Origin of the sequence: Blautia coccoides (assembly GCF_034355335.1) — a bacterium.
GTDB lineage: Bacteria > Bacillota > Clostridia > Lachnospirales > Lachnospiraceae > Blautia > Blautia producta.
This window is the reverse complement of the sequence record NZ_CP136422.1, coordinates 72,672-188,014: the sequence shown is the minus strand read 5'-3', so window position 1 is coordinate 188,014 and position 115,343 is coordinate 72,672. Positions and strand designations below refer to the sequence as shown.

96 protein-coding genes, 1 tRNA gene and 2 riboswitches are annotated in these 115,343 nt (G+C 45.8%); of the genes, 24 read left to right on the top strand and 73 right to left on the bottom strand.

All coding sequences use genetic code 11. The features are described from left to right. Window positions 1-62 precede the first annotated feature (62 nt). The 4 genes from BLCOC_RS00815 to BLCOC_RS00800 all read right to left on the bottom strand — a co-directional run bounded on the left by BLCOC_RS00815 (window position 63) and on the right by BLCOC_RS00800 (window position 4,818). Complete coding sequence (locus BLCOC_RS00815) at window positions 63-998, bottom strand: SPFH domain-containing protein (RefSeq protein WP_018597099.1); 936 nt, start codon at window positions 996-998, stop codon at window positions 63-65. 1 nt (window position 999) lies between these two features. Next, on the bottom strand, window positions 1,000-1,452 hold the full coding sequence (locus BLCOC_RS00810) for an NfeD family protein (protein ID WP_026255642.1): 453 nt from the start codon (window positions 1,450-1,452) through the stop codon (window positions 1,000-1,002). A gap of 107 nt (window positions 1,453-1,559) precedes the next feature. Further along, window positions 1,560-4,142 (bottom strand): ABC transporter permease, encoded by a 2,583-nt coding sequence (locus BLCOC_RS00805; RefSeq protein WP_115624053.1) that lies wholly within the window; start codon window positions 4,140-4,142, stop codon window positions 1,560-1,562. Continuing rightward, the gene (locus BLCOC_RS00800) at window positions 4,135-4,818 is read right to left on the bottom strand and encodes an ABC transporter ATP-binding protein (protein WP_115624052.1); all 684 of its coding nucleotides are present in this window, start codon (window positions 4,816-4,818) and stop codon (window positions 4,135-4,137) included. Before BLCOC_RS00800 ends, BLCOC_RS00805 begins: the two co-directional genes overlap by 8 nt. Window positions 4,819-5,062: 244 nt before the next feature. Beyond that, window positions 5,063-5,158: riboswitch (purine riboswitch) on the top strand. A 150-nt stretch (window positions 5,159-5,308) separates the two neighbouring features. Between BLCOC_RS00800 and BLCOC_RS00795 the strand changes: the two genes are divergently transcribed. Further along, complete coding sequence (locus BLCOC_RS00795) at window positions 5,309-6,682, top strand: NCS2 family permease (protein WP_018597103.1); 1,374 nt, start codon at window positions 5,309-5,311, stop codon at window positions 6,680-6,682. 80 nt (window positions 6,683-6,762) lie between these two features. Here the strand turns inward: BLCOC_RS00795 and BLCOC_RS00790 are convergent, their stop codons facing one another. The 9 genes from BLCOC_RS00790 to BLCOC_RS00750 form a co-directional block, all read right to left on the bottom strand. After that, complete coding sequence (locus BLCOC_RS00790; protein ID WP_115624051.1) at window positions 6,763-7,626, bottom strand: sensor histidine kinase; 864 nt, start codon at window positions 7,624-7,626, stop codon at window positions 6,763-6,765. Then, a complete protein-coding gene (locus tag BLCOC_RS00785) occupies window positions 7,613-8,311 on the bottom strand; it encodes a response regulator transcription factor (RefSeq protein WP_115624050.1) in 699 nt (232 codons plus the stop codon). The genes BLCOC_RS00790 and BLCOC_RS00785 overlap by 14 nt, the downstream gene beginning before the upstream one ends. 107 nt (window positions 8,312-8,418) lie before the next feature. Continuing rightward, entirely contained in the window at window positions 8,419-9,411 is a 993-nt protein-coding gene (locus tag BLCOC_RS00780; protein ID WP_115624049.1) for a cell wall hydrolase, read from the bottom strand. A 393-nt stretch (window positions 9,412-9,804) separates the two neighbouring features. Next, window positions 9,805-10,044, bottom strand: a complete 240-nt coding sequence (locus tag BLCOC_RS00775; protein WP_005946862.1) for a helix-turn-helix domain-containing protein — start codon at window positions 10,042-10,044, stop codon at window positions 9,805-9,807. 4 nt (window positions 10,045-10,048) lie between these two features. After that, complete coding sequence (locus tag BLCOC_RS00770) at window positions 10,049-10,468, bottom strand: RNA polymerase sigma factor (protein ID WP_174717635.1); 420 nt, start codon at window positions 10,466-10,468, stop codon at window positions 10,049-10,051. Between the two features lie 191 nt (window positions 10,469-10,659). Beyond that, window positions 10,660-12,045 (bottom strand): MATE family efflux transporter, encoded by a 1,386-nt coding sequence (locus BLCOC_RS00765; RefSeq protein ID WP_070421216.1) that lies wholly within the window; start codon window positions 12,043-12,045, stop codon window positions 10,660-10,662. Between the two features lie 75 nt (window positions 12,046-12,120). Further along, window positions 12,121-12,681, bottom strand: a complete 561-nt coding sequence (locus tag BLCOC_RS00760; RefSeq protein WP_008728836.1) for a TetR/AcrR family transcriptional regulator — start codon at window positions 12,679-12,681, stop codon at window positions 12,121-12,123. A 23-nt stretch (window positions 12,682-12,704) separates the two neighbouring features. Next, on the bottom strand, window positions 12,705-13,316 hold the full coding sequence (locus tag BLCOC_RS00755) for a class I SAM-dependent methyltransferase (protein ID WP_070421217.1): 612 nt from the start codon (window positions 13,314-13,316) through the stop codon (window positions 12,705-12,707). Between the two features lie 350 nt (window positions 13,317-13,666). Beyond that, on the bottom strand, window positions 13,667-14,302 hold the full coding sequence (locus tag BLCOC_RS00750) for a helix-turn-helix domain-containing protein (protein WP_070421218.1): 636 nt from the start codon (window positions 14,300-14,302) through the stop codon (window positions 13,667-13,669). A 547-nt stretch (window positions 14,303-14,849) separates the two neighbouring features. Here BLCOC_RS00750 and BLCOC_RS00745 point away from each other — a divergent pair. The 3 genes from BLCOC_RS00745 (at window position 14,850) to BLCOC_RS00735 (ending at window position 17,335) form a co-directional block, all read left to right on the top strand. Continuing rightward, window positions 14,850-15,860 carry a replication initiation factor domain-containing protein gene (locus BLCOC_RS00745; RefSeq protein WP_009274733.1) on the top strand — a complete coding sequence of 337 codons (1,011 nt, stop codon included), beginning with the start codon at window positions 14,850-14,852 and terminating at the stop codon, window positions 15,858-15,860. Beyond that, window positions 15,860-16,063 (top strand): excisionase, encoded by a 204-nt coding sequence (locus BLCOC_RS00740; RefSeq protein ID WP_002610247.1) that lies wholly within the window; start codon window positions 15,860-15,862, stop codon window positions 16,061-16,063. The genes BLCOC_RS00745 and BLCOC_RS00740 overlap by 1 nt, the downstream gene beginning before the upstream one ends. Before the next feature lie 78 nt (window positions 16,064-16,141). Beyond that, window positions 16,142-17,335: a site-specific integrase gene (locus tag BLCOC_RS00735; RefSeq protein WP_070421219.1), complete on the top strand. Its 1,194-nt coding sequence runs from the start codon at window positions 16,142-16,144 to the stop codon at window positions 17,333-17,335. 225 nt (window positions 17,336-17,560) lie between these two features. Here BLCOC_RS00735 and BLCOC_RS00730 read toward each other — a convergent pair whose 3' ends face one another. From BLCOC_RS00730 to BLCOC_RS00640, 19 genes are all read right to left on the bottom strand, one after another. Further along, window positions 17,561-18,379, bottom strand: a complete 819-nt coding sequence (locus tag BLCOC_RS00730; protein WP_115624048.1) for a TrmH family RNA methyltransferase — start codon at window positions 18,377-18,379, stop codon at window positions 17,561-17,563. A 10-nt stretch (window positions 18,380-18,389) separates the two neighbouring features. Continuing rightward, window positions 18,390-19,055 (bottom strand): potassium channel family protein, encoded by a 666-nt coding sequence (locus tag BLCOC_RS00725; RefSeq protein ID WP_018597108.1) that lies wholly within the window; start codon window positions 19,053-19,055, stop codon window positions 18,390-18,392. Between the two features lie 12 nt (window positions 19,056-19,067). Beyond that, the gene (locus tag BLCOC_RS00720; RefSeq protein WP_018597109.1) at window positions 19,068-20,465 is read right to left on the bottom strand and encodes a TrkH family potassium uptake protein; all 1,398 of its coding nucleotides are present in this window, start codon (window positions 20,463-20,465) and stop codon (window positions 19,068-19,070) included. Window positions 20,466-20,509: 44 nt separating this feature from the next. Further along, window positions 20,510-21,508, bottom strand: coding sequence for a 6-phosphofructokinase (gene pfkA / locus BLCOC_RS00715; RefSeq protein ID WP_018597110.1), 999 nt, complete (start codon window positions 21,506-21,508; stop codon window positions 20,510-20,512). 59 nt (window positions 21,509-21,567) lie between these two features. Then, window positions 21,568-25,050, bottom strand: coding sequence for a DNA polymerase III subunit alpha (locus tag BLCOC_RS00710; protein WP_029470900.1), 3,483 nt, complete (start codon window positions 25,048-25,050; stop codon window positions 21,568-21,570). 37 nt (window positions 25,051-25,087) lie between these two features. Beyond that, window positions 25,088-25,687, bottom strand: coding sequence for a class I SAM-dependent DNA methyltransferase (locus tag BLCOC_RS00705; RefSeq protein ID WP_018597112.1), 600 nt, complete (start codon window positions 25,685-25,687; stop codon window positions 25,088-25,090). A 92-nt stretch (window positions 25,688-25,779) separates the two neighbouring features. Next, window positions 25,780-26,616 carry a CvfB family protein gene (locus BLCOC_RS00700; protein WP_115624047.1) on the bottom strand — a complete coding sequence of 279 codons (837 nt, stop codon included), beginning with the start codon at window positions 26,614-26,616 and terminating at the stop codon, window positions 25,780-25,782. Continuing rightward, window positions 26,607-27,329 carry an acyl-[acyl-carrier-protein] thioesterase gene (locus BLCOC_RS00695; RefSeq protein ID WP_115624046.1) on the bottom strand — a complete coding sequence of 241 codons (723 nt, stop codon included), beginning with the start codon at window positions 27,327-27,329 and terminating at the stop codon, window positions 26,607-26,609. The genes BLCOC_RS00700 and BLCOC_RS00695 overlap by 10 nt, the downstream gene beginning before the upstream one ends. A 93-nt stretch (window positions 27,330-27,422) precedes the next feature. Further along, window positions 27,423-27,494 (bottom strand) — tRNA-Gln (locus BLCOC_RS00690). A 215-nt stretch (window positions 27,495-27,709) separates the two neighbouring features. Beyond that, window positions 27,710-29,059: a glucose-6-phosphate isomerase gene (locus BLCOC_RS00685; RefSeq protein WP_115624044.1), complete on the bottom strand. Its 1,350-nt coding sequence runs from the start codon at window positions 29,057-29,059 to the stop codon at window positions 27,710-27,712. 114 nt (window positions 29,060-29,173) lie between these two features. Beyond that, window positions 29,174-30,142: a D-2-hydroxyacid dehydrogenase gene (locus BLCOC_RS00680; protein ID WP_018597117.1), complete on the bottom strand. Its 969-nt coding sequence runs from the start codon at window positions 30,140-30,142 to the stop codon at window positions 29,174-29,176. Window positions 30,143-30,169: 27 nt separating this feature from the next. Beyond that, window positions 30,170-31,456, bottom strand: coding sequence for a TRAP transporter large permease (locus BLCOC_RS00675; RefSeq protein ID WP_018597118.1), 1,287 nt, complete (start codon window positions 31,454-31,456; stop codon window positions 30,170-30,172). A 6-nt stretch (window positions 31,457-31,462) separates the two neighbouring features. Continuing rightward, window positions 31,463-32,002, bottom strand: a complete 540-nt coding sequence (locus tag BLCOC_RS00670) for a TRAP transporter small permease (protein ID WP_115624043.1) — start codon at window positions 32,000-32,002, stop codon at window positions 31,463-31,465. Window positions 32,003-32,023: 21 nt separating this feature from the next. Beyond that, window positions 32,024-33,070 (bottom strand): DctP family TRAP transporter solute-binding subunit, encoded by a 1,047-nt coding sequence (locus BLCOC_RS00665; protein ID WP_018597120.1) that lies wholly within the window; start codon window positions 33,068-33,070, stop codon window positions 32,024-32,026. Between the two features lie 16 nt (window positions 33,071-33,086). Next, a complete protein-coding gene (locus BLCOC_RS00660) occupies window positions 33,087-34,625 on the bottom strand; it encodes a xylulokinase (protein ID WP_018597121.1) in 1,539 nt (512 codons plus the stop codon). A 34-nt stretch (window positions 34,626-34,659) separates the two neighbouring features. Further along, window positions 34,660-35,502, bottom strand: a complete 843-nt coding sequence (locus tag BLCOC_RS00655; RefSeq protein WP_018597122.1) for a class I fructose-bisphosphate aldolase — start codon at window positions 35,500-35,502, stop codon at window positions 34,660-34,662. A 125-nt stretch (window positions 35,503-35,627) separates the two neighbouring features. Beyond that, window positions 35,628-36,665, bottom strand: a complete 1,038-nt coding sequence (locus BLCOC_RS00650; protein WP_018597123.1) for a zinc-dependent dehydrogenase — start codon at window positions 36,663-36,665, stop codon at window positions 35,628-35,630. 294 nt (window positions 36,666-36,959) lie between these two features. Next, complete coding sequence (locus tag BLCOC_RS00645) at window positions 36,960-37,769, bottom strand: MurR/RpiR family transcriptional regulator (protein WP_242999112.1); 810 nt, start codon at window positions 37,767-37,769, stop codon at window positions 36,960-36,962. A gap of 185 nt (window positions 37,770-37,954) precedes the next feature. Continuing rightward, on the bottom strand, window positions 37,955-40,339 hold the full coding sequence (locus tag BLCOC_RS00640) for an ATP-binding protein (protein WP_029470905.1): 2,385 nt from the start codon (window positions 40,337-40,339) through the stop codon (window positions 37,955-37,957). A gap of 137 nt (window positions 40,340-40,476) precedes the next feature. Here BLCOC_RS00640 and BLCOC_RS00635 point away from each other — a divergent pair, with 137 nt between their 5' ends. Then, window positions 40,477-41,058, top strand: coding sequence for a M15 family metallopeptidase (locus tag BLCOC_RS00635; protein ID WP_115624042.1), 582 nt, complete (start codon window positions 40,477-40,479; stop codon window positions 41,056-41,058). A 160-nt stretch (window positions 41,059-41,218) separates the two neighbouring features. Further along, window positions 41,219-42,682, top strand: coding sequence for a nicotinate phosphoribosyltransferase (locus tag BLCOC_RS00630; protein WP_029470907.1), 1,464 nt, complete (start codon window positions 41,219-41,221; stop codon window positions 42,680-42,682). A gap of 106 nt (window positions 42,683-42,788) precedes the next feature. On the opposite strand, the gene spoVT is transcribed toward BLCOC_RS00630, so the two are convergent. The 5 genes from spoVT to BLCOC_RS00605 all read right to left on the bottom strand — a co-directional run bounded on the left by spoVT (window position 42,789) and on the right by BLCOC_RS00605 (window position 48,216). Beyond that, a complete protein-coding gene (gene spoVT / locus BLCOC_RS00625; RefSeq protein WP_018597129.1) occupies window positions 42,789-43,331 on the bottom strand; it encodes a stage V sporulation protein T in 543 nt (180 codons plus the stop codon). A 136-nt stretch (window positions 43,332-43,467) separates the two neighbouring features. Beyond that, window positions 43,468-44,409: a DMT family transporter gene (locus tag BLCOC_RS00620; protein WP_029470908.1), complete on the bottom strand. Its 942-nt coding sequence runs from the start codon at window positions 44,407-44,409 to the stop codon at window positions 43,468-43,470. 78 nt (window positions 44,410-44,487) lie between these two features. Further along, window positions 44,488-45,384, bottom strand: a complete 897-nt coding sequence (locus BLCOC_RS00615) for an NTP transferase domain-containing protein (RefSeq protein ID WP_115624041.1) — start codon at window positions 45,382-45,384, stop codon at window positions 44,488-44,490. 1 nt (window position 45,385) lies between these two features. Beyond that, on the bottom strand, window positions 45,386-47,146 hold the full coding sequence (locus tag BLCOC_RS00610) for a phosphotransferase (RefSeq protein ID WP_115624040.1): 1,761 nt from the start codon (window positions 47,144-47,146) through the stop codon (window positions 45,386-45,388). 224 nt (window positions 47,147-47,370) lie between these two features. Then, the gene (locus tag BLCOC_RS00605; protein WP_115624039.1) at window positions 47,371-48,216 is read right to left on the bottom strand and encodes an HAD family hydrolase; all 846 of its coding nucleotides are present in this window, start codon (window positions 48,214-48,216) and stop codon (window positions 47,371-47,373) included. Window positions 48,217-48,654: 438 nt separating this feature from the next. Between BLCOC_RS00605 and BLCOC_RS00600 the strand changes: the two genes are divergently transcribed. Then, window positions 48,655-49,845 carry a MalY/PatB family protein gene (locus BLCOC_RS00600; RefSeq protein ID WP_115624038.1) on the top strand — a complete coding sequence of 397 codons (1,191 nt, stop codon included), beginning with the start codon at window positions 48,655-48,657 and terminating at the stop codon, window positions 49,843-49,845. 95 nt (window positions 49,846-49,940) lie between these two features. Here the strand turns inward: BLCOC_RS00600 and BLCOC_RS00595 are convergent, their stop codons facing one another. The 3 genes from BLCOC_RS00595 to melA (BLCOC_RS00585) all read right to left on the bottom strand — a co-directional run bounded on the left by BLCOC_RS00595 (window position 49,941) and on the right by melA (BLCOC_RS00585) (window position 53,941). Then, entirely contained in the window at window positions 49,941-50,198 is a 258-nt protein-coding gene (locus tag BLCOC_RS00595; RefSeq protein ID WP_018597136.1) for a hypothetical protein, read from the bottom strand. Between the two features lie 81 nt (window positions 50,199-50,279). Beyond that, window positions 50,280-52,187 (bottom strand): putative bifunctional diguanylate cyclase/phosphodiesterase, encoded by a 1,908-nt coding sequence (locus tag BLCOC_RS00590; protein WP_115624037.1) that lies wholly within the window; start codon window positions 52,185-52,187, stop codon window positions 50,280-50,282. Between the two features lie 431 nt (window positions 52,188-52,618). Next, on the bottom strand, window positions 52,619-53,941 hold the full coding sequence (gene melA / locus BLCOC_RS00585) for an alpha-glucosidase/alpha-galactosidase (RefSeq protein ID WP_018597138.1): 1,323 nt from the start codon (window positions 53,939-53,941) through the stop codon (window positions 52,619-52,621). A gap of 141 nt (window positions 53,942-54,082) precedes the next feature. Here melA (BLCOC_RS00585) and BLCOC_RS00580 point away from each other — a divergent pair, with 141 nt between their 5' ends. Then, window positions 54,083-54,946: an AraC family transcriptional regulator gene (locus BLCOC_RS00580; protein ID WP_115624036.1), complete on the top strand. Its 864-nt coding sequence runs from the start codon at window positions 54,083-54,085 to the stop codon at window positions 54,944-54,946. 21 nt (window positions 54,947-54,967) lie between these two features. On the opposite strand, the gene BLCOC_RS00575 is transcribed toward BLCOC_RS00580, so the two are convergent. From BLCOC_RS00575 to BLCOC_RS00540, 8 genes are all read right to left on the bottom strand, one after another. Continuing rightward, complete coding sequence (locus BLCOC_RS00575) at window positions 54,968-55,786, bottom strand: AraC family transcriptional regulator (RefSeq protein WP_029470914.1); 819 nt, start codon at window positions 55,784-55,786, stop codon at window positions 54,968-54,970. 89 nt (window positions 55,787-55,875) lie between these two features. Continuing rightward, on the bottom strand, window positions 55,876-56,916 hold the full coding sequence (locus BLCOC_RS00570) for a zinc-dependent alcohol dehydrogenase (protein WP_115624035.1): 1,041 nt from the start codon (window positions 56,914-56,916) through the stop codon (window positions 55,876-55,878). Between the two features lie 203 nt (window positions 56,917-57,119). Beyond that, window positions 57,120-58,178 carry a Gfo/Idh/MocA family protein gene (locus BLCOC_RS00565; RefSeq protein ID WP_115624034.1) on the bottom strand — a complete coding sequence of 353 codons (1,059 nt, stop codon included), beginning with the start codon at window positions 58,176-58,178 and terminating at the stop codon, window positions 57,120-57,122. Between the two features lie 65 nt (window positions 58,179-58,243). Then, entirely contained in the window at window positions 58,244-59,086 is an 843-nt protein-coding gene (locus tag BLCOC_RS00560) for a carbohydrate ABC transporter permease (RefSeq protein WP_018597143.1), read from the bottom strand. A 520-nt stretch (window positions 59,087-59,606) separates the two neighbouring features. Beyond that, window positions 59,607-60,896, bottom strand: coding sequence for an IS110 family RNA-guided transposase (locus BLCOC_RS00555; protein WP_115623341.1), 1,290 nt, complete (start codon window positions 60,894-60,896; stop codon window positions 59,607-59,609). Between the two features lie 133 nt (window positions 60,897-61,029). After that, window positions 61,030-61,920: a carbohydrate ABC transporter permease gene (locus BLCOC_RS00550; protein WP_115624033.1), complete on the bottom strand. Its 891-nt coding sequence runs from the start codon at window positions 61,918-61,920 to the stop codon at window positions 61,030-61,032. Window positions 61,921-62,068: 148 nt separating this feature from the next. Then, a complete protein-coding gene (locus BLCOC_RS00545) occupies window positions 62,069-63,436 on the bottom strand; it encodes an ABC transporter substrate-binding protein (RefSeq protein WP_115624032.1) in 1,368 nt (455 codons plus the stop codon). Window positions 63,437-63,881: 445 nt separating this feature from the next. Further along, on the bottom strand, window positions 63,882-64,673 hold the full coding sequence (locus tag BLCOC_RS00540) for an HAD family hydrolase (RefSeq protein WP_018597147.1): 792 nt from the start codon (window positions 64,671-64,673) through the stop codon (window positions 63,882-63,884). 197 nt (window positions 64,674-64,870) lie between these two features. Between BLCOC_RS00540 and pdaA the strand changes: the two genes are divergently transcribed. Then, entirely contained in the window at window positions 64,871-65,719 is an 849-nt protein-coding gene (pdaA, locus tag BLCOC_RS00535) for a delta-lactam-biosynthetic de-N-acetylase (protein WP_018597148.1), read from the top strand. Between the two features lie 106 nt (window positions 65,720-65,825). Here pdaA and melA (BLCOC_RS00530) read toward each other — a convergent pair whose 3' ends face one another. Beyond that, window positions 65,826-67,292, bottom strand: coding sequence for an alpha-glucosidase/alpha-galactosidase (gene melA / locus BLCOC_RS00530; protein WP_029470921.1), 1,467 nt, complete (start codon window positions 67,290-67,292; stop codon window positions 65,826-65,828). Window positions 67,293-67,507: 215 nt separating this feature from the next. Between melA (BLCOC_RS00530) and BLCOC_RS00525 the strand changes: the two genes are divergently transcribed. After that, the gene (locus BLCOC_RS00525; protein WP_115624031.1) at window positions 67,508-68,458 is read left to right on the top strand and encodes an AraC family transcriptional regulator; all 951 of its coding nucleotides are present in this window, start codon (window positions 67,508-67,510) and stop codon (window positions 68,456-68,458) included. A gap of 246 nt (window positions 68,459-68,704) precedes the next feature. On the opposite strand, the gene BLCOC_RS00520 is transcribed toward BLCOC_RS00525, so the two are convergent. Then, the gene (locus BLCOC_RS00520) at window positions 68,705-69,961 is read right to left on the bottom strand and encodes a galactokinase (RefSeq protein WP_115624030.1); all 1,257 of its coding nucleotides are present in this window, start codon (window positions 69,959-69,961) and stop codon (window positions 68,705-68,707) included. A gap of 136 nt (window positions 69,962-70,097) precedes the next feature. Here BLCOC_RS00520 and BLCOC_RS00515 point away from each other — a divergent pair, with 136 nt between their 5' ends. After that, window positions 70,098-71,009, top strand: a complete 912-nt coding sequence (locus BLCOC_RS00515; RefSeq protein WP_115624029.1) for a helix-turn-helix transcriptional regulator — start codon at window positions 70,098-70,100, stop codon at window positions 71,007-71,009. Between the two features lie 156 nt (window positions 71,010-71,165). Here the strand turns inward: BLCOC_RS00515 and BLCOC_RS00510 are convergent, their stop codons facing one another. The 7 genes from BLCOC_RS00510 to BLCOC_RS00480 form a co-directional block, all read right to left on the bottom strand. Beyond that, on the bottom strand, window positions 71,166-72,407 hold the full coding sequence (locus tag BLCOC_RS00510; protein ID WP_115624028.1) for an IS256 family transposase: 1,242 nt from the start codon (window positions 72,405-72,407) through the stop codon (window positions 71,166-71,168). 870 nt (window positions 72,408-73,277) lie between these two features. Next, a complete protein-coding gene (locus BLCOC_RS00505; RefSeq protein WP_115624027.1) occupies window positions 73,278-73,760 on the bottom strand; it encodes a hypothetical protein in 483 nt (160 codons plus the stop codon). A gap of 28 nt (window positions 73,761-73,788) precedes the next feature. Next, entirely contained in the window at window positions 73,789-74,970 is a 1,182-nt protein-coding gene (locus BLCOC_RS00500) for a hypothetical protein (protein WP_115624026.1), read from the bottom strand. Between the two features lie 12 nt (window positions 74,971-74,982). Beyond that, window positions 74,983-75,567, bottom strand: a complete 585-nt coding sequence (locus BLCOC_RS00495) for a hypothetical protein (protein WP_029470942.1) — start codon at window positions 75,565-75,567, stop codon at window positions 74,983-74,985. Between the two features lie 383 nt (window positions 75,568-75,950). Beyond that, a riboswitch (cyclic di-GMP riboswitch) is annotated at window positions 75,951-76,040 on the bottom strand. A 162-nt stretch (window positions 76,041-76,202) separates the two neighbouring features. Further along, entirely contained in the window at window positions 76,203-77,003 is an 801-nt protein-coding gene (locus tag BLCOC_RS00490; protein ID WP_115624024.1) for an ABC transporter permease, read from the bottom strand. 3 nt (window positions 77,004-77,006) lie between these two features. After that, a complete protein-coding gene (locus BLCOC_RS00485; RefSeq protein WP_115624023.1) occupies window positions 77,007-77,795 on the bottom strand; it encodes an ABC transporter permease in 789 nt (262 codons plus the stop codon). Further along, window positions 77,792-78,598, bottom strand: a complete 807-nt coding sequence (locus BLCOC_RS00480; protein WP_115624022.1) for an ABC transporter ATP-binding protein — start codon at window positions 78,596-78,598, stop codon at window positions 77,792-77,794. Before BLCOC_RS00480 ends, BLCOC_RS00485 begins: the two co-directional genes overlap by 4 nt. A gap of 428 nt (window positions 78,599-79,026) precedes the next feature. Here BLCOC_RS00480 and BLCOC_RS00475 point away from each other — a divergent pair, with 428 nt between their 5' ends. Beyond that, the gene (locus BLCOC_RS00475) at window positions 79,027-79,914 is read left to right on the top strand and encodes an AraC family transcriptional regulator (protein ID WP_115624021.1); all 888 of its coding nucleotides are present in this window, start codon (window positions 79,027-79,029) and stop codon (window positions 79,912-79,914) included. Between the two features lie 55 nt (window positions 79,915-79,969). On the opposite strand, the gene BLCOC_RS00470 is transcribed toward BLCOC_RS00475, so the two are convergent. The 5 genes from BLCOC_RS00470 to BLCOC_RS00450 form a co-directional block, all read right to left on the bottom strand. Then, window positions 79,970-80,881: an AraC family transcriptional regulator gene (locus BLCOC_RS00470; protein WP_018597170.1), complete on the bottom strand. Its 912-nt coding sequence runs from the start codon at window positions 80,879-80,881 to the stop codon at window positions 79,970-79,972. 112 nt (window positions 80,882-80,993) lie between these two features. Beyond that, window positions 80,994-83,285 carry an alpha-galactosidase gene (locus BLCOC_RS00465; RefSeq protein ID WP_115624020.1) on the bottom strand — a complete coding sequence of 764 codons (2,292 nt, stop codon included), beginning with the start codon at window positions 83,283-83,285 and terminating at the stop codon, window positions 80,994-80,996. A gap of 80 nt (window positions 83,286-83,365) precedes the next feature. Next, a complete protein-coding gene (locus BLCOC_RS00460) occupies window positions 83,366-84,205 on the bottom strand; it encodes a carbohydrate ABC transporter permease (protein ID WP_044954450.1) in 840 nt (279 codons plus the stop codon). Between the two features lie 15 nt (window positions 84,206-84,220). Next, complete coding sequence (locus BLCOC_RS00455; RefSeq protein ID WP_115625511.1) at window positions 84,221-85,099, bottom strand: carbohydrate ABC transporter permease; 879 nt, start codon at window positions 85,097-85,099, stop codon at window positions 84,221-84,223. A gap of 114 nt (window positions 85,100-85,213) precedes the next feature. Further along, a complete protein-coding gene (locus BLCOC_RS00450; protein ID WP_115624019.1) occupies window positions 85,214-86,545 on the bottom strand; it encodes an ABC transporter substrate-binding protein in 1,332 nt (443 codons plus the stop codon). Between the two features lie 493 nt (window positions 86,546-87,038). Here BLCOC_RS00450 and BLCOC_RS00445 point away from each other — a divergent pair, with 493 nt between their 5' ends. Then, a complete protein-coding gene (locus tag BLCOC_RS00445; protein WP_115624018.1) occupies window positions 87,039-87,698 on the top strand; it encodes a YesL family protein in 660 nt (219 codons plus the stop codon). A 130-nt stretch (window positions 87,699-87,828) separates the two neighbouring features. Here the strand turns inward: BLCOC_RS00445 and BLCOC_RS00440 are convergent, their stop codons facing one another. The 5 genes from BLCOC_RS00440 to BLCOC_RS00420 form a co-directional block, all read right to left on the bottom strand. Next, the gene (locus BLCOC_RS00440; protein ID WP_115624017.1) at window positions 87,829-88,662 is read right to left on the bottom strand and encodes a sugar phosphate isomerase/epimerase family protein; all 834 of its coding nucleotides are present in this window, start codon (window positions 88,660-88,662) and stop codon (window positions 87,829-87,831) included. Window positions 88,663-88,746: 84 nt separating this feature from the next. Next, window positions 88,747-89,574, bottom strand: coding sequence for a carbohydrate ABC transporter permease (locus BLCOC_RS00435; RefSeq protein WP_029470953.1), 828 nt, complete (start codon window positions 89,572-89,574; stop codon window positions 88,747-88,749). Then, on the bottom strand, window positions 89,574-90,458 hold the full coding sequence (locus tag BLCOC_RS00430; RefSeq protein ID WP_029470954.1) for a carbohydrate ABC transporter permease: 885 nt from the start codon (window positions 90,456-90,458) through the stop codon (window positions 89,574-89,576). The genes BLCOC_RS00435 and BLCOC_RS00430 overlap by 1 nt, the downstream gene beginning before the upstream one ends. A 171-nt stretch (window positions 90,459-90,629) precedes the next feature. Then, window positions 90,630-91,916, bottom strand: coding sequence for an ABC transporter substrate-binding protein (locus BLCOC_RS00425; protein ID WP_174717634.1), 1,287 nt, complete (start codon window positions 91,914-91,916; stop codon window positions 90,630-90,632). 32 nt (window positions 91,917-91,948) lie between these two features. After that, window positions 91,949-92,974, bottom strand: a complete 1,026-nt coding sequence (locus BLCOC_RS00420) for a Gfo/Idh/MocA family protein (protein WP_115625510.1) — start codon at window positions 92,972-92,974, stop codon at window positions 91,949-91,951. Between the two features lie 471 nt (window positions 92,975-93,445). Between BLCOC_RS00420 and BLCOC_RS00415 the strand changes: the two genes are divergently transcribed. The 3 genes from BLCOC_RS00415 to BLCOC_RS00405 all read left to right on the top strand — a co-directional run bounded on the left by BLCOC_RS00415 (window position 93,446) and on the right by BLCOC_RS00405 (window position 97,140). Further along, a complete protein-coding gene (locus tag BLCOC_RS00415) occupies window positions 93,446-94,651 on the top strand; it encodes an ROK family transcriptional regulator (protein ID WP_018597182.1) in 1,206 nt (401 codons plus the stop codon). Window positions 94,652-94,828: 177 nt separating this feature from the next. Next, window positions 94,829-96,025 (top strand): ROK family transcriptional regulator, encoded by a 1,197-nt coding sequence (locus BLCOC_RS00410; protein ID WP_018597183.1) that lies wholly within the window; start codon window positions 94,829-94,831, stop codon window positions 96,023-96,025. 59 nt (window positions 96,026-96,084) lie between these two features. Further along, a complete protein-coding gene (locus BLCOC_RS00405; RefSeq protein WP_115624015.1) occupies window positions 96,085-97,140 on the top strand; it encodes a Gfo/Idh/MocA family protein in 1,056 nt (351 codons plus the stop codon). 52 nt (window positions 97,141-97,192) lie between these two features. On the opposite strand, the gene BLCOC_RS00400 is transcribed toward BLCOC_RS00405, so the two are convergent. The 5 genes from BLCOC_RS00400 to BLCOC_RS00380 form a co-directional block, all read right to left on the bottom strand. After that, window positions 97,193-98,026 (bottom strand): Rpn family recombination-promoting nuclease/putative transposase, encoded by an 834-nt coding sequence (locus BLCOC_RS00400; RefSeq protein ID WP_115624014.1) that lies wholly within the window; start codon window positions 98,024-98,026, stop codon window positions 97,193-97,195. A 327-nt stretch (window positions 98,027-98,353) separates the two neighbouring features. Continuing rightward, window positions 98,354-100,012, bottom strand: coding sequence for a glycoside hydrolase family 13 protein (locus BLCOC_RS00395; RefSeq protein ID WP_115624013.1), 1,659 nt, complete (start codon window positions 100,010-100,012; stop codon window positions 98,354-98,356). Window positions 100,013-100,033: 21 nt separating this feature from the next. Beyond that, window positions 100,034-100,864 (bottom strand): carbohydrate ABC transporter permease, encoded by an 831-nt coding sequence (locus BLCOC_RS00390; RefSeq protein ID WP_018597188.1) that lies wholly within the window; start codon window positions 100,862-100,864, stop codon window positions 100,034-100,036. A 15-nt stretch (window positions 100,865-100,879) separates the two neighbouring features. Beyond that, the gene (locus BLCOC_RS00385) at window positions 100,880-102,109 is read right to left on the bottom strand and encodes a carbohydrate ABC transporter permease (RefSeq protein WP_018597189.1); all 1,230 of its coding nucleotides are present in this window, start codon (window positions 102,107-102,109) and stop codon (window positions 100,880-100,882) included. Between the two features lie 177 nt (window positions 102,110-102,286). Further along, window positions 102,287-103,621, bottom strand: a complete 1,335-nt coding sequence (locus BLCOC_RS00380; RefSeq protein ID WP_029470961.1) for an extracellular solute-binding protein — start codon at window positions 103,619-103,621, stop codon at window positions 102,287-102,289. 396 nt (window positions 103,622-104,017) lie between these two features. On the opposite strand from BLCOC_RS00380, the gene BLCOC_RS00375 reads away from it, so the two are divergent. The 8 genes from BLCOC_RS00375 to BLCOC_RS00340 all read left to right on the top strand — a co-directional run bounded on the left by BLCOC_RS00375 (window position 104,018) and on the right by BLCOC_RS00340 (window position 113,799). Continuing rightward, window positions 104,018-105,043, top strand: coding sequence for a LacI family DNA-binding transcriptional regulator (locus BLCOC_RS00375; protein ID WP_029470962.1), 1,026 nt, complete (start codon window positions 104,018-104,020; stop codon window positions 105,041-105,043). Window positions 105,044-105,230: 187 nt separating this feature from the next. Then, window positions 105,231-106,049, top strand: coding sequence for a methyltetrahydrofolate cobalamin methyltransferase (locus tag BLCOC_RS00370; protein WP_018597192.1), 819 nt, complete (start codon window positions 105,231-105,233; stop codon window positions 106,047-106,049). A gap of 89 nt (window positions 106,050-106,138) precedes the next feature. Beyond that, window positions 106,139-106,771: a corrinoid protein gene (locus BLCOC_RS00365; protein WP_018597193.1), complete on the top strand. Its 633-nt coding sequence runs from the start codon at window positions 106,139-106,141 to the stop codon at window positions 106,769-106,771. Between the two features lie 223 nt (window positions 106,772-106,994). Further along, window positions 106,995-109,187 carry an alpha-galactosidase gene (locus BLCOC_RS00360; RefSeq protein ID WP_115624012.1) on the top strand — a complete coding sequence of 731 codons (2,193 nt, stop codon included), beginning with the start codon at window positions 106,995-106,997 and terminating at the stop codon, window positions 109,185-109,187. A 98-nt stretch (window positions 109,188-109,285) separates the two neighbouring features. Continuing rightward, window positions 109,286-111,025: an ASKHA domain-containing protein gene (locus BLCOC_RS00355; RefSeq protein ID WP_115624011.1), complete on the top strand. Its 1,740-nt coding sequence runs from the start codon at window positions 109,286-109,288 to the stop codon at window positions 111,023-111,025. A gap of 19 nt (window positions 111,026-111,044) precedes the next feature. After that, entirely contained in the window at window positions 111,045-111,584 is a 540-nt protein-coding gene (locus BLCOC_RS00350) for a DUF2284 domain-containing protein (protein WP_029470965.1), read from the top strand. A gap of 33 nt (window positions 111,585-111,617) precedes the next feature. Then, entirely contained in the window at window positions 111,618-112,253 is a 636-nt protein-coding gene (locus BLCOC_RS00345) for a cobalamin-dependent protein (RefSeq protein ID WP_018597197.1), read from the top strand. 13 nt (window positions 112,254-112,266) lie between these two features. Then, window positions 112,267-113,799, top strand: coding sequence for a PucR family transcriptional regulator (locus BLCOC_RS00340; RefSeq protein WP_242999015.1), 1,533 nt, complete (start codon window positions 112,267-112,269; stop codon window positions 113,797-113,799). A gap of 1 nt (window position 113,800) precedes the next feature. Here the strand turns inward: BLCOC_RS00340 and BLCOC_RS00335 are convergent, their stop codons facing one another. After that, a complete protein-coding gene (locus BLCOC_RS00335; RefSeq protein WP_115624009.1) occupies window positions 113,801-115,327 on the bottom strand; it encodes a PucR family transcriptional regulator in 1,527 nt (508 codons plus the stop codon). Between the last annotated feature and the right edge of the window lie 16 nt (window positions 115,328-115,343).

The window sequence follows — 115,343 nt, the reverse complement described above, 5'->3', positions numbered from 1 at the left end:
GTCACATAACTGCAACCGCCCCTCTGCCTGTATGATCCCCGGCAGTAATAACCTGCCGAAAGTTAATTTTCTTTGTCCGTGATAATCTCTTTCAGAGACGCTGTAAGTCCTGCGATCCCCTGAATATTTGACGGAATGATGATCTTCGTCGCCTTGCCGTCAGCAGCCTGTTCAAATGCCTCCAGGCTCTTGATGGTAAGAACACTCTCATCAGCACCCGCATCCTTGATAAAACGGATACCGTCTGCCTTTGCCTGCTGCACCTTCAGGATTGCCTGTGACTGTCCTTCTGCTTCCCTGATCATCTTCTCTTTCTCCGCCTCAGCACGGAGGATAGCTGCCTGCTTCTCACCTTCTGCGTCAAGGATCATGGAAGCTTTCTTACCTTCTGCTACAAGGATCGTTGATTTCTTCTCTCCCTCTGCTCTCAGAATGGATTCACGGCGTTCACGCTCTGCTTTCATCTGTTTCTCCATGGCTTCCTGAATGGCTGCCGGAGGAATGATGTTCTTAAGCTCTACACGGTTTACTTTGATTCCCCACGGGTCAGTTGCCACGTCCAGGGAAGCTCGCATCTTGGTATTGATGATCTCCCTGGAAGTCAGGGTGGAATCCAGCTCCATGTCACCGATAATGTTACGCAGTGTGGTTGCCGTCAGATTCTCAATTGCCATGATAGGGTTCTCCACACCGTAAGCAAACAGGCGCGGGTCTGTGATCTGGAAAAATACAACCGTATCAATCCTCATGGTAACATTATCTTTTGTGATAACCGGCTGCGGCGCGAAATCCACAACCTGTTCTTTCAGGTTCACACGTTTTGCGATTCGGTCAACAAACGGAAATTTAAAGTGAAGTCCTGTTCCCCACGTCTCTTTATACATACCCAGACGCTCAATGATCATAGCATGTGCCTGGGGCACGATCCTGATACAGGATGCGATCACCATCAGCAGAAGTATAACCGCTATTATAAGTAATACAGTTCCTACATTCATCTTATTTTTCCTCCTCTACAACTAGTTTTACTCCCTCGACTGCCACAATTCTCACGACTTTCCCCTCATCGATGATTGTTTCGTCCTTGGATTTTGCGGACCATTCCAGTCCATTTACCACAGCCTGCCCAGTTCCTCTTAAATTATCTATGGTTTTTATAACCACGGCTTTTTCGCCGGGAAGACTGTCAACATTTGTCTTTGACACATTTCTGTTCATGTACTTTATTGCTACGGGTCTGGTAAAGATAAGCAGAGCCAATGAGATCACCAAAAACAGTATGATCTGCAGCCATAGAGGCCCGCCTGCCAGGGCTGCCAGAAACGCCGCCAATGCTCCGCCAGCAAACCAGATGGTTGTAAGCCCCAAAGTGATGATCTCGATCACCAAAAGCACTCCCAAAAGGATAAGCCACATTACTGCTATGGAACCTGCCGTAAATATTGTCAACATACCCACCACTCCTTTCCGGATGATTTCAGGTAAAAAAATCAGTCCTTTACGAATAATATATCCATTTGTTGATATTATATCGTAAAAGACTGAAAATAACAATATTTTTATTCTGCTTTTCTCATTCTCTCTGTCACACTTGTCCTGCTCATACTCTTATAACACAGTGCAGGAACCACAAGCACCACCAGCACAAGAACCGGAAGACAGAGCAGTATGGGCGTAACCGTAAAATGCCAGCTATAGAAGAAAAGCGCATTCCCTATGCTTCGGACCGCTGTAGCCTCCAGTATTCCGCCTAATATGATGGAAGCCGCTCCTGTGAGGACCGCATACAGGATCCCCTCGAAGCCCAGCATTCCACGAAGCTGCTTACCGGTCATTCCCACTGCCTCCATCATGGCAAACTCCTGCTTTCTGGAGAGAACAGATGTGACCATGGTATTGATAAAGTTTAAAATTCCTATAACTGCCAGGATAAGGGCCAAAAGTCCGCCCACAATGGTGTACATATTTTTGTTCTCCTCAAATTCTGCGGCCACCGTGGATTTTGATGTAAAATCCAGGTCTGTGTTTATCTTTTCGCAGTAATCAGAAAGCCATTTTTCCGCGGCTTCTTCTTTGTCCTTTGCCACATTAAAAAGCGTTCTCATAGGCAGTCTGTCTCCGTAAAGCTCCAGGTATTCCCGGTCCGGAAGCACAAAATTGTGTTCAAATACGCCATAGGTCTGAAGTTCGCAGGCATACGGCAGACCACCTACAGCCATTACCTCATACTCTCTGCTTGTGCCGTCCTCCAGACGGATCGTCACTTTGTCCCCCACCTCGTAATAATTGATCTGATCCGCCTCCGGACCCATATGACCAAACTTTGATGTGATCACATATTTGCCTGTCTTAAACTTTTCCCAGTCCAGTTCCCCATCTGTAATATCCATCTTTTCATAAGCCAGACGTCCCACACCGAATACTTTGCCATCTATGTTGTCAAAAGTACCGTTTTCAATGGATTCCCGGTAAAATTCTTCTCCAAAATACTGTGCCAGATAAGCTTCTGCCTTTGGATTCTTCAATATCTTTTCATTAAACGCATCCCTCTCCTCCTCTGTAAAATTAGGACTATCCATTAAATCCAGATAAATATTGCAGACTTCCTCCACACCCTCCTGCTCCGACAGGGCATCCAGAAATTCTTTTGTCACACCCTCCAGAGGTTTGTCGTAGCTTGCAGGGTTGTCAAGACCGGCCCCATACACAGCATAATCACTGACAGTTGCGGATGCGATAAATTTGTCCATATCAAATCCGCTTACAAGACCGTATACACTGTTCAACAGTACCAATCCCAGAGAGAGAGATGTGGTCACGATCACAACCTTCTTTTTATTTCTCTGCATATTTGCTGCCGCCATTGTCCAGGGTTTTACCTTTTTTGTCTTTTTGCCCTTTTTCCTATGTGAAAGACTGTCCTGACCCTCCGTATACCTCACGGCCTCCACCGGCGACACGGAAGATGCAATACGGCATGGCCTGATACAGCTAATATAGACCGTCAGAAGAGAAAACAGTGCTGAAGCAGCAAATATCCACAGTCTTAACGTCACTTCTGTATCTGCTGTACTAGAAAATACCAGATTCTTCATGACAATAGGCAGCACCCATTTTCCTGTTGCCGCTCCCAGCAGGAGTCCCAGCGGAATGCCGTACAGGCACAGCATATAGGCCTGTCTCCGCACAATTTTCCTGAGCTGTTTTCCTGTTGTCCCAATGGTCTTTAAAAGACCGTAGCGGCGGATATCGTGAAATACATTGATATAAAAAATATTATAAATGATCAGATAACCGGACACCAGGATCACCGCCAGAAGCGCGGCGATGGGAAGCATATCTTCTATATTGATATCCATCCCCATGTATGCCCAGTTGATCCCTTCGCTCACTGTCTCCTGGGGAAAGCCGCACCGTTTGGCCAGTTCCTCCATCTTCCCCGTCAGATCAAGGCTGTTGCGGAAATTAAAATCAGCCATGATCCTTCCCGCATAGTCGGAGGCATCTATATTACTGCTCATTGCTGAGACTGTAGGTGTGGGCGCCACCTCATCTGCCAGTTTTTTAGACACCAGCATGATCTGGGACATGGATATGGTGTCTCCTTTGAAATATCCTGTCAGTGTGAAGGTGCGCTCATATCTTTTGTCCTTTACTGTGAATTCAACAGGAACCTTTTCACCTACCTGGCAGGGGATACCCATGGCTTTTAAGACCAGATCACTGGTGATGATCTCATCCTCAGCCTCCGGCATACGGCCCACCTCCGGATAACAAAAACTGAATTTGGCATCCAGATCTTCGTAATATCCCATCTCTGTCCTGAGTTTTTTCAGCGACTCATTTACAGCCTCCCCCACTACGATCCGATAGGATATTTCCTTTAGCTTTTTGTCCTTTTTTAGAATATCATACTCTTCCTGTGTCAGGTATTTTAATCCCCCGTGGGCGCTCCCCCCGACCTGGCGCATGGTAGCCTCCTGCTGCTTTTCCACAATACTTCCGCCGATGGTAAATACGGAAGTAAAAAGCAGCGCAGTCAGGGCTATGGCAAGGACAGCGATAAGATTTCTGCTCTTTGCCGCCTTTCTTGTCTTGTCAGCCACCCGGCGGATGGCCTTTTGATTCTTCACTTTACGCATCTGCCTCACCGCCTTTTACGATCCTTCCATCCTCTATGCGGATGATGCGGTCAGCCATCTGCGCGATCTCCTCATTGTGTGTGATCATGACTATGGTCTGCCCGAATTTCTCACCGGTCACCTTCAGCAGACCGAGTACATCCTGGCTGGTGCGGGAATCCAGATTACCAGTGGGCTCATCGGCCAGAATAATGGCTGGTTTTGTAGCCAGCGCTCTGGCAATGGCCACTCTCTGCTGCTGTCCGCCGGAGAGCTGGCTGGGCAGACTGTTCAATTTGGACCCCAGCCCCAGCACCTCGACGACTTGGTTAACATAACTTTTATCCACATCATTTCCGTCAAGTTCAATAGGCAGCACAATATTCTCGTACACATTCAGGACAGGCACCAGATTATAACTCTGGAAAATGAATCCGATCTTACGCCTGCGAAAGATGCACAGCGCATCCTCCTTTAGCGTTGAAATGTCCTTGCCATCCACGCAGACCCTTCCGGCTGACGGACGGTCCAGGCCTCCCAGCATATGCAGCAGGGTTGACTTTCCGCTTCCGCTGGTTCCCACCACGGCAAGGAATTCTCCACGCTCCACTGATATATCCACCCCGTCCAGAGCCTTCACAAGATTTTCTCCGGTACCGTAATATTTTCTGAGTCCCTCTGTTTTCAATACTTCCATATCTTCACCTTTCTGCCGCCCGTGTATACTGTAACTGTATATGTAGGACAGCCAAGCATTCTGTTTTCTTCACTGTCCTTATCCTATCATTTTATTCTTACCACATTATTTCGGAAATCTAACACTTGTGAAAGAATTCATCCCCGCATTTCCCAAAAACCAAAAACAATCTTCATTCTCCTATTGCCTTTCAGGCAAAAATGTAGTATGCTAACATTATAAAGTCTTAATAAATTTTTTATGGAAATAAAATATTTGAGAAGTTTATATAGGCTCATAATTGGTTGAGCGTCTCTACCAGCTACCGTAATAGCTGCCTATAAATTTCCGCATGAAGAATTGTGCCGGAAATCAGCAGTTTATCACCGGTAGTATTTTTTACGGAATTTTTTAGGGAAAGGAGGCAGACAACACAAAAATTCCCCGGCGGCAGTTCATCCATAAAAAATAACATTAGCTCGTATTATGAGTGGAGGCAGGAGGAAAATTTATGAGTTTTGAAAAAATATTTCATTTAAAAGAAAATCACACAGACGTTAAAACTGAGATTCTGGCTGGTGTCACCACATTTATGACCATGGCATACATCCTTGCCGTTAATCCCAACATCCTTTCAGAATCCGGCATGGACCGGGGTGCAGTCTTTACAGCCACTGCCCTGGCATCCTTTATCGCTACCTGCTTAATGGCAGCGCTGTCCAACTATCCCTTTGTACTGGCTCCCGGCATGGGGCTGAACGCCTATTTTACCTATACGGTTGTCATGGGCATGGGATTTTCCTGGCAGATGGCTCTGAGTGCAGTATTTGTGGAAGGTATTATTTTTATCATACTTTCACTTACCAATGTGCGTGAGGCGATATTCAACGCCATACCCATGAATCTGAAACACGCGGTATCCGTGGGCATCGGCCTGTTCATTGCATTCATCGGGCTCCAAAATGCCAAGATCGTTGTGGATTCCTCAACACTGGTCACCCTGTTTTCCTTTAAGGGTTCCATTGAGAACGGTACGTTTAATTCAGAAGGCATAACCGTTCTGCTGGCTCTTATCGGACTTTTGATCACAGCCATACTTCTTGTTAAAAATGTAAAAGGAAATATTCTTTGGGGCATCCTGGGCACCTGGATCCTGGGCATCATCTGTCAGTTTGCAGGTCTTTATGTTCCTAACCCGGAAGCCGGCTTCTACAGCCTTCTCCCGGATTTCTCCAACGGTATTTCCATTCCAAGCATAGCGCCTACTTTTATGCATATGGATTTTTCAAGAGTATTCACCATGGATTTTGTTGTCATTATGTTCGCATTCCTGTTCGTGGATATGTTTGATACCCTGGGAACCCTCATCGGTGTGGCTTCCAAAGCCGACATGCTGGATGAGAACGGAAAGCTTCCGAAGATCAAAGGCGCTCTCATGGCAGACGCTGTAGGTACTGCTGCAGGCGCAGCTCTTGGTACCTCCACAACCACTACCTTCGTGGAAAGCGCATCCGGCGTGGCAGAAGGCGGACGTACAGGACTGACCGGTCTGACTGCGGCTCTCTTATTTGGCCTCTCTCTGTTCCTGTCACCTATCTTTCTGGCAATTCCGTCCTTTGCGACGGCACCTGCACTGATCATTGTGGGATTCCTGATGCTGACATCCATAACCAAAATTAATTTTGGGGATTACACAGAGGCCATCCCGGCATTTATCTGCATCATTGCAATGCCGTTTATGTACAGTATCTCCGAAGGTATCTCCTTTGGTGTCATTTCCTACGTGGTCATCAATCTGGTAACAGGAAATGCAAAGAATAAAAAGATCAGTCTTCTGATGTATATACTGGCTGTGCTGTTTATCTTAAAATATATTCTGATATAACCGCAGCATACGGAAAAACAGCCGTTCTCCGGAATGCCCGGGAGGAAAACTACCCCCATTGTTTCCCTCCCGGGCATTTCTTACATCCTGCCGCGCTGAAGATAAAGAAAAAATTCAGAGCCTTTGCCCGGAGCTGATTTCACCTTTATATATCCGTTCTGCTTTCTCAGGATCTCCCTGGTCAGATAGAGTCCGATCCCCACACCATCCTCCTGCTGTACAGACTCCGCCCTGTAAAAACGTCCAAATATCCTGGCTGTATCCTCCTCCGGGATACCTATTCCCTCATCTCTCACGCTGACTGCTGCGTAAAGCTCATATTCTGTGACCGAGAGGATAACCTTTCCTCCCCTGGGTGAGTATTTCACCGCATTGTCCAGCACATTACAGACCGCCTCTTTTGTCCACTTAAAATCGTAAAATGCCGTAATGTTGTCCACACAGTTGTTGATAATTTGTATCTGTTTCTTCTCTGCCTTGGGCGTCACATCCCCGATACTCTCTTCAAGCAGCTTCTGCAGTCCCTGTTCTTCCGGCTGAACTGCCAGAATATTGCTTTCAAGTCTGGACATTTTCGTCAGAGACTGTATAAGAAACTCCAACTTTTCGGCCTGCCTGGATATTTCCTCCGCCATCCTGATCTCCTGCTGTCTTTCCGGCGTATTCTCCTCCCCGCAGAGTCTCTCCTTCAGAAGCTCCGTATAGAGCCTGATGTTGGCCACAGGAGTTTTTGTCTGATGGGAGATATCTGATACCAGACTTTTTACATTCTCTTTCTCCCTCTCCAACTGCTCCTTTGACAGCGCAGAGGTGCTCAGGAACCGCTTCCACTTTGTCTCCACCCTGGATAACTCCGACTCGTCGTAGTCGGATTCCCGGAAATTCCCCTGAAGAGCTGCATCCAGCATTTCCTCCACTTTTCTTGCCTCTCTACTTCTCAGCATAACCCGTCTCTCCTGTCCTCTCACGCCTCCAGACATATCCCTGCCCGTATACGGTCTGTATATAAGTGATGCCTTTTCTCTTGTCCTCCAGCTTGCCCCGCAGCCTGTTCACTGTGACGGACAGCGCATTCTCATCCACATACTCCGCACCGTCGGTCCAGAGCCTGTCCACAAGCACAGAGCGTGTCAGCACTCTTCCTTCGTTTTCCAAAAACAGTCTGAGCAGCCTCTGTTCATTTTTGCTGAGGGATATCTCCTGTCCGTTCTTTTCAAAGGTTAGTCCTGCAAAGTCTAAGATAAAACCGTCAAACTCATATCTCTCCCGCTTGGCCTGCCTGCGAAAAAGCGCCTGGATCCTCGCCCGGAGAACTGCCAGGCTGAAGGGTTTCGTCATATAGTCATCAGCCCCCAGGCTCAGTCCCATAACCTCATCCATCTCCATATCATTGGCGGTGAGCATAAGGACGGGGGTATCCGCACGGCTCCGTACCCATTTCAGATAATCATATCCGCTCCCATCCGGCAGATTAATATCCAGAATGATCAAATCCGGTTTCTTCTCCTCATATACCTTCTCTGCATTTCTCACGCCTGTGCACTGCACAAATTCTGTATCTTTTTCTCCAAGAGCCAGTGCGATCCCGTCACTCAGCGCCCTGTCATCCTCTACAATCTGAATCAGCATAATCTTGTCTCCTTTGGCTCTATTTTAATACACTTTGGCTTTCGGAACAATGTTATATAAAAAAAGAACGGAACAGGTTCTCCCCATTCCGCTCTTGCTCGAATATTTTAGTAAAATGTCTGATTTCCAATAGTCAGGCCACTTCCTCCGCCAGCGTGGAAAAAGAGGCGGCCTCCGATGGTATTTGCTCCGGCGAAGACATCCTGAGCGGCTGCGTAACATGCCTCACTTGCTCCCCGTGAGAGTACGCTTGACAGTTTACCCGTCCATGTGGGTTCAAACTGGCCGCTCTGGTAGATGACTTCTGATAATGTATTTGGAAACTCCCCGCTTCTGATGCGGTTCATGATAACAGCTCCGACACCAATCTTTCCTTCATAAGATTCACCGCCGGCTTCACATTCAATGATAGCTGCCATCAGATCAAGATCTGATGTTGAGACGGATACCTGCTGTGCTGTCTCCTGTGTGCTGACCGCCTCTGTTTCCTGTGCTGCCTGTCCCTGCTCGGTCTGTACTGCCTGAGCAGATGCCTGTGCGGATCGGGCTGCTTCTGCAGCCAATGCTGCTGCCGCTTCTGCCTCTGCATCCACGGTTACAGCCTCAACAGAGATATCCCCTGCGCCGTACATAGCTTCATATAAATTCCTGGCTTCATCACCGGAAACCACCAAATCTTCTCTTATATATCCGTTGACCTCCCCGGAAGTCACCTGCAGCCATCCCTCATCATTTCCGACTACAGTGGCCACTGCTCCGGAAGGAAGTCTGCCAACACACTGGCTGCTCACATCTGCCCCTTCACGGATATTGGCATATGTAAGAACATTTGCCGCGACCTTATCGCTCCAACTGTCATCCTGTGTATCCTCAGCCTGTGCTTCTTCATTTTCCGCAGTCTCCGCGTCCTGGCTGTCCGCTGCATCCTGAACGTCAGTATCCGCATTAGCTTCTTCCTCTGTCTGTTCTGCTTCCTGTATCACTTCTATATTCTGATCATCTTCCGTAACATCTGCTGCCATTGCCGGAACCGCCATCATGACTGTCATAACACCTGCAGTTCCCATACAGCATAAAATACGTCGCATTCTTTCTTTCATAAAAAAAGGCCTCCTATAAGTCCATTTGTTTTTATTTGTTACAAATTTATTAATTTTTGTTACGGACTTATTGTATCAAGATTACATTTTATTGTCAAGCGGGTAATTTTTGTAACAATTTGTAGATATTTACAGAAAGCCTATCATTTTTTGATGCATTGGAGCGATATATTGCTTGTACTGAAAAATATACATATTAATTTGCAATAAATTTTATATCTGATTTTTGATTATCCGCATAAACACTATACTTTCAAACATTTTGAAGTATAGAAAACTATTCATTTTACCACGAATTTACCACGATTGAATGAGCCTTGATATGACACAAAAACAACATGGGAGATAGCACAAATATCTGTGTATCTCCCGTTTTTCATTCATGTAGTATGATTATTTTACTCTGATTTCAAATTTCAAGATTGCTTTCATCATTTCTGTATGGATTTGACCTTTTAATTCTTCATCAACCTGCATAATGATTTTACCACTTTCAGAGTGGTAAAACGGACGCAAGCATAATTTACAGATATAAGCGTCATAAAACTTCAAAATCTCTCTTATGGCAGTTTCATTTCCAGCAGACGCTTGACATATTACTTTTAATGTAGGGTAGCCATATTCTTTTTTCATTGGTTCAATTCCTTTCTTTCAATACTGTTTTTAGTTTCTTCAATCCGTTACTTCTTCTGCGATAAATAGCAGAACGTGATACATGATATAATTCGGCTATTTCTTGGTCGCTCATACTTTGAAAATAGCGTAATAGAATTACATCACGCTCTTTATTCGATAACTTATATAAAGCAACAGCAAGTTTCTCATTTGATATTTGAATTGTAAAATTCAAGACTTCAAACGAAATGTAATCACAAGAATAGTTATCCTTAGTTACACATTCAACATTTTTCGTATCTGATAATTCACAGAATAAAACTTCACGCTTAGAACGTCTTGCAAACTGTCTGTTTCTGTTTTTTACTGTGCATTTAATAACAGTCATCATCAAAGCATTAAACTGTATTCTAACGATATGCTCGAAAGAAGTTGGGTTCATAATCTCACCTCCTTTCCGCATACGCTGAAATATATAAACGGAGATACCGTCTATATCTTTGGAAAATACAGAAAGAAGAACAAGAAAAAAGTCCGTACAAAATATACCGTCTGTACGAACTTTTAATATTGTAAAATATTTAGTTGTTGATAAAATGCTGTTAGGTAGTGCATAATCGTATAAGATTATTCCTAAAACTTTCCACAGCAGTTACTTTCAATGCTTTTATATCTTGCTTTTTTAGTCCTATCATAAAGTTTTCCATATAACCGCTTAATAATTTGATTACTTGTTAAAATAGTTATAATGCAGGCGACTATGTGACTGATTAAAATCGCTATCCAAACACCATTTAAATTTTCTGCCAGCCAAGATAATAGATAGGCAAAAGGAATACGAATAATAATATAGTAGAATATCATTAGTATCATACTTTTTGTTGGTTTTCCTATACCATTTAAAGTACCTAAGTAGCAACTAGTAATAGTGTAAAGAACATAACCGATACTAACAATTAAAAAATAATGGCTGACAACATTTGTTACAGTTACGTTGGAAACAAACAATTTTGCCAACTGTTTAGAGAAGAAAATAACAACTGCTGATAATACACTTGAAACAACAATACCATATTTTAACGCCAATTTCAGATAATTCTTTGCTCTGTCGATACGTTGTGCTCCAATACATTGCCCTACGATTGAAGTCAACACCATATTAAGAGCCATAGCAGGATAAAATAATATCATTTCTAATTTTCCAGCAACTCCGTAGCCAGCAATAGCAGAAATACTATAAGTACTAACAATAGCAGTTAAAAATGTTGTACTAATAGCAGGAATACTTTGTTGAATGACAGACGGCACAGCATTTTTTACAAACGGCATAATCTCTTTTGTATCAAAATCAGATAGTGAAAGGTTAAATAATTTTTTGCGATAAATATAAATGCACATAAACGCCAAACAAATAATCTGTGATATTAAGGTTGCGATTGCCGCTCCGTGAAATCCAATTATGTTAATGAAAATAGGATCTAAAATAGCATTCAATAAAGTAGACACAAGCATTGCAACTGCTTGAAACATAGTATTGCCAAAACTTCTTAAAATGGCTGTAAAGTATAAATACAAATAAACTGCTACATATCCCAAAGCATATATAGATAAGTAATTTTTTGCCATATCAAAAATTTCAGTCGGTGTATTTAAAACTATCAAAATAGGCTCTAAAAAAATCTCCAACACAATTGTCATAAACACTGAAAGAATTATAGATACAAAAAAAGAAGTAACTATAATATTCTTTTTCTTTTGCTCATTTTTCGCACCAATTACCTGTGACAATAGAATGGCTAACCCGTTTGTCGCTCCCATACCAATTGAAGTTAAGATTAAAATAATAGGTGTCGAGTTTGTTAACGCTGCGTATGCCTGCTCACCTAACAAATTTCCAATCCAAAGACTGTCTACGAGATTATATGCCATATTTAAAAACATAGCTATTATCATAGGAACAGTCATTTCAAGTAAACATTTTTTTGTGTTTCCGTTTACAAAATCAATATTTTTGTTCATTTTAATTCCTCCTATTGAATGAAAATTATTCATTTAATTTATTTAAATATTCCCTGCCTTTTGGCAGGGGAAGATTTAAAGCCTAAACAAGTCCCTAAAAAATGCCTTTATCCGTGAACTCTTTTCTTTAATTGATATATCGGTATTTAAAATAATTCCTAGTTGTCCATATATACAAAAACTGGCATACATTTCAACATCATTGACTTGTATTTCATTTGTGTAATTTGCTCTTTCAATAATTTCAGATACAATAGGAAAAAGTTTTTCACATACATTCAATGTTAATAAATTATGGAAATTTTTATTTTGGTTATTATGAAAAACTGGATAATATGTATCATCTTCTTGTTCTGCAAAAAGTATCATCTTCCGCAAAATATCTTTTAAACTATCCTTTTTTATATTTATATTTTTTGTCATATTGGCGACTAAAATATTTGAATATTCATTGATAGCAGACTGAAAAAGTACATCTTTTGATGGGAAATATCTATAACATAATCCTTGTGCTATTCCAATTTCTTTTGCTATGTCTGATATTGAAGTTTTTTCAAACCCATTTACACTAAATAATTTAATGGCTGTTTCTAAAATTTCTTGTTTACGTTCCTCTGGTTCTTTTGAAATACGCATTGTTTTCTTTCCTTTCTTGCGGTTTAATTATTGTATGCTATAATTAAACAAGATCTTGTGCCAAAAGATTTCCATTCAATTTCGTGGAAGTCTTTTGATAATAATAACAACATTTCCTTTTTTGAATAAATCTTTACATCTCCACTATTGCTGTGTTTCATATAGTAATTCATTATCTGTCTTGCTCCGATTGGTTGCCAACAATCACCGATAATGAATACTCCATTTTGCTTTAAACACCTAGACACTTCTTTCTCTACAATATCTGGTTGTGGATAATGATGAAATGAGTCATTACATACAATGGCGTCAAAAGAACTATCTTCAAAAGGTAATCTCTCAGAATCGCCTAAGATAAGTGTTGCATCATTTCCTAGTTTATTTTCTGCAATTTCAAGCATATTGGGAGATATATCTATTCCAAATAGTTGTTCTGCTATATTTAATTCTTTTATTTCTTTAAGTAACGCACCCGTTCCACAACCTAAATCTAATATAGAATGTATATTCTTATTTTTTAAATTTTCTATAATCGGCTTATAGAGTTTTCGAGCATGTTCTCCCTGAATATTTGTATCATAATCGGCAGCTTGCTTATCAAAAGTCTTTTGTGATTTTTGTTTCGTAATATTCATGTAATCAACTCCTTTCACTAAAATTATATCTCGTGAATGAACGATTGTCAATGAATAAAATTCATTGAATTTCATTCATTTCAAAGACGTGTATCTCTGATTTAAAATACACGCCTTTTTGATTACCCTACAATCTTCCAGTTACTATTCCTTATATAGCCCAAACTTGTACCGTGACAATTTCATTGATATTATCCGATTTACCACAAATCAAATTTTATCTTTTCTTCCTCTTGATTACCCTCCACAGAAAAGAAAAAGCCCTGTCAAGAGCCTTGCCACCATTGGTGGTGCTTTGCACTCTTTACTGGGCTTTTTGTTTGCTGTATCTTCTACAAAGAGGAAAAAAGTTATTCGTCCTCATCATCAAAATGGTTATTTTTCAATACTTCCCGTAATAATTCCATATCTTCTTTTGCATTTGGGTTTATCATTTTTACGACTTGATAAGGTGTCCTATATTTATGTCCCTCTATGCTTTCCCCGAACATATCCATGCTGTATAAATCATCATAGCGGTCTAACAGTTTTTGAAATTTCAAATGCTGGATAAATTCTTTGATTGGATAAAGGTCGGACGCTACAATACTTTTCCCGTTGATGTAGTCGGTAATATATTCCCGTAACTTTTCCAACTCATATTCCAGCCATTCTTCCTCGCTGTCAAAGAAGTTGTCATAATGTCCATGTTTTAGTTCTGCATTTAATCGTTCTTCAATTCTTAAAAACTGGCAGACTTCCTTTTCGGCTTGATTAACATACTTCCATTCTCCCGATAATAATTCATTGGGCGTTACTCCCAGCACGTCCATTATCTTCTCTAACGTATCAAAGGTAGGATAATTCACGCCACGTTCAATCTTGGAAAGGCTCTGCATATTGATACCGATTTTATCCGCAAGTTCTTGTTGTTTCATTCCTCTGTGTTTTCTTATGGTTTGTATGTTCTCTCCTAAGAAACTAACTTTCTTTTCATAATGCTCCATAACTTAGTATAACCGCTCCTTTCGTTGCTTTTCTTGGTATTTATAAGCATATCATACTTAATATATATCTAAAAGTCAACAAAAACTTCTTGACAAGTAATTCTAATGGCGTTATTATCATATCAGTTAGAGTGATTAAGCACACTAGGGTCAATCACACGCTTGAGTAAGCATAGAAAAGATATATTTTCACTTTGATAGCATGAATAAGCATGGACTATCAGACCGAAAATAAGGTTTCTGACTGGGGCTGTTCCGTTTAGCCACGAGCCTTACAAGGCTCGTGAGCGTTAAGAACGGATCAGACACAGGAAGAAAGGGAACGCCTTTAGGCGTTCGTAAAGGGCGTATATGTAACACCGCCCTGCGCATACATGTCATAGTACCTAGAAACTGTGATAAATAAAGGAAAAAACACGATTTTTACCCCGCAAAAAAACGGGAAGTACGAAAGGAGTAATGCACTATAACTACACACAAAAATTTATCCGTTAAGATTGATTACATCAGCATTGTATTTGAAACCGCAACCGCAGAAGATGTCATCATGCACATTTTAGGTTTACCGACTGACATTTTCAATGTCTATCCGGCAAGCGTTAAATTCAAGACTTATCAAGCACGCTGGCAGATTGGAGATATTTATGTATCAGGGGACGCAAGAAAGACAGAGGACAACCCACAAGGGCTAGGCTGTTATCTTGTTATGACTGGCAGAGGGTGTGATGATATTTTCCGTATTCTCGACAGTAGGAATTATACCTTTGGGGATATGTTCAAACATTGTGAGCGAAGATACGGACTGGATAATTTCCATTTCACAAGGCTTGATATTGCCATTGATGATAAGAACGAAAAGCCATTCTTTACCATAGAGCAGATAAAGAAGAAATGCGAAAAAGAGGAATTTATCTCGAATAGTGAGGGCTACCACTTTGATGAAAGCAAGTTTGATGATTTCGACACCGCAAAGACTGTTTATATCGGTGCTGGTAAATCGGGATTGTCTTACCGCTTTTATGACAAGGATAAGGAAGTATGTTCAAAACATAATAAGACACTTAATGAAGTCGGCAGTTGGAAACGGACAGAAATGCAACTGCGTGATGATAAGGCTCATGTCTTTGCCATGACATTCAAAGACAGACCGCTGGAACTTGGGAAACTGGCTTTCGGGTTATTGGCAAACAACCTACGCTTTGTTGTGCCAAACAGAAACGAAAGTAATAAAAGCAGATGGAAAACGTGTCGGTTTTGGGAACGCTTTTTAGGGGCTGTGGAAGTCTTGAAACTGCAAGTACCAAAACAGCAAAATTCCCTTGAGGAAACACAGCAATGGCTCACAGAGGGTGGCGTGATTTCTGCTGTCAAAAGTTTTTATTTCTTGGAAGAACATGACGCATTAGGTGGACTGGAACGGGTGGGAACTATGCTTGATAAGGCAAGATACAGCACTTCCCTTTCCAGTAAACTGACCGCCCATTTACAGAGGATAAACCGCACCGACCTTATCCCCTATATCCAGTATGACACGAAACATGGGAAAGGGGGTATCTGATGAATAACAACGATATTCCCGTATGGGAAAAATACACCCTTACCATTGAAGAAGCGTCAAAATATTTCCGTATCGGAGAAAACAAGCTAAGACGCTTGGCAGAGGAAAACAAGGACGCTGGCTGGCTCATTATGAATGGCAACCGCATACAGATTAAACGCCGACAGTTTGAAAAGGTCATTGATAAATTGGACGCAATCTAATGCAAATGAGCCTTGTATGTGTTATGATGAACACAAGTCATATCAAGGCTCTTTCCAACAAGGAAAGGAGCAGACACCATGAAAGAAAAAAGACGGGATAGCAAAGGACGTATCCTGCATACTGGAGAGAGCCAACGAACAGACGGGAAATACTTATATAAATATGTGGACGCATTTGGAAACACAAAATATGTGTATGCCTGGAGATTGACACCCACAGACCCGACACCAAAGGGAAAACGGGAAAAACCCTCACTTCGAGAACTGGAACAGCAGATAAGACGGGATATTGAGGACGGTATCGACAGCACAGGCAAGAAAATGACGCTTTGCCAACTTTACGCCAAACAGAACGCACAGAGGGCAAACGTGAAGAAAAGCACACAGAAACAACGGGAACAACTCATGCGGTTATTAAAAGAGGACAAGTTAGGTGCTAGGAGCATTGACACAATCAAGCTCTCTGACGCTAAGGAATGGGCGTTACGCATGAAAGACAAAGGCTTTTCCTACAATACCATTAACAATTATAAACGCTCATTAAAAGCGTCATTCTATATCGCTATACAAGACGATTGTGTAAGGAAAAATCCCTTTGATTTCAAGTTGAGTGAAGTCCTAGAAAATGATACCAAAGAGAAAGTCGCATTGACAGAAGAACAGGAACAAGTCCTACTGTCATTCATCAAGACGGACAATGTGTATCACAAGTATTATGATGATGTGCTGATACTGTTAAAGACTGGACTTCGTATCTCGGAACTGTGCGGACTGACAATCATGGACGTTGATTTTATCCATGAGGTTGTAGTTATCGACCACCAGTTACTAAAGAGCAAGGAACAAGGCTATTATATTGAAACGCCTAAGACAAAAAGCGGAACAAGGCAAGTGCCATTAAGCAAAGAAACGATACAAGCATTTCAACGAGTGATGAAGAAACGCCCAAAGGCAGAACCATTTGTGATAGACGGACGGGGCAACTTCCTATTTGTCAATCAGAAAGGCAAGCCGAAAGTTGCCATTGATTACAACGCCTTATTTGTCCGTATGGTAAAGAAATACAACAAGCACCATAAGGATAACCCCTTGCCACATATCACACCACATACGCTACGCCATACGTTCTGCACAAGACTGGCAAGCAAGAACATGAACCCGAAAGATTTACAGTATATCATGGGACATTCAAATATCAGTATCACAATGAACTGGTACGCTCATGCGTCCATAGATACCGCAAAATCAGAGGTTCAGCGTCTAATCGCATAAGAAGTATTTACCACGATTTTAACCACGTTTGATAGCGAAAATATAAGAAGATAGACCTAGATATGTGAGGTTTACCACAAAAGCAAAATGCCCGTAGAGCCTATAAAATAAGGCTTTGCGGACATTTAAGAAGATATAAAAAGATAGTCAAAAAGACATATATAATTTATAAAAAAAGACTCTAATGAAAACGGATCACTCCGCATTCACAGAATCTTTTTTTAATCAGCTCCTCAGGAGCTGTCTTCTCTGTCTTGACGCCTCATACATGAGTATCCCCGCAGCCATGGCTGCATTCAGGGATTCCACCTGTCCCATCATGGGTATTTTTATGAGGCAGTCTGCCCGGCCGGACAGATCATCAGACAGGCCGTTTCCCTCATTTCCTATAAAGAAAGCAGCCTTTCCTCCCAAATTCTCCTGGTCGTAAAAATGCGCCCCCTGCAGATGCGCCGCATATGTCCGCACGCCCTGTCTCTTCAGTTCCGGAAGGATATCTAAAATGCTGTCCACTGTAAGCACAGGTACCCGGTACACAGAGCCCATTGTAGAACGGATCACTTTGGGATTGTACAAGTCTACGCAGTTTTTATTCAGGATCACGCCGGATACCCCTGCACCCTCACCAGTACGCAGGATGGTTCCCAGATTGCCCGGGTCCTGTAGATCCTCCAGTATCATGAGCAGAGGCTCCTGCCCATCCTCTGTCTCCAGCATGGAAGAGAGCGGAGTATTTAACTGTCTGACAAGGCAGAGGATTCCCTGGGGAGTCACCGTATCGGAAAGGGAGCGGAATATCTTATCCTCCACTTCCTCCATCTCCGGACTTCCCGGCCCGAATCCTTTTTCCTCCAGAATGGTACGGTTGTCCTTTGACTCCAAAAACGAGACAGAGGCATATACCCTATGTATCCTCTCTTTTGGTGCCTCCCTGAACATCTTGATCCCTTCCACCACAAAAAGCCCGCTTTCCCGGCGGGCCTTGGCTTTTTTCATGAGCTGCTGTATGTGCTTTATCTGTGAATTTGACATGCTTGTGATCATATAGAATACCTCAATCCCGATAGTTGGTCTCGCTGAGCCTGGAGAGGATTTCGTTTTTCCCCACAATTCCCAAGGTCTGTCCTGTTCTCAGCGGTTCCTTTGGATTCATCTCAATGGTGACGTTCTCCCCTTCTTTCACGGCAATCACATTGATGCCGTAGCGTCCCCGCAGGTCCAGCTCGATCAGGCTTTTCCCTACCCACACGTCAGGCACATGCATTTCCACCATGCTGACTTCGTCTGAAAGCTCAAAGAAATCCTTAAATCTGCCTGAAATGAAATTCTTGGCAACACGCACACCGGTATTATATTCGGGAAAAATCACCTCATCCGCACCGATCTTCTTCAAAATATGCCCGTGAAGTACGCCGTTTGCCTTTACCAGCACATAGGATACCCCTGCTTCCTTTGCGTAAAGAGTGGCTATAATGCTGGCCTCCATATGGTCGGAAATACCGATGACGGCCACATCCACATTGGAAAAATCCAGGGACTCCATCACCCCCGGCTCTGTCACATCCGCGCACAGAGGATAGGATGCATAGGGGGCGATGGCCTGCACCCTTTCATTATCCCCGTCCACCGCCAGAACCTCATATCCGGCCTTTGCCAGCGTCTCCGCCACAGCATAGCCGAACTTTCCCAGACCAATGACTGCAAATGTTTTTTTCTTCATATTCTCATTCTCCTAGCCGATAAATATTTTCTGGTCCGGCAGATGCATACCCGAAGGTTTTTTCTCGCCGTGGATGGTAAGTGCTGTCGCCAGAGTCGTGGGACCGATACGCCCAATATACATAGTCAAAATAATGATCAGCTTGCCCGCCGCAGGCAGTATGGGGGTAAGCCCTCTTGTCAGCCCCACCGTGGCCCCCGCTGAAGTCACCTCATACAGGATATTGATCAGATACGCGCCTTCCGCCATACCTTCCGTGACAATGGCCAGTGCCACCGTGGAGGTGAGCACCACCCCAAGACCCAGCATGACCACTACCCAGGCTGTCCTGATGTTGGTCTCAGGGATCCTTCTGTTGAACACCTCTGTATCTTCCTTGCCCTTGAAAAAGGAGGAACCGGTCAGCAGCAAGGCTGCGACTGTTGTGGTCTTCACGCCGCCTGCTGTTCCCAGAGGGGAGCCTCCAATGAACATGAGGATCATGCAGATCATAGCAGAAGCCTCATGGAGATTTTCCTGGGGGATCGTAAAGAATCCCGCAGTCCTGCAGGTCACGGACTGGAAGAGCGCAGCCATACATTTTTCCCAAAAAGGCATGTTCCCAAGGGTTCCCGGGTTTCTGTGTTCCAGCGCCAGGATCAGGACTGCACCGCCAAAGATCAGGATACCGGTAGCTGTAAGCGCGATCTTCGTGTTCAGCTCCAAAGCCCTCACAGACTGCCTGAATCCCATCTCCCTGCGCAGCAGCCGTTTCATAAGCTTTATCAGATCCCACCAGACCAGGTATCCGATGCCGCCCAGCACAATGAGAGCTATTGTGGTAAAGTTCACTAGGGGATTCCCCGCGTAATCCGCAAGGCTGTTGTCACCGATGATATCCATTCCCGCGTTACAGAAGGCAGAAACTGCATTGAACAGGGAAATCTCCAGTCCTCTGCGCAGCCCATACTCGGGTACAAACTGAAAGGAATAGAAGATCATCCCCACACCTTCCACCAGCAGAGTCCCCGTCACGATCTTACGCACAAGTGCTATAAGCCCCTTCAGGGTATCCAGATTGTAGGATTCCTGTATAAGCCGTCTGTTGCGTATGCTCACACGCTTTCCCATTGCCAGGACCACTAGGGTTCCGCAGGTTATGACACCGAATCCCCCAAGCTGGATCAGAAACAGGATAACAAGATGTCCGAACCCGGACCACGCCCCATAGGTGGACTGTGTCACCAGTCCGGTCACACAGATAGAAGTGGTGGACGTAAAAAGGGCATCGATAAATTTAATCTGATGCCCCGGTGCCCACGCGATGGGAAGGGAAAGCAGCAATGCTCCCAGCAGGATAATGGCTGCAAATCCCAGCGCGATGATTTGTGCAGTTTTAAATTTTGTCTTACTGACATGCATCTTTCTCATATACACACCTTACCTCTGTCCCTGTATCCGGACAGATAATAAATTTATACGTTCTTGCTGTAGTTGTGTGACAGAGAATAGCTGATCTCAAACTGGTAATCCGGAATGGTTTTCTTCATAGCCAGTGCCTCATTGATGTCAAAATCCACATACTCGCCATTCTTGTATCCGATAACTCTCTTGGTCTTTCCTTCCAGAAGGACATCCACTGCTTTTGCACCCATAATAGATGCATATACACGGTCCTTACATGTGGGGCTTCCGCCTCGCTGCATGTGGCCCAGGATGGTTGCCCTTGTCTCAATACCTGTGGCAGCCTCGATACGCTTTGCCATAGCCTCTGAGTGTCCGATACCCTCAGCGTTGATGATGATATGATGCTTTTTGCCTTTCTTACGGTTATCAATAATATTATTGATGATCTGCTGCTCATCGTAGTCATACTTTTCCGGAAGCAGGACATCCTCCGCACCGTTGGCAATACCGCACCACAGCGCCAGGTATCCGGCATTTCTTCCCATAACTTCGATGATGCTGACACGCTCATGGGAGGTAGAGGTATCACGTACTTTGTCAATGGCTTCCATAGCCGTATTCACAGCAGTGTCAAATCCAATGGTATACTCTGTACATGCAATATCCAGATCAATGGTTCCCGGTACGCCTACTGCGTTGATCCCCAGATTGGCAAGCTTCTGTGCACCGGCAAAGGAACCGTCACCGCCGATAACTACAAGGCCGTCGATCCCGTGCTTTTTACACACTTCAGCACCGCGTCTCTGTCCTTCCTCTGTACGGAATTCTGCACAGCGTGCCGTATAGAGAATGGTACCGCCTCTCTGGATGGTATCGGAAACGTCCACGGCTGTCAAATCAATTATCTCTTCGTTCAGTAGTCCGTTATATCCTTTTAAAACACCTTTCATGTTAATGCCACGGCTCAGGCCTCGTCTTACAACTGCACGGATGGCAGCATTCATTCCTGGGGCATCTCCACCGCTGGTTAAAACACCGATTGTCTTAATTTCTTTATTCGCAGCCATTTTTCTCCTCCATTACTGTAAATTCAAATATTCCCTCTTGACCTCTAATCTTCCTTATTTTAATGCATTTTGGTGAGTTTTTCAATACTCTTTTCCACAACTTTTACGTTGTCAGAACCGTACTTTTCGTACAGTTTGCCAAGAAGTTCCCCATTTATCTTTACATTCCTGGACGGGCCGAGCCTTTTCACTGCCTTGGGAGAACGAATATACACCACCACAGAGTCTCTTCCGTCTGAGTCACTCAAATCCTGATAAAACCCTTCCTCTTTCGACAAAAATTCTTCTTTTGTGGCAAACTGCACCCACAATTCACTGGGCACATCGTCAAAGGAACGTATATTCTCACAGATCAGTTTGCTGGCCTTTTCATCCTCCGCAGACACTCTTCCCTGGATAAATACTTTGTCGTCCACCTCCATGAGCTGGGCATTCTTCTCGTAATCCCTGGGAAATACCACGATTTCCACAGTTCCCACCAAATCCTCCACAGTGAGGAACGCCATAACCTTATTAGTCTTGGTGTATTTTATGGTCTTGCCTGTGATCATGCCGCCCACAGTGACTTTTGAGTTGTCTATAACTCTGGGCATTCCGGTCTCATCGTCCGGCAGAAAGTCCGTGGTGACTGCTGTTATATTGTTTCTCCATCTCTGTTCATATTCTTCCAGAGGATGACCACTGATATACACACCCAGCACTTCTTTTTCAAATGCAAGCTTGGCTTCCTTTGGATACTCCTCCACATCCGGCATACGGATCTCATAAGCTTCCTTTTCCTCCTCGGAAACCAAATCAAAAAGGCTCATCTGCCCTGTCATGGCAGTCTTCTTTTCCTGGTTCACCGCATCCAGTATCTGTACATAGACCATCATTTTCTGTCGCCTGTTGCCGGGAATCCCGTCAAAGGCCCCTGCCTTGATAAAATTCTCTATGGTCCGTTTATTGATATCCCGACCGGACATGCGCTCTATGAAATCCCGGAGTGTCTTGAACCCGCCCCTTAAATTCCGCTCCTCCACAAGCCCCTCAATGACAGGTTTGCCAATGCTCTTTATGGCAGAAAGTCCGTAGCGTATGGAACCGCCGTCCACAGAGAAGGAGCTCTCCCCTTTGTTGATGTCAGGGGGAAGGATGGCAATGCCCATTCTTCTGCTGGAAAGGATATATTCTGATACTTTGGAGGGATTGTCAATGACAGATGTCATGAGGGCTGCCATGAATTCCACCGGATAGTAATATTTTAAAAACGCAGTCTGGTAGGCCACAACCGCGTAAGCCGCAGCATGTGATTTGTTGAAGGCGTACTTTGCAAAATCTGTCATGTCGTCAAAGATCTTGTTTGCCACCTTTTCACTGATTCCCCTGTTGATGCAGCCCGGAACCCCTTCCTCCTCGTTGCCGTAGACAAAGTTCTTCCGCTCTTTTTCCATGACAGCTGCCTTCTTCTTACTCATGGCACGGCGCACCATGTCACTTCTTCCGAGTGTATAGCCTCCCAGGTTCCGCACGATCTGCATAACCTGTTCCTGATATACGATACAGCCGTAGGTCGCGTCCAGAATAGGCTCCAGCTCGGGACAGTCGTAGGTAATGCTGTCCGGATTGTTCTTTCCTCTGATATACTGGGGAATAAAATCCATGGGACCCGGACGGTAGAGAGAGATTCCGGCAATGACATCCTCCAGATTGCCCGGCTTCAGCTCCTTCATAAAGCTTGTCATACCGCCGCTTTCAAGCTGGAACACACCTTCCGTCTTGCCTGCCCCCAGCATGGCGTATACTTTCTTGTCATCATAGTCAATCTTGTCCATATCCAGAGCGATACCCTTGTCCCGCTCCACCAGTTTTGCCGCGTTCTGGATCACCGTCAGTGTGCGCAGGCCAAGAAAGTCCATCTTCAAAAGTCCCAGCTCCTCCAGGGTAGTCATGGTAAACTGGGTGACCAGAGAACCGTCTGACGCCCTGGACAGAGGTACATATTCCACCACCGGCTTCTGGCTGATCACCACACCTGCGGCGTGCATGGAGGTATGTCTTGGAAGTCCCTCCAGTCTTTTACTCATGTCTATGAGCTTTTTCACCGTATCGTCTGACTCATAAAGATTTCTCAGCTCAGGATTCATCTTCATAGCCTTGTCTATGGTGATATTCAGTTCTGTAGGGATCATCTTGGCGATCAGATCACACTGAGCATAAGGAAGATCCATAACCCTGCCCACATCGCGGATCACACCCCTTGCAGCCATGGTACCGAATGTTACGATCTGGACTACCCGGTCTTTGCCGTACTTTTCCACCACATAGTCAATGACCTCCTGCCTTCTCTCGAAGCAGAAATCCACGTCGATATCGGGCATGGATACACGTTCCGGGTTCAGGAAACGCTCAAAGAGCAGATTATATTTGATGGGGTCCAGTTTTGTGATCCCAAGGGTATAGGATACAAGACTTCCCGCGGCGGAACCACGTCCCGGCCCTACGATAATGTCATGGTCCCTGGCATACCGGATAAAATCCCAGACGATCAGGAAGTAATCCACATATCCCATGTTTTTAATGACGTTAAGCTCATAATTCAGGCGCTCCTCCAGTTCCCCCATATCCCCGCTGTACCGCTCTGCAAGTCCGTCGAAGCACAGCTTGTTCAGATATTCCCATGCGGTATAGCCTTCCGGCACATCGAATTTCGGAAGCTTTGTCACGCCGAATTCAATTTCCACATTACAGCGTTCTGCTATCTTGTGGGTATTTTCCAGAGCCTGGGGAGCATAGGGAAACAGAGCCGCCATTTCTTCTACGGATTTCACGTAGTATTGGCCGCCCTCGTAGCGCATTCTGTCCTCATCCTGGAGCCGTTTCCCGGTCTGCACGCACAGCAGAATGTCATGGGCTTCGGCGTCCGTGCTGTAGGTATAATGGATATCATTGGTGGCCACCAGCTCTATCCCTGTCTCCCGGCTCATACGCACAAGCTGCTGGTTCACCCTGTGCTGTTCCGGTATTCCATGGTCCTGCAGTTCCAGAAAGAAATTTCCTTTTCCGAAAATCTCCTCATAGCGCAGCGCCGCCTTTTTTGACTCCTCATAAAAACCTTTTGTTATACTTCTTGCAACTTCTCCTGCAAGACATGCACTTAATGCAATAATTCCTTCATGATATTTCTCCAGAATCTCCAGATCCACACGCGGCTTGTAATAAAAACCATCCACAAATCCGGCGGATACAATTTTCATGAGATTCTGATAGCCCTCCTGGTTTTCCGCCAAAAGTACCAGGTGATAATAACGGTCCTCTTCTCTGCCAATCTCCTTGTCAAACCGGGAACCGGGCGCCACATAGACCTCACATCCCAGAATGGGCTTGATCCCCGCAGCTTTTGCCGCCCTATAAAAATCTATGCAGCCAAACATGACACCGTGGTCCGTTATGGCTGCACTATCCATTCCCAGTTCTTTTACTCTGGCTACATATTCATTTATTTTATTAGAACCGTCCAACAGGCTGTACTCTGTATGTACATGCAAATGTGTAAACTCCACGACTGTTCTCCTCTGTTTTACTGTTCCTGTATGGTGTCTATTCTTCTTTATTCTTTACTTTGCGAAGCAGCACATTGTACCACTTGTTTTTATTGTCTTCTCCGCGGGCATCACTGGTCTTCCAGATATCCAGCACTTTGATATTCGGGATCGGATCCAGAAGGTTATCCAGGGAATCCCTGCTGTAATCATAGTAATAGCGTCCGTTGTATCTGCCGTTCCTGTCGCCTTTGCGCACAGAAAAATACAGAATTCCGTCGTCTTTCAGTGCATTGAGGATTTTCTGCATCACTTCCTGGATTTTGTCCGGTGGAAAATGGCCTAAAACGGCGCACGCCCAGATACCATGGAACACATCGTCAAATTCCATGTCTTCCACGCGCAGATGCAGGATATCCCGCCCCGTATGGATCTCTGCCAGTTCACACATTCTGGCGGAGCCGTCCATTGCGGTCACGCTGAATCCTTCGTCTTCGAGAAACAAGGTGTCTCTTCCCGACCCACAGCCCAAATCAAGAACTTCCGCATTCTCCGGCAGCAAGTCCATAAAACGCTCAAGCTGCTCCTCCATGCTCAGATCTACAGTTTCTTCATAATAAGGTACCGCGTATCGGTCATAATAATCTATCGAGTCCACTTATTTTCCTCCTTCTGGACAAGTACAAAAAAGAATTTAATAAATTGATTTACGGTACAAGTATATCATACCTTTTCCTATTCGTGAAGCATCTAACGTATATAAATTTTATGGTTTTTCAGTTCTATTTTCTCTTCCTTCAGCAAATGTCCCACTGCACGTTTGAACGCATTCTTGCTCAGGCCGAATTCCCTCTGGATAATTTCCGGGGAAGCTTTATCATCAAAAGGCAGAACACCTTCAAAATCCTGTATGATCTCGTATACGCTCTGGGCGTCCTCATGGAGCTGGATGTGGGCCTTCTGCTTTGCGCTGAGGTTCAGTTTTCCATCCTCACGCACCTGTGTGACACGGAATGTCAGCTCCTCACCCACCTTATAGTTGCCCTGGGCCTCCTGTTTTGGTATCAGACCGGAATACTGCCCGTCCACAGCCACGAACACGCCAAAATTGTCACTCTGCTCATATACCACGCCTGTCACCATATCCCCTACAATATAGGGAGAATTGGTCTTCAGATAGTGGTATACCTTCATAGTGGCGCACAGACGGCTGCTCTTGTCAATATAGAGGGATACCAGAACTTCCTCCCCCTCGTGAACCTTCTTTGTCTGTTCTTTATATGGAAGAAACAGGTCTTTTTCCAGTCCCCAGTCCAGAAACGCGCCGATCTTTGTCACCTGGGCAACCTTCAAAAAACCCACCTGATTTATCATAAGTCCCGGAGTTCTGGTGGTTGCGATCAGGCGGTCAGAGGAATCCTTGTAGAGGAATACCTCCATCATGTCACCTTCTCCGGTGCCCTCCGGTACTTCTTTGCCCGGAAGCAGCACTCTGTCCGTCTCCCCTGCATCCTGTCTGTCTCCCAGATATACACCAAAATCCACAGTTTTCACAACAACCAGTTTCTGTTTTTTACCTAATTCCATTCTTTCTTCTCCTTTAATTCCACAACCGCATAGGGTTCTCCGTTCTCGCCGCAGAGAGCCACTGTACAGATTCCCTGCTCACTTTTCACCTTTGGTACTATAATATCCCCAAGCACTGCCTGTCCCTTATACTCCGCCCGCATCTGATGCACACAGAAGCCGGCAGGCACATATTCTTCCGCCATGGCCACATACTGTCCGTTGTTCACATGGTGGTTCGTATCCAGATGATGAGGACGGACCGGAAAACTTTCGTATTCCACAAAAGCTTCAGGCATCTTGATCTTTCTGGGGGCGTATTCCATTGGGTACTTCTCCTCCAGTGAGTATGCTGCTACCTGCTGTTCTGACACATTGACGGGCATGCCGCTCCCCAGATCCAGATAGGTCCACAGGGAATTGGCGTAAGCTACTGTGGCGCCGTTCTCATCCTCCATGGTAAAATTCCTGCTGCCCAGAAACCGCTTAAAGGCATAGGGCCAGGTGGTGATCCTGATCTTCTCACAGAGCTTCGGATACCGCTCCACGATTATCTGCCATGAGGACAGGACCCATACCTGATTTTTTTCCTGAAGATAATCAATCCCCACACCTGCGTGTTCCGAATGAAAGGTGCTGCAGTCCTGAAAATAATTGATGACAGAATTCAGAGTCAGGCTCCTGTCCTCCCCTATTTCACTGTAGCGCACATAGCTTTCAAAAGAATATTTCATTTCATGCCTCCCAGGTACAAAATCTCTGTACCGAACGATTTTCCTGTATACCAAAATATCCCAGACATTTTCGTCTGGGATATTGATTCTTAGCTGGGCTACAAGGATTCGAACCTTGAAATGACGGAGTCAGAGTCCGTTGCCTTACCATTTGGCGATAGCCCATTGTTTCACAACAAAATGAATTATAAAGTATATCTCAAAAAAAATCAAGTCCTTTTTTTAATTTTTTTCAAAAAATTTTTCCAGGCCCTGATACTAAAATATTTTCGGGTTTCAAACCCTGTCCTTCTGTCGGTTCCACCGTCCCGGAAGGCTCCGGCAAGTTCTTATCCTGCCGGTGTTCTTTCGGGACAGTTAAAATCAAACTGTTTTACACTTTAAAGCCGCTCTGTCAGTTGTGCGTGTTTTTCTTCATATCCTGGTTTTCCCAAAAGTGCGAACATGTTGCTCTTATAACTCTCCACCCCGGGCTGGTTAAAAGGATTCACTCCCAGTATATAGCCGCTGATACCGCAGGCAAACTCAAAGAAATAGAATAACTGCCCAAGATAAAACTCATTTTGTTCCGGTATATTCACACGCAGATTTGGTACATTGCCGTCGGTATGAGCTAAGGCAGTGCCGTTCATGGCACTCTTGTTGATAAAATCAACCGTTTTTCCGGCAAGATAATTCAGTCCGTCCAAATCCGTCTTTTCTTCCCTGATCACCAGATCCTCTCTGGGAGTCTCCACATTCAGGATTGTCTCGAACATGATCCTGGCGCCATCCTGAATAAACTGTCCCATGGAATGAAGGTCTGTGGTCAGATCCACAGAGGCTGGCATGAGGCCTTTTTGGTCTTTGCCCTCACTCTCCCCGTAAAGCTGTTTCCACCATTCAGACACATAGTGGACACTGGGTTCATAATTAGCCAGAAGTTCTACGGATTTGCCTTTTCTCAGAAGAATGTTGCGGACTGCGGCGTAAAGGAGTGCATCATTTTTTTCAAAGGGAAGATTCAGGGCATTCTCTCTACCGCAGGCAGCTCCCTCCATGAGCTTCTCAAGATCCGCCCCACTGACAGCAATGGGAAGCAGTCCTACTGCGGTCAGCACTGAGAAACGGCCTCCCACATCATCCGGTACCACAAAGGTTTCATAGCCCTCCTCTGCCGCAAGGCTCTTTAAGGCTCCCCGGGACTTGTCTGTGGTGGCATAAATTCTCCCTGCCGCCTCTTTCCTTCCATATTTGTTCTCCAGCATTTCCTTAAACACGCGGAAAGCAATTGCGGGTTCTGTGGTGGTTCCCGACTTGGATATCACATTGACGGAAAAGTCCCTGCTGCCTATCACATCAATAAGCCCTTTCAGGTAGGTGCTGCTGATATTATTGCCTGCAAAGTAAATCTCCGGGGTTTTTCTCTGTTCCCTGCTGATGTTGTTATAAAACCCGTGCCTTAAAAATTCAATGGCTGCCCTGGCACCCAGGTAAGAACCTCCGATACCAATTACCACCAGCACCTCTGAATCAGACCGGATCTTTTCAGCCGCTTTCCTGATCTTTGAAAATTCTTCCCTGTCATATTCCACAGGGAGATCTATCCATCCGAGAAAATCACTGCCCTCCCCGCTCTTTGACACCAGCTTTGCCTTGGCATGCTCTGCGGTCTCCTTCATGTACTCTACTTCGTGGGCACTGATAAAGCCTGCCGCTTTTGAGTAGTCAAATGACACCTTATTCTCCATACGTTTACTCCTTTCCCGATATCCCGCCCGGCTGCTGTCAAAACATCGGCTCTGTGCGGCAGCTCCCGCATTGACCGTCTTATTTAAGTCACTGCCGGGTGGGTCACTCCACAGTTACTGTTTATTTACAATATTCACAGGACTGCCTTCCAGAAAGGCTTTGATATTATCGGCAGTAATGTCCATAATACGCTGGCGTGATGCCTGCGCCGCCCAGGAAATATGGGGTGTGATAAAGCAGTTCTTTGCTTTCAGCAGCGGGTTGTCACCTTTGATCGGCTCTGTGGATACTACATCCAGGCCTGCCGCATATATTTTTCCGCTGTTCAATGCATCTGCCAGATCCTGTTCCACTACCAATTGTCCCCGACTGTTGTTTATCAGAATGACGCCGTCTTTCATTTTTGCAATATTTTCCTTGTTTATAATGCCTTCTGTTTCAGGGAAAAGCGGGCAGTGCAGGAAGATCACATCCGCCTGGGCAAACAGGGTATCTAAATCCACATACTCTGCTAGCTTTTTGCCTGCTTCGCTCTGGTAAGCGTCATAGGCAAGCACTTTCATGTCCATGGCCTGAAGAATTTTAGCGGTGGCCTGGCCGATCCTTCCCAATCCGATGATCCCGGCTGTCTTGCCGTAAAGCTCTATCATGGGGTAGTCCCAATAACACCAGTCCGCATTGTTCTCCCATCTTCCCTCTGCCACTGTCTGCGCATGGTGTCCATAGTGGGAGCAGATTTCCAGCAGCAGTCCTACTGCATACTGGCCGACGATCTGAGTCCCATAGGTAGGTACATTTGCTACGGGAATTCCCTTTTCCCTGGCATACTCACAGTCAACCACATTATAGCCTGTAGCCAGCACAGCGATCAGCTTTATATTGGGGCATTTATCAATTGTTTCTCTGGTAATGGGGGTTTTGTTCATCACTACGATTTCAGCATTTCCAATCCTCTCGGCAATGAGAGGGGAATCCACATAGGAAGTACGGTCATAGACCGTAAGCTCCCCATACTGCTCCAAAGCTTCCCAGCTCAGATCGCCGGGGTTTTCCGTATATCCGTCTAACACTACTATTTTCATATCATTTCCTCCTCAATGGTTCCTCTGTCAGGTTCCGAATATGAGTCCCACAGGCACTGTAATAATGGATGGGAATATAATAAAGATACATAAGGCAACTGCAATAAGAATGATCCATGGCACGGAGGCCTTGATTATCTTCTCCAAGTCAAGCCCCGTAACATTCTGCGCCGCATAGAGGCATACACCAACCGGCGGGGTGATCAGTCCAAAGGACAGGGTGATCACCAGGAATACCACAAAGAACAGGGGAGACACTCCAACTGCCTGCACTGCAGGAAGAAGGATGGGTACCAGGATGAAAATTGCCGCTGTGGCATCCATGAACATTCCCACACAGATCAGGAACAGGTAAAGCACAAACATAATGACGATCCGGTTATCGGAAATACCGGTTATCATATTTGCCACTGCACTTGGCAGTCCATCCAGCTCGAAGATCAGAGAAGCCGGCTTTGCCGCAATCGCTACAAAGAGAATGGTTCCTGTAGAGCGGGCATTCTTGCAGATAATGCGGGGAATATCTCTCCATTTCAGGTTTTTATATACATAAACTGAGACCAGGATCGTATAAACAACGGCAATGGCTGCACCCTCTGTAGGGGTGTAAAAACCTGTATACACGCCGCCCAGCAGAATGACTGGAGTCAGAAGCGCCGGAATAGCGCTTACGAATGCCTTGCCCAGACGTTTTCCCTCAAAAGGAGTACGGTCACCAATCTTGTGCTTCTTACAATAAAAGTAATTGTAGACCATAAATATCAGGCCGATGATGATTCCGGGGATCAGTCCTGCCAGCAGGGCCTGACCGATAGAAACATTAGCCGTAGCTGCCGCGTTGATCATCAGGATACTGGGCGGAATGACTGAAGCCAGCATGGAACCGGACAGGTTGATAGCTGTGGCATAATCCTTTGGATAGCCTTTCTTCTCCAGCGCGTTGATACTCATCTTGCCGATGGATGCAATGGCTGCCACAGAGGAGCCTGACATTCCCGCAAACAGCATATTAACCACAACAGATACATGACCCAGGCCTCCGAAGATCCAGCCCACCATGGACTCCGCCAGATCATAGATCTTATCCGCAACTCCGCCCTCATCCATGAGAGAGCCGCACAGAATAAACAGCGGAACCGCAACCATGATAAAGCTGTTCATAGAGGTAAACATCGACTGTGCCGCCATGGAAAGAGGCAGAGAGGACATTGTCACGATCGTAAACACAGATGCCGCGCCCAGTGAGATCGCAATGGGAACTCCCAGGAACATAAGCAGCAGGAAAACCACCAATAATGTAATACTCATCACCATCCGTCGTCACCTCTCCTTCTCTTCTGTTTCTTTTTCATTTTTTCTTTTCCCTGCTATCGCAACATTTCCATGATATTCCATGAAGCTCTGCAGGACGCCGATAATGCCAAGTACACCGGCAACCGGCTGGCAAATACCGATTATGTACATGGGAATCATCAGAGCTGTTCCCATTTCCTTCATCATGATCTGCTGACGGACCACTTCCCAACCGTAAATTATCATAAAGACAAAAAATGCGGTTACGATCACTGCGTATAATATTTCACTGAACTTTCTCAGCCATTTTGGCCCCTTTGCCACAAACAGCGTGACACGGGAAGATTCCGCCTGGTTAAAGCCTGCCGCCAGCGCTACAAACATCATCCACAGAAAGAGATACCTGCTGGTTTCCTCTGTCCACGGAAAGGGATGTCCGATCACACGCCCTATGATCTGTACCAGAATCGTGAATATCATCCCAACTACCATAATGGCGAGAACCACATTCTCCACTCCGCCGATCACATCAAAGAATCTGGACAGGGCTGTTTTCTTTCGTTCCATAAGAACACCTCCACCATTTTCTTAGTTTTTACCGCAAAATTCTGTTGTAGCGTTGAACAGCTCATCATCCCCGATCAGTTCCTTGAACTTGTCGTAACAGGACTGGGATACTTTCACAAATTCCTGACGGTCTTCCTCAGAGATCTCATTGTACTCCATGCCGTTATCAAGCAGTGTCTGCAGGGCAGTCTCATCTTCTTTTTCCATGAAATCAACATTCCACTGCTGTACTTCCTCACCGGCTTTCGTGATGGCCTCCTGCTGTTTTTCAGATAAGCCGTCATAGACAGAGCTGTTGATTCCTACCAGCCAGGCATCTGCCATATGCTCTGTGCCGGAGATATATTTCTGTACCTCGTAGAACTTGTTAGAGAATGGAACATCCACCGGATTTTCCTGTCCGTCCAGAGTATTTAACTGAAGCGCATTGTAAACCTCACTGAAGTTCATAGGCGTCGTCACTGCACCGCAGGCTCCGAAGAACTCTACATACAGGGCATTATTGGGCACTCTGAGAACCATGCCCTTCAAATCCTCCGGTTTGTTCACAGGATTCTTGGAATTGGTGATCTTGCGGAAAGATCTGGTCCAGCTTCCCACAGTGGTGATCCCCATATCGGAAACACGGTTCATCAGTTCCTTTCCTGTGTCACTGTTTAAATAGTCCAGAAGCTGCTGCTGGTCGTCAAACATGTAAGGCACTGAGATGACATTGTATCCCGGTTCAAAGCTGGCATACACACTGCTTGCCAGGATCAGCATCTGCAGAGAACCTGCGGAAAGCTGTTTGATGCCCGCTGCCGTATCCCCGCCATAGAGGGAACCGTTACCGGAAACCGTAAATTCCAGTGTTCCGTCTGAATACTCGCTGGCGCGGTCCGCGAACTCCTGCGCTGCCTGATAGATATAGGATGACTCAGGGTCCGGCACTGCAATGGTGATTTTCGTCTTCTTTCCCGCATCCGCTTTTCCGGAAGCATCCGTACTTTGGCTGTTTCCTCCGCATCCTGCAAGACCGGTACATATCATGGCTGCTGACAGCACTGCTGCTAATACTCTTTTCTTCATTTTTCTTCTCCTTTTCCTAATGTAGGTTACTCCCAATCTTATATAGTTCCTTGATCTGTGGATATAACTGTATATATACTTGATATCTCTTATTGTAAATATCATCATGTGCCCGGCTGCTTCGGATAACTTTATATACTTTTTTCTCCACTTTGTCAGCAGCTTCATAGACATCCTTGAAAATCCCGGCGCCCACTCCCGCAAGCAGTGCGGCGCCAATGGGTGCCATATCATTCATATCCAGGATCCTGATATCTTTTCCCGTAATATCGGCTTTGATCTGCGCCCAGGTTTCGCTCTTGGCTCCGCCTCCGATAGACGTAAATTCCTGTATTCTCTGTCCTGTAACCCGTTCGGCGATCTCAGAGAGCTGCCTCAGTCCGTATCCGCATCCCTCCATTACTGCCCGGTTCATCTCTTTCCGGGTGGTCTGCAGAGATACGCCAAAGAAAACACCCCTTGCATAAGGGTCCCAGATAGGGCTTCTCTCGCCAAGCATATAGGGCAGGAATACAAGTCCCCCGCTCCCGGGTTCCGCCTTGTCGGCCTCCTCGTTCATAAGCTGAAACGCTGTCTTCTCAGTGCCCACCGCCTGATCTACCAAATCCTGACAGAAGTTGTCCCGGAACCACTGGTAGGAAGCGCCTGTATGGGACAGTGCCCCCTGATAGATCCAGGTTCCCTCCACCACATGACATCTGTTGATAAATCCCTTGTCAAATCTGGGCTGGTCCACACAAACAGTCAGTACATTGGTAGTTCCTACGGATTCGCACACCTGACCGGCTTTGGTCACGCCTGCCGCTAAAGTAGCGCAGGCCGTATCTCCGCCGCCGATAATGATCGGGGTATCTCTGGGAATTCCCATTTGGATCAAATCGGGATGGATCAGTCCGCCCACCACATCTGTGGACGCATGGAGCGGAGGCAGCTTCTCCATGTCGATCCCAATTTTTTCACAGAGAAATGCAGACCACCGGAAGCCCCCTGTTGTCTCAAACAGATCCGTATAGGAGGCATTGGAATGATCCATGGCAAAATTTCCGGACATTCTCTGTGCCAGCAGCGTGTTCACATGGCCAAAATACTTTGTCTTTTCATAAACTTCCGGAAGGTTGCGCTTGATCCACAGCATAGAAGTTCCTGACATGGCTCCTGCCATAGCTGTATTGGCTGTAATCTCAAAAAGCTTTTCGCGGCCCACAGCTTCCAGTATCATCTCCGCCTCCCGGGTACTGCGCCGGTCAGAATATATAATGGGGTCTGTAAGCACCTCCCCGTTCTCTCCCAGAGCCGTAAGTCCCGGACACAGGCTGGATATACTGATTCCGGCCACCTTGGACATGTCTATGTTTTTCCCTTCCTGGAGCAGCCGGATACACTTTAGATAGGCATTCCACATATCCTCTGTGTCGATCTGCGCATAATCCTGATTTGGTGTGATCAGCCGGTATGAACTGCTGCTCATTCCTAAAACCTTGGCCTGTTCATCTATCACTGCCACTTTAATACTGGTGGTCCCCACATCCACTCCCAATAAGTATCTATTTCCCATCTTATACACCCGTTTCGTATGTTATTGGTTTCTCTTAGAATTCACTGTAGTTTTTGTCATTTTCAAGCTGGGCCAGAAGCTCCTTTGCCTCTTTTACACTGTATCCCTCATGGATGATATAACGCAGAGCAATGACAAGAGCCGTTACATCTTTGTAATCCCATACAAATCTTCCCATGGTCACACCGCCCACACCGCAGTCCATAGCTTCTCTGGTCATCTGCAGATAGTCATCCAATGTCTTGCAGGCATCTCCGCCCTGGATAACAATACGGAAGGTAGAAGGCACGGTTGCCACCACTTTAGCCATACTGTCCGGGTCTCCTGTATAGGTAGTCTTTATAATATCCATACCCAGCTCACAGGCGCTTCTTACACAATAAGCAATATTCTCCCAGGCAGTTCTGTCTTCCGGTTTCACGCTCTCACCTTTCGGATATACATGTCCGATGAGAGGCATTCCTTTTCTCATGCACTCTTCAGAAACTCTTCCGATCGCTTCAAACTGCTCTCCCTGGAAGTCACCCAGTGTCATGCATCCCATAGATACAGCGTCGGCGCCCATCCGGATCGCTTCGTCAACAGTACCGAAGACCGTGTCTCTGGTTGGAGCTACCGGGGAATAGTTGGAAATCTTCATCAGCATTGCCACCTCTCCCGCGTGGTTCCACATGCAGTGCTCTGCAATCCCTTTTGTCAGGGTCATGGCATCCGGTCTTCCCAAGATTATCTTATCAATGGTGTCCTGAACATGATGCAGTCCTGTCAGAGGAGCGATTCCCCTCGAAGTGGCATGGTCAACTGTGATCGCCATCATTTTATTGCTCTTTGGATTGACCAGTCTGCTCATTCTTACCTCTTTGCCTAACATTGCCATAATTTTAATCTCCTTTTCTTCTTATATAAATGTTTTTTATATATGCTTTTTTATATATGCTCTTTGTATAAATGTTCTTGTATAGATGCTTTTGCATAAATACTTTTTGTATAGATACCTTTACTTTACGGTTCAATAATAACCTTCAGACCCTGACCGCTTTTACACATCTCATAAGCCTTTTGGAAATCATCAATTTTATATGTATGTGTTGCAATTTTATCCAGATTGATCTTTTGTGTCATAACCATGTCTGCCGCTTCCAGATAATCGGCACGCTTGTACGCAGTGCTTCCATTGACGGTTATTTCATTATAATGGATGGTATTTACCTCTATAGTGCATTCGCCTGTTCCGGCAAATCCGGCAAAAAGGTTCACGGTACCGCCCTTTTTACAGAGCTTCAAGGTAGAGTTCACCAGCGCCGGAACGCCGATAGCCATAATGATCACATCCGCCCCCATGCCGCCTGTGGCATCACTGATGATCTGTTCCAGATTCTCTTTCGTCGGGTCCACCACTTTGTCTGCTCCCAGTTCAAGCGCCACCTGGCGTCTCATCTCATTGGGTTCGCTTACGATGACCTGCTTAGCCCCTGCGATCCTGGAAAGCTGCATGTGCATCAATCCGATAGGTCCGGCTCCTACGATCAATACAGTATCGTTAAATCCGGTTCCGGCATTTTTCAGTCCGCGGATACAGCAGGCCAGAGGTTCTATCAAAGCCCCTGCGGTGAAAGATACGTGTTCCGGAAGCTTGATGACATTGCCGCTTTTAATGGCGATCTCGGGAATCAGTACATATTCCTCGAATCCTCCGTCAAACTCGTATCCAACCGCTTTTCGGTTCATGCAGGCGTTCTCTCTTCCCGCCAGACAGGCCGGGCAGGAACCACAGGGAATCACATTGGCAATGGCAACCTTGTCCCCTGCCTGAAAACCAGATACGTTCTTTCCAATCTCACTGATGATGCCGCACATCTCATGGCCGATCACGGATGGATAACGAACACCCTTTGTCTTGGTTCCCGCAAGGATACGCATGTCCGTTCCGCAGATAGCTGCTTTTTTCATCTCCAGAAGTATGTCGTTATCTCCGATCTGAGGCTTCGGCAAATCTGTCGGTGCAAAATCATTTGGCCCGTTCAAAACAACTGCTCTCATACTTTTTCACTCCTTTTTTTATCTTGATGTCATCATAGCATATTTAAAAATTATTTTCAATAGTATTTTTATTTTTTGTAAATTATTTTCAATTTCCTTTTATATTTTTGGTTATATCGCTGTATTTTCAAGATTTTTCATCATTATCGCAGATTTATAAAAAATATTTTTCAGAAAATCAATTTACTTGTTTTCACATAATAATAATTTTTCTGTAATTTTTTTTCAGTTTAGACAAAATAAAAAGTCCGGCGAACCGGACTTTTTATTCACACCAAAGCTCATCAGCTCCATTTATAATTTGTTTTCTGAAGTAGCCTTTCTGGTCTTCTGGATGGCCGTATAGGAATCCTCATAATCCTCAAATGCCACGATAGCGACCAGAGTGTCTATCATTGCAAGCTGTGCTATCCGCGTGCTCACCGACTCTGACTGGAATATGGTTTCCTCCGCCGAGGAATACAGCACCACGTCTGCAATTTTTGACAACGGCGTTTTCCCCTGGCTTACCAGAGCCACTGTATCGACCCCATTTTCTCTGGCATTGCGCAGACAATTTATAACATTACAGTTGCTTCCTGAGTGGGAAATCCCAAAAGCCAGCTCTCCCTCCTCCATAAGCGATGAAACCATGAGCTGCATATCTACATCATCATAGACAAAAGCCCTGATACCTATCTTCATAAATTTATGCTGGGCATCCTTTCCCACTAAAAGACTGCCGCCGCTGCCGAAAAAGACCAGCCGTTTTGCGCTGCGTATCTGATCTGCCACTTTTGTGAGCAAAGGCAGATCGATCCCGGCCAGTGTTCTGTTTAAAACATTTACCTCCGAGGCAAAAATCTTTCTGCAGATAGTTTCCGGGTCATCCCCCTGCTCCAGACTGGGGTTAAAGTGTTTATCCCTGGGCAGCACATCCCTGGCCGCATTGACTTTAAAATCCTGATACCCCTTGTAACCCACACTCTTGCAGAATCTTACGACAGACGCGTCACTTACCCCTGCCTCTTCTGCCAGCTCCGTAATATTACAGTTCAGCACTTCCTCATAATGTTCCAGTATGTAAGCTGCCAGTTTCGCTTCCGTGTTGGTAAGCAAGTGCATTCTCCCTAAAATTTTTTCCTTGCAGCTTCCTCCTACCACAGTTCATTCTCCTCTTTTATCTGCCATTTTCTTTTTTTACAAAAAAATCATACCATATTTGAAAAAAAGTTTCAACCTCGATTTGAATTTTGACTGCACTTTATATGGCTGCTGCTGCAGATATCACTTCCTTAATTCAGCCTTTTCTATGAATTCCATACATACTCCTGTATGGTCCTGATGATCTTTTCCATGTCAATTGGTTTTGCAATATGTGCATTCATCCCGGAATCCAGGGACTGCTTTACATCCTCGGAGAACGCGTTGGCTGTCATGGCAATGATGGGAACCCTGTCCGTATCCGGTCTTCCCAGAGCACGGATACGCCTTGCCGCCTCACACCCATCCATAACCGGCATACGGATATCCATGAGTATCGTGCCATATCGGTCCGGATGCTCCTGCACCATATCCACTGCCTCCCTGCCGTTATTTGCCAGTTCCACCACTGCCCCTGCCATCTCCAGCAGTTCCCGGGCAATCTCCTGATTCAGCTCATTGTCCTCCACCAACAGAATCCTGATGCCAGCCAGAGGGTTACTGTCCAGAAGATTTGTGACAGGTCTGTCTGTTTTTTTCTTCTCAGAAATTTCCTCCCTATTCTCCAGCTTCAGATACAGAGTCACGGTAAAACGCGTTCCCTTTCCCGGTACACTGCGGACCTGCACATCGCCCTGCATCATGCTCACAAGCCCTTTCACGATGGACATGCCAAGACCCGTCCCCTGAATATTCTTCACACGCTCATCGTCCGCCCGCTCAAAGGGATCATAGACATGCTCCAGAAATTTCTCATCCATGCCGATCCCATTGTCCTCCACAATAAACTCAAATTTGCCGTAACCGGCGATATCTGATACCTTCTCTTTTGCCGCAAGACCGATACATCCGCCGTCCGGGGTATACTTGACTGCGTTTGTGATCAGGTTCAACAGGATCTGCCGGATACGCCCCGTGTCTCCCTGAACATCTCTGTGTATAACCTCGTCAGTACATATGGTAAGTCTGTGGCCCTTTTCCTCTATCTCATGCCCGATTATAGTGCCAATGCTCTGTATCAGCTCCTGCAGATGGAAGGACTCCTTTGCCAGGCTTATCTTACCAGTCTCAATTCTGCTCATATCCAGAACCTCATTGAGAAGCTCCAGAAGATGCTCACTGGAGATACTGATCTTGTGCAGACAGTCCTGTATTTTCTCCGTATCGCCTGCATTGGCCTGGGCGATGGCCGTCATTCCCACAATGGCGTTCATGGGTGTGCGGATATCGTGGGACATTCTGGCAAGAAAATTTGTTTTTGCCTCATTGGCTGTCTTGGCGGATTCATAGGCTGTCAGAAGAGCCTGACGGTTCTTCTCATCCTCTTCACGCTTTACATCCACATTCCTCATGAGCAGAAGGAAGCCTCCACCTGTATCCTGCTCTATGAGCGCCGCGTAATAGGTATAATAATGGAGCTGCTTCTTTTTATCCCACATGCGCAGCTCACCTTCCAGACATCCCCTGTCCCGGTAACTCTCCTCACAGTAAATAGCCTGCAGTTCCTCTCTGTCCTCCTGGCAGACACGCTCCTGCAGTCTTCCTATATAATCGGCAAAACTGCCGTTCCGATCAATTTTCAGGTTCTCCTCCGCGCAGTGTACACAGTGATACTCCGTCTTTCCCATGTCTACACTGACAGCCAGCGTATACATTCTGGATACCGCTGCCTGGGCGATCATCTGGTTATAATGCTCCTCCATCTCCGCGTTCTGGTCATCAAAAGCCATTATGATAATGGGACTTTCCCCGCCGGACACAGAAAAAGGCAGGAGGAGGAGCTGTCTCCAGTTTCCTGATACCACACGGTAGATATATTCCACCCGTCCGCTCTCTCCTGTCAGACGTTCCATCAGCCTGTTCCCTGACGCCAGCTCCAGAAAATACTTCCTGTACTCCGGAAGCACGCTGCTTGATGCATAGAGACACAGAAATTCCTGGAGGCTGGAGCATCCCCCTACATATCCGCCGATCTCCTGGTAATCTTTTATGGTCTTGATCTCCTCGGTCTCCATATTACACAGGTAAATCCCTTTATACCGTTCACTCAAAGCTCTGATGACAGCATCCGACTCCTGCTCTGCCCTAATGGTATCCGTAATATTCTGGTGGTAGCCCCTCAGCCGGACCCCGTCTTCGTAGCTGTCATCCCGCACACCGCCGCAGCGGACATATATCCTGCCCCATTTGGGATGTTTCCAAGGATACTGCACCTCCGCGCGCCTGTGTCTCATCATCTGTTCCACGCCCTTCTCCACCTGAGGGTAATACTCAGGGATGATCCTGTCATACCAGGCCCTGTAGCATACCTCCGGTTCCGGCTCTTCCTCCAGCCCAAGCAGTCCCAGCATGGCCTTGTCAGCATACATTCTGGGCTCTTTCCCCTCTTCTATCTCTATGATCCAGAGTCCTGTCTGTGCCTGCTGAAGAACCTCCTGTATCATCGTTATATCCCCGAAGTGTTCTAACATAACTGTATCCCTTTCTCTCATTACCGCTCATTGCGTCCCCTGATATATGGGTACAGTATACTACAAAATATTTCCTATTACTATCCTGGAACTGTGTTTTTTTCTCCTATTCCTGCATAGAATACTGGTTGAATACGAATAATAAGGCTGGTCGAACCATGTCAAAACTTTCCATCCTGGTCAACCGGGAGCACCTCCTGTCCCAAAACTACATTCCCCAAAACCTGACAGAACCTGCCATCCCCTTCTCAGCACCTCCGGGCGATGCCAAAAGGCTCCTGGTCAGGGATGCGGCGGCCGCCGCAGAGGAACTGTTTCACCGTGCCCAAAAGGAGGGGTTACACCTGTGGGGCGTCTCAGGCTACCGCCCTTACACCCGCCAAAGAGAGCTGTACGAGGCAGCCCTCGTAAAGAGAGAGAAGCTCTTAAAGAAAACCGGAGACGCGCCCATGACTGCCGTGGCTCCTCCCGGAAGCAGCGAACACCAGACCGGCCTGGCTCTGGATGTCTCCTGTCCCTCTGAGAACTATGAGCTGGAAGAGACCTTCGCCCTCACACCAGAGGGAAAATGGCTCAGCACCTATGCCTCCCACTATGGATTTATCCTTCGCTATCCCAGAGGTAAGGAATCCATCACCGGATTCCCCTACGAACCATGGCACATCCGTTATGTGGGGGAACCCCTTGCTCCCTACCTGTCCCTCACCGGCCTGACACTGGAAGAATACTACTTGTTATAATTAGACGAAAATACACGAAATAATCCGGCAAAATGCCAGTGTATCCTTGCATTTTGCACAAAAAGTGCTATAATATCACCAAGGCTGACGCAATCCCGGAGAACAGACAGATTTTAAGGGAAGGCAGACAGATAAAGCTATTGCAAAGGAGCACTATAGTATGAGAGCTTTGAATTTAACATTACTCACTGATTTATATGAGCTGACCATGATGCAGGGTTATTTTAAAAACCCTACTGACCAGGTAGTCGTTTTCGATGCCTTTTACCGAAAAAATCCGTGTGACGGAGGATACGCCATTGCTGCCGGACTTGAACAGATTATCGAATATATTCGTGACCTCCACTTTTCCCCGGATGACATTGACTATCTGAAAACTCTGAACATTTTCGACACAGATTTTCTGGAATACCTGCGGGGCTTCCATTTTACCGGGGATATCTATGCCATTCCTGAGGGAACCATCATATTCCCAAGAGAACCGCTGGTGAAGGTGATCGCCCCTGTTATGGAAGCCCAGCTTATTGAGACAGCTCTGCTGAATATCCTGAACCACCAGAGCTTGATCGCTACAAAAGCCTCCCGGGTAGTGTATGCAGCCCAGGGAGACGGCATCATGGAATTCGGCCTGAGGCGCGCCCAAGGCCCGGATGCAGGTATCTACGGAGCCAGGGCAGCCATGATCGGCGGCTGTGTGGGAACCTCCAATGTTCTCACCGGTCAGATGTTCCATGTGCCTGTAAAAGGCACCCACGCCCACAGTTGGATCATGAGTTTCCCTGATGAATACACTGCATTTAAGGCATATGCCAACCAGTACCCCAATGCCTGCATCCTTCTGGTGGATACTTATGACGTGCTGGATTCCGGCGTCCCCAATGCCATCCGCGTCTTCAAAGAAATGCAGGCGGAGGGTATTGAGCTGAAAGGGTACGGCATCCGCATTGACAGCGGTGACCTGGCTTACCTCTCCAAGCAGGCGTATAAAATGCTGGCGGAGGCGGGCTTTGAGGACGCTATCATCTCTGCCTCCAGCGATCTGGACGAGTACCTGATCGACAGCCTGAAGGCACAGGGTGCCAAGATCAATTCCTGGGGTGTAGGCACCAACCTGATCACATCCAACGGCCATCCGGCCTTTGGCGGTGTGTACAAGCTGGCCGCTATCAAGGAACGGGATGATGAGGACTTTGTACCCAAGATCAAGCTCTCTGAGAATGTGGAAAAGGTAACGAACCCCGGAAACAAAACGGTTTACAGGATATATGACAAGGCCACAGGAAAAATCCGGGCGGATTTGATCTGTCTGGCTGATGAGACTTTTGATACAGATAGGGATATGATCATCTTCGACCCCATGGCCACCTGGAAGAAGACCAAGATAGCCGGGGGCACCTATGCCCTTCGTGAGCTTCTTGTTCCTGTATTCCTGAAGGGAGAATGTGTCTACACTTCCCCGTCCGTAATGGAGATCCGTGATATATGTGCCAAGGAAAAAGAAACACTCTGGAGTGAGACTATGCGTCTGGTAAATCCCCAGGAGGTTTACGTGGACTTATCTGACAAGCTGTACGCCATTAAGTCAAGACTTCTGGAAGAGATGGGCGAAGCTGCCATCGAATAAACCGGTAACAAATCAAATAAACCGATTATGACTATACATGAATAATGCGCCTGTCCCCGAACCTGATCTTCAGATTCCGGGCAGGCGCATTATTTTTTTATTTCTCCTACTGTTCCATCTGGCGTCCCAGAAATCCGGCAGCCGCCTGGGCAAGCTTAAGCTCTGTCTCAGTAAATGTCTTACCACCCTCTCTTCCAAGCAGGATCACCACCCCGATGCTGTCACCAGCGCATGTGATGGTGCAGTACGCCTGTGAGCTGTACTCATAGCGGTCATCCTCCACCACTTTCAGGAATCCTTTTTCTGTGACAACATCATTTCCCCTGTCAGCGATCACATCCTCCAGTTCAGAGTGTATCCTTTTTCCCATATATTCTTTGGAGCCGCTTCCGGCAGCAGCGATCACCTGATCGTGGTCACAGATACAAACCATACACCCTGCTACCTGAGCCAGGCTCTCTGCATATTCCTTTGCAAAATTCCCAAGCTCTCCAATGGGAGAATATTTTTTCAGGATGATCTCTCCTTCCCGGTCTGTAAAAATCTCCAGCGGGTCGCTTTCTCTGATACGCAGCGTTCTTCTGATCTCCTTTGGAATTACCACACGCCCTAAATCGTCAATTCTCCTGACTATACCTGTAGCTTTCATAAAAAAATTTCCTCCATTTTACATTATGACATTTATCTTCTTTAACTTCACCTTCGTCTGAACGAATGGTAACTTTGGCAGTTAAATGTAGTATTTGTAAAATAGAGGAAACTATACATTTTTTGTTATTTATAAATTATGCTGTCTTTGCTTTCATTCCCAGGATTTCTTTCAGGTCAGCCGCAGCGGTGAGTGAACCTAGCAAGATCACGATTCCGCAGATAACGCTTTTCACATCCGGCATCTGACCCAGGAATATCAGTGCCAGTACAATTGACCATGCGGAGTATGTAATGTCAAGAGCCATACCTCTGGCAGCTCCCAAAGTGTTAATGGCTTTATAATAGCACAGATAAGACGCTGTTCCGAAGAACGCGGATATCAGGATGATAGCCGTAGTCTTTGATAATACAATGTCTGCTGTAAATCCCCAGCCTTTAATCACAGTGAGGATCACTGCGCCGTAGAAGATAGCACTTGTCATCTGGCGGATCATCAGGGCATGTTCATTATTCACATTGGGGTCCTTCATGCCGTAAGCACAGATGACCACCTCAACAGCCCATCCCACAACACAGAGGAGAGCACACGCAAATCCCAGCCCGAAATTGCTGATCTGACTTCCTCCCGGTGTATATCCCAGAGCCACCATACCGCCGATACTCACAATGAATCCCATGATCTGAATAGGTTTCATTCTCTCTTTCAGGAAAATATAGGACAGCACTGCCCCCAGCGCCGGAAACATGGCGGAGATCATAGCCGTGTAGGTTGCTCCCAGATATTTAATGGCAAACACATAGCCGGTCATTCCAATAGGGCCGCCAAACAGCGCACCCAGGATAATAAATTTACCGCTCCTGGTCTTAAGTGCCCGCACAACATTTTTCATCTGTTTTCTGATACCCATGTAGAACAGCATCCAGACCGCAGAACAAAAATCATGCAGAAAGGTACTCACAAAAGGTGCCAGAAAAATAGCCTGTTGTGTACTCACAAAAGGTGTCATAGCAAGGGCGATTCCCAAAATAATAGTATCTGCCGCCCAAAAGATACCTGCTGCCAAACCTGTAATCATCTTATACTCTCCATTCTTCTCAAATCATACGCCCAAATGCCCTGTCTGCTGCCGATTGATCCCAGAGTGTTTTCCCCTCTAAGACCGGCAGCTTCCCTGCATGGCATATCTGACGATACTTTTTGCTGCGTAATCATACTGGTAAGCACCGCCCGGCGCCAGAAACTGTATGCCGGATACGGAACCGTCTCCATTTTTCGCCGGATTGATACCGTGGATATCACCTTCCCTGCATCCCAGGGTTTCAGAGATAGATTCCATGATATAAGATCCGGAGTGTTCCTTATATGCCGCGTCAAATTCCCTCAGTTCCTCCAGGGAATCAAACTCATAAATGTGGCTGCCGTCACATTTTTTTAGCTTCATGGGAAGTCTCTCTATGTTCTCCAGATAAATATTTTCCCACATCTTATCAGCCGTCTCCGGTTTTCCGTATGCCTCGTTGAGAATGTCCAGAAACTGCCGGGTATATTCCTCTGTCCAGAAGGCCGGCCCGTTCATGTACCAGGAATCCCTGCCGCCGATCTCCACTGAGGTGATAATACCCTCCTCATCCTCCTGCATACACCACTCATTTGTCTCCCCTTCTGCATACAGAGCGGAATAGAAGCTTCCTTCCACATTCTTCTCAAAGGGGTTTACATTAAAGTAATTATCTGCACAACATATATAAGTATTTTTTAAATATTCCCTGACTGCATAGATGGAGCTGTGATTATTCTTCTGGTTATACTCCGCGTTATAGACCAGAACAACACCCAGCTTTTTTTTCAGATACTCGAACATTTCAGCCTTATAGCCGGTCACTACGATGACCTGGTCAATACCCGCCTCACGGAGCTGGCGGATCTGGCGCTCGATCAGTATCTCGCCTCTGACAGGTATCAGCGCCTTAGGCATCTCATATGAAATAGGTGCAAATCTGCTGGACAGTCCTGCTGCCAGGATCACCGCGTTATCTGCCTGATAAGACATATCACTGTTCTCCTTCCAACCCTTGTTTTACATACTTATAGAATTCTTTTGCATATCCGTACTGTCTCAGAGAGTATTCCCCGAATTCCACACCTTCATGTCTTTTGAATTCACACCAGTTGCTCCACAGGAAACCGCAGACTGCCACATACGCGTAGATTTTAAGCCTTACCGCTCTGCTGCAGCCCTCGGTATAATAGGCATCTATCAGCTCGTCCACCTTATCCTTCTCATACATGGAATAGATGGCAAACATGGCAATATCCACATCTGAATCCTGCATACCGGCATATTCCCAGTCTATCAGTGTGATCTTCTCATTATCGCCCTCACCCTGGATCAGGAAGTTATCCTGGTTGGCATCAATATGGCAGAGTGTCCAGTTTTTCGGCTGTGCATCTATGAATGCCTTCAATTCATAGACCTTATCCTTTGTCTTCAGATAATCCCGATAGCAGGACGGCTCACCGTTCCACAGCCTTTCATAGAACTCCATCCGCTCAAAGATGTCAAAGGTATGTCCCGCTGTAAGATCTTTTTTATGGAAGTCTCTCAGAACCTTCATACATTTTTTTACATCCTCAGAGTTTTCCCCGTCACAGCATCTGGCATTCTCCAAATACTCTGTGAGCTTGCATCCGCTCTCCGGATCAAAATACCGTATGGTATCGCTTATCTTCAGATCTTTTATGATCTGATACACCTCATACTCCTGTCTGCGGTTGATGAGCTGCTCTGTTCCCTCCCCCGGAATCCTCATAATGTAGCTTTTATCCCGGCAGGCAAACTTGAAGGAACGGTTTGTCATCCCTTTTTTCAAAACCTCGATCTGCACGATCTCTTTCAATTGGCAGTCAAGGGCCTCCGCGATTATGAGCAGGATTTGAGAATTGAGCTGTTTTGATCCCTCGTCCAATTCTCTGAGCTGTTCATATGTATTGATCTCATACACTTCCCTGGCCGGTACCACCCTGGCGGAGACTGTCATTTTCTCCTTCTCCATAAGTGCCTCCTCCCAGAATGCATTGCCGAAGGATTTTTTTCCGGTCAGCTCCCGGATCCTGTCCCTAAGCTTCTCCGCGTCCTGCTCCAATATATAGGAAATGCCTATCATGCCGTTTCCGCTCTTCTCTGCGTCCACAGCTACCAGCTCCAGCTTCCTGTTCACACGGACATCACTCTCGTCATCTACCATATCAGTAACCATGTACCAGGAATACAGCTCTCTTTCGGAAAACGGATTAAAGCTGCACCACACATCACAGGGAACAATATAGGTATTGGATATCTTATCTGCTGCCAGCTTCAGGGAGTGGAGGTTGTTCTTCTCACCATACTCCCGGTTGACGATCAGATTAACACCGTACTCATCTATCAGGTATTCATACTGCTCTTTCATAAATCCCACAATAATATCAATCTGCTGTATGCCCGCCTCGTGAAGCTGCCTGATAAGGCGTTCCACAAGAGGCTCCCCGTTGACTTCTATAAGCCCTTTGGGAATCTCGCGGTTAATGGGAACCATGCGCAGTCCGTATCCCGCTGCCAGGATAATGGCGTTCTTGGGCTTTTTCTGCTGTATCTCTTCCAGGGCCTTGTCTGTCCATGCATAGTCTTTGTCCAGATATCCCTGGCGCACCAGCGCTGCCAGAGACTGATTGACTTTGCCCAGTGAATATCCTGTACTCTCGGAAAGTATTCTCTGGCTGTGATATCCCTTATCTATAATTGCGTTCATAACGTCGTATTCTTGTATATTCATGTAATCTTATTTTCTCCTTTTCATGAACATTGTAGTTTTATATTACCTCCCCTTTGTGATCTTGTCAAGATTTTTCTTCTCCAAACAAAAAAAACGTCAGACCGGAGCACTGATAGGATACCTCTTTAACAGACAAAGTAAATAACCAAAATCTGCTTAAGAAGTATCCTATCAAACACCATATCTGACAGGCATTTTCTCTTATTTTACCTCTATCCGGACTGTTACAGATCCAGATTGGCATAAAATTCTTTTATTTTCTCCTCCTGGTAGGTTCCGGCAAATGTTCCCTCCAGAAAACGTTTCAGACCCTCTGCTGCAAATTCTTCCCAGGACTCTGTCTCCTGGTACGCCAGAACCGGGTAGAACAAAGCTTCTGCGCTCTCCGCTGCCATCTTATCTGCAGGGGCATCACCGATCATGAGCACATGGTCCTTTTCATAACCGTGTTCTGTCAGAGACCGAAGGCACATCTCCTTGGTGCCTGACTCCTGAGAGAGAAGCAGATCCGCGTATTCCATGAGACCGCTGTCCTCCCACTCCCTGCGGATCTCCTGACCGTTGGAGGCTGTGACGATCACCACATCTGCCTTTCCCTTTATGAGTTTTAAGGCTTCCTCAACGCCTTCAAAGGGTGACTTCCTGCTGTTGGAGATCATCACAATAGAATCGTTGACCAGCCTTGACCACTCCAGCGCTTTCTTCATACAGTTGCAGCCGGTTCTCTCATAAGCCTCTCTGAGACTCTCTTCAGACAGCTCATCTGTTGTCTGAACCCAGTAGATCAGCTCATCCAGGCCGTCCACTCTGGCGTAATTCTCATTGATCTCCACCAGTATCTTGGCCAGCCCTTTGAAACGGTTGATACCGCGGCTTCTGCTCAGCAGGTTGATCTTCCTCCAAAGCCGCACAATATCGTCCCTGTATTCCCCCAAATCCCATTCGTGTACCAGGCACGGCGCAAAACAGCGCATATGTTTTACATCCATGGTATCCATAGCACAGCCGTCAGAATCGATACATATTAAAAAGTCCCTGGACTTTTCAAAATCTTTTGCTACATTTTTCATTCTCCTGCCCTCCGTTTTGCAACATATTCATTATATCCGATTGATAACTGTTCAGTAGCTTGACAGTTACGGGCAAAAATCCATATAAAACCGCCTGCTGTGATGAGATTTTCGCCTGCCCGCTGAACACTTTCTCACAGTCAGCGCAGAAAATGCGCAGACCTGCCGAATAGTTAATCCTATTATACTATTTTCTTTTTCATGCCGCAATAAACATACTTCCGGCACTTTGCAGAAATATTTAAGTTGTTACTGTTCACTCTGACCAGCAACACGCATCACGGTGTACAGTTCCGCTCTTTAGGATAGTTCATTTTGGTGCCGGTCTACTTGGAATTTTGCTGTACATCGCGCAGACTCCTCTTTTTTGCTAGGAATTTCACCAAAAAAATGTTATACTGTTGCAAGAAAATACCGTTATGCAAAGGAGAACAAGATATGTCAGAATACAATTTTGACGAATATATTGACCGGTCCCAGACTAATTCCATAAAACACGCATTTAAAAAAGAATATCATGTGCCTGAGGATGTGATTCCCCTCTGGGTAGCTGACATGGATTTCCGCTCCCCCAGGGAAGTCTGCCAGGTGATCGCAGAGGCGGGGAAATTCGGCATATTTGGTTACGCCGGTGTACATGAAGATTATTTTGAAGCCATCCACTCCTGGATGCTGAAACGCCACGGATGGGATGTGAAAGAAGAATGGATGGTACGCATTCCCGGGGTTGTCTGTGCCATCGCCACGGCTGTGCGCGCTCTGACAGAAAAAGGGGACAGTGTGATGATCATGCAGCCCGTGTATCATCCCTTCAAGAACGTGCTGACTGCCAACAATAGAAACGTAGTAAAGCACTGTCTGAAAACAGGGGATGACGGCCGCTTCCATATAGATTTTCAGGAAATGGAACGACAGATCGAGACAGAAAAAGTAAAAATGCTGGTTCTCTGTACTCCGCACAATCCGGGCGGCCGTATCTGGAGTAAGGAAGAGCTTGAAAAGACTGCTGACATCTGTCTCCGCCATCAGGTCTATGTGGTTGCAGATGAAATCCATCACGACTTTATCCTTCCGGGCCATACGTTTACAGAATGGTCTTCCATCAGCGAGGAGATGAACCAGCGCAGCATTATCTGCACTGCCCCGAGCAAAACCTTTAATATTGCAGGCCTTGGGCTGTCCAACATCTTCATACCAAACCCGGATATCAAAAAAGCCGTGGAACAGGAAATCTCAAGAGCCAGCATTGAGGCCAGCAACGTCATCGCTCTTGATGCCTGCAAAGCTGCCTATACCTACGGCGAAAACTGGCTGGATGAACTGTTGGAATATCTGGATGGTAATGTCGCCCTTGTCCGCAGTTTTCTGAAAGAGAATCTGCCTCAGGTCAGGCTCATGGAGCCGGACGGCACCTATTTGGTCTGGCTGGATTTCTCGGCTCTGGGACTGGACAGTGATGCTCTGGATGACTTCCTTATCCAAAAGGCCAAAGTATGGCTGAATAAGGGAACCATGTTCGGAGACGGAGGGGAATGCTGCTTCCGGATGAATCTGGGAAGCCCCCGCCATGTGATCTTAAAGGCACTGGAACAGATAAAAGGAGCTGTTGACACACTCCTTATAAAATAAAAAACAGACAGTTCCGCCAGAATCTATCTTCTCTCTGGCGGAGCTGCCTTTTCAAAACCTTAAACACTTTCTGTAGCTGCCTGTCCTGTCTGCCCTTATACATCTTTTTCCTGCTGCCGTCCCCGGCTCATCTGTCTGGCATTTCGGAACAGTTCTATGTCTTCCCTTGTAACTTTAATATTTGTAATATAATTCTTTCCCTGGGGTGTGGTCACACTGACCTCCACTACAGTTCCCTCCTGAAGGGCATCCGCAGATACGGATTCCAGAAATCCCCGGACTTTCGGATGACGCTTTTCAAATTGTGTCATAGCAGTTCTGGCCTGCATCATTTTTATCGGATTGAATCCCATGCTGTATCTCTCCTTTTCCCTGTCATTATATCACAGATTTTCAGATAATAAAGGGGATTCCCCGGCTTCTCCGTATTTTCTTCAAAATAATCGCGCCGGCATAACCAGACCGCTGATTATGTTCTGCATTGCAGCCACTTGTTCCGGCTGCGTCTCATTTTGGACATTAATGCATTTTTCAAATTCTTTGATAGGCATAGGTTTAAAATAGACAAATCCCTGGATCAGATCACAACCTGTCCCCTTCAAAAATTCCACCTGCTCCTGTTTCTCAATACCTTCCGCTACCACCTTGATATCCAATTCCTTTGCCATAGTGATAATGCTTCTGACTATGAGATTTTCTTTTTCTTTGTTATCACTGCCGCCGAAAAATGTGGCATCCAGCTTCAGCACGTCTATCTGGATATCCTTCAGCAGTCCAAGAGAAGAGTATCCCGATCCGAAATCATCCAGTGAACAGCCGAATCCGCTGTTATGCAGATCCTCGATGACTTTCAGCATATACTTCTGATTTTCAAAAGCTACGGACTCCGTAAATTCTATTTCCAGAATGCCGTCCGGCACCTGATATTGTTCCTTGATCTCCCTATATTCCTTTACAAAATCAGGATTATAGAACTGCAGCTTTGACACATTGACCGAGACTGGTACTATGGACAGACCTGCTCTTATCCTGTTATGTATCCATATGCATACTCTTTCAAATACATATTTATCCAGCTTTCCGATCACATGGTTTTTCTCCATGATAGGGATAAAGATTCCCGGAGACAGCATCCCGCCGTCCGGCAGCCGCCAGCGTACCAGGGCTTCTGCCCCTGCTATCTTTCCATTTGCCAGTGACACTTTAGGCTGCAGATATACTACAAATTCTCCCTTATCCATTGCGGTGTCAATCCTGTCCCTGATCCTGTTTTCTTCAATCATCTTTTTCCTGATGCTCTCATTATAAAAAGCATAGTGACGATTGGGGTTATTTTTGACTGTTTTCTGTGCAAAATTAGCCCTGTCGATCAGTCCGCCCACGTCCAGGCGCTCGATCACATCCTCAATACAGCAGATGCCGCAGACAACTGTCACCATATGTCTGCCGGACAGCCTTCCCCCAGACCGGAAAAATTTCCTGTCCACTTCCTTCTGCCTTGCCAGCAGTTCTTCTTTTTGCTCATAACACCGCAGGGCTGTAAAACGGTCGGCCACGCTCCTGCCGAACACCTCATTCTCTCTGGTATCTTTCAGCATAATAGACGCATAATTCTTTAGTATCTCATCACCATATGCATATCCGAAAACATCATTGATATATTTAAAGTTCTCAATGTCAATGTAAAGCACTGCGAATTTCTTGTCCTGGTTATGTGCCAGTATATCTGATGCTTCTTTTTTAAATTCAGCCTCATTATAGGCGCCTGTCAGCTTATCCCTGCTGGCAATGTCCTTGAGCACTGTATTCTTTTTCTTTAGATCAAAAAAGCTCTTTATATAATAGACAAGCAGAATAAGGCATATAACCGACACCGCTGAAATGAACATCCCCAACTGGGATGACCGGTAAGAAGAATATCTTTCAAGCGAAAATACAGTATCATTTGCGATTTTAAAAAGTATCTCACTCTCACTCAGCAGCTCTTCTTTGCCTCTTCCCTCTCTAACTTCCTGTATCTTATCAAGAACTATATTCCACTGTATATCCAGCAGCTCCAGATTCCCATTGTATTCCTCTGACCGTGTCAGTACCAGTCCGTATTTACCTTCTCCTGTCCTTAATTCCCTCAGAATGGAATCCACGTAATCTATCAGCTCATCTTGTTCTACCCCGTTCATTTCCAGCTTAACAAGTCTCTGGGATGCCCCTCTGACAATCCCCACATAGTTGATCAATGTCCCGTAATTACTGATATTATGGATCATTTTCACTGAAATACCGCTGATGATCAACAGGCACAGAAATAAAATCGGAAAAAATATCCGCATATATTTTTTCATCTGCATCCTCCCAGGTGATATTTACATAATATCTGACTATTTGCTGAATTTTTCCGTTCCTGCATCAGCATTTTAACCATAACATACCTTATCCTCTGCATTTCATTTTAACATTTTAGACAATGAAAAGCAAACCTTAGTTTCTTATAAAACGTTGAATTTACGGGGGTTCAGCCCATTTTCATCCGGTGGACTGCGTATACTTTTGAGACTATTCTTGCCATATGGGGGATATACGATTTGTTTTAATGGAAAATCAGATTTTACAAGAAATTTAAACAGAAAATCAACCTACGAGCTGAAATTTCATCTACAAAATTATTCCGCCTAAAATAGAAGTGGGTGCTGCCAAACAGCAGCACCCAGGGTATTTGATACCTGTCTTAATAATAAATCAGAATCCTCCGGCATTTATCAATGCCTTCTGTCATCTATTTATACATTTTCATGTAATCGCCGTGTGCGTCAATAAGCTCGTCACACATTTTTACAATGTCATCAATGCTCAGTTCTGCGCCTGTATGCGGATCCATCATGGCAGCCTGATAGATGTACTCTTTCTTCTTGGTTGCCGCTGCTTCGATGGTCAGTAACTGTACATTAATGTTACTCATGTTCATAGCTGCAAGCTGTACCGGAAGTCTTCCGACTCTGCAGGGATTGACACCTGTTCCGTCAACCAGGCAGGGAACTTCCACACAGGCGTCTGCCGGAAGGTTCTCGATAGAACCGTTGTTGATCACATTGCCGCCGATTTTGTACGGCTGGTTGGTAACGATTGATTCCATAATATAGGAAGCGTACTCTTTGCTCCTGTCATGAGTGATCTTTCCGTCTTTGAGGATGCTGTTTCTCTCCTCTTCCCATCCTTTGATCTGTTCAATACATCTTCTTGGGTACTCATCCAGCGGAATGTTGAATTTCTCGATCAGCTCCGGATATCTGGATTTGATGAAGAACGGGTTGTATTCCGCATTGTGCTCACTAGACTCTGTGCAGTAGTATCCCAGATGTTTGATATACTCAAAACGAACCATGTCGTCATGTTTCTGTGACGCATTCATCTCTGCGGCTCTTCTGCGGATCTCCGGATACAGATCATTGCCGTCCTTATCCTTGATGTCCAGCAGCCATGCCATATGGTTGATACCTGCAATCGTCTCCACACGGCCTTCCAGCTTGTCTTTCATATCCAGTTTCTCCAGCAGCTTCTCGGAGCAAACCTGGACACTGTGGCACAGGCCTACGGTCTTAACATCTGTGTAGCGCTGCATATAGCCGGACAGAATGCCCATGGGATTGGTATAATTTAAAAAAAGCGCGTCCGGGCAGACTTCCTCCATATCTCTTGCAAAGCCTTCCAGCACCGGAATGGTACGAAGTCCTCTCATGATACCGCCGATTCCCAGTGTATCCGCGATAGTCTGGCGAAGACCGAATTTCTTCGGAATCTCAAAGTCTGTAATGGTGCAGGGGTCATATCCTCCCACCTGGATGGCATCTACAACAAATGTTGCATTTCTCAGTGCATCTTTTCTGTTCTCCACACCCAGATATGTCTTGATGCGGGCACGTCCCTCATTTACATTTTTGTTGATTGCATTGAGGATGATCTCGGAATCCTCCAGGCGCTTCCTGTCAATATCATATAACGCGATCTCACTGTCACACAGCGCCGGACTGCACATACAGTCACCAAGTACATTTCTTGCAAATACAGTGCTTCCCGCACCCATAAAAGTGATTTTTGCCATTTTATCATTTCCTCCCGTTTTTGTTGTTTTCTGATGGTTCTTATTATATAATCAGAACAGAAAATATTCTATCTTATTTGTTTCTTAATATTGTAAAAATGTTGCATAACGGTAACCGTCACACACAAAGGAGCGAACACAATGAATGCAAAGCCATCGGGCACCCTGTCCATCTATTTCTGCGGCACTGAGCCATGTACTCCGGGGCACGCCTTCGGCCCTGCCATCCGCCCCCACTATCTGATCCATGTGGTGCTGGATGGAAAAGGTGTCTATAAAAGAAACGGGGAAACGTACCATCTGAAGGCAGGGGATGCGTTCCTCATATCTCCCATGGAGTCCACCTACTACCAGGCTGATACAAAAGAGCCGTGGCGGTACGCCTGGGTGGGCTTTGACGGCATGAGTGTGGAGGATATTCTGGACAGAACTTGTTTCCAGAACTCCTGCGTATACTTTTGCCGGAACGACCAGGAAAAAAAGGAGGCTGTCATATCCCGGATACTGGAACTGCTTGATGCTTTTCTCTCCTCCGGGCAGAACAGCCTGACTCTGATAGGACACTTTTTTGAATTTCTCGGCACCATGCAGGAGCAGGAACCTACCAGCCGGGAAGATTATCCCCGCCAGTATCTGGCCAGGGCCAGGGCGTATATGAACAATAACTACAGCTATAATATACGCATATCTGACATTGCCTCTTATATTGGCGTTGACCGCTCTTATCTGTACCGCATTTTCATGGAGGAGGAACACATATCACCAAAACAATATCTCATGCGCCTGCGGCTGCAGACGGCTGCAAGTATGCTCCGCTCCCCCCAGTATACAATAACGGAAATTGCCTATTCCTGCGGATTCAGGGACGCGGCTGCCTTTTGCAGCCAGTTTCGCAGAACCATGGGGTATACCCCCAGCCAGTTCAGGGGATATCTGAAAGAGGAGACCAAGCACAAACCGTATCCACTTGATGACATGAGTCTGCCGGATGATGAACACCTTTAAACACTTAGCCTTACATCTGATTTAAAATCCGGTATTTCTGAATTCCTTTGGGGATATTCCGGCTTTTTCCGTAAAAAATCTTGTAAATACTGCATGTTCCGAAAAACCCAGCTCTCCTGAAATCTCATTTATATTCATGGCGGAGGAAAGAAGGTAGTCCTTCGCCTTCTCAAAAAGCATATTCCTCTGCAGGAAAATAGGGGATATTCCGAAATACTCCTTGAACTTGTTGGAAATATACGTAGGATTCATATGATATTTTTCCGCCAGTGTTTTCAGATTCATACCGGCAGTGGGCATCCTGGATATATCATCAAAGATATCCATAAAAACCTCCGGGATATCCGGGGCAGGCTGTGTCTTCTCGGATTTTAAAAAGCTGTCAAAGATACATGCCAGAACCTCCAGCGCCTTAGCATTTTTATATATCATATCAGCGATTGTCTTTTCATTCTGTATGGCTTCCATATAGTCAAAAAATTTCTGTTCAAACTCGTTACTGTTTTCCATATGTACTTTATACGGGAGCTTTACAAAACTCAGCACATCTATGTTATAGGCTGTCCTAAAGTTAAAATGCCACCACAAAAACTCGGTCTCCTCTTTTGATGTCTTGACATGGTCATGTTTTATATTCGGCGGCACAAAAATAGCATCTCCGCCTCTGCACTGGTACTCTTTGCCCTGAATGCGCAGAAGCGCCTCCCCTCTTTTCAGATAAGACATCACGCAGAAGGGCATCCGTCTGTCCAACTGCACCATCTCTGTTCTGGTCTGATAATCATACTCTACAATATCCAGAACCGCCCGCTGGATCAAAGGTTTTAAACGATCACTCATGCTGTCTCCTTTCCCTGCGCCCGAACTGTAAGCTCGAGGCCGCGATTCCCTTTGAGAGATCTAATCCAATCGCCAAAGCTTATCCAGACTTACTGCTCCTTAAACACAACTCCCATCTTCACACTCTCCTGTGGATTCTCCACAATATAGTGCAGATAACTCTCATCGCAGGTATCGAAATCCACCACCGGAGCAACAATATTTTCACAGGAGAACATGCCTTTGCACAGCATATTCCAGGCCTCCCTGCAAATCCGGTCAAAACTCCATCTGGGATAGTCGTTGTTTGGTTCACTGCACGCCCGTGAAAAGTAGAAATGGCATTGGTTAAAATGACCCTCATATCCCAGATTAATAGGTATATGACATTCTCCCAGCCAGCCTACCATGGCAAAATTCCCTCCATATGCAAGGGCGCGGATTCCCTGCTCCACTGCCTTATAGTTCCCGCTTGTCTCAATCACAACATCCATACCGATTCCATCCGTCTTATCCCTGAGGATCAGCCCAAAATCCTCTTTTGTGGGATCAAAGGCCATATCCGCTCCGTTCTCCAGCGCGGTCCTGCGTCTTCTCTCTATAGGGTCTGATACCACCACAAGGGAGGCCCCTGCCGCTTTTGCAGCCTGGGCTGCCATCAGGCCAATGGCACCAAGACCGGATATCAGCACCTTATCCCCCATACGCACATGCCCGTCCCGGATTCCTCCCAGGGCAAACTGCAGCGGATCATAGCAGACTGCTTCCTTCCAAGTCATAGTGTCAGGCATGACCAGAACCTCTTCCGCCTTCACCGTATGGGTATTTTTCAGATTTCCATACCCGGCAACTCTCTGCCCTATTTCCAGTCCTTCCACCCCTTCGCCTATTTGGGTGATTCTTCCCACCCACATATTTCCCAGGCCGGACTTTCCATCATACACCAGAGCTTCCTCTCTGGGTCTGAAAATGTGGGTACTCTCATCATAATAGACTCCTGCAAAAGGGTCTTTCTCATATCCGTGCAGTTCGGTGCCGTGCTTTGGGGCACCGTACTCTGACACTGCTCTCACATAACCTGCCTGAAGAGGTTTCTCCTCATATTCTTCCAAAACCGGTTTTCCGTTGATTCCCAGCAATAATTGTTTCATAACCTCAGTTCTCCTTTATTTGTAATAAATTTTAAGCCTATTGCAGCCATTCTGTGCCCTCACGGTTCTGTGCAAAAATCCATACAGAATGGCCATTTGCCATGCCTTCTTGCCTGGCCGCCAAACATTTCTTCCAAAGGGGCTTTTTTACGGTCAGCACTGTAAATGCGCAGAGCCGCCGAATCGTTACACCCTATAATCCTTTACTTATGTAAACCTATTTTCACGCCGTCCATACCTGCGGACTCCACTACAGTTTCCACGTAGCAAAGGCTTTTATACCCCTCTTTGATATCACATATGGTCTGCCTCTTCTCCTTTACGCACTCCAGGAATTCTTTGACCTCATCCAGATACGCATCCTTCTGGGAATCTATGATTTCCGTCCTGATCTCACTTTCCCCTGTATAGGTAAAAACTGCATGATTAAAATCACGGAACTCGGCAGTGACTTTTTCATATACCACCTTGAAGCTTCCCACCCATTCTCCCGGGATTTCACAGTTATTTGCCGTGATCGCAGCCACTGCGCCATTGGTAAATCCGGCAAAAGAGGCGCTCACATCTTCCACTGTATAGTTATGGATATGGTTATGACATACATTTCCCATAACACCGGCCGCGAATTTTGGCTCTCCCATGAGATAACGGCACAGATCATAGACATGGATAGCCTGCTCATAAATCTGGCCGCCGCACAGATCAACGTTTATCCACCAGGGTGTATGCAGGGAATTGCAGGAATAGTGCCCGTGGAACAACACCGGCCGCCCGGCCTCCCCGGATGTGATAAGCTCTTTCATTTTCCGCACCGCAGTGCCCTGCCTCATGTGAAATCCTACTCTGGTAATGATTCCGTTCTCTTCCGCGCTCTTTACCATTCTGCGGCCGGTATCTGTGTTCAGAGCAATGGGCTTCTCAATAAAAATATGCTTGCCCCTCTCAGCAGCCCGCTCAAACTGATGGTCCTGGGCAAAAGGTGGAAGACAGATGAACAGCACATCAAAATCACCTTCATCCAACATTTCGTCAAAGTCCTCAAATTCCTGTACATCTCTCTGCTGTATGCCTTTCTTCTGTAACTCTTCCTTTTCTAACTCTTCCCTTTGTACTCCTTCCCTCTGTATCTCGTCGATGAAAGTCCTTCTGGCTGTCCGGCTTCTGTCACATACACAGGATACCAGCGCCCCTGATTCCAACAGTCTCTTTGCGTGGCTCTTTCCCATGTTTCCGGCTCCAAGTATTGCCGCTTTTATCTCCATAAATGTTTCCTCCTCTATCTTAAATTGTGAAGCACATCCTGCGAAAAGCAATTTTCAAACACACTCTAACCCTTTACCGCTCCTGCCGTAATGCCGTCAACAAAGCTTCTCTGAAAAATAGAATAGACAATAATGATCGGCACCGTACATATGGTCACACCCGCTGCGATCAGTGATGTGTTCATGGTGTACTCACCCTGGAAATACATAAGCCCCAGGGGAAGTGTCCTGTATTTATCGTCATACACCATCAGCATAGGCAGCAGATAATCATTCCAGGACCACATAAACTCGAAGATAAGCAGGGATGTAAGCGCCGGTTTTGTCAGCGGCAGCATTACATACAGCCACGTCTTCCACTTTCCTGCCCCGTCTATGGTTGCCGACTCTGCCAGTTCATCCGGCAGTTCCCTGAAAAAAGACCTCATCATAAAGCAGGCAAACGGCATGGACAGTCCAAAGTAAGGCAGTATCATAGCCTGCAGTGTATTGATCATGCCAAGCTGCTGTACGTTATAATAAAGGGGTATAATCATGGCATTGATCGGTATCATCATTCCTATCAGAATAAAATAAAAAATCTGGTTCCGCCCTTTCCATTTCAGCTTTCCAAAAGCATATCCCGCCATGGATGAAAATAACAGCACCACAAAAACCCTGGGCACAGCCACCAAAATACTGTTCTTCATATAACCGCCCATACGCCCTGTTGTCCATGCTTCCTTTATATACTGAAATGTCACGGAAGACGGAAACGCAAAGGGATCGTTTACAGAGGGATCAAACGGCTTTACTGCTGCCATCCACATCCAAAAGATAGGAAGCACGGAAATAAGCACAAATAAAATCAATATGGCGTGTGTCAGGAGACTGACCAGGTGCCGCCTGGCTGCTGCATGTTCACTCATATTTCCCCCTCCCTATATAGTCAAGTCTTTTTTCCTTGAAAATCAAGGATTTTTTAATGTTTCATCAATAAATATCTCAGAAGAAAGAACCATTGGAATGGACATTTCTCTGTATCTGGTACGAAAGTAGTGGATTTTGGGTGCACAAAATAAAACGTCTTCTCTTTTCGTTCTACATGGCCTTGTGTGTACCCATCCATCTACGGCAGCGAACCTCCCATGTCTACCAGGATCATCAGACCATTGCTGAGTCCTAACTTCTCTCGTCCCGCCTGTCCATAACCAGGGTGTCAGCTCAGCTCCTTTACAGGGTCATGCCCTCTGGTGAATATTCCTGCCGACTACTGGCTCCATTCTTTGTTTTTTTATTACTGACTTTTTCCTGCAACAGCACCTCTCGGTGGACGTTTTCCTGTTACATTCCATTTACTTGTTTCTTCCAGCTATCATGGCTGGCCTCAGCCTTCCATTCTTTCCTTTCAAAGGCTCAGACCGGCCATGATTCACTGTTTCTTTCTCTTTATGCTGCTGGCTGCATTTTAGGTCTTACAATGTCACTTAACATCTTCTGACCGTCATACTCTATGCCTTTTGTTAGTATTGTATAAAATATCCGGATCAGTTTACATGCCACCGCTATCACCGACTGCATCTTCTTCAGGGGATTCTTTTCCCTCGTCCTGTAATAACAATGGATCTCTTTAAATTCTTTATTTTTCCCAATCACCGATATCGCAGCTTCATACAGCGCATATCTCAAACGCTTTCTTCCCCTGTGGCTGATACGACTTTCTCCATTATGCTTTCCGGAGCTGTCTGCGACAATAGCATATCCTGCCAGTTTCTGCACCTGCTTTGGATTATCAAAACGTCCAATGTCTCCAACCTCTGCAATAAAGCAGCTTACCGTTTTTATTCCAATCCCATTGATCTCCATCAGCTTATCTATATAGGCAATCTCAGAAAGTGTTTCCTCTATCTCTTCCATAAGTTCATCCATACGATTCTTATATATTTCGTAGTCATTCAACAGGTTTCGGATCTCTTTCCTGGCACTTCTTGGTGCTTCCGTATTTCCGATGCTGTGCTCCGCTGCGGTTACCAGGGTCGTTGCCCTCTTTATCCCAGCGCCTTTCAGCCTTGCATCTCTCCATATCTTATTAACACCATCCACGCCAAGCTCTTTGATATCGCAGGGCAATGGTGCCTGTTTGATTACCATCAGTCCGCTTACTGCATCCGGATTCCTGTAAACGTCTTTGATCTCTGGAAAATAGATGCTGAACCAGCGGGCGATCCTGTTTTTGATTCTTGTAATCTCTTCCTGTGTCTGAATACGAAGGTTGGACAAATTTCTAATTTCTGCATAAATCCCGGTTGGAATATATGGATATGAAAATCTTCCTTCATTTACCAGACCTGCAATTGTTTTTGGATCTTTACGGTCATTCTTACTCGGATTATTGTCATCCAGTTCTTTAGACTTCTTGACATGATGCGGATTCACATGTACCGGCTTCATTCCCTGTTCCTGCAGGTACGCTCCAAGGTTCAGCCAGTAGTGACCGGTTGGTTCCATTCCCGGAATCACAGCTTCCATCCCATGTTTCTCTGCTATATCGTCCATCCAGTCTTTGAATGAGGAAAATCCAGCTTCATCGTTGCTGAAGGCAAACGGTTTCTTTGAGTACTCATAATTGCGCCAGCCGAAAGCTCTTGCATAATGGGTTTCACTTCCCACATCAATACCAACGATTAAAGTCTTTTCCGTAATAGATGCAATTTTTGCGTTCTGTGTGTTATAATTCATTTCAAGTACCTCACTGTTTAATAAGATTTTTTACTAACCGTCCAAAGTCAGTAATCTTATTTTACTCTGAGGTATTTTTTTCTCAACCTTCTTTCTCGGAATTCCTTATATTTGAATTATACAAGAAGCTCCTTTACTCTTTATCTGTCAGCTTCATGAAAATCCCGGAACAAACCGCGATTATCACAGCCAGAACTACCGCAAGTGCCGAACCATATCCGTAATCATTCATATTAAAAGCTGAATTATACATATATGTGGAGATGACCTCTGACGAGTGATAAGGCCCGCCTTTTGTCATAATATAAATCAGATCAAAAACCTTGAAGGAGCCTATCAGGGAATTAGACACCAGAAGCACAATGGTTCCCTTGATCAGCGGCACAATGACATAGATGAACTTTTGAAACGCATTGGCGCCCTCCAGCTTTGCCACCTCCAGATAACTGGAATCAATGCCCTGCAGGGCTGCCAGAAATACCACCATATTAAATCCATAACAGGTCCAGCTCCCGGCGATCACCAGAAACCATATGACCAAACGTTCATCGCCAAGAAAATCTATTCCTGCTGCCCCGTGCATTCCCAGAGTATCCAGCATTCTTCCCATAATTCCGAACTCCGGATTGTAAATCCACCCCCACACAATTCCAACCGCAACAAGGGATACCACGTTGGGCATAAAATAGGTAAGCCGATACAAAAATTTCCCTTTTACGTACTTCTGGGTCATCATCACTGCAAAAATAAGACCAAGAAGCACCGGAACAAATATTGTGAACAGTATCCAGATGACATTATTTCCTAATGCCTTATAGAAAATAGGGTCCTTCAGCACCCTTGCATAGTTGTCCAATCCCACAAACTTCATGAAAGGAGCCGCGCCGTTCCATTCATGGAAACTGATCCTCACAGTTGAAAAAATAGGCATTACCAAAAACAGGCAGTAGAACAACAATGCCGGAAGCGCAAAGGCAAAGCATCCCATCCAATTTTTCAGCAGCATCCTCTTTTTTTTATCCATAAAAACATCCTTCCCGCTGCATGTGACAGGGCTGCAGCAGAATCCTGCAGCCCCGCACTGATTTTCATAACAGAATATTCACATGTAACTCCCGGATCTGCACATTTACAGAGCTGACTGCAAGCGCATTTTCCCCCGGGGATACTGCCTATTCCACCGAATAATTTCCCGCCTCGATCTCTTCTTCAAACGCTTTCTGTTTCTGTTCCATACAGGCAGCACCGTCTGTCTTGCCCGCGATCAATTGCTGGATATAGTTCTGTGTCACGTCGTTTACCTTAGGCGGCATCAGAACATCAATATTTTCTCCCAGGTTCTCGGACGCATTGATCTCATCCACAACATCTTTGAACAGCTCGCTTACTTCATAAGTGCTGTAATCCACATCCTTTACTGAGGGAATCAGGCCTGCCTCATACCAAATCTTTATATTGTCGGGCTGGAACATGTAATCCAGGAATTTTACTGTCTCGTCCGGATATTTTGTTTTTGAATTCACTACCACTGCTTCTCCAAGTCCTCCCGGAGGGCAGTTATCCAAATCATCTGATGCCACAGGCACAAAGAAGAATCCCACATTGTCCTTCATATTTTCCACACACGCGGATACCAGCCAGGTACCTGTCACACGCATAGCACCTTCACCTGCGTAAAACGCTTTGTTTGCATCTTCAGAAGCCAGACTCAAAGGTTTTTCTGTGGTATATCCCTTCTCAAACACACTGTAAAGTTCGTCCAACGCCGCTCCGAAGCCTTCGCTTGTCCAGGGTATCTTTCCTGCTACCGCTTCCTTCACTCTGTCCGCTCCCACAAAACTGTTCAGCCAGATTGACTCATAATGAAATCCGGGCCACTGCTCTTTGTCGTCCATGATAAGAGGGGTGACCCCTTTATCTTTAAATTTCTGGCATATCTGCATGAACTCCTCATAAGTCTCAGGTTCCTGAATCCCTTCCTCCTCAAACATCTGCTTATTGTAATAGACTCCGAGCATCTCCAGTTCATTGGCCACACCGTACAGTTTGCCGTCATATACCGTCTTCTCTAACGCCCAGTCGTGGAACCTGTCATCCCATTTATACTGCTCCCTGTAATCACTCAGATCCATTGCCAGCCCTGCATTCGCCAAAACGCCAAGATAACCTGCACCTGCGTCATAGCTGAAAATATCCGGCCCCTCCCCACTGTTTATGGCAGGCTTGATGGTATTTCTCAGATCTGACACTTTAAACGCAGTCCGCTTGATTGAAATGTTGGGATTTTCCTTTTCAAAATTTTCAATAATGGTGTCTATCATTTTCGCTCCGGCACCTTCAGTCCTCAAATCCCACATATTGAGTTCGATCTTCTCACCGGAAGCAGCGCTGTCCCCCGCATCAACTGCCTCCTTTTTTGTCTCGTTTGTGTCTGTTTTACTCTCGGCAGCATCGCCCTCTTTTTCCGTTCCGGGCGTGCACCCTGCCAACATTGTCCCCACAAGCACCAAACCGGTCAATACCTTCCATTTTCTTTTCATAAATACATCTCCTTTGCATAAAATTAAATATTTTTGGTATGTTTAATATAGCATTTCTTGTAGAAAATGTACTTACCACTCCTTTTCCTGTTCTTTGCAGTTTTACATATTTTGAAATTATCTTTGCATATTTACATGTTTTATACCTGTTTTTTCCTCTCATCCCCAATATTTTCTTTTCTAAAACCTGTAAAACTGCAAATAAATTTGTTATTGATTGAGTTTTCTGATAAATATGATTATTCAATCATCAGATACTTTTCCTAAATTAAATACTTTTTGCATTTAATACCAAAATAATCGTCAAGCTAATGTGCCGCTTGAAAAAAATATGCAAAAAAATAACTGCCCGGCATTTTCATACCGGACAGTTATTTTTTGCACTATTGTAATCGTTCCTTATCTTCAAAATCTTTAAAAATAATATGCAGGATCAGATTTCTTCCTATTTAATTATTCCAAAATGTTTCAGCGCATAATAAATACCATCTTCATCAATTCCTTTTGTCACATAACTGCAGCAGGCCATAACCTCATCTTTGGCATTTCCCATGGCAATGCTGTTCTTTACTGCCCTCAGCATATCCAAGTCATTTTCACTGTCGCCAACAGCAAAGCAATTATCCATATCCGCATTCAGATAACTACACATAAACCGGATACCTGTTGCCTTTGTATAGCCCCTCTGTGTCACTTCCCATACATTGCCGCCACGGGGAATACAGTAAAAGTGTGCATCCAGGAATGTCTTTATTTCCCCTGCCTCTTCTGTATCAGGTAGAAAAATAAGACATTTGTCATATGTCTCGCTTTCATCACAAAACAGTTCCTCAATATTTCTCCCCTTCGTAGCAAATATCTCCATTGCCTCCTGCAGCCATGGATTAGGATAACTGAAATCAAAATAAATCGCTTTATCAGCCTCATAAAACACAGGGATCCTGGCATTCCTCAGCATATTTGCCACGTTCACACATATAGAATGGGGAACCGCGGATTCCAAGAGCTTTTCTCCCCTGTAATAAATGTGGGTACCGCATCCGCACACATATCCGTCAAAATCCATGGCGCGGATACCCTCACTGATGCTGTAAAACGTCCTTCCTGTGTTGACAAACACCTGATGCCCGTTTTCTTTTGCCCCGGCGATGGCAGCCCTGGTGCTGTCAGGTATTATCCCGGACGGCTCCAAAGCTAGAGTTCCGTCTATATCAAAAAATATCAATTTACTGTCCATTTTCTCTCCTTATGCCTTGATAAGTTATGCTTTGCCTCAGCTTTTTGTAATCAACTATGATTTTTCTAATCAACCTTCATTTTTCTTTCTATCTGACATTTTATTCTATCACGGCAGCACACAGCCTTCAATAATAGAAAGCATAATTCCCCGACAGATTAAATAAGATAGAATAAACAACCTTTCCAGGACTTATTATGATACATAACATTCCTATCAAAAAATTTCTTGCAATTGCCCTGCTCTTCGCCGCCGCCTACTTTGCCGGCTGTTTCATAGCCGAGGCAGTAAACGGCGGTCAGACAGAATCAGCCTCTGCCTCCGCTGACGGCAACTGGGGCCTCAGTTTTCAGGAGGAAGGCAAACCGCCGGTTGCAAATGCCACCTTTGATGAACTAAAACAGTACGATGCTTATTATGCAGAAAACACAGAGGAAAAAGTCATTTATCTCACCTTTGACTGCGGCTATGAAAACGGAAACACGGCCACAATCCTGGATGCCCTGAAAAAACATAACGCTCCCGCCACCTTCTTTGTGGTAGGCAACTTTGTCTCCACCAGCCCTGATCTGGTGAAGCGAATGGTCAAAGAGGGACACATCGTGGGCAACCACTCTTACCACCACCCGGATATGTCGAAGATATCAACCATGGAATCCTTCTCCAAGGAGCTTCAGGAACTGGAAGATCTCTATACTGAGACCACCGGCAAACCTATGACCAAATTCTACCGTCCGCCTCAGGGAAAATACAGCGAAAGCAACCTGAAAATGGCACAAGAACTGGGATATAAAACCTTCTTCTGGAGTCTGGCCTATGTGGACTGGTACCAGGATAAACAGCCCACCAAGGAAGAGGCCTTCAGCAAACTCATTGGCCGTATCCATCCTGGCGCTGTTGTACTCTTACACAGCACTTCCAGCACCAATGCACAGATACTGGATGAACTGCTGACAAAATGGGAGGAGATGGGATATACCTTCCAGTCATTAGAACAGTTAGTGGAAAAGAGCGGGGCGGCGAAGAAGACGTCAAACATTGTATAATGTGACTCAACTGACTTAAACATAAAAAGCATTGAACATACCGAACTAACGGTGGTTCAATGCTTTTTATATTAATAATAGCTGCCGATCAGCCGTAATAGTTTAATTATACTGTGATCTTTCTCTTCTCATGCTCTGCCGCAACTTCCTCAACGGATTTTTCCTGAAGTCTGACTGCGCCTTTGTATCCTTCTTTTGTAGGAATCAAATCACCCTTTGCCAGGTTCTCTTTTGCCTGTGCAATGGCTTCTGTATACTGTGGCAGCCACTGTTCCTGAGCAACCAGCATCTCATCAATCATCTGCCATACTTCCGGCGGATTGCAGACAGCCCCTGTGAGGGGATCCATTAAGGCAGCCTGTTTCAGCAGTTTGGCATCGCCGTGTACAGCCGCTTCCACTGCAAGCTTCTGCACCCAGATGGACTGTGAGCATACAGCGGCACAACCCAGAGGAAGGTCGCCTACTTTTGGAACACTAATACCGTTTCCATCGACATAACAGGGAACCTCCACAACACTTTCATATGGAAGATTTGTGATACAGCCTTCATTCATCATATTGAAATGGCCTCTGTATTTCTTTCCTGTCTCAAGAGACTCGATTATGTAAGAGCAGTGTTCTTTTCCTCTCTCGGAACCATCCAGCTTTTTAGGTTCTTCCGCCAGAATCTTAGGATAATCTGTATCAAACCAGTTTCTTTCCTCCCTGGTCACACGCAGATATCCTCCTGTCTCTCCATTGATCCAGTTATCCAGATTGATCCAATCCTTGATTTCATCCGGACGTTTGCGGTACCAGGAAACATACTCGGAGAGATGTCCGTTGGATTCTGTGGAGTAGTATCCAAAGCGTTTCAGCATGTCTATACGCACTTTTTCCTCTTCGCTGAACTTCTCATGTGCTTCAAATCCCGGCAGGATTTTCTGCAGCATATCCTCTCCGTGATGTTTTACGGAAATATACCATGTCTGATGGTTGATACCTGCACAGATAATATCCAGTTCTTCTCTGGGAATACCCAGAACTTCCGCGATCTGCAGCTCCCCGTGTATTTCTCCGTGGCAAAGACCGATGGTCTTCACACCGCCGTATTTGTTGCAGGCCCAGGTAGCCATTGCGTTGGGATTGGAGTAATTGAGCATAATAGCTCCCTCCTCAGCCACCTCACGGATATCCTTGCAGAAATCCAGCATGGCAGCAATCACCCTCTGACCATACATGATACCGCCTGTGCACAGAGTATCACCTACACACTGGTCAACGCCATATTTCAGCGGGATTTCAATATCTGTCTCAAATCCCTCAAGCCCTCCAACACGCACACAGTTAATGATATAGCGGGCATTTCTGAATGCCTCTCTTCTGTCTGTCGTTGCCTCGATCTTCACCGGAATCCCGTTGGCATCCAGGTCTCTCTGGCATAAGGCTCTTGTTCTTTCCAGGTTCTCCCCATTGATATCTGTGAATGCAATCTCCACATCGCGAAGTTCGGGCACTGACATGATATCTGTAAATAATGTCCTTGCGAATACAAGGCTTCCCGCTCCGATAAATGCTATTTTAAAACTCATAATGTAACCTCCCATATTTATGGCAATAGGAAATCCGCAAATGTAATTTCTATTGCATCTCTTGGTTTTTATGATATTTATTATAAACGGTGAGTTTACGGGATGTGGAAAGTATTGTTGTTTGAATTTAAAAATGCAAGATATTGCCGCATATATTTTTCTTGACATTTAAGGATATGCATTTCAGAATAAGGGTATCAGAAAGGAGCATTCCCATGAGCATCTTTAATCCTATTCATCATTACATCTCCATAACCGCTTTTTATGCCCTTTCCCTGACAGAGTATGATATGCATACTCATGCCCACGCCAGTTGTGAAATTATGTACGTCACGAAAGGAAATTGTCATATTTATGTAAACCATGAAGAACATCGTCTGGAAGAACGGCAGTTTATTTTTCTGGACAGCGAAGTCCCGCATCGGTTATGGGTTCCCAAGGGTTCGCCCTGTTCCCTGCTGAACCTGGAATTCTGCTGTCAGAAGGAAAAGACCACTCTGGACCTTTTGGAACCAAGACGGGAAAGCGAATCCTTTGACCGTTTTTGCCGTTCCAAAAAAGCTATCTGGGTTTCCAATGATACCGGGAATCTGGGATATTCCCTGAAAGATCTTATCTCACAGTTGGAGCAGAAGATCCCTTATTCCAAAGATGTGCATATGTCACGAAAATACACGGCGCCTGATGCCGATTATCTGATCCGCCTGCTGTTTTTCCGCACAATGCTGGAACTCTCTTATTGTCTGCTGGAAAATACCAGGGCTACAGGGACCGTGTATCTGAAAAAAGCCACATCTTATATTTCAGCGCATCTTACCGAAGATATACGGATTCCGGAGCTGGCCGCTTATGCCGGAATCAATAAATCCTATCTGCAGTCACTCTTTAACAGACATCTGCACTGTACGATTACAGATTATGTCAACCGAAAACGTCTGGAACAGGCTGCCTTTTTATTGACAAACAGTTCCTTATCTGTGACTGATATTGCATTTCACGCGGGATACAACAGCCGCCAGCACTTTGGCAACACTTTTGAAAAATACTATGGTTCAAGCCCCAGAGCATATCGGCAGCTCCATGAAAAGAAAATGGAAACTTCAACAGGACACGGGCAGTATACTATAAGGGAAGATGGAACCTGGGACACAGAACCCCTGGAATAAAATAGGAGAGTGCAATTTTGTCTGCACTCTCCTGGTTTTTGTACTTCATAGTTCTTTTAATGCACAGATCCTGCGCCCATTCATTTTAGCTGCATATTAGCCGCATATATTTGGGGTACATAGAAATGGCATATCACATACTTATAAGTGTTCTAATTATATTTTTGTTTGCTTTTGGCAGAATTAGGCAAATACTGTTTACGTTTCTTATTTGCGACAATATTTTTTCTTTACAACTGCAGCTTATTAAAAATCCATATGTACGGCACCGGTCTGGCGAATCTGCATTACATAGATATTCTCTTCGCCCATGTATGGTGTCATGTATTTTACATAGTCTGCTGTCATATCTTTTGGAAGCACTGCTGCGATCACTCCGGCAAATCCGCCGCCGTGTACTCTGCAGTATCCTCTTCCCGCCTCTTCGATGAACATTTCTGTCAGTGCCAGCGCAACCGGAACAGCCTGTTCTGTCTCGTCTTTTGTTGCAAAACAGTTCTGCAGCCATTTCCAGGAAGAGTTTCCGGATTTGGTAATGCACTGTAAGAAGGTATCGTAATCTTTTTCTTTTATGGCTTTCACTGCAGCATCCACACGGTTCTGCTCTGCGAAGAAATGAAGGGCACGCATAACGGCTCTGTCACCTGCTTCTTTTCTCACTTTGTGCAGATTCTCCATGAATTCCTTTTCATCTACATCTGCCAGCACTTCTTTTCCCATAACCTGTGCTGCTTTTTTCATTTCAATGGGAACGGAGGAGTATTCTGCACTTAAATCTGCATGGCCTTTTCCTGTATTCACAATGATCAGGTCATATCCAAGCTGGTCATATCCGAAATCCAATTTCTCTACTTTCGGCATATCTTCTTTAAAATCAATGGTGATCACGCCACCCACTGCACAAGCCATTTGATCCAGCAGACCGGACTGTTTTTCCCAGTATTCGTGCTCTGCGTACTGGCCGATCTTGGCATACTCTACATAATCTATTTTACCGTCATTGCTGAAATAATCTACAATGGCACAGATAAGCATTTCAAAAGATGCGGATGAACTTACGCCTGCTGCACCAATCACGTCTGTGGATACGTATGCGTCAAAGCCTTCCACTTTATATCCTTTTTTCACAAAACCCTCAAACATACCAATCAGGAGAGAAAGGGTTCCCTGGCATTTGCAGGTTGTATCCATGTTGTCTAAATCAACAGTAATACTCTGGTTGTAATTCTCGCTGATAACGTGAACAAGTGAAGTTCCGTTCTTTCTGGCTGCAGCGATGGTATCCATAGCGATACTTCCGGTCAGCACCTTACCATGGTTGTGGTCTGTATGGTTGCCCAGGATTTCTGTTCTTCCCGGAGAGGTAAAGAAGTCCGCTTCACCTTCGCCGAATGCTTTTACAAATTCCTGATACAGATGATCATAACGCTCCTGCTCCACCTGCAATTTCTCTTCACCGTAAACTGTTTTCAGAGTTGCAACTGCTTTTTCATTTTCAAACATTGTAAAATACCTCCCGTTTTTCTTGACTCAAACTTTACTTGTATTATAATGTAGATATGAGGTGGATTTCTAGGAATATCTTGAATTATATATGGATTATATTGAGATTTTGATGTTTTCGCGGGGAGGAATAGGGATGCAGATACAGACAAACAGGAATCAGCGGGAAATAAAGGCGCATGGGGATTATACGTTTCCGGTATTGGTGAGTAAGGAGTGTATCACGGACTATGAGTTCGGGACATTTTCCTGGCATTGGCATTCGGAAATTGAGATGACGCTGGTGGCGGATGGAGAGATGATCTATCAGGTGAATGGGGCCGATTTCCACTTAAAAGAAGGAGATGTGATGTTTGGCAATGCCAATACGCTGCACAGCGGACATATGATTGAGGGGAAGGACTGCCATTATTGGAGTATAACCTTTGATCCTAAGATTGTGTATGGGTTTGAGAAGAGTCTGATACAGACAAAGTATGTGGATCTGGTAGTGAATGGGCATGAGTTCTCGGCGCTTTGGTTCGATGGGAGCGAGGAGTGGCATAGGGATATCCGGAAGAAGATGAGGAAGGTTATAGAACTGGATTTGGAGAGGCCGGACTTTTATGAGATGGAGGTGCAGATGCTGTTGTCGGAGATTTGGCTTGTTTTACTGCGGCATCAGGGGGCATTTCATCAGGAAACAGAGTCACTGAATCCTAAGGAGTTGGCCCGGTTGAAAACTATTTTGGGATTTATTCATGAGAATTATGATAAGAAGATCACTCTTACGGATATTGCGGATTCTGTGCATATCTGTAAGAGTGAGTGTTGCCGTTTTTTTAAGAAGCATATGAATGAGTCTTTATTTGATTATTTGCTGAGATACCGGGTGGAACAAAGTATTCCTTATTTGCGGGATGAGGAATATAGTATTACGGACGCAGCATTTAACTCCGGGTTCACGGATACCGGGTATTATTCACGGGTATTTCACAAATATACAGGGTGGGCACCTCGGGAGTTTCGAAAAGTGATGGGAAAGAATAGGGAGGTATTATTTGGTTGAGGGTATGAAGAAAAGTCTGTAAATAGGATTCTTCTATGATAAGACTTGGTGGAATGCTTAGAAATTAGGTATTCCACCTTTGTTTTATATATACCATCCAGAGGATGGCATGTCAATAGCAGGCGGCTTTTCCGCCTGTTTTAACCAAACTGTTTTTTATTCTGGAAGCCGTCCCTCATACATAATACTCAGTTCACCGTAGACCTGGCCCCAGTTCCGGATGGTGGTAGTCCACCTTTTTGTTGCTTCAAAAGTGGCTAGATACAGGGCTTTCAGCAGCGCTGTATCGCTCGGAAATACACTTCTCTGCTGGTTTAATTTCCGATACGTGGAATTCAGGGATTCTATGGCATTGGTCGTGTATATGACCTTCCGGACATCTACTGAAAACTTGAAGATCGGAGAAATAGAATCCCAGTTATCCTTCCAGCGTTTCATGGAATTCGGATATTTGGGTGTCCATTTCTCTGTTACCCTCTCAAGGGCTGCCAGAGCTTTCTTTTCGTCTGGCGCCTGATAGATTGTCTTCAGATCCGTTGCAAAAGCCTTCCTGTCTTTATCCGGAACATATTTCAGGGTATTTCTTACTTGATGGACAATACAGCGTTGATATTCTGTTTTGGGGAAGGCAGCCGCAATGGCTTCTTTGATCCCGGCCAGACCGTCGGCACAAAGGATCAGGATGTCTTTTACACCCCGGTTTTTTAATTCATTCAGAACAGAAAGCCAATATTTAGAGCTTTCATTATCTCCAACCTGAATGGTAAGGACTTCCTTTTTTCCTTCCGTATTGATCCCCAGGATCACATATGCCGCTAGTTTGCGGATCACCCCGTTATCCCGGACAGAATAGTGGATCGCATCGATAAAAAGGATCGGATATACTTCATCTAAGGGACGGTTCTGCCAGTCTTCGATCTGAGGAAGGATCTTATCTGTTACATCAGAAATAAATCCTTCCGAAGTTTCAAAGCCGTAAATATCTTCGATCGTTTCAGAAATCTGTCGGGTGGTCATCCCTTTGGCGTACATAGAAATGATCTTCTGATCAATATCTGAAATATCTTTCTGGCGTTTTTTTACGACCTGAGGCTGAAAAGTGGATTTGCGATCCTGAGGGACCTCAATCTCCATGGTACCATAACTGCTGTTTACGCGTTTGCGTTTGTAGCCATTTCGGTAATCCTCGTTATCAGAGCGTTCAGATTTTTCATATCCCAGATGATCCTCCATTTCTGCTTCCAACATTTCTTTGATTGTTCCACCCAGAAGATCTTTCAGAGCATCCTGAATATCTTCAGCTGTCTGAATATCGTATTCTTCCAGGAGCTGATGGATAATGTTACGTTTTCCTTCTGTCATTTGTACCCGATGTACAGGTTTTTTCTCTCTTGCCATAATAAAAGGCCCTCCTATGATTATTTTGATTTTATCATAGAAGAACCCTTCAATCACATATTTACAGAAAAAGTTTCACACTCCCATTTGGTTTTCTGAGTAACTGACTATTCCTATACTCCCCGCTTTTTCTAAGCCACTCAAGATGGAAAGCCAGTATTTAAAACTTTCATTTTCTCCTACCTCTATGGTCAGCATCTCTTTATATCTATCCTAGTTTACCAAAAAGTGGAATAGGCTGTAAGCTTACGCATGACACCAATAATGAATAGTATCTATAATAAAGCAGGGAATAGACTGTATAAAGAGTACGGTTTTGCCTATCCTCAATCTTTAGCATAATCTAATCGGTAGCATCTGAAATAAAGCCCTCAGAGATTTCAGATTCATAAATATCCTTCTGGCGTTTTTTATACCTAAGGTTACGAGGTGGGTTTGCGGTCCTGATGGTCCTGAATTTCCATGTTACATTGCTACTATATAAGCCGCTATAATTTATAGTCGTTACAGAGACCATCGTAGTTAAAGCGCTGAGATTTATCATATCCCAGATTCACTCCCTTTTTATCCTCTCTTCGCAAATTGGGGTTATATTACCGAAAAAGCTGTTGAATGATGGTGCATTTCCTGCCTGTTAATCAAACCTTATACACCTGTTTCTTTTCTCTTGTCATAAATAAAGGGCCTTCTATGATTATTTATTTTATCATAGAAGGCCTCTTACCAATATCTATTTACAAAAAACTTTCATAATTTATAGAAATTTTACGTCCTTATAGAACGTATCATTAAATTTGGGCATTTGCAAAAAATTAAAATAATTGCAACAAACTTTATCTTCCTAATTTTTTATACAATAGTTCATTTTATTCACGGCGTAGTACTACCATTACTATAAGTTATACTAAAATCTACTGTTCCCCTATATGTTCCAGCAAATGTCGCATCCTGCGTAGTAATTGTATATACTTGTTCTAATGCTCCTAGTTTTAACCCAGTTCCTGCTGCTGTGTCAAATGTAGCATTAATTGTATTCTCATTATTACTTGTATCCTTCAGTGCAAGTGTATTACCACCATCACCAGTTAAATTAGACGGTGCTACAGTGACAGTGCCTTTATAATCCAATACTGGATCCGTCTTAAGACTAACCTTACAACTACCTGCATTATTGCTTATCTCTACTTTACTAGGAATTAAAACAGTATATGATAATTCCTTAGTAACCTCAACGTCAGCGCTTCCTGTATTTGTACCACTAGCATATTCTTTGTCCTCCGCCAACACCGGCACACACATCCCAACAGTCATAACTCCAGCCAACCCCATAGCAACTAAACTTTTTTTCTTCATAATAAAATCCTCCTGAACTTTTTAATTTTTAATTAATTTCCACTTCTAAATCCGCAGCTTTGTTTTCATACACCACATGAAACATCAGCACCCCAGTATATTTCCCTGCACACAGATTTTCATTCTCTTCCGGCAGGACTTTCACCTCTCGTACTTCGCTCCAGCAATCCAGAATTACTTCATTCTGTATTGGTGTAATCAGATTACCAGCTATATCCAGCCGATATTCCCAACTGCTTTCCCCGCAATATAATGCAAAGAAGTTCCTATCCCTGCTCTCCGTTCCTTCCACAGTCACTGCCAATTCCCCTTCTTCCTCGGAAATCAGTTTTTTTGTCTGAATAGTAAAACTATCCATGCCCTCTGTTAATTTCACTTCTGAAGGAATTTCAACTACATAGACAGGTTCATTTGACGGTAATGGTTCTTCCTCCTCCGTCATTACACTTGAATCATCAGTTGAATCAATACTACTCTCCTCCGTTTCATCCTGAGGTGGAGTCACCCCATGGGCCTGTTCTTCCTGAATGGAATCATCTTCTTTCTGACCCTCATCGATCTCTTTGGAGGGGACACCTTCCTGATTCTGTTCCTCTGATTCTAATCCGCTCTCTTTTTCCTGGTTCTCATCTTCTTTCTTTTTTAATTGCTCATCCGTTATACCGGACTCTTCTTTTTGGGGTTCCTCTTCTTCAGATTCCTCTGTTGCAGAATCCGGTCCCTCCGGCTGTTCCTGACTTTCCTGCTGCTTTTTTAATTCTTCTTCTTTTAATTTTTCCAGCTCATACTTACAGGGAGTTTCCTCAACTGCCGGACGATAAGCACACTCCGGGCAATGTATAATCACGCCTTCTTTATCAATGTCCGTACACCCATGGTCACATGGTATTTCCGGTTGTGCTTCTCTATAGCCACAGGATGCATTGTGATGATGCACACTGTTGCTTTCCTCTGTCTTTTCCTCTTCCCCGGCACTGTCCAACAATTCATTGTCCTCTTCATGTTCCTCATCCGTGCCTGGAAGTTCCTCCGGTAGACCATCCACATACAAATCCTCATTTTGAGGTTCTGTTTGCAAGCCTATCTCTTCCTCTATATAATCAGATGCCACATAATCTGTATCTGCCAAAACCACCCCTGTATTCCCAACCGCCAGCACCGCTGACACAATAACAGAAATTACAATCCCTCTCCGATTCCTGCCGTTCATGAAACACCACCCTTACCTCACATCAAGCACTGTCTCCATATTTGCTCCATTCATAGGGGATAAGTCCACAATGCTTGCTGTCGTGATCCGCAGTTCAGCGGCATATTCCCCAGCATCCAACGCCTTGCTTAATGTAGCTGTTGTAATAGCCTCTCCCGGCGGTACCTGTTTTGACTCATAGAGCACTTCCCCGCTGTCCTTTAACACAAGCTGAAATGTAAAGTAACAGGGATTCCCTTCCGGGTTGGAAAAAGCCACGTCCACATCGGTCTGTCCCGCCGGTATATAGATTTTCGGATATCCCGGCAATTCTATGTTCTCTGCGTTCGGGTCGCCCTTAGGTGCTTCCGGTATGGTACCGTCCCAATCCCCGGCATTGGGGTCAATATCTGCGGACACCTGTTCTTCCTGAGCTTTGTCATCTCCCCCGCCAAACCATCCGAGCTTATATCCTGCCACGCCCGCACCGCCTACAGCGATGACACCCACTAAAGCGCCAATCATTATTTTCTGCCTCAGCACCGCTTTCTGAAGCTTCAGAGCATTGTCAGTAACGATTTCACCAGTGCTCTTGTTATTGTTTTCTTCCTCTTTCAATACACTCACCTCTGAACAAGTTTTCGGCCGCACAGATTATATTTTATGTTGATAGGATGTTTTTGTTATTATATATAATAACAAAGAGAGTATGCCTAGGCATACTCTCGCGCGGTTCCTGATTTTTTCAGTTTTCGGAGTTTGTGCGGCAAACCCCGGCGCTATGCCTGGTCTCTGCACAAATCTAAAGGGTAAGCTGCTTCCGAAAGGGACATTCTCTCTGATTTTCCGTACCAAAAGAATGCACTTATCCTGTGATAAGTACCTAACGGACTTTTTATCTCAGAGCAGACTTCCTCTGAAATAAAAACTGCCTGCAGTAATTTGCAGGCAGAAACGTATCGAAATAAAGCAAGGCTCTCAATTCACCTTACATCAAATAATACGGCAACTGGCTGTCATAGTCTGCATTCTAGACCTTAGACCCTTTAGCTTTGTGTCACTGCCTTTCGACAGCTTTACTATTATCGAAAATTTATCTTAATACAACTTTACTCCTTTCACAATTAAATGTCAACACAATTTTACTAAACAACAATATTGTTCTATCTTTGCCAAAATTATACAAATACGCTCTCATATGCGCAATTTCCTGAAGGCACTTTTTGATTCTAAAACCTTCCCCAAGCCCTCTCTCAATTCCCACAACTCTCATACCTCCCAAGCCCCCTCTTCATCACCAACACCGCCGCCCCCAGCATCACCACACACACTGCCGGCATGACTATCACCCCTACACCCATTCCGCTTTTCCCCAGCAGGTACCCCACCGGATAATAGCTGACAAACGCATACGGGATCAGATATCCAAATATCCCCCGCAGAATAGGCGGATAGATCATAAGCGGATACTTCGCCATCTCTCCAATAGAAATGGCAAAAAAATTCAAACTGTTCTTACCGCTCTCCATCCAGAAAGAAGCACAGCTTGCGATCCATATCATACAAACCCGAATCACGCAGCATTCCACAAGAAAAACCACCAGACAGACAATTTTCCACAAATTCCACCGGATATCACAGTGACTTACCCCCAATGCAAACACCGCGGCGGCAATCCCCATCTTATTCAGCCCGTCAAAATCAATCCTGGCAGTCAAAAGCTGCAGTCCCACCGGCAGGGGCCGCACCAGAAAACGGTCCAGATCCGCTAAATTGATCATCTCCGCAATCTTCCATGTCCCCTGAAAAAAGAAGTTGATACACCCCTCCGAGAACAAAAGAAAGCTGTATAACAGCAGTATTTCCCACAGCTTCCACCCTCCGACCTCAGGGATATTGCTGTAAATGATGCCAAGCACTCCCAGGTTACAGATCTGAGAAAACCCGGTAAAAAACACCATCATAAGGAAATCTGTCCTGTACTCGGCCAGGGATTTCATATTCTGCATCTGGATCTGCCCATACATCTTCAGATAATATATCCATCTTCTCATCACTCACCCTCCATACAGGGAAATTACCCCTGAAGCTTTCTTCCAAAACAGCGCACCGCACACCCACAAAATTCCGATCCACACAGCCTGCACCACGATACCCCGAAGACTTTCCGTCATGGAAAATGTCCCTATAAAAATACTGCAGGGCGTAAACACAATGCCCTGAAAAGGCAGTATCTCCACTGCCCTTCTCAGCACTCCCGGAAACATCACAAGGGGCAGAAGCGCCCCGGAAAAAAAGTTGGTGAGCACCTCCCTGGCCTTTGTCACCCCATAAGAATTATCCGTATAAAAGCACAGCAGAGAAAACAGATACTGTATCCCGAATTTTATCCCCATACCCAAAAACAACGACACAAAAAACAACAGCACTCTTCCCGCACTTATTCCCCCCACACCGTTTACCGACAGATACAGGATTCCCACCAGTGCCAGCGTTACGCCGAACTCCATCCCGGCTGTCCCAAGCATCCTGAAAAACAGCATTCCTCTGTAAGACACCGGCTTGAGCAGATCCAGGATAATATCCCCCTTAATGATCCTCTTTGCCGTATTCATCTCAAACCCAAAGGAAAAAGAGCTGTTGCACAGAAACGCCACAAACACATATTTTCTCATAATCTCCCAGGTATACCCATTCACCACACCCTGATATCTGAAAATACTTTTCCACACATAGTAGAGCACTGCAACCTGAATAAAGTTAGCCAGCATCCCTGTAATAAAATTGCTCCGGTATGCGCATCCCTCCAGAAATCCACACCGCATATAAGAAATATACTTTTTCATCCGCAGCTCCTCCTATTAAAAAGCCCGATCACAATCTGTTCCAGTGTCGTCCCCTCAGGATACTGCTCAAAAATCTTTCCCATCCTGTCATCAAATAAAATCTCTCCCTGCTCCAGGATGATGAGACGTCCGCACAGGGATTCCAAGTCATTTAAATCATGACTAGTCAGCAATACTGTGGTATTTCTCTCCTTATTTATCCTCTGCAAAAAACAGTAAATCCTCTGCTTTACCGCCACATCAAGCCCAATAGTAGGCTCATCCAGAAACAATACCGGCGGTTCGTGGAGCAGTGCCGCTGCCATATCTGCCCGCACCCTCTGTCCCAATGACAGTTTCCTGGCCGGCTGTCCCAGAAAAGGATCAAGCTCCAGAATTTCCCGAAACTCCCGCATATTTCGTTCATATCTCTCATCCGGTATCTCATAGATATTTTTCAGCAGCCGAAAGGTTTCGATCACGGGAATGTCCCACCAAAGCTGCGTCTTCTGTCCGAATACCACTCCGATCCTCCTGGCATTCTCCATCCTGTCCGCAAAAGGATTCTTTCCCATAATAGAGATTTCTCCCCCGCTGGGCTTCAGGATTCCTGTGAGCATCTTGATCGTGGTGGATTTCCCTGCGCCGTTTGCCCCTAAAAATGCCACACTCTCTCCCTCTTCTATGGAGAAAGACACCCCTTTTACAGCCTCTTTATGCCCATACTGAGGCTTTATAAGATGGCGGATACTTCCCCGTATCCCCTCTTCCTTTTTTACAGTTCTGTATTCTTTTTTCAAATCTCTGACTTCCATCAATGCCATTTTAAACACTTCCTTTTCTTCATTTATCACTGTTTTTCACACCCTCAAAAGAGACAGTCTGTAACTGTTCAGCAGCCTCACAGTTACGAGCAAAACCCTTGTAGAATTGCCTGCTGCGATGGAATTTATACCTGGCTGCCTGACGTTTTCTTACGGCCAGCACAGTAAATGCGCGGATCTCCTAAATAGCTGCCACAGTTCTATGGTCAGTAATTCGGTTCCTCTAAAAAATACCAGGCAGAGTATCATCTGTGAAGATACCGTACAACTACATCTGCTGAAAGGATAACAGACCGCCCTCAAAATGGACATATGCATTTCTAAGAAATGCCTGTTAAAATCTAACATCTTCCTGCCATCCTCTCGAATTTTGCCGTTTTCCATGATAAAATATCATCAGAGTAAAAAAATAGAAAGGAAGTGCTGCCATGCTCGGAAACAGGGATCTTCTCGTCCACCGGACTGCTGTCAGTCTCCTGTCCCTGCAGTTCAATCACTGCGGCATTCAGGAGTGCAGCCCGGGATATCAATACGGCTTTTATATGAAACCCTACCATCTTATCCACTTTATCCTGAAAGGCAGCGGCACCCTGGAAACAGAGGGAAAAACCTACACAGTCCGGGCCGGACAGGCTTTCTATATCCCCTCCGGTACCGCCGGACACTACCAGGCCTCCCCCACAGACCCCTGGAAATACACCTGGCTTGGTTTTTTCTGTGACTCCCGCAATCCTTTTATAGAGATGTTGTTTGGAAAAGACCGTGTAGCGGATATCAATCTGCCTTCCGATGAGTTGGAGCGCCTTATATTATCCCTTCTGTCCGTCACAGACCCCCGCCTGGAGGAGGTCACCTCCTACAAAAGAAACGAATACCCAGGGGAACAGTTTTTCCCTGTATCTCAGCCGGACAAATGCCTGGAGGTGAACAGCCGCATGCTTCATCTGTTTTCCCGCCTGATCCAAGCCCAGGCCAGCGGCTGCCCCTCCTCCATCCGGGAGAAAGATTATGCTCAGGACGCACGAGCCTTTATTGACTCCTGCTACTGTGAACCCATTAAAATACAGGATGCCGCGGATCTTCTTCATATTCACCCCAATTATTTGTGCTCTGTCTTTAAAAAAGCCTACGGACAGACCCCCAGGGAATATCTGAAAGCGTTGAGGATGGAACGGGCCGCCACGCTTCTTCTCAGAACAGATCAGCCGGTCTCAACCATTGCCGCATCTGTGGGCTTTTCCAACCCTTTTCAGTTTTCAGCCATGTTCAAGAAATACTTCGGCCTTTCACCTGCCGCCTACCGCAAAAAAGGGTAGTATATAAAAAAAGATATCCGCCGGCATCCCTGCCGATGGATATCTTTTTTCTTCTCTATAAGGGCGCTCCCTCATAATCACCTTTTTTATTCTTATATACCAGTTCTTCCTCTTCCTCCCTGTAAGCTCTGGGACTCATTCCGTAATGCTGCTTGAATATCTTGGAAAACGCAAGCTGGTCCACATAGCCCACAGAATTGGCAATGGCATTGATCTGCATATCTGTGTTTTTCAGCAGGGATCTGGCCTTTTCCATACGAAGGTTTACAAGATACTCCTGCGGCGAACAGCCTATAGCCTTTTTAAAACTGCTCGTCAGGTAACTCCTGTTCACGCCAATGTAGTCCGCCAGCTCATTGATCTTGATCTTCTGGTTATAATTAAAGGAAATATACTCCATTGCATGCTTCACATACACAGAACCGGGATACGGATGCGGACTGCCTGAACCGGGAATATTCTGCCTGTGCTCATCGATCAGCGCAGAGAAAAACAACATCAGAAGCCCGTTCCGCCTCAGCTCATCCGTATAGGAGAGCTGATGTGCCTCCAGCATGGAGTCAATATATTCATTCAGCACCTTCATACATTCAACCTTGTGCACAGGGGTCTTTACAGAAAATCCTGCGCTGTTGGCACACTCTTCTGCCTTTAATCCGGTAAATCCCACCCACATATAGCACCACGGGTCTTCCATGTCAGCCTCATACCACGCCTCCGTGTTAGGCGGGATCAGAAACGCATCCCCTGCACTCAGATTATATTTCTTTTTATATATCTCCAGAGTCCCCTTACCCTCTCTCACAATATGCAGCACATAAGAAGTCCTCTTATTCGGCCCGAACCTGTGCCCGGGATCGCAGTATTCCCAGCCGCAGTAGATAAGGCAAAGCTCTACGGCTTCTCTCTGCAGATCCTCCAGACATCTGTATCTGGCCGAACTGGTAAAGCCGGTTGTGTGTTTCAATGTAATCCCTCCCCCTGTATGCATAGACGGGCAATATACCTGCTCTTCTGCCATAATAAAAAACGGCGGAAATGTCCAGGAACACTACCCTGAACATTCCCGCCTCAAAATTCTAGTCTGTTACCTCTTTCAGGGTGTAGAGCAGGGATGCAAAATCTCCGCCCTTTTTATTCAAATCTTCCCTGTCAATCGGTATTCCCACCTGCATCAGCTCATCGCCGTATGCCCGGTAGGTTTTCACCATATTTTTCTCTGTCCGTATACCATATATCTTTGCAAGACTGTCATCATAGGACGCTGACGGCGCTAAGTCGCAGCTCACCTCATACAGCATGTCCGCATCCAATCCCTGAAGCTTCAGCCTGATCCAGGACGCGTTTACCTTGTTCATTCTCTGGTAGAATCCTGCAACTGCCTGGGTTTTATCCTGAGCCACTACCATCCAGGCGGTGTCATTTCCCTCAAAAGGACTTAACAGCCGGTAGAAATCACCGTCTATCTGGATCAGCTCTCTGTACTCCTTCATGAACGCAACCTGTTTCTTAACACTTTCAATCTCCGCCTCAGACAGCAGGTTCAGATCCAGTTCATATCCAAAGGTTCCGAAATACGCCACATTTGCCCTTGTCTCAATGGGTGTCAAACGGTGCATCTGATGGTTCGGCACTGCGGATACATGAGAACCCATGCTGACAATGGGATATACATAAGAAGTACCGTACTGGATCTTTGTCCTCTCACTGGCATCCGTGTCATCGCTGGTCCAGGTCTGCGGTGCAAAATAAAGCATAGCCGGGTCAAATCTGGCCCCGCCGCTGGCACAGGATTCAAACAGGATTTCCGGAAATTCCGTTGTCAAACGTGTGTACAGGTCATACACACCCAAAATGTATTTATGCATCACCTTACCCTGCTGTGAGGCGTCTGCCCCTCTGCTGTAAGGCTCTGTCATGTAACGGTTCATATCCCATTTAATGTAGGAGATGGATGATTCCCTGAGTACCTTTGCGATTATTTCGTAGATATAATCTACCACTTCTTTTCTGGAGAAGTCAAGTACATGCTGGTGTCTGGCGTGTGACTCAAAACGGTCCGGTGTGCTGATCAGCCAGTCCGGATGTGCCCGGTAAAGGTCACTGTCCTTATTCACCATCTCCAGCTCTACCCAGAGACCGAACTTCAATCCCAAAGCTTCCACCTTGCGGGAAAGTCCTGCAATGCCGTCCGGCAGTTTCTCAAGGTTTACATACCAGTCGCCAAGGCCTCTGTAATCATCATTTCTGGCCCCGAACCATCCGTCATCAAGGACGAACAGCTCCACACCAGCCTCTTTTGCCTTCTTTGCTATGGTTAAAATCTTTTCCTCATTAAAGTCAAAGTATGTGGCCTCCCAGTTATTGAGCAGGATCGGGCGTGCCTTGTCTCTCCAGGTTCCCCTCATGAGGCGTTTCCTGTACAGTCTGTGATATGCCTGGCTCATCTTATTCAGACCCCGGTCACTGTATACCATAACCACCTCAGGAGCCTGGAAGGTTTCACCCTGATTCAGTTCCCATGCAAAATCCTCAGGATTGATACCCAGCATGACTCTTGTCATGTCAAACGTGGAAACCTCTGCCTGGGCCAGGAAATTGCCGCTGTACACCAGACTAAATCCATAGACTTCCCCCTGGTCTTCTGTGGTATGAGGACGCTTCAGGGCAATGAACGGATTGTGTTCCGCGCCGCTGCATGTGCCGTTTAACCCCTGCACAGATTGAATGCCCATCTCCAGCTTTCTGTTCTTCACATAACGCTCTCTGGACCATGCGCCGGATAACTGTACCAGCTCATAATCCATATCCAGGAACTCCACACTGGCACTCATGACACGCTCCAGGATGATCTTCTGCTCCCCTTTCTGTTCAAAACGGACATTCCGGGTGATCACTGGATACGCCTCATAAATAGTATAAGTGAGCACCATATCTGTATCTGTCACTTTGTCATGAAGTGTGATCTCCAGTGTCTCCGCCTCATCCTCAGACTCTGTGTAAGTGGACGGAAGAGGTTCGATAGATTTCTTTCCTCTGTAAATCTCATGAGATACATAGGAAAATTCTACTATCCTGCTGCCGTTTTCCTGCAGAACAGTCAGCGCAGGACTTCTGTAATCACCGGTTCCGTACACCGGATACTCCTGCCTTGTATACTGCATGGACAGTATACCGGGTTCCGGAACACACACGGACATCTGGGAGCGCATAGCCTCCTCGTGGAGATAGCCAAAATCCTCTTTGTCACGGACTGCCTTTCCATAGTACAGATTCTCTAACTGTCCGTTCTCCATGATCCGCATAAGGTAGCTTACTTCACTATTATAAATATGAAATTCTTTGGTCTTTTCATGAAATTTTACTGCCATCTTTTTCTCCTTTTAAAACTTTCTCTCCTTTTAAAAACAGGCCGGCGCAATAACACCTTATTACGCCGGCCTTAAATTTCTTAAAGTTTACCACCGCTGGTTGCAATACCTTCGATGAACTGTTTCTGGAAAATCATATAGAGGACGATCATCGGGATACAGGCAATCAGGGAAGCTGCCATTAATTCCGGGAATTTGGAGGTATACTGCCCCTGCATTTTCGCAAGTGCGGAGGACAGAACCAGCATGTCCTTATCTGTGTTGACGATCATCGGCCACATCAGGTCTTTGAAGGCAAACACTGCTGTGAAGATTCCCAGGGCAACCATACTGGACCGGGTAAGCGGTGCCATGATATAAAGGAAGGTCTGTCCGATATTACATCCGTCCAGCCTTGCAGCTTCTTCCAGGTCATTGGGAAGTCCCATGTAACCCTGGCGGAGCAGGAAGGTACCGAATGCTGTGACAATACCGGGGAATACCAGTGCAAAAATGGTATTCAGCATTCCCATTTTACTTACCATCAGGTACTGAGGAATGATGAAGATCTGTACCGGAACCATCATCTGCAGAAGAACCAGGGAGAAACAGAAGTCTCTTCCTTTAAAGTGCAGACGTCCGAAAGCATAACCTGCCATAGTAGCTGTCAGTACCGCGCAGACAACGCGGAACAGGATCAGAAGCAGGGTATTTTTATACAGGATCAGGAAGTTCATGTTCTCCATAACGGAGGTGAACGCTTCTGTTCTCCAAACCTTCGGGAAGATGACAAACGGGTTCACGGATGTTGCTTCTGTCACTGACTTGAACGCAGTGAGGATCATCCATATAAAAGGTATCAGCATCGTTATAGATACCAGAATCAATATTATATGAATAAGAGTGTTTATTAATTTGCTTTTTCTTTCCATACTATCCATAATGCATCCCCCTTTCTAGTTGTAGAACACCCATTTTTTCTGTCCTATCATCTGGAACACCGTGATGATCATGGTGATGACCAGAAGCAGGATAACAATAGTTGCACCGTAACCCATGTTCTTATTGATGAACGCGTATTTGTAGAACAGGTATACCAGGGACTGGGTCTTTTCCAGAGCCGGGTTGGATTTGTCCATTACCATGTACATGAGATCGAATACCTGAAGGGAACCGATGACACGTGTTACAAGAACAAAGAAAATAGTTGGGGATAACAGGGGTACTGTTATATGGAAGAAACTCTTAACACCCGTAGCACCGTCAATCTCCGCCGCTTCATAATAGTCGTGGGGGATCTCCTGCAGACCGGATATAAATAACACCATGTTATAACCTATAATGGACCATACACCGATAACAGCAATGGAAAATACTGCGATCTTGGGATCTGACACCCATTTAACACTTGTATGGAACACATTGTTGATCAGACCGAAATCTGAGTTGAACAGCCATCTCCAAACCATGGCAACTGCCGCCGGAGCTGCAACCATGGGGAGGAAGATGATAGTACGGTAAATACCGCGGCCCTTCATTTTTCTGTTAAGCAGAACTGCCAGAACAAGGGCGATCACAATCGAGAACGGAACCTCTACGATCGCATATTTAAATGTGTTGATCAGAGACTGCCAAACCTCCTGGTCTCCGAATACTTTTACATAATTCTCTACTCCGACAAAGATGTTTCCTTTTCCGAAATCCCCTGTCTTGAAGAAACTCTGGTACAGGGTCTGGAAGATCGGGATGATATTTAAAACAACCAGACCAATCACAGTTGGAAGGATAAACAGCCAGCCCCACAAAAACTCGCTGCGCTCCCTGCTGGTTTTCATCTGTTTCTTTGTATTTCCATTACTAGCCACGCCACTCACTCCTTTTCCAAATGCAGGCAGATTCTTACGAACCTGCCTGCAATTTAATCCTCGGTCAATTCAGCTTCCCTTTGATCACTCCTCGGCTAATTTCTCATTCATCTGCTCTGCCATCTTCTTGCAGGCATCTTCCATGGACATTTCACCGGTGTATACGCTCTTTAAGATTTCGTTGTCTTCATTTTCCCAGGTAACTGTTGTTTTGGAATATGGTCTGATCACCATGTCATCCATCATGTTCAGATATGCCTCTAAGTTAAAGTCAGCAGATTTTGCCCATGCGTCAGAGGTACCTGTGTATGCAGACATTGTAACGCCAAGTTCAGCCTGTTTTTCCTGAGCTTCTTTGGATCCCAGGTACTCGATCAGCTGCCAAGCTTCATCTGTGTGGCTGCCGTTAGCTGCTGCTGCCCATCCGAGTCCGTTATAGATGGAGGCTCTTCTTCCTGTTGACGCGTTCTTCGGAAGTTCTACAACGTCACAGTTTTCTGCTGTGTACTCATTGTCACGATATGCTGCCAGCATCCAGGAACCCTGGAATACCATAGCAACTTTTCCGGACTGGAACAGTACGTCCTCACCGTTCTCAGACATTGTCTCGATGGAAGGCATAACTCCGTCTTTGATCCATCCTTCTAACATCTGCATTGCTTCGATGGTCTTAGGATCATCCCATCCGGATGTTTTCTTGTCATCACTGATGACGGTTCCGCCGTTATCATAGATCATGTTGTAGTAACCGGCCTGGTTGTTGTCATTTCTCAGAGCCATACCGTACTGGCTTCCGTCTTCTTTTGTCAGCTTCTTAGCTGCTTCTGTCACGTCATCCCATGTCCAGTCTGCTGTAGGATAGTCAAGTCCGGCCTCATCAAACATTGCCTTGTTGTACCACAGAGCGATGGTATCTACATCCTTAGGAACTGCATAATATTTGTCTTCATATGTATACAGACCCCAGATATCGGATGGGTAGTTTTCCGGGTCGATCTTATCACTGTCTGCAATCTTGTCTGTCAGATCAAGAAGCATATCATTGGACATGTATCTCTGGCTCTCATTGGAATGCATCCAGAATACATCCGGAAGGGAACCGCCCTGTGCGCCTGCCTCCAACATGGTCCAATACTCGTCCCATTTTACTACAGAAAGTTTTGTCTTAATGCCGGTCTGCTCTGTAAAGTCAGCCAGGATTTCTTTGATACCCGGTTCCTGGTTGGTATCCCAGATAGATACGGAAAGTTCTGCATCACTGGAGCTACCGCTTTCGGCCTTCTCGCCTTCACCTTCTGTCTTTGTGCTGCTGTCGTCAGAACCCTTGCTGTCTCCGCCGCTGTTTCCTCCACATGCTGCCAGTGACAGTGCCATAACGCTTGCCAGTGATAATGCTGCTACCTTTCTGAATTTCATACTTGCTCCTCCTTTTGCATTAAAGTTTTCGTCAGATTAACAGTTTTTACTGTATCCCTGAGTGATATCCTTATTATAGTTGCACATGGAATAATGTTAAATGGATATATGTTTTTATAATATGTCATAATGTTATATGTTTGTGCGTTTTTTACACTTTTCCTTGATTTCACCAGGTTTTCATTGCAGTTTAATTGCCTTGCAAGCTTTGTTTTCCATATACTTTTGATAGTTTTCGTCACAATGACGGGTTCATTCTCACATATCAAGACCACATTAAGTCTAAATCAGATTACATTATTCCATATTTTTTACAATTTTCCTGTTTTTTCTATTTTTCCGCTCAAAATTACATACCGCAATTGCATTCTTCATCATTTAATGCTAGAATAACCCTTAGAATCATATCAAAGCATGTAACGGCCGGCAGAAAAAATGTACAAACCTGCCAATCAGTTACTAAAATACATTCTATTCAGAAAGGGCGGAAATTATGAATCTTTTAAACGAAGACAATGTAGTTCATATTTTTCTCAGCAAAATCGGAGATCTGGTGGTCGCCAATCTTTTGTTCATTCTCTGCTGTATCCCCGTCATCACCATAGGACCGGCCATGACAGCGCTGTATCACTGCACACTGCGCATGGTAAAAGGAAATGACAGCAGTACATCCAAAACCTTTTTCCGCGCGTTCAAACAAAATTTCGTCCAATCCCTGGTGATCTGGCTGGGCATTCTGCTGGCAGGAGTCATATTGTTTCTGAATATCCGTTTTCTTATGCAGACTCAGGGTACATTTTCCTATGGAAAGATTCTGCTCTACATGTCAGAGGCTCTTATGGGTCTTCTGGTGATCGTGGCCCTCTACATCTTCCCAGTCATTGCGGCTTTTGCCAACACCGCCGGGAAACTGCTGAAAAACGCATTTTTGTTTGCCTTCATGCATTTCCCCTCCACACTGGCCATGGCTGTCATTACCATTCTGCCCATGTATATGACATATCAGGATCTGAAGCTAATGCCTCTGTACGCGTGCTGTTGGTTCTTCTTCGGCTTTGCCCTCACGGCTTATATTGACTCGTTCTTTCTGTATCGTATCTTCCGGCCTTATCTGGAAAAAGAAGAGGAGTTGCCAAAAGAGGAAACACGGTAAACATGGATTTCCGAAAAAAGCATCCTGCCTGAAGGATGTTTCCATACAACAAAAAGGCACCGTCTGCGGAGCCGCCCAGTTCTGTATTTTACAGATACTGCGCCGTCCCGCAGACGGTGCCTTTTTCTTTTTATTTCAGCAGTTCATCGAGAACCGCTTTCGCCATTACAATATCCTTTTTCTGCTCTTCACCGGAAATTTCACGCTCAATAGTGATATCTCCTGCATATCCAATCTCTTTCAGTTTAGCCACAAAAGCGGGGTAATTCACCTTACCCTGTCCCAGAGGCACTTCATCGCCAAGCATGTGACCGTCTGTAGGGTATTTTCCATCCTTGCCGTGGATACCCATGACATATTCACCGAATACCTCCAGCGCGTCCACGGGATTTGCTTTTCCGTACATGACCAGATTGGCAGGATCCAGGTTAATGCCCACATTACCTTTTCCCAGTTCTTTTTCTATATCCTGGATCGCCCTTTTCAGTGTAACCGGCGTCTCCTGTCCTGTCTCAAAGAGGAAATTCTGGCCGTTTTCCTTACACTGCTTTACCAGTTCTTTCAGACAAACAAGAACACCCGCGTAGTTGGGATCATAGGGATTTTCAGGCATATACCCCACATGGGTCGCCACATCTTTTACATGGATCATAGCAGCAAACCTGATACCCTCCTGCAGCATCTTCACACGCTCAAAGCGGAACGCCTCAGGCACAAGTCCCAGGGTAAGCTGTCCGTCATAGAAATCCCATACTCTAGGGCCTTCCCAGCCGCACCAGAATGCTGTGATATCTACTTTATGATGTTCAGCAGCCGCATTCACCTTATCCGCATTCTCCTGATCCATGATCTCTCTATCCCAGCACACCAACTGGCAGCTCTCCATCCCCATGGAACGCAGCTCCGCGAATCTGGCATCTATATCTGTATCACGAAAAAGCTCTATCAAAACTCCTACTCTCATAAAAAATACCTCTCTTTCTTTTAACTTAACCGCAGCTTTTCAGCCTCATCACAGTTACAGGCAAAGTCCTTTTAGCCGTTACGCTTAACCCTTCACTGCTCCCGCTGTAATACCGCCTACGATATGCTTCTGCATGATCACAAAGAAGATCAAACTGGGGATCATGGACATTACGATACCCGGAAGGGCATGTTCCCAGTCTGCCGTCTGTGCAGAGAACTGCATGTAAAGCGCATTCTGGATATTCATAGCCTTTGCATTTCCTCCGACGATGAGCTGGTTGGTAATGATATCATTCCAGGTAGCCAGAGTATCCAAAACTACAACTGTTGTCAGGATCGGTTTCAGCAGCGGCAGTACAATATTAAAGTATGTTCTCACCTTGCCGGCACCGTCGATGCAGGCGCACTCTTCCAATTCAATTGGTACATTTTTTACAAACCCGTGGATCATATATACAGCCAGCGGCATACAGAGACCTGTACTCACCAGTATATAACCTATTTTACTCCCTGTCATTCCCAGATTTGCCACCAGTCTGGTCAATGTGATCATGTAAGACTGGAACGGCACCATCATAGGAATGATGATCAGAACAAAGCATGCGCCTGACAGCCTGCCCTTTGTTCTCGCCAGCTTGTAAGCCGCCATAGGCGCAAGGAGCGCGATAATGAGCACTGTACACACCGTATACAAAAGCGTATTCCCTATCAGCAGCGGGAAATCAAACTTTGTCCAGGTCTCTATATACATATTCAGGCTCCAGCTCTTGGGAAGAGCCAGGAATTCCTGCAGCATATCATTATAAGGCTTAAACGAGTTGATAAATATCAGAAGCAGGGGCATCAGCCAAAACACGGAACATATGAACACTATAATGGAAAGAATGCTGATTTTTCTCACTTTTTTCATTATGCCTCTACCTCCTTACTCTTGGTTACTTTAAGCTGGATCACTGTAACGATCAGCACAAACACCACAAATACAAGGGATTTTGCGGTAGCCATTCCATAACGGTTGTTGACAAACGCTTCTTTATATATATTGTACGCCACAGAAATGGTGGAGTTTGCCGGACCGCCCTTTGTAAATACCATGATGACATCAAATAACTTGAAGGCAAATGTCAGGGATGTGAGCATACAGATAGACACTGCCGGCATGATCAGCGGCACAGTCACTTTTCTAAGCACCTGGAACTTATTGGCGCCGTCTATCTTGGCAGCCTCAATGAGTTCTTTCGGAACCGCTATGATACCCGCAATATAGTTCACCATATAGAATCCCAGATTCTGCCATACCGTCATGATGACCACAACAAAGAATGCCAGTTTCGCTGTGCCAAGCCAGCTCCAGTTAAACATCTCCCATCCCGTCACCTGATACAGAGCCTCAAATCCCGGACCCAGAATAAACTTCCAGATCAGGCTGATGGCAGTCAAACTGATTATGTACGGAATATAATAAAACGCACGTCCCACGCTTGAACTCTTCTTCTCTTTCGCCATTACCAGTGCCACTGTAAGAGACAGGACGTTTACGATCACAACATAGAACACCGAGAACTTCAATGTAAATGCAGTACTCTTCCAAAACAGCGCATCATTGGTAAATATATTTACAAAGTTTTGAAGTCCTACAAACTCCATATCCTTGCTGATCCCATTCCAGTTAAACACAGAATAATACAGGTTCATCAGAAACGGCACATCTGTGGAAAAAAGCACAAATGCCACTGCCGGAAATACAAACAATGCAAAAATCAATAAATCTTTTGTTTTTCCTTTGCTTTTCACTTTCACGCCTCCATTTTCCCCTTCCACAACAGCAGGCCGCAGTGTGCCTCCTGCCCGGAGGTTTTTGTAACACAGGGAAATCCCAAAAGCTCGCCTGTGTTATAAAAAACGGGGCCGTTGCAGCCGCAACAGCCCCGTCCGGTCATCGTTACCCCGCCGCAGTTTCCAACTTTACTGTACAACCCATCCGTTCTGGAACTCTTCCGTCACCTGTTCTGCAGTCATATCACCAGTCATATAAGCCTGCAGTGCCGGTCCTACAATGTCGCCGTAGCCGTTTGGCTCGATGGTATGGATCCATCCGTTTGTTTTGCCCTCTTCCACATATGTGGACGCATCATTGGCAAGCGCGCCTTTTACATCCATATCCGTCTTGACGCCCGGTACAGCTCCAACACCGTCGCACATCCATTTCTGGCCTTCCTCAGATGTAAGGATATATTCCAGATATTCTTTTGCCAGGTCAAGATTTTCAGAGTCTTTATTTACAATATATGTCCAGTTACAGGATGACAGCAGTGTTGCGTCATCTGCATTGTCACTTACCGGGCAGGGAAGGAATGCCAGGTTTGCATCCGGGTTAAAGGAATCCAGTGTAGACTGGCACCAGTCACCCATATGAATGATAGCTGCCTCACCGTTTGCAAGCATATTCTCACTTGTCTCCCAGTCAACTTCAAGTGGTTTGTCCGGTCCGTATTTTACAGCCAGATCCAGAAGGCGGAATACATTCTGGAAATTTTTGAGGTCTTTGAATTTCAGATCTCCGCTGTTGAGTTTTTCCACAACGCCTTTGGCATCCAGAGTTTTGTCCATCATGTAATGTGTGGACAACTGCTGCAGTACCCAAGTCTCCTTGGCTGCCAGAGAAAATGCTGTGATGCCTGCCGCATCCAGTTTCTCGCAGGCTGCTTCCAGTTCATCCATAGTCTTTGGAAGCTCTGTGATACCTGCTTTTTCAAACAAGTCTTTGTTATAGATCAGGCCCATATTTTCATAGGTCCAGGGCAGAGACATGATCTTCCCGTCAGCGTCTTTTCCCGTATCCAAAGCCGGCTCATTGAATTTATCCAGTACCTCTTTCTCGTCTGTCCAATCATAAGCATATTCATAGTATTTCTGAGCAGATGTTCCTGACTCCACGTCAAATACATCCGGGATATCCCCTGAGTTAATACGTGACTGAAGCAGTGTGTTGCTGTCATTGGCAGCATGCTGCACCTCAATCTTAACCCCAGGATGTGACTCCTCAAACTTTTTCGCCATCTCAGCATACTCGTCCAGACCATAAGCATGAGCATCGAAGACCTTCAGGGTAACCTCTTTGCCGCTGTCTGCGCTGTCCTTACCGGAATCGCCCTTGGACTCCTCTGTACTGCCGCCGCCACCGCCGCAGGCTGTAAGACAGGATGCTGCCAAAGCTGCTGTCATCAGAACCGCCAGTGTTTTCTTCATCATAATTTTTTCCTCCTTGAAATTTATATTTGTTTTTATTTCCTGTTCACATATTCCTTTGCCCGTCTCCACTCTTCAATTCCCTGACGAACAGATTTGATACCCTCTTCCAGAGGCGCAACCTCCACTTCTCTGCCGTTTTGGAGGCATTCAATGAAGTATTTGATCTCTGTATAATACGGCCCCAGATTGGAGACGTTGATCCCCGCGGAATCATCCTTCACATCGTATTCCCTTTCAAGCTCCGGATACTCCACCGTGCCGTCATTTTTATAAACAGTCAGCGGTTTTTCATCGCGTCCCCGGAATACGATACTGGCCTCCTCGAAGCATGCGTGGAAGCTGGCCTCAAAGGGAAGCGCTGAACTAATATCCCATATGCCTTCTGTCACTGCGAATACTTTTCCGAATTCGTATGTAGTAAAGATCTGGTTGATCATTCCGCTGGAAAATGCTGTTGCCCTTACATCAAAGGAATCCGGTTCTCCCAGCATATATCTGAGAAAATCCAGATCATGCACATGCAGATCCAGCACTACCGAACCACTCCTGTCCTCCTTATGGAACCAGTCCTCAAATCCCCACGCCGCGTCGCCGCTCACTCTCTGCATGGTAATAGATTTCAGTTCACCATACCGGCCTGTTTCATAGCAGTCCTTCAGATACCGGTATTCATCAAAGGAGCGGACCACCTGCCCAACCATAACCTGTACACGGTTCCTCTCCTTGGCATCCAGAAGCTTCTGCGCCTCCTCCTCGGTCAGACATACCGGTTTTTCTACGAACACATTCATTCCTCTGTCCATAGCCGCCACAGCATGTTCTGTGTGGAGATAACTGGGAAGGCAGATATGCACGCTGTCCAGCGTCTCCGCTTCCAGAAGTTCCATCCCCGTCTTGTACAGCCTGGCATTTGGCCATTGCTCAGCCGCCTTTTCCAGGAACTCGGGCCTGCAGTCAGCCAGCGCCGTTACCTCAACATCCATCTTGGATGACAGTGCTTTCAGCGACAGGTTGTGGGTGGTTCCCATTCCTCCGCATCCTATTAATCCCACTTTCATCTCATCATCCTCTTTTCTTTTTGTTTGTCCAGTGGCCTTACTAATAAATTTTAAAATTAAAAGCCCCGCTGGTTTTTCAGCTATTTTTGGCTTTTTGATAATGTAAAATTTATTTATTTGATAGCTATACAATAGCATCACATGTCATTTATGTCAATATGTTTTTGTATTTTTGTGATATAAGAATGTAATTTACTACATTTTTAACATTTTATAATCACATATTTTGTGCACTTTTAACCTTATTACTATTTATTCCTACCGCATTACAATTTATTTACACTATTTCCAACCGTTTTTGTTTCATCATTTTAAAATTTCTTGCTTTTATCCACCATTTTACACAAATATATGGTTATCACTCTCCATTTTTACATCTTTTCACAAATAATATTGCATAACTCCGGGTTTTATGGTAGCATCTAATTAATAATACCACTTTACAATTAAACCAGCAAAGGAGGTGAACATATGAAACTTCTGACACAACAGGTGATCAAGAACACTAATATGAAGCATCTGTATTCCTCCATATATATTGAGAACGGAATATCACGCACAGAGCTGGCCAGGCGCACCCATCTCAGCAAAACCACGGTATCCACACTGGTTGATGAACTGATCGAAAGGGAATTTATCGCCGATGAAGGGGCCTCCCACTCTGACTGCGTCGGCAGAAAACCCAACTGCCTAAAAGCCCAGACAAATCAGCATTTTGTGATCGTAATTAGCTGGGTGGACAATATCGCCGAAGCTCATGTGGTGGATGTAGCCGGCACTTCAGTCTACAGTACCAGGCTGCAGTTAAAAAAGGGGGAGACTTATATCTCCTTATCCAGGACATGTGTGTACAGGGATATCCTGTCCAAATATGACTCCGAACGGATCCTGGGCATCTGTGTTGTGGTGTCTGCCATGATAGATGCCGCACGGAACGAGATATACTCCACAACCCTGAGCCTCGGTCCCGGCGGGAGCGGCAATCTGATACACGAACTGAACTTTGCCTTTCCGGATTATCCTGTGGCTCTGCTGGAGGATACAGCCTGTTATGCCTACGCAGAGAAGATATATACCCAAGTCAAGGAAAAGAACTTTGCGTTCATCAATTTCGGAAGGGGGATCGGCGCCACTATATTTATAGAAGGCAACATGCTTGGCAAGGCCAGCGGCTCTGTCACCCAGTTTGGTCATTATTCGGTCAATCCAAAAGGTCCTCTCTGCGTATGCGGCAACCACGGCTGTCTGGAGGCCATGTTCTCCGAATCCCAGATAAAAGCCAGACTGGAAGAATCCGGCAAGGAAAGCTGCCTTCTGGGGCGCTCTGCCATCACGTTTGAGGATTTGGGAAAGGCAGCCCTCTACAAAGACCCCGCCGCCATCCACACGCTGCAGAAAATGGCCAGAGATCTGGCCCTGGCGCTCAGCAACCTGATCTGTATCGTGAACCCCGAACTGATCATTCTGGGCGGAAAAGGACAGCACCTGGGTACTTTATTTATAGAAGAGGTGCAGAATTCACTGCGCGATGTGGGTTTCCGCAGGATGGTGGACTTTTCAGGTGTAAGGTATTCACAGCTTCAAAGCGACGCCTACCTAAACGGCGCAATGAAATATTTTTTTGACACCTATTATTCCTTCCTGGAACCCAGGCTGTGTACTTTTTATATTGGATAGTCTGCAATCACAGATCGTCCATTCAAACACATCCCGGAGATACGGAATTTATTTGTACCCCATGCCTTTTTGTGATATGTTTAAGGTAATAAAACTTTACTGTCAGCAGCGCTTCGAGAGACGGCGCTGCAAATCACAGGATTATATCATAATAAAGCAAAGGAAAAGCAATATATTATGAAACTGGTCAATCAACAATTAATCAAAAACACCAATTTAAAACAACTGTACAATTCTATTTACCAGAATCCGGGTACTTCAAGGGCGCAGCTCTCCAAAGATTCCCATCTGAGCAAAACCGCTGTCTCCTCCCTGGTAGATGAATTGATCGCCCGGAAGTTTGTATATGATTCCGGGACAGGCGGAAGTACGACTGTGGGCCGGAAGCCCAACAGCCTGCTTCTCCGCACAGAACAATACTACGTGGCGGTTCTCTGTCTGGAGGAGGACAGGCTGAATGCCGCCCTGGTGGACATTACAGGGACTTCCTCCATCCCTATGCAGATGGAAGTCTCTTCACCTGATGCTTACATTCCTCTGTGCCGGGATTACATAGAACAGACCGTACTCAGACAGATTGAAAAAGAGCAGCTTCTGGGAATCTGTATCGTTGTCCCCGCCATGATAGACCCGGATAAGCGGGAGATATTCGCCACCACTCTGAATCTTCCCGAAAAAGATTTTGTAGGTGAATTGCAGCGGACTTTCTCTGATTTTTCCGTCAACATCCTGAACGATACAGCCTGCTTTGCCTACGCGGAAAAAGTTTATACACAGATCACAGAAAAAGATTTTGCTTTTATCAACTTCGGCAAGGGGATCGGCGCAACTCTCTTTATCCGAAACGAAATGTTGGGGCATGCCTGCGCGTCCTACACCCAGTTTGGCCACTACTCCATTAATCCCAAAGGGAAACTGTGTACCTGCGGGAACAGGGGCTGTCTGGAGCTGATGATCGGGGAGGGGTCTTTAAAGGACAGAATCACCCAGGCAGGAAGCAGTCCTGCATTTAAAAAACCATCTGCTGTCACGTATGCGGATCTGGGGCAGGCCAGCGTATACGGGGATGTGGTCTCCCGCAAAGTGATACGGGAGATTGCCGATGAATTTTCCCTGGCGCTGTGCAACCTGATCTGCATGGTGCATCCAAAACTGATCATTATCGGAGGCAAAGGAAAGGACCTGGGTCCTGTATTTTTACAGGAAATACAGGAATGTCTGCACACCACAGGTTTCCGCCGTATGGTAGATTCCGTCAGCGTGCGCTACAGCCTCTTAGATTCCAGCGCCCTGTACAACGGCGCCATGAAGTATTTTTTTGATATTCATTATAATTTCACGCAGGAGATGGACGGAAGCTTTTTCATCGGATAAAATGCTGATTCGATCCTCAACAGGTCTGCCGTCTTCTGATCATTCAACGGAGGTACAAAATGAAAAAACTCAGAGCTGCAATTATGGGCTGCGGAAGGATTTCCGTATGCTACGAAGACGCTTTTAACCGCCTGTCAGATCAGGTGGAGCTTGTATGCGCCATAGATATTGACCCGGAGAAAGCAAAGACTTTTGCAGAAAAATTCAACTGCCATTACTGCACAGATCTGGAGACTGCACTCCAGTATGATATTGATGTGATACACCTGTGTCTTCCCCATTATCTGCATCCTGTCATGGCGGTGAAAGCCATGGAAGCCGGTCTTCATGTTCTGACAGAAAAGCCGGTGGCCATTTCTCTTCAGGACGCAGACAAGATGATAGAGACACAGCAGCGCACAGGCAGAAAACTGGGCGTTATATTCCAGACCCGATATACGAAAAGTGTGGAAAAGCTCAAAGAGCTTATGGATGCCGGATATTTCGGACGGATCCTCTCCGCTCGTTCCTATCTTACCTGGAACCGCCCCCACACCTACTATGAAGGAAGCGACTGGAAAGGTACCTGGGACAGAGAAGGCGGCGGTGTGCTCATAGACCAGGCCATACACAGCATGGACCGGGTGCGTTATATGCTTGGAAGTGATATTGAATGGATCGAAGGAAGCGTGCATAACCACTGCCACGATACCGTGCGGGTGGAGGACGCCGCGGAAGCAGCCATTCAATTCAAAAACGGCTGCATTTATAATCTGTATGCCTGTAACTCCTACGCCTCAGATGCTCCTATCACCATTGAATTCCAGGGAGAAAAAGGCCGCTGCGGACTGATCCAGGATATGGGATTCTATGAAGCTGACGGATGCTACACGGAAATCAGAAACACCTACGAGACGACCAGCGTCGGACCGGATTACTGGGGAAGCAGCCATCATCTGCAGCTCAGGGATTTTTATGAGTCTATTCTTTGCGACCGCCCGGTGGCTATAGATGCCGCAGAGGGAAGAAAAACTCTTGAAATGGTAAAAGGAATCTATTTGTCTTCCCTGGAACGAAGACGCATTTATCTTCCTTTTGAAGATGTGTGCTATAAAGATTTGAATACGCCGAAATAAACGGATCACCGATCCGCGCACAAACACCGGGGATTTTGCATCCCCGGCGTTTTTATTGCAGGATTTCCTTTACCTTTTCCAGAGTCATACCGCAGATTTTTGCAATGTTTTCCTGCGTCTCACCCTGTATATACAGCTTAAATACCTGACGCGTCTGTCTCTCACCCTCCTCTTTTCCTCTTCTTTCCGCACTGCTTATCTGTGAGTTATAATCTCTCAAAGCCTTATCCCTCGCTTCATATTCCATCCGTTTCTTTTCATCTGCGCTCATGGTTCTCAGGGTGTGATATGCTTCATTGAGATATTCGTTCGCTTTTGCCACGCTTTCAAACTCCTCTCTGCTTTTCCCACTAAAGAACTTCATCCACAAAATGACATCTTCTCCTGTGCGCACTTCTTTTTGCAGTTTTTTAAGCTCCAGGATCTGTATCTCCATCTTATCCGAATATACATTACCCGTTTTATCATCCCGAAAATGAATGGTCCTGTAACACTGGACGTCATCCGGAAAATGCACAAAGTCCAGGATGCTCACATGAATGCACTTCTGAAGCTTTTCATATGGTTCGCCTTTTTTGATCTGACCTGCAAACATCCTCCCCATATAAAAAAGAACACGCTCGTCCCAGCATTCAAAGTATTTGACCTGCATTTCCATATTCATCCTGGTTCCATCTGCAAGTAGTACATGGACATCCAGAATTCCCAGCTTGTCATCCGGCCAGTTCCCGCCAAGTGCTGCCGGAAGCATCATTGTATCCTCAACCTCTTCCGGGCTGACCCCCAGCAGTGCTGCGATAAACCCTTTTCTCACCTTGTCATTCTTCATCAGCTCCGCAAAACAGAAGTCCACAGTGGGCAGCATTATGAAATTATCAGTTTCCATAGATTCTCCTTTCCCGAACAGAATATACCTGATACAGGAAGAAGAATTTCTCTGTGATCTGCCCTCATTATACCATATCTTATCAGGCGGTAAAAGGCGGTAAATCTGTTCTCTCAGTTTTAACTGTTATAACAATTGGAATCGCACGGCGAATTGCCGTTTAGAAAATGAAGAGCGAACGCTCTTTGATATCCTTACCCGGAAGTATAACACAGCCCATTTCATATAGCAATTGGACAATACGCTGAAAATTAAACAATAACAACAGAAGACGGCACAGCTTCAAAGCCGCGCCGCCCTCTTTTAATTTGTCATCGCTCTTTTAGTTTACATAATATATACTGCTGCCTCATAAGGCCGCATGGTCCGTTCCTCCAGCGCTGCATCTTGCTCATAATTATCGATCAGGAGTACCGCCTTTTCAGCATCAAGTCCCTCCGGCATATGGAAAGGAACCTCATCCTCTGTGAAATTCAGGATCACAAACATTTTTTTGCCTTCATAGTTTCTTTCATATATATAAAGGCTCTCATTTTCAGGCTCATACTCCCTGAAATCCCCATAAACGGCAGCCTCATTTGCCTTCCGCATCCGGATCAGCCTCTTCATATAATAAAAGATTGAGTCCGGATCCTCCAGCGCTTCCTTTACATTGATCTCCTTATAATTGGGATTTACTTTAAGCCAGGGAGTTCCTGTGGTAAATCCGGCATTTTCACTGTCATCCCACTGCATAGGGGTTCTCGCATTATCACGGGAGCGAAAACGGATGGCATCCAGCAGGACATCAGGATCCGCGTCACCATGGATGACCCGCTCATTCCAGAGATTTTTCACCTCAATGTCATTATAATCCTCAATAGATGCAAAATGCACATTTGTCATCCCAATCTCTTCCCCCTGGTAGATATACGGGGTCCCCTGCATGGTCAGCAGCATGGTGTACAGCATTTTCTGGCTCTCTTTCCGGTACTGCTTGTCATTGCCCCTTCGGGACACAGTCCTCGGCTGGTCATGATTTGTCCAGTACAGGCTGTTCCAGGCCTTATCCTGGAGTACAGTCTGCCATTTGCTGAAGCATGCCTTTAACTCCGGCAGCGGCACTTTCCGGTAGCTGTACCGCTCAGGTCCGCAGTCCAGTCCGTTCTGTTCAAACTGGAAAACCATATTCAGCTCTGTGCCCTCATTATTGGCATAGCGCAGGGCATGCTCAAGGGGAACATCCGGGGTCTCCCCGACTGTCATGATATCATATTTTGACAGGACCTCCCGGTTCATCTCCTGGAGGAATTCATGGATCCTCGGTCCATCCTGGAAATACTCCGTTCCGGTTATCTCAGCCGGCTTTCCGTCCGGAAGTCCCGGTGTTTTAGAAAACAGACTCACAACATCCATACGGAAGCCGTCACAGCCCATATCCAGCCAGAATTTCATCATATCGTAAATCTCACCGCGCAGTTTGGGATTCTCCCAATTCAGATCCGGCTGTTTTTTTGAAAACAGATGCAGATAATACTGGTCTGTTGTCTCATCATACTCCCATGCAGGTCCATAGAAATAAGAAGTCCAATTATTCGGCTCCTTTCCGTTTTTGCCGTCTCTCCAGATATAATAATCCCTGTACGGATTATCTTTTGATTTTTTCGCTTCGACAAACCACTGATGTTCGTCTGAGGAATGATTTACCACCAGATCCATGACAAGCTTCATACCTCTGTCATGGATTCCGGACAACATCTCCTTAAAGTCCTCCATATTTCCAAACTCATCCATGATATCCCTGTAATCGGAGATATCATATCCATTGTCATCATTGGGCGATTTATAACAGGGTGACATCCAGATAACATCAATACCCAGGTCTTTCAGGTAATCCAGCTTACTGATCACTCCCCGCAGGTCTCCAATGCCGTCCCCATTGGAATCCATAAAACTTCTGGGATATATCTGGTAAACAACCGCCTCTTTCCACCATGCTTTTTTCATGCTGTTCTCCTCTCAGATTTTTTATTCTTTTACAGCGCCATTTGAAATACCGGCAACGATCTGCTTCTGGAACAGAAGAACAATGAGAAGTGTCGGTATGACTACCACCACGGTTGCCGCGGCGATCTGGCTCCAGAACACTGTGAACTGATCCTTCAGATAACTCAGGCGCACAGGCACTGTCTGGATTTTTTCATCAATATTCAAAGTACAGGATAACAGATACTCATTCCATGCTGCAATAAAGCTCATGATGGCTGTTGTAAACACACCCGGTGCAGCAATGGGGAAAATGATCCGCCACAGCATTCCCCATGTGGAACAGCCGTCTATCTTGGCCGCTTCCTCCAGAGCCAGGGGAACCTGGTTAAAATGCGCGACCATGATCCATACAGCACTGGGGAGCGTGATGGTTGAGTATGCCAGGCATACCCAGTATGTATTCAAGATATCCATCTTATAGAACATGTTAAAAATAGGTCCTACCACGATCATCTGCGGGAACATGGCGACTGCCAGGATAAGTCCCATGAGCAGGTTTTTTCCCTTGAATTTAAATCTGGAGATGATGTACGCGGACATAGATGCCACAACCACCACATAGAAAGTGGTTGCCACTGACATAACAAAACTGTTTCCGATCGCCCGGAGCATTCCCTTCTCAACAATAACCGTCCGGTAATTGTCCAGAGTGGGATTCTCCGCTATAATACGATAGCAGTTGGCTCCGAAAATTTCCGATTCCGGCTTAAACGAACTGATCAATATCCAGAAGAAAGGAAATACTGTGATCAGCAGAAAAACTACCACACAAATCCAGCAGATAATATTAAATGTTTTATTCTTACTCATTTTCCTTCCTCCTTTCTAATCATTATTGATCACATCCGCGCCGAGCACCTTCACATAAATCACTGCAATGACCGCAACACAGACAGCCATACCCATTACCACCACCGAACCATACCCGTAATTACTCTGACCAAACATCAGCTTATAAGAGTATACAGAAAGGGATTCTGTGCCGTTACCCGGGCCGCCTCCTGTCAGAATGGCGATCAGGTCATACACACGGAAGGCATCCATAGTACGGAACAGAAGCGCCACCAGAAGACTTGGCTTGATAAGCGGAAGGGTGATCCTGAAAAATGTCTTGAACGGGCCTGCCCCGTCAATAGAAGCACTTTCATATAAGCCTCTGTCAATCACCTGCAGGCCAGCCAGAAGAAGGAGTGCCATATATGGTGCTGTTTTCCACACATCTGAGATAACAACAGATGTCATAGCTCCATTGGCTGTCAAAAGCATTGCAGACTGCTTAGGGATCAGTCCTATCATAGAGAAAATTTTGGAGATAACACCGTAACTTCCATCATACATATAACTCCAGATCATAGCCGACACCGCAGTTGGTATTGCCCACGGTATAAGAGCTATGGTACGGACAACGCCGATACCCCTGATCGCCTTATCCATGATCAGAGCCAGGATCATACCGATGACCAGCTCAATGGCTACGGAAATAACAGTAAACAGCAGGGTATGTCCCAATGCCTTGAAAAATCTGCTGTCGTGGAACAGCTTTGCAAATCCTTTCAATCCTGTAAAGTTGGATTCTACAATACACGTATCCATATCATCCAGGATCTGAGGCATACCATCCCTGTTATACATATCCAGATCCGCGTTCCTGTCATAAATAGCCGTCAGCCTTTCCCTGATGTCATCATTAAATGCTTTTATATCACTGATAGTCTCAGAAGAGACCTTGCTTACACCTTTAGAGTCTTTATACTGCTCATACATTTCATTTACTTCTGTCTGAATGGCCTGAAATTCAGCCACATCATCGCTGCCAAGGCCCTCTGTAGCCATATCCGTATCGATAAACCAACTCACATAATCCAAATCCTGTGCATACAGTTCCCCGTTCAGCTGCTGTGACATATAAAAGCTGTTGTGCTGCTGATCGTTTGTACGGTAATCAAACAGCGTATACATCAGAGATGTCACGATGGGATAAATGGAGAATATCCCTATAAATATAAGCAGCGGAAGAATAAACAGAAACTGCTTAAACGTCATTCTTTTAATCATAATCTTCCCTCTTTCCCAACTGCAAAAAAGAATCCGGCCGTTTTCTTTTCACTGTTATGAACAAAACAAGGGTGCCGTATTAAGCCATAGACATATATGTATATATGCAGTTACGCCTAACACGACACCCCTTCACTCATCTAAAATCCCCACCCCGGGCAAATACCCGGTTCTCTGTTACTGTTCCAGCAGTCCTTCCACTTCTGTTGTGGTTGCATCCAGATCAGATTCTCCTGATAAGAATTTGTGAATGGAAATCTGCAGTGAATCAGATAATTCCTCATATTTGTCAGAGGATGGTCTTGCGATTGTGTTCTCCAGAGCTTTCATGAATCCCTCTTTGCTGAGAAGCTGGTTTGCTGCCTTTACATCAGCATCCTCCAGTGCTTCGTTAAATCCGGGAACATATCCGCCCTTACTGCAGAAAATCCTCTGTCCTTCCATGGATGTGAAGTAATCCAGGAATGCCCATGCACCTTCTTTATGTTCGCTCTTGGCATTCATAGCCAGCAGCCAGCCGCCGATGCAGGAACCGCCCGGGATCGGAGCGATATCTGTCTGGTCCTGTGTTACCGCTGCGCCTTCTGCTCCCACCAGGCCCCATACGTATGGCCAGTTACGTGAAAATACAGTTTCGCCGTTTACATAACTATTAGCTGCTTCAGATTCCTGATAAACCAGAATATCATCCGGTGTTGCGTCAGAATCAACGATCTTCTTCATAACTTCCAGCCCGCCTTTTACATCCGTAAAGTTGGCTGTATATTCATTTGCATTGCAGACAAGGCCTTCATACTGGTTTGCCTGGAATGTAAATCCTGTCTTGGTACCACCCTGTCCCTTATATGTTTCAGCCATGGCAAGCAGGTCATCCCATGTGAAATCTCCGCTTCGTAATTTGGCTGCGTCCTCCTCAGAAACAATATCACTTCTGAAATAGATAACTCCAAAGTCAGGATACAGCGGCAGCGCATATGTCTTGGCATTATATGTACCGGCCTGGATGGAACCTTTGTTGTAATCTGCCGGGCTTCTCTTTGCATCCTTCATGTAGCTGTCCAGGGGTTCGATATAACCTGCTGCAGCCATGTCACCTGCCCAAACAGTATCAATAGATACCAGGTCATATTCAGAACTTCCCGCTGAGAACGCTGTATTTAACTGGCTTCTTGTCTGGTCCGTATCATTGGATGCTGTCACCCATTTTACTTTATATTTATCCTGGGATTTTTCAAAGCCATCGATCACTGCCTCCACAGCGCCGTTTCCGTCATCAGAACGGAACAGGGTAATCTCTTCACGGTCACCATCCGCTGTTGACTCCTTTGTCTCACTGTCTGCGGTGCTGCCGGAGTCATCCGCTTCGTCCGCATCGTCCTTGGTATCCGCAGCTTCCTGCTTATCTTCCCCGCCTGCCTCTGTGGAGGTCTCCTTGTCACTTCCACTGCCGCATGCCGCCAGACCGAACACCATAGCTGTACTCAGCATTACTGCTACAATTTTTCTTTTCATTCTTTTTTCCTCCTTTTGTTGGTGTTTTACGATACTTACATAAAATGTCACATCTTGACTGTTGGTGTTGTATAACACCTCTATTGATATAATCAACATTAGCACAATACCCATAATCTGTAAATAGGTTTTATGTAAAACCATCACGATATATAATTTAAATAGTATTTAATTATACATTTTGCACATAATCACTCTTTGTACAGTCATCAAAATATACATTCCCCTTTTCTCTTTATCTGACAAATGGATGAACTTTCTGACAACCTCTTGCATTTTCCCTTGTTTCTGCTATTCTATAATATAGGTAAATTACGATACGTCACTTATGTCATATCCTGACAGAAACTTTTATACAACTGACGGCATAAGCCGTCCGCATTTGGGGGTAACCGGATGATTACAATAAAAGAAATAGCCAATATGATGAATGTCAGCCCCACCACGGTTGCCAACGTGATCCACGGCCGCACCAGCAAGGTGTCAAAAGAAAACGTGGAACGGATTCAGCAGGCCCTCAAGGACCACAATTATGTTCCCAAGATGGGACTTGAAGCTCTGACAAAAGGCAAAACCCGGCTGATCATTGTGGTGATCCACACAACAAAACGCTACACCCAGACAACCGTAGGCGACCCTTTCTACAGCCAGACCATAGGTGTCCTGGAGGAAGAGATACGCAGGGCCGGCTACTATATGATGCTCTATATAGACCGTAATCTTGACAATATCTTCAAGACGGCGCTTTCCTGGAATGTGGCAGGGATCATTGCCGTCACACTGTCCAAGACCAACTACGAAAAGCTCTGCTCTTTAGTGGATTGCCCGGTAGTGGGGATCGACACTTTTATGGAAGATACTGCTCCTCTGCCGGACAAGGGATATCACGTAACCCTGGATGACATCGGCGCAGGCAGGCAGATGACAAGCTATCTCATCAACGCGGGATTTTCCAATATCATGGTTATCTCCGATGCCAAGATAGGCTCCTCCGCGCTGAGAGCAGCCGGTGCAAAAACCGCGCTCAAAGAACACGGCATAAGCACAGAGAAACAGTGGCACATGGTCCTTGACACGCAGAAAAGGCGGAGAGACAGCCAGTACAATTCTCTTCTGGCACTGGCCGGCAGGAAATATGTGCTGTTCTGCACCGCAGATCAGCTCGCCTTTGAAGTGATCGGTTATCTGAATGAACACGGATGCCATGTGCCCAGTGACATTTCTGTGTGCGGGTTTGATGACAATCCCTATGCAGAGTTCTGCATCCCCAAACTGACAACCATGCATCAGGACATTGCCAGAAAGGGAGAATTAGCCTCAGAAATCCTGTTCCGGCTCCTGTCCGGAGAGAAAGTGGAGGAGAAAGCAATCCGCCTTCCGGTGGAGCTGGTCGTGAGAAAAAGTGTCCTTCCGCCGGATTGACAAATTTTTAACCATTACGAATGCGGTAAATCCAGGTATTTTCCTGTTTTACCGCATTTTTTATGCGTTTTTATCCTTCCTACACTTTGTAGGAAAACCCATAGAAATTCCCCCTTTTTTGCGGCTTGTACTTTCTGCACATTTTGGTACAATAGAGTTATAAATTTGTACAGGAGGTTTTGCAAATATGATAATTATTGGGGAAAAAATCAACGGCTCCATACCGGCAGTTGCAAAAGCCATCGCTGAGAGGGATGCGGAGTTCATCAAAGAGCGCGCCAGAAAGCAGGCCGCTGCCAATGCCACCTACATAGACTGCTGTGCTTCTGTTCCGGAAGAAGTTGAAGTTGAAACTTTAAAATGGATGATCGAATGTATCCAGGAAGTTACGGATCTTCCGATTTCCGTAGACAGCCCCAGCACCGATGTTTTAAAGGAAGCTTATAAGTTTTGTAATAAGCCCGGACTTTTCAACTCTGTATCAGGAGAAGGAAATAAGATCGACACCATTTTCCCGATCATGGCAATGGAGGAGAACAAAGGCTGGGAAGTTATCGCACTTCTGAGCGATGACACAGGAATTCCGAAGTCTGCTGCTGACCGTCTCCGCGTATTTGACAACATCATGGCCAAAGCAGAAGAGTATCACATCAGCCCCAGCCGTATCCACATTGATCCGCTGGTAGAAATGCTGTGTACCTCTGAAGACGGAATCGCCATGAACATTGAAGTTATTGAGACTGTGAGAAAGAGATATCCTAACATCCACATTACTGCTGCTATCAGCAATATCTCCTTTAATCTTCCTGTCCGCAAGCTGATCAATTACGGCTTCATGATCCTGGCTATGAACGCAGGACTTGACAGTGCTATTATGGACCCCACCAACCGCGATATGCTGGGACTTGTATACGCAACAGAAGCGCTGATGGGTGAAGATGATTTCTGTATGGAATACATTGGGGCTTACCGTGAAGGACTGATCGGACCTGCTCCTAAGAATTAAACATTTATGTGTACGTGTTGAGGAATGGAATCACAAAAAGAAAATAAAAACTATAAAATATATTTTTTAAGAAATGGGAGGAATTTATTATGAGTAAGATTCAGGCTGTTGCAGATGCTGTTGCTGCTGGAAAAGCAAAACTGGTTGGCGGATTGGTACAGGAAGCACTGGATGACGGATGCCAGGCTGTAGACGTATTGAACGCAATGATCGATGCTATGGGCGTTGTAGGTGAGCGTTTCAAAAACAACGAAATCTTCGTTCCTGAAATGTTAGTTGCTGCACGTGCTATGAAAAAAGGTGTTGAGGTTCTGAAACCGCATCTGGCAAGCGGAAGCGCCGGCGTATGCGGCAAGATGGTAATCGGAACTGTTGCCGGTGACCTTCATGATATCGGCAAGAACCTTGTTGCTATGATGATCGAGAGTGCCGGATTTGAAGTTATCGACTTAGGCGTTGATGTACCTACAGAGAAATTTGTTGAGACCATCAAAGCTAATCCGGATGTTAAGATCGTTGGATGCTCTGCTCTTCTGACCACAACTATGCCTGCATTAAAAGCCACTGTAGAGGCTTTAAATGCTCAGGATTTCCGCGGCAATATCAAAGTTATGGTTGGCGGCGCTCCTATTACTCAGGAATTCGCTGATGAAATCGGTGCTGATGCTTATACCGCTGACGCTGCTTCCGCAGCTCAGAAGGCTAAAGAGCTTGTAGCATAACTAATTTAAGCTTAAATCCATATCTGTCATGCATACCCTATAAAGAGGGAGGAGGCGCCGAAAGGTGCCTCTTCTCTCTTTTTGCTATATTCTTGTCACAATGACATATTTACGCGCTGCCATCTGTCCACTATAATAGAAACAGAGCTATACACTGTGAAACGGTACGAGAACGGTACTTAACGGTCACTATTTTTATTTCTATTTTGAAGGAGAACAACGAATGGCTATCAAGAAAGACACTACCGGAAAATTATTTACCCTGCTCACCAAAAACAGTATGTACCAGATGAAAGTGGATGATCTGGGATTTCTGGTACACACATGGTTTGGAAAAAGGACACAGGTATTTGATTACTCCTATCTGAATGCAGGACGAGACCGGGGATTTTCCGGCAATCCTTACGCGGCAGGCGATAATCGTGCCTATTCCCTTGACACCCTTCCCCAGGAGTTTCCCACATACGGAAACGGTGACTACAGGGAGAGTGCTGTACGGATCCGTTACGCATCCGGTGCTTCCTCCTGTGAGTTCCGATACGAATCCGCTCAGATCATGGAAGGAAAATATTCCCTGCCGGGTCTGCCCGCATTCTACGCACTGGACGAAGACACTGCGGACACCCTGGTCATCACACTGAAAGACAGCACAGAGAAGATTTTTGTTCATCTCTATTACGGAGTTCTGGAAGAAAAGGACATTATTACCAGAAGCGTAACTGTGGAAAATAAAGGAGAGTCCCCTGTTTATCTGGAGCGCATCATGAGCACATGTACAGATTTCCAGTATGGCAGCTTTGACTTTATCAGCTTTTACGGACGTCATGCTATGGAGCGTCTGCTTTCCCGCTCGCAGGTACACCACGGCATTCAGTCTGTGGGCAGCACCAGAGGAGCTTCCAGCCACCACTACAACCCCTTTGTGATCCTGGCAGCCCCAGACACCACAGAGACCAACGGAGACTGTTACGGTTTTTCCTTCCTGTACAGCGGTGATTTCCTGGCTGAGGCAGAAAAAGACCAGAGCGGACAGACCAGATTTCTCATGGGTATCCATCCGGATAACTTCTGCTGTAAACTGGAAAACGGCGAAGCTTTCCACGCACCGGAAGCCGCCATGGTCTACAGCGCAGACGGTCTGGAAGCCATCAGCCACCGTTTCCACCGGGCAATCCGCAATAACCTCTGTAGAGGCGAGTACAAAAAGGCCCGCCGCCCTGTTCTCATCAACAACTGGGAAGGCACCTACTTTGATTTCACAGGGGACAAGCTGGTGGAAATGGCGGAACAAGCCAAAGAGATGGGTGTGGAGCTGTTTGTCATGGACGACGGATGGTTCGGCAAACGTGACAGCGACACCTCCGGCCTTGGTGACTGGATCGTAAATGAAAAGAAACTGGGCTGCACCTTAAAGGACCTTTCCCACCGCATCCATGCCCTTGGACTCAAATTCGGCATTTGGTTCGAGCCTGAATGTATCTCTGAGGACAGTGATCTATACCGGGCACATCCCGACTGGGCATTCAAAGTGCCTGAGAAAGATCCTGTGAGGAGCCGCTACCAGCTCGTACTGGACTTCTCCCGCAGGGAAGTGCGCGATCACATCTTCAACATGATGTGTGATGTCCTTGACAACGCTGAGGTGGATTATCTGAAGTGGGATTTTAACCGCAGTATCGGGGATATCTTCAGCACTGCCCTTCCGGCGGACCGGCAGGGTGAGACAGCACACAGATACGTCCTTGGGCTTTATGAATTCCTGGAGAACCTAAACCAGCGCTATCCCCATATGCTCATTGAGGGATGCAGCGGCGGCGGCGGAAGATTTGACGCAGGCATGTTGTACTATACCCCTCAGATCTGGACCAGCGACGACACCGATGCCATCGAGCGTCTGAAGATACAGTACGGCACCTCCTTCGCCTATCCTGTAAGTACCATGGGTGCCCATGTATCCGCTTCCCCTAACCACCAGACCGGCAGGGCTGCCTCTCTGGCAACGAGAGCCACTGTGGCTATGGCAGGCACTTTTGGCTACGAACTGGACCCGGCAAAGCTGACTGACTGTGAAAAAGAAGAGGTCAGGGAACAGATCCGGTCATTCAAAGAATATTATTCCCTGATCCAGGACGGCACCTATTACCGTCTGGCCAGTCCTTATGAAAATGAGGAGTACACCGTATGGGAATTTGTAAATGAGAATATGAGTGAGGCACTGCTTGGAGTCGTCTCCACAAAGCTCACTGCAAATAACCTTTTTACCTGTATCCGCCTGCGTGGACTGGATCCTGACGCCATGTACCGCATAGGTGATGAGAGCTATTTAGGAGCCGCTCTCATGGATGCGGGGCTTCCCATGCCTGTACCTGAGACGGAATACCAGAGCTGGAACCTGCATCTGGTAAAAGAATCCTAATTATTACCCATAAAATTTTTCATAACTTGACCGCGGCAGTTTACTGTCGCGGTCTTTTCTGTTATACTTACTCTATAGCAAAATTGGGGGAATGAAAATTGAAAACACATGAAGTAACTTTTATCCGTGAAGGTAAAAGCATCCTGGCAGAAGAAGGCACTACTGTGCTGCAGGCGCAGCGTCAGGCCGGCCTGGATCCGGATGCCCCCTGCGGCGGGCAGGGCACCTGCGGAAAATGCATGGTACACGTGACAAGCGGTCCCGTGACCGGCATTCTGAAAGCCTGTCAGACCAAGATCACCGGGGATATGACAGTTGACACCCTTGTGAGAGAAAAAGAACACGCTATACTGGCTGAAGGCTTCTCCCGTCCGGTACCACTCCACCCTCTGCTCCGTTTCGGCAGGACACATATCCGCAAGGTAAAACCCGGGGATAATCTGTCCGACTGGGACCGCCTGAAACTGGCACTGGAGGAATCCTTTGGAGAGAGCATGGAACATCTCAGACCGGATCTGGAAACAGCCTCCGGACTGTACGAAATGCTCAAGGAGACTGATACCTGGTATGCGGCAGTTTCCGGGGACACTCTTCTGGATCTGCAGAAAGAACCTATCAAAGGATATCTGGCCGCATTTGATATCGGAACCACCACGGTGGTGGGATATCTGATGGACGCGCGCACAGGCAGGGTTCTGGCTGTTGAGAGCAGCATGAATCCCCAGGCCCAGTATGGTGCCGATGTGATCATGCGCGCCAACTACGCACTTGAAAACGGAACTGAAAATTTAAGCTCTTGTATCCGCCAGACTGTCCAGACCATTCTGGATACACTGGCCGAAAAGTCAGGCATCAGCACAGGCTGTATTTACCAGACCTGTATTGTAGGCAACACCTGTATGCATCATCTGTTTCTGGGCATCTCCCCGGGAGCGCTGGTACATGCCCCCTACAATCCGGCCATCAGTCAGCTTCTATTTTTGAAAGCCTCTGAATATGACCTTCATATCCATCCCAAAGGGCAGCTCATCCTGCTTCCTGACGTGGCAGGCTTCGTAGGCGCTGATACTATGGGCTGTCTGCTCTGCATCCGCCCGGATCAGCAGGAGGAGATATCTCTGATGATCGATATCGGAACCAACGGCGAGATGGTTCTCGGCAATAAAGACCGTCTGGCCGCCTGTTCCACAGCCGCAGGCCCCGCCTTTGAGGGTGCCAAGATCGAATGCGGCATGAGAGGCGCGTCCGGCGCAGTTGACCACGTGGAATACCGTGAAGGTACTTGGAACTATACGACCGTGGGCAGCAAAAAAGCCATCGGTATCTGCGGTTCCGGGCTGATCGACCTGATCGCCTGCCTGAGAAAAGCAGGTATCATAGATGAGTCAGGAAAGCTTCTGACAGAGGACGGCACTGCATCCTTTACCCTGGTTGCTGCAGAAGAAAGTGGAAACGGCAGCCCTGTTTACCTCAGTCAAAAGGATGTGCGGGAGGTACAGCTTGCCAAAGCTGCCATTGCCGCCGGCATTCAGCTTCTCCAGAAAGAACTGGGCATAACAACTGACCAGATCGCGCATGTATATATTGCCGGTGCCTTTGGGAATTATATGAATCCCAAGAGCGCATGTGATATCGGACTCATACCCATATGCCTGAAGGAAAGGATCGTGCCTGTGGGCAACGCCGCCGGTGAAGGTTCCAAAATAGCACTCATCAACAGGGAGGAACTGTTCTATTCTGATATCCTGGCAAAGGAGATATCATTTGTAGAACTGGCCGCTTCACCTGAATTTCAGGACTGCTTTGTGGATGAGCTGGAGTTTCCTGAACTACTATAGAATGAATGGGGGTTTTTACATGATAAACTATGAAGAATTGGAGAAGCTCGGGACGGATACCGGCTTCTCCCATATCGCACCATTAAAATGCAGCACCATCGAACTGCTGCCTGAGGTCCGCCAGATGTGCGAAGCCAACACCTGCGGCATGTACGGAAAGCGCTGGAGCTGCCCTCCGGGATGCGGAACCCTGGAAGACTGCCGTGCCAAGATACAGCAGTACCAAAACGGCATCCTGGTACAGACTGTAGGAGAACTGGAAGATGCCATGGACGGGGAAACCATGATGGAGACAGAGGCACTTCATAAGAAGAACTTCTTTGCCATGGAAAAACTGCTCCGGGAAACATATCCCGACATGCTGGCCATCGGCGCCGGCTGCTGCACCAGATGTGAAACCTGTACCTACCCTGACGAGCCGTGCCGCTTCCCTAAGAAAGCTTTTTCTTCCATGGAAGCCTATGGTATGCTGGTCACACAAATCTGCAAAGCCAACGATATGACATATTATTATGGTCCCTGCACCATTGCCTATACCAGTTGTTTTCTTCTGGAATAGGGGCCTTTTCTTTCATTGGAACAGGAGGACATCATGACTACTTTAGAAGAACTTCGACAGGCAATTGAGAACGGGCATCCGCGCGATGCCCAGTTTCTTGTGTCCAGAGCTTTGGAGGAACACATCAAACCTTCCCTCATTGTGGATCAGGCCATGGTTCCTGCAATGAAAACAGTGGGGGAATACTACAAACAGAACGATGCCGATATTCCAAGAATACTGGCTGCTGCCCGCAGTGTGAGGAAAGGTTTTGATATACTGGAGGAAAAGTGCGGTGCCATGGAAGAACAGAGTATAGGAACCGTCATCCTGGGTACCGTAGAAGGCGACCTGCACGACGTGGGAAAGAACATTGTCGCGATCATGTTCCGCAGTGCCGGCTTCAAAGTCATTGACCTGGGCGTCGACATCTCGGAAAAGCAATTCCTGAAAGCAGTCCGTGACAATCCTGAGGTTTCCATTGTATGCATCTCCTCCCTGCTCACGACCTCCATACCGGAAATGCAGCAGGTGGTAAAATCCCTGCGCCGCCATGACAAGGAACACCGTCTGAAGATCATGGTGGGCGGAGGCGCCGTCACCCAGGAGTTTGCCGATACCATTGGCGCAGATGCCTACACGGAAAGCGCAGTGGATGCTGCGGAAAAAGCCAAGACATTTATTATATAAGCGGGGGATCACTTTGAAGCTATCAGCAGTGCTTTTATCAGAAATGATAACAAAAGAATTTCACGTTGTCTCACAGGGAAATCTGGAGACAACAGAGACCTTTATGCGTCCTTTTTTATTTGAGGACGGTTCCGGTTTTTCCACCGGGCATATCTGCCTTGTCAAAGCCGGGGATACGGAATCCCTTTCCTCCCAGCTCACAGGGCCTGTTTTTCTGGTCATCTCGGGCAGTCCGGGCGAAGGCTTTTCGCCCCCTTCCCATCCATATCTCATTCTGGATACGAGCTATACTCTGAGCCGTATCTTTAATTTTATCCAGGATCTCTACGACACGTATGACAGCTGGGACGAACATCTGAGCACCATCCTTCTGAGCAGCGGCAGTGTCCGCAACCTTCTCAGTGTATCCCTGGAAATCTTCCATAATCCTCTGTCTGTCATCAGCCTGGATTTCACCCCTGTGGCCAATGCGGGCACAGAACATATACCGGAAAAGTATCATCTGTACACAGAAGACGGTCTCAACATTGAATATGTCAATGCCCTGGCTCAGGATGAGGAATATACAAAAATGCTGGAGGCAGATGGACCTGTATTCTTTCCGGGATATATCACCGGTCTGAATACCCTGAACGTAAATGTCCGCCAGGATGGGCACACCACACACCGTCTAGTCCTCATTGAATTTGATCATCCCATGAAAGTGAGTGACGGCTTCCTCCTCTCACATCTTGGAGGATATGTGGAGTATCTGCTCTATCATGAACAGGCACCCGCATCACGGCAGTCCGACGCCCTTCACAAGATTCTCATCACCGTACTGTCTGACCGCACCGCAGACTATCTTGACATCAGTCAGAGATTATCTGCGCTTGGCTGGAGCACACAGCACGATTATCTGTGCCTTATTTTCCAGATCACTTATCTGGACCAGAAAAAGATTACCACAAGAGCCATCTGCAACTATCTGGAAAAACAGTTTCCCTATTCCTGCAGCTTTCTTTTTAAGGAAGAGATCGTGACCTATTTTAATCTCAGCCGTCTGGAGACAGATTCAGATACTGTGGCAGGACAACTCACTTACTTTATCAGGGACAGTTTCCTGAAAGCTGGATACAGCCGCCCCATGAAAGGGCACATGAACCTGAGACGCCAGTATATCCAGGCCAGCACAGCCCTGGATGTGGGGAGCCGAAAAAAGCCCTACCTGTGGATTCACCACTTTAACAACGTGGCTCTGACCTACATACTGGAACAGTCCACCCGCAGGCTTCCCGGCTATATGCTCTGCCATGAAAAGCTGCTGGACCTGCAGAGAACCGACCGGGAACAGAATACAGAGTACATGCTCACATTGAGAACATACCTGGAGGAGAATCTGAACGCCACTCAGGCCGCTTCCCTGCTCTTCATCCACCGCAGCACCTTTCTGTATCGCCTGGATAAGATCAAAAACATCCTAGATTCCGGACTGGATGACCCGGAAGAAATTTTTTACCTGAACCTATCCTTCCGCCTTCTGGAGCAGGAGGAGGAAAAAAACTGATCTATCGTTTTTCCTCCTCCAGAATGTAAAAAGAGACAGAGAGATAGAGCCTGGAGCGGAAATCCTCCAGATCCATCTGTATCAGCTCATGGATCCTTTCCAGCCTGTTCAAAAAAGTGCTTCTGTGTATAAACAGTTTTTTGGCTGTCAGAGCCGCATTGTATCTGCACTGCAGGTAACAGTACAAAGTCTTGTAATATTCCGTATGTATCTTCTCGTCATGTTCTCTCAGCACCAGTATTCCCGGCGCACATATCTGCTCCGGCTCGAACTCACCTCTTCCGTGAGTCAGGATATAATCCAGTGCATAATCATCAAATCTGAAATACCAGGGTGTAGCATCCTTTCTCATCCCCAGTTCCAACGCGATATCTGTCTGCTTAAACGCGGTCTGAATACCGTCAAATCCCCTGAACTTTCTGCTGATTCCTGCCGCAAGAAGATTTTCTCTCAGAAAATAGGCCAGTTCCGGCTGAAAGTCCGTCATATGAAGCCTGCTTCCGTTTAGAAGCACCATCAGACTGTCATTGTGAGCCACACAGCAGGTATCCTTCCACTGCTGCTCCATCTGAGGGCACAGATACTTGTCGTACAGGGATTTGTCATATCTGTAGCTTGGGCGCATCTGGATCAGGTAGTAAACATCCTGCTCAGACCAGGAAAGGTTGCCCAGTGCGCTCCGAACTCTCTCTGCAGGCACGGAACTGCCCTTCAGCCTCAGTCTCAGAAGTTCATGGAGGCTGTCAAGAGATCGGTCTGCCATGTGGAAAGCCCCAAAACGCTCATACATCCGCTCCACATATCCCGACGCCATAAGAAGCAGGTCCTTGTGATACTCATTGTTCAGAGGCGATGTGCAGGACACTGCCATGAGCTTGCCGATGAATTTCCCTTCAGAAAACAGGTTCCTACAGAGAAATGTCACCTGTTCAAGGGTATATGTATATACACCCGTAAGTGTTATGCTCCGCAGATAGGCAGGGTCTGATATGATCTGGCTCACCATATGCATGGGAAGGGCACTGTTCTCATTCATAAATCCATTGGCAAATCGCCCTTCCTTATCAGCCAGGGACACGTAGGAAAAATTGGCGTCCATCAGCGCAAGAGGTGTCTCAAAAATTTTGCCAAAACACTCCATCAGCTCCCCGAAGTCCTGGTTCTCCATAAACACTTCAGTCACTGACTGTCCCGCCTCTTCAAAATACTGAAATATCTCCTGCAGGTCATTAAGGATCTGTTCTCTCGGTATCCTGTCATCCAGTACAAGCAGGTCTGTATCAATCCGACAAAATATATCATCCACTTCTCCAAAACAGATGAAAATACAGTCCTTCCAGAGCGCAGAATCCTGTCTTATTTTCATAAGTTCCTCATTGGAGATCAAGACCATATGCCCTCTGCAGTCTTGTCCATCCCTGTAATAAACCGGCCTTTCCACCTGTATTTTGCAGGGATTGCAGGAAATCCTCCGAGCATCATATTTTTTTTTCAGATGATAGTATATCTGATAAAAAGTCAGTTTCATAAAAAATCATCTCCCT

Bases quoted from the DNA above. Each gene is read 5' to 3' on its own strand.
- BLCOC_RS00650 (WP_018597123.1), bottom strand. From the start codon at position 36,665: ATGAGAGCAGTTGTTTTGAACGGGCCAAATGATTTTGCACCGACAGAT.
- BLCOC_RS00800 (WP_115624052.1), bottom strand. From the start codon at position 4,818: ATGGAAGTATTGAAAACAGAGGGACTCAGAAAATATTACGGTACCGGA.
- BLCOC_RS00475 (WP_115624021.1), top strand. From the start codon at position 79,027: ATGCTCGGAAACAGGGATCTTCTCGTCCACCGGACTGCTGTCAGTCTC.
- BLCOC_RS00805 (WP_115624053.1), bottom strand. From the start codon at position 4,142: ATGCGTAAAGTGAAGAATCAAAAGGCCATCCGCCGGGTGGCTGACAAG.
- BLCOC_RS00460 (WP_044954450.1), bottom strand. From the start codon at position 84,205: ATGGATAGTATGGAAAGAAAAAGCAAATTAATAAACACTCTTATTCAT.
- BLCOC_RS00575 (WP_029470914.1), bottom strand. From the start codon at position 55,786: ATGAGTGATCGTTTAAAACCTTTGATCCAGCGGGCGGTTCTGGATATT.
- BLCOC_RS00490 (WP_115624024.1), bottom strand. From the start codon at position 77,003: ATGAGAAGATGGATATATTATCTGAAGATGTATGGGCAGATCCAGATG.
- BLCOC_RS00790 (WP_115624051.1), bottom strand. From the start codon at position 7,626: ATGCTGAGAAGTAGAGAGGCAAGAAAAGTGGAGGAAATGCTGGATGCA.
- BLCOC_RS00405 (WP_115624015.1), top strand. From the start codon at position 96,085: ATGAAAAAACTCAGAGCTGCAATTATGGGCTGCGGAAGGATTTCCGTA.
- BLCOC_RS00785 (WP_115624050.1), bottom strand. From the start codon at position 8,311: ATGCTGATTCAGATTGTAGAGGATGACAGGGCGCTGAGTGACGGGATC.
- BLCOC_RS00770 (WP_174717635.1), bottom strand. From the start codon at position 10,468: ATGAACCCAACTTCTTTCGAGCATATCGTTAGAATACAGTTTAATGCT.
- BLCOC_RS00500 (WP_115624026.1), bottom strand. From the start codon at position 74,970: ATGAACGGCAGGAATCGGAGAGGGATTGTAATTTCTGTTATTGTGTCA.
- BLCOC_RS00595 (WP_018597136.1), bottom strand. From the start codon at position 50,198: ATGGGATTCAATCCGATAAAAATGATGCAGGCCAGAACTGCTATGACA.
- BLCOC_RS00815 (WP_018597099.1), bottom strand. From the start codon at position 998: ATGAATGTAGGAACTGTATTACTTATAATAGCGGTTATACTTCTGCTG.
- melA (WP_029470921.1), bottom strand. From the start codon at position 67,292: ATGAGTTTTAAAATAGCATTTATCGGAGCGGGAAGCCTTGTATTCGCA.
- BLCOC_RS00540 (WP_018597147.1), bottom strand. From the start codon at position 64,673: ATGGACAGTAAATTGATATTTTTTGATATAGACGGAACTCTAGCTTTG.
- pfkA (WP_018597110.1), bottom strand. From the start codon at position 21,508: ATGGCTGCGAATAAAGAAATTAAGACAATCGGTGTTTTAACCAGCGGT.
- BLCOC_RS00395 (WP_115624013.1), bottom strand. From the start codon at position 100,012: ATGAAAAAAGCATGGTGGAAAGAGGCGGTTGTTTACCAGATATATCCC.
- BLCOC_RS00385 (WP_018597189.1), bottom strand. From the start codon at position 102,109: ATGATTAAAAGAATGACGTTTAAGCAGTTTCTGTTTATTCTTCCGCTG.
- BLCOC_RS00560 (WP_018597143.1), bottom strand. From the start codon at position 59,086: ATGAGTGAACATGCAGCAGCCAGGCGGCACCTGGTCAGTCTCCTGACA.
- BLCOC_RS00345 (WP_018597197.1), top strand. From the start codon at position 111,618: ATGACTACTTTAGAAGAACTTCGACAGGCAATTGAGAACGGGCATCCG.
- BLCOC_RS00520 (WP_115624030.1), bottom strand. From the start codon at position 69,961: ATGTTTGAAAATGAAAAAGCAGTTGCAACTCTGAAAACAGTTTACGGT.
- BLCOC_RS00675 (WP_018597118.1), bottom strand. From the start codon at position 31,456: ATGGTGATGAGTATTACATTATTGGTGGTTTTCCTGCTGCTTATGTTC.
- BLCOC_RS00425 (WP_174717634.1), bottom strand. From the start codon at position 91,916: ATGATGAAGAAAACACTGGCGGTTCTGATGACAGCAGCTTTGGCAGCA.
- BLCOC_RS00465 (WP_115624020.1), bottom strand. From the start codon at position 83,285: ATGGCAGTAAAATTTCATGAAAAGACCAAAGAATTTCATATTTATAAT.
- BLCOC_RS00775 (WP_005946862.1), bottom strand. From the start codon at position 10,044: ATGAAAAAAGAATATGGCTACCCTACATTAAAAGTAATATGTCAAGCG.
- BLCOC_RS00725 (WP_018597108.1), bottom strand. From the start codon at position 19,055: ATGAAGAAAAAAACATTTGCAGTCATTGGTCTGGGAAAGTTCGGCTAT.
- BLCOC_RS00630 (WP_029470907.1), top strand. From the start codon at position 41,219: ATGAGAGCTTTGAATTTAACATTACTCACTGATTTATATGAGCTGACC.
- BLCOC_RS00545 (WP_115624032.1), bottom strand. From the start codon at position 63,436: ATGAAAAGAAAATGGAAGGTATTGACCGGTTTGGTGCTTGTGGGGACA.
- BLCOC_RS00760 (WP_008728836.1), bottom strand. From the start codon at position 12,681: ATGCGTATTTCAAAAGAACCAGAGGAACGTAAACAAGAAATTTTAGAA.
- BLCOC_RS00420 (WP_115625510.1), bottom strand. From the start codon at position 92,974: ATGAAAGTGGGATTAATAGGATGCGGAGGAATGGGAACCACCCACAAC.
- BLCOC_RS00360 (WP_115624012.1), top strand. From the start codon at position 106,995: ATGGCTATCAAGAAAGACACTACCGGAAAATTATTTACCCTGCTCACC.
- BLCOC_RS00610 (WP_115624040.1), bottom strand. From the start codon at position 47,146: ATGAATATACAAGAATACGACGTTATGAACGCAATTATAGATAAGGGA.
- BLCOC_RS00370 (WP_018597192.1), top strand. From the start codon at position 105,231: ATGATAATTATTGGGGAAAAAATCAACGGCTCCATACCGGCAGTTGCA.
- BLCOC_RS00570 (WP_115624035.1), bottom strand. From the start codon at position 56,916: ATGAAACAATTATTGCTGGGAATCAACGGAAAACCGGTTTTGGAAGAA.
- BLCOC_RS00600 (WP_115624038.1), top strand. From the start codon at position 48,655: ATGTCAGAATACAATTTTGACGAATATATTGACCGGTCCCAGACTAAT.
- BLCOC_RS00765 (WP_070421216.1), bottom strand. From the start codon at position 12,045: ATGAACAAAAATATTGATTTTGTAAACGGAAACACAAAAAAATGTTTA.
- BLCOC_RS00365 (WP_018597193.1), top strand. From the start codon at position 106,139: ATGAGTAAGATTCAGGCTGTTGCAGATGCTGTTGCTGCTGGAAAAGCA.
- BLCOC_RS00810 (WP_026255642.1), bottom strand. From the start codon at position 1,452: ATGTTGACAATATTTACGGCAGGTTCCATAGCAGTAATGTGGCTTATC.
- BLCOC_RS00485 (WP_115624023.1), bottom strand. From the start codon at position 77,795: ATGAAAAAGTATATTTCTTATATGCGGTGTGGATTTCTGGAGGGATGC.
- BLCOC_RS00450 (WP_115624019.1), bottom strand. From the start codon at position 86,545: ATGAAATTCAGAAAGGTAGCAGCATTATCACTGGCAAGCGTTATGGCA.
- BLCOC_RS00750 (WP_070421218.1), bottom strand. From the start codon at position 14,302: ATGGAGCATTATGAAAAGAAAGTTAGTTTCTTAGGAGAGAACATACAA.
- BLCOC_RS00700 (WP_115624047.1), bottom strand. From the start codon at position 26,616: ATGGAATTAGGTAAAAAACAGAAACTGGTTGTTGTGAAAACTGTGGAT.
- BLCOC_RS00670 (WP_115624043.1), bottom strand. From the start codon at position 32,002: ATGGAACGAAAGAAAACAGCCCTGTCCAGATTCTTTGATGTGATCGGC.
- BLCOC_RS00640 (WP_029470905.1), bottom strand. From the start codon at position 40,339: ATGAGAGAAAGGGATACAGTTATGTTAGAACACTTCGGGGATATAACG.
- BLCOC_RS00415 (WP_018597182.1), top strand. From the start codon at position 93,446: ATGAAACTTCTGACACAACAGGTGATCAAGAACACTAATATGAAGCAT.
- BLCOC_RS00375 (WP_029470962.1), top strand. From the start codon at position 104,018: ATGATTACAATAAAAGAAATAGCCAATATGATGAATGTCAGCCCCACC.
- BLCOC_RS00510 (WP_115624028.1), bottom strand. From the start codon at position 72,407: ATGGCAAGAGAGAAAAAACCTGTACATCGGGTACAAATGACAGAAGGA.
- BLCOC_RS00730 (WP_115624048.1), bottom strand. From the start codon at position 18,379: ATGATCACAAGCATGTCAAATTCACAGATAAAGCACATACAGCAGCTC.
- BLCOC_RS00795 (WP_018597103.1), top strand. From the start codon at position 5,309: ATGAGTTTTGAAAAAATATTTCATTTAAAAGAAAATCACACAGACGTT.
- BLCOC_RS00565 (WP_115624034.1), bottom strand. From the start codon at position 58,178: ATGGAGATAAAAGCGGCAATACTTGGAGCCGGAAACATGGGAAAGAGC.
- BLCOC_RS00605 (WP_115624039.1), bottom strand. From the start codon at position 48,216: ATGAAAAATGTAGCAAAAGATTTTGAAAAGTCCAGGGACTTTTTAATA.
- spoVT (WP_018597129.1), bottom strand. From the start codon at position 43,331: ATGAAAGCTACAGGTATAGTCAGGAGAATTGACGATTTAGGGCGTGTG.
- BLCOC_RS00665 (WP_018597120.1), bottom strand. From the start codon at position 33,070: ATGAAGAAAAGAGTATTAGCAGCAGTGCTGTCAGCAGCCATGATATGT.
- BLCOC_RS00455 (WP_115625511.1), bottom strand. From the start codon at position 85,099: ATGAAAACCAGCAGGGAGCGCAGCGAGTTTTTGTGGGGCTGGCTGTTT.
- BLCOC_RS00695 (WP_115624046.1), bottom strand. From the start codon at position 27,329: ATGAAATATTCTTTTGAAAGCTATGTGCGCTACAGTGAAATAGGGGAG.
- BLCOC_RS00745 (WP_009274733.1), top strand. From the start codon at position 14,850: ATGCACATTTTAGGTTTACCGACTGACATTTTCAATGTCTATCCGGCA.
- BLCOC_RS00550 (WP_115624033.1), bottom strand. From the start codon at position 61,920: ATGGATAAAAAAAAGAGGATGCTGCTGAAAAATTGGATGGGATGCTTT.
- BLCOC_RS00615 (WP_115624041.1), bottom strand. From the start codon at position 45,384: ATGTCTTATCAGGCAGATAACGCGGTGATCCTGGCAGCAGGACTGTCC.
- BLCOC_RS00735 (WP_070421219.1), top strand. From the start codon at position 16,142: ATGAAAGAAAAAAGACGGGATAGCAAAGGACGTATCCTGCATACTGGA.
- BLCOC_RS00335 (WP_115624009.1), bottom strand. From the start codon at position 115,327: ATGAAACTGACTTTTTATCAGATATACTATCATCTGAAAAAAAAATAT.
- BLCOC_RS00740 (WP_002610247.1), top strand. From the start codon at position 15,860: ATGAATAACAACGATATTCCCGTATGGGAAAAATACACCCTTACCATT.
- BLCOC_RS00755 (WP_070421217.1), bottom strand. From the start codon at position 13,316: ATGAATATTACGAAACAAAAATCACAAAAGACTTTTGATAAGCAAGCT.
- BLCOC_RS00390 (WP_018597188.1), bottom strand. From the start codon at position 100,864: ATGAGTAAGAATAAAACATTTAATATTATCTGCTGGATTTGTGTGGTA.
- BLCOC_RS00635 (WP_115624042.1), top strand. From the start codon at position 40,477: ATGTCAAAACTTTCCATCCTGGTCAACCGGGAGCACCTCCTGTCCCAA.
- BLCOC_RS00435 (WP_029470953.1), bottom strand. From the start codon at position 89,574: ATGAAAAAAGTGAGAAAAATCAGCATTCTTTCCATTATAGTGTTCATA.
- BLCOC_RS00440 (WP_115624017.1), bottom strand. From the start codon at position 88,662: ATGAGAGTAGGAGTTTTGATAGAGCTTTTTCGTGATACAGATATAGAT.
- BLCOC_RS00590 (WP_115624037.1), bottom strand. From the start codon at position 52,187: ATGAAAAAATATATGCGGATATTTTTTCCGATTTTATTTCTGTGCCTG.
- BLCOC_RS00400 (WP_115624014.1), bottom strand. From the start codon at position 98,026: ATGGAAACTGATAATTTCATAATGCTGCCCACTGTGGACTTCTGTTTT.
- pdaA (WP_018597148.1), top strand. From the start codon at position 64,871: ATGATACATAACATTCCTATCAAAAAATTTCTTGCAATTGCCCTGCTC.
- BLCOC_RS00645 (WP_242999112.1), bottom strand. From the start codon at position 37,769: ATGCACTTGCTTACCAACACGGAAGCGAAACTGGCAGCTTACATACTG.
- BLCOC_RS00680 (WP_018597117.1), bottom strand. From the start codon at position 30,142: ATGAAAATAGTAGTGTTAGACGGATATACGGAAAACCCCGGCGATCTG.
- BLCOC_RS00525 (WP_115624031.1), top strand. From the start codon at position 67,508: ATGAGCATCTTTAATCCTATTCATCATTACATCTCCATAACCGCTTTT.
- melA (WP_018597138.1), bottom strand. From the start codon at position 53,941: ATGGCAAAAATCACTTTTATGGGTGCGGGAAGCACTGTATTTGCAAGA.
- BLCOC_RS00580 (WP_115624036.1), top strand. From the start codon at position 54,083: ATGAATGCAAAGCCATCGGGCACCCTGTCCATCTATTTCTGCGGCACT.
- BLCOC_RS00660 (WP_018597121.1), bottom strand. From the start codon at position 34,625: ATGGGAAATAGATACTTATTGGGAGTGGATGTGGGGACCACCAGTATT.
- BLCOC_RS00480 (WP_115624022.1), bottom strand. From the start codon at position 78,598: ATGGCATTGATGGAAGTCAGAGATTTGAAAAAAGAATACAGAACTGTA.
- BLCOC_RS00655 (WP_018597122.1), bottom strand. From the start codon at position 35,502: ATGGCAATGTTAGGCAAAGAGGTAAGAATGAGCAGACTGGTCAATCCA.
- BLCOC_RS00685 (WP_115624044.1), bottom strand. From the start codon at position 29,059: ATGGAGAATAAGGTGTCATTTGACTACTCAAAAGCGGCAGGCTTTATC.
- BLCOC_RS00515 (WP_115624029.1), top strand. From the start codon at position 70,098: ATGCAGATACAGACAAACAGGAATCAGCGGGAAATAAAGGCGCATGGG.
- BLCOC_RS00620 (WP_029470908.1), bottom strand. From the start codon at position 44,409: ATGATTACAGGTTTGGCAGCAGGTATCTTTTGGGCGGCAGATACTATT.
- BLCOC_RS00505 (WP_115624027.1), bottom strand. From the start codon at position 73,760: ATGAAGAAAAAAAGTTTAGTTGCTATGGGGTTGGCTGGAGTTATGACT.
- BLCOC_RS00350 (WP_029470965.1), top strand. From the start codon at position 111,045: ATGATAAACTATGAAGAATTGGAGAAGCTCGGGACGGATACCGGCTTC.
- BLCOC_RS00780 (WP_115624049.1), bottom strand. From the start codon at position 9,411: ATGAAAGAAAGAATGCGACGTATTTTATGCTGTATGGGAACTGCAGGT.
- BLCOC_RS00380 (WP_029470961.1), bottom strand. From the start codon at position 103,621: ATGAAAAGAAAAATTGTAGCAGTAATGCTGAGTACAGCTATGGTGTTC.
- BLCOC_RS00555 (WP_115623341.1), bottom strand. From the start codon at position 60,896: ATGAATTATAACACACAGAACGCAAAAATTGCATCTATTACGGAAAAG.
- BLCOC_RS00445 (WP_115624018.1), top strand. From the start codon at position 87,039: ATGAATCTTTTAAACGAAGACAATGTAGTTCATATTTTTCTCAGCAAA.
- BLCOC_RS00720 (WP_018597109.1), bottom strand. From the start codon at position 20,465: ATGAGAAAGATGCATGTCAGTAAGACAAAATTTAAAACTGCACAAATC.
- BLCOC_RS00410 (WP_018597183.1), top strand. From the start codon at position 94,829: ATGAAACTGGTCAATCAACAATTAATCAAAAACACCAATTTAAAACAA.